The 112499-nt window shown below is 72.0% G+C and carries 107 protein-coding genes; 66 read left to right on the top strand and 41 right to left on the bottom strand.

Going from position 1 to position 112499, the window contains the following annotated elements; translation table 11 throughout:
* The first annotated feature begins 453 nt into the window (after window positions 1–453).
* The 3 genes from dcd to VKA29_RS34170 all read left to right on the top strand — a co-directional run bounded on the left by dcd (window position 454) and on the right by VKA29_RS34170 (window position 1910).
* On the top strand, window positions 454–1029 hold the full coding sequence (dcd, locus tag VKA29_RS34180; protein WP_324789935.1) for a dCTP deaminase: 576 nt from the start codon (window positions 454–456) through the stop codon (window positions 1027–1029).
* Window positions 1026–1535: a phosphoribosyltransferase gene (locus VKA29_RS34175; RefSeq protein ID WP_324789934.1), complete on the top strand. Its 510-nt coding sequence runs from the start codon at window positions 1026–1028 to the stop codon at window positions 1533–1535. The genes dcd and VKA29_RS34175 overlap by 4 nt, the downstream gene beginning before the upstream one ends.
* A gap of 150 nt (window positions 1536–1685) precedes the next feature.
* Window positions 1686–1910, top strand: coding sequence for a hypothetical protein (locus VKA29_RS34170; RefSeq protein WP_324789933.1), 225 nt, complete (start codon window positions 1686–1688; stop codon window positions 1908–1910).
* A 140-nt stretch (window positions 1911–2050) separates the two neighbouring features.
* Here VKA29_RS34170 and VKA29_RS34165 read toward each other — a convergent pair whose 3' ends face one another.
* From VKA29_RS34165 to VKA29_RS34150, 4 genes are all read right to left on the bottom strand, one after another.
* Window positions 2051–3010 carry a Yip1 family protein gene (locus VKA29_RS34165; protein WP_324789932.1) on the bottom strand — a complete coding sequence of 320 codons (960 nt, stop codon included), beginning with the start codon at window positions 3008–3010 and terminating at the stop codon, window positions 2051–2053.
* Between the two features lie 80 nt (window positions 3011–3090).
* Window positions 3091–4563 (bottom strand): VCBS repeat-containing protein, encoded by a 1473-nt coding sequence (locus tag VKA29_RS34160; RefSeq protein ID WP_324789931.1) that lies wholly within the window; start codon window positions 4561–4563, stop codon window positions 3091–3093.
* A 204-nt stretch (window positions 4564–4767) separates the two neighbouring features.
* Window positions 4768–6069, bottom strand: a complete 1302-nt coding sequence (locus VKA29_RS34155) for a VCBS repeat-containing protein (RefSeq protein WP_324789930.1) — start codon at window positions 6067–6069, stop codon at window positions 4768–4770.
* 307 nt (window positions 6070–6376) lie between these two features.
* Window positions 6377–8659, bottom strand: a complete 2283-nt coding sequence (locus VKA29_RS34150; RefSeq protein WP_324789929.1) for a (Fe-S)-binding protein — start codon at window positions 8657–8659, stop codon at window positions 6377–6379.
* Between the two features lie 283 nt (window positions 8660–8942).
* Here VKA29_RS34150 and VKA29_RS34145 point away from each other — a divergent pair, with 283 nt between their 5' ends.
* The 5 genes from VKA29_RS34145 to VKA29_RS34125 all read left to right on the top strand — a co-directional run bounded on the left by VKA29_RS34145 (window position 8943) and on the right by VKA29_RS34125 (window position 14259).
* The gene (locus VKA29_RS34145) at window positions 8943–10004 is read left to right on the top strand and encodes an MraY family glycosyltransferase (RefSeq protein WP_324789928.1); all 1062 of its coding nucleotides are present in this window, start codon (window positions 8943–8945) and stop codon (window positions 10002–10004) included.
* Between the two features lie 94 nt (window positions 10005–10098).
* Window positions 10099–11934 carry a molecular chaperone DnaK gene (dnaK, locus tag VKA29_RS34140; protein ID WP_324789927.1) on the top strand — a complete coding sequence of 612 codons (1836 nt, stop codon included), beginning with the start codon at window positions 10099–10101 and terminating at the stop codon, window positions 11932–11934.
* Entirely contained in the window at window positions 11931–12581 is a 651-nt protein-coding gene (gene grpE, locus VKA29_RS34135; RefSeq protein WP_324789926.1) for a nucleotide exchange factor GrpE, read from the top strand. Before dnaK ends, grpE begins: the two co-directional genes overlap by 4 nt.
* A gap of 33 nt (window positions 12582–12614) precedes the next feature.
* A complete protein-coding gene (gene dnaJ, locus VKA29_RS34130) occupies window positions 12615–13790 on the top strand; it encodes a molecular chaperone DnaJ (protein WP_324789925.1) in 1176 nt (391 codons plus the stop codon).
* Between the two features lie 4 nt (window positions 13791–13794).
* Entirely contained in the window at window positions 13795–14259 is a 465-nt protein-coding gene (locus VKA29_RS34125; protein WP_324789924.1) for a heat shock protein transcriptional repressor HspR, read from the top strand.
* A 53-nt stretch (window positions 14260–14312) separates the two neighbouring features.
* Here VKA29_RS34125 and VKA29_RS34120 read toward each other — a convergent pair whose 3' ends face one another.
* On the bottom strand, window positions 14313–16055 hold the full coding sequence (locus VKA29_RS34120; RefSeq protein WP_324789923.1) for a PA14 domain-containing protein: 1743 nt from the start codon (window positions 16053–16055) through the stop codon (window positions 14313–14315).
* A gap of 12 nt (window positions 16056–16067) precedes the next feature.
* Window positions 16068–18095, bottom strand: a complete 2028-nt coding sequence (locus VKA29_RS34115) for a PA14 domain-containing protein (protein ID WP_324789921.1) — start codon at window positions 18093–18095, stop codon at window positions 16068–16070.
* A 295-nt stretch (window positions 18096–18390) separates the two neighbouring features.
* Between VKA29_RS34115 and VKA29_RS34110 the strand changes: the two genes are divergently transcribed.
* Window positions 18391–19497 (top strand): sugar ABC transporter substrate-binding protein, encoded by a 1107-nt coding sequence (locus VKA29_RS34110; RefSeq protein WP_324789920.1) that lies wholly within the window; start codon window positions 18391–18393, stop codon window positions 19495–19497.
* Window positions 19498–19747: 250 nt separating this feature from the next.
* On the top strand, window positions 19748–20794 hold the full coding sequence (locus VKA29_RS34105; RefSeq protein ID WP_324789919.1) for a helix-turn-helix transcriptional regulator: 1047 nt from the start codon (window positions 19748–19750) through the stop codon (window positions 20792–20794).
* Here VKA29_RS34105 and VKA29_RS34100 read toward each other — a convergent pair.
* Both VKA29_RS34100 and VKA29_RS34095 read right to left on the bottom strand, forming a co-directional pair.
* On the bottom strand, window positions 20757–21695 hold the full coding sequence (locus VKA29_RS34100) for a helix-turn-helix transcriptional regulator (RefSeq protein ID WP_324790226.1): 939 nt from the start codon (window positions 21693–21695) through the stop codon (window positions 20757–20759). The two genes, VKA29_RS34105 and VKA29_RS34100, sit on opposite strands and share 38 nt — an antisense overlap.
* Before the next feature lie 141 nt (window positions 21696–21836).
* On the bottom strand, window positions 21837–22820 hold the full coding sequence (locus tag VKA29_RS34095) for a helix-turn-helix transcriptional regulator (RefSeq protein ID WP_324789918.1): 984 nt from the start codon (window positions 22818–22820) through the stop codon (window positions 21837–21839).
* 154 nt (window positions 22821–22974) lie between these two features.
* Here VKA29_RS34095 and VKA29_RS34090 point away from each other — a divergent pair, with 154 nt between their 5' ends.
* Entirely contained in the window at window positions 22975–23187 is a 213-nt protein-coding gene (locus VKA29_RS34090) for a hypothetical protein (RefSeq protein WP_324789917.1), read from the top strand.
* Entirely contained in the window at window positions 23184–23519 is a 336-nt protein-coding gene (locus VKA29_RS34085; protein ID WP_324789916.1) for a hypothetical protein, read from the top strand. The genes VKA29_RS34090 and VKA29_RS34085 overlap by 4 nt, the downstream gene beginning before the upstream one ends.
* 147 nt (window positions 23520–23666) lie before the next feature.
* On the opposite strand, the gene VKA29_RS34080 is transcribed toward VKA29_RS34085, so the two are convergent.
* A complete protein-coding gene (locus VKA29_RS34080) occupies window positions 23667–24089 on the bottom strand; it encodes a pyridoxamine 5'-phosphate oxidase family protein (protein ID WP_324789915.1) in 423 nt (140 codons plus the stop codon).
* A gap of 126 nt (window positions 24090–24215) precedes the next feature.
* Here VKA29_RS34080 and clpB point away from each other — a divergent pair, with 126 nt between their 5' ends.
* Window positions 24216–26825, top strand: a complete 2610-nt coding sequence (gene clpB, locus VKA29_RS34075) for an ATP-dependent chaperone ClpB (protein ID WP_324789914.1) — start codon at window positions 24216–24218, stop codon at window positions 26823–26825.
* 136 nt (window positions 26826–26961) lie between these two features.
* Here the strand turns inward: clpB and VKA29_RS34070 are convergent, their stop codons facing one another.
* Both VKA29_RS34070 and VKA29_RS34065 read right to left on the bottom strand, forming a co-directional pair.
* Window positions 26962–27237, bottom strand: a complete 276-nt coding sequence (locus tag VKA29_RS34070; RefSeq protein WP_324789913.1) for a hypothetical protein — start codon at window positions 27235–27237, stop codon at window positions 26962–26964.
* A gap of 140 nt (window positions 27238–27377) precedes the next feature.
* Entirely contained in the window at window positions 27378–29876 is a 2499-nt protein-coding gene (locus VKA29_RS34065) for an MMPL family transporter (RefSeq protein ID WP_324789912.1), read from the bottom strand.
* Window positions 29877–30041: 165 nt separating this feature from the next.
* On the opposite strand from VKA29_RS34065, the gene VKA29_RS34060 reads away from it, so the two are divergent.
* Window positions 30042–30623 (top strand): helix-turn-helix domain-containing protein, encoded by a 582-nt coding sequence (locus tag VKA29_RS34060; RefSeq protein WP_324789911.1) that lies wholly within the window; start codon window positions 30042–30044, stop codon window positions 30621–30623.
* Between the two features lie 171 nt (window positions 30624–30794).
* Here the strand turns inward: VKA29_RS34060 and VKA29_RS34055 are convergent, their stop codons facing one another.
* Both VKA29_RS34055 and VKA29_RS34050 read right to left on the bottom strand, forming a co-directional pair.
* Window positions 30795–31478 carry an ABC transporter ATP-binding protein gene (locus VKA29_RS34055; protein ID WP_324789910.1) on the bottom strand — a complete coding sequence of 228 codons (684 nt, stop codon included), beginning with the start codon at window positions 31476–31478 and terminating at the stop codon, window positions 30795–30797.
* On the bottom strand, window positions 31475–32563 hold the full coding sequence (locus VKA29_RS34050; protein WP_324789909.1) for an ABC transporter permease: 1089 nt from the start codon (window positions 32561–32563) through the stop codon (window positions 31475–31477). The genes VKA29_RS34055 and VKA29_RS34050 overlap by 4 nt, the downstream gene beginning before the upstream one ends.
* A 173-nt stretch (window positions 32564–32736) precedes the next feature.
* Here VKA29_RS34050 and VKA29_RS34045 point away from each other — a divergent pair, with 173 nt between their 5' ends.
* Window positions 32737–33951 carry a sensor histidine kinase gene (locus VKA29_RS34045; RefSeq protein ID WP_324789908.1) on the top strand — a complete coding sequence of 405 codons (1215 nt, stop codon included), beginning with the start codon at window positions 32737–32739 and terminating at the stop codon, window positions 33949–33951.
* On the top strand, window positions 33948–34586 hold the full coding sequence (locus tag VKA29_RS34040) for a response regulator transcription factor (RefSeq protein ID WP_324789907.1): 639 nt from the start codon (window positions 33948–33950) through the stop codon (window positions 34584–34586). Before VKA29_RS34045 ends, VKA29_RS34040 begins: the two co-directional genes overlap by 4 nt.
* A gap of 38 nt (window positions 34587–34624) precedes the next feature.
* Here the strand turns inward: VKA29_RS34040 and VKA29_RS34035 are convergent, their stop codons facing one another.
* On the bottom strand, window positions 34625–34975 hold the full coding sequence (locus tag VKA29_RS34035; RefSeq protein ID WP_324789906.1) for a hypothetical protein: 351 nt from the start codon (window positions 34973–34975) through the stop codon (window positions 34625–34627).
* Window positions 34976–35316: 341 nt separating this feature from the next.
* Here VKA29_RS34035 and VKA29_RS34030 point away from each other — a divergent pair, with 341 nt between their 5' ends.
* The gene (locus VKA29_RS34030; protein ID WP_324789905.1) at window positions 35317–36504 is read left to right on the top strand and encodes a pyridoxal phosphate-dependent aminotransferase; all 1188 of its coding nucleotides are present in this window, start codon (window positions 35317–35319) and stop codon (window positions 36502–36504) included.
* 103 nt (window positions 36505–36607) lie between these two features.
* Complete coding sequence (locus VKA29_RS34025; RefSeq protein WP_420718630.1) at window positions 36608–37795, top strand: hypothetical protein; 1188 nt, start codon at window positions 36608–36610, stop codon at window positions 37793–37795.
* A gap of 19 nt (window positions 37796–37814) precedes the next feature.
* Here the strand turns inward: VKA29_RS34025 and VKA29_RS34020 are convergent, their stop codons facing one another.
* Complete coding sequence (locus VKA29_RS34020; RefSeq protein ID WP_324789904.1) at window positions 37815–38354, bottom strand: YbjN domain-containing protein; 540 nt, start codon at window positions 38352–38354, stop codon at window positions 37815–37817.
* A 436-nt stretch (window positions 38355–38790) separates the two neighbouring features.
* On the opposite strand from VKA29_RS34020, the gene VKA29_RS34015 reads away from it, so the two are divergent.
* Window positions 38791–39336, top strand: coding sequence for a DUF2617 family protein (locus tag VKA29_RS34015; protein WP_324789903.1), 546 nt, complete (start codon window positions 38791–38793; stop codon window positions 39334–39336).
* A gap of 84 nt (window positions 39337–39420) precedes the next feature.
* Window positions 39421–41067: a polyamine aminopropyltransferase gene (locus VKA29_RS34010; protein ID WP_324789902.1), complete on the top strand. Its 1647-nt coding sequence runs from the start codon at window positions 39421–39423 to the stop codon at window positions 41065–41067.
* Between the two features lie 83 nt (window positions 41068–41150).
* Here VKA29_RS34010 and VKA29_RS34005 read toward each other — a convergent pair whose 3' ends face one another.
* Window positions 41151–41693: a peptidoglycan-binding domain-containing protein gene (locus tag VKA29_RS34005; protein ID WP_324789901.1), complete on the bottom strand. Its 543-nt coding sequence runs from the start codon at window positions 41691–41693 to the stop codon at window positions 41151–41153.
* Between the two features lie 213 nt (window positions 41694–41906).
* Between VKA29_RS34005 and VKA29_RS34000 the strand changes: the two genes are divergently transcribed.
* The 13 genes from VKA29_RS34000 (at window position 41907) to VKA29_RS33940 (ending at window position 54754) form a co-directional block, all read left to right on the top strand.
* Entirely contained in the window at window positions 41907–43061 is a 1155-nt protein-coding gene (locus tag VKA29_RS34000) for a sensor histidine kinase (RefSeq protein WP_324789900.1), read from the top strand.
* Window positions 43058–43762: a response regulator transcription factor gene (locus VKA29_RS33995; RefSeq protein ID WP_324789899.1), complete on the top strand. Its 705-nt coding sequence runs from the start codon at window positions 43058–43060 to the stop codon at window positions 43760–43762. Before VKA29_RS34000 ends, VKA29_RS33995 begins: the two co-directional genes overlap by 4 nt.
* A 72-nt stretch (window positions 43763–43834) precedes the next feature.
* Window positions 43835–44671 carry an SRPBCC domain-containing protein gene (locus VKA29_RS33990; protein ID WP_324789898.1) on the top strand — a complete coding sequence of 279 codons (837 nt, stop codon included), beginning with the start codon at window positions 43835–43837 and terminating at the stop codon, window positions 44669–44671.
* A gap of 41 nt (window positions 44672–44712) precedes the next feature.
* Window positions 44713–45501, top strand: coding sequence for an aldose 1-epimerase (locus VKA29_RS33985; protein ID WP_324789897.1), 789 nt, complete (start codon window positions 44713–44715; stop codon window positions 45499–45501).
* A gap of 10 nt (window positions 45502–45511) precedes the next feature.
* On the top strand, window positions 45512–46060 hold the full coding sequence (gene pyrE / locus VKA29_RS33980) for an orotate phosphoribosyltransferase (protein WP_324789896.1): 549 nt from the start codon (window positions 45512–45514) through the stop codon (window positions 46058–46060).
* A 157-nt stretch (window positions 46061–46217) separates the two neighbouring features.
* A complete protein-coding gene (gene fbaA, locus VKA29_RS33975; RefSeq protein WP_324789895.1) occupies window positions 46218–47240 on the top strand; it encodes a class II fructose-bisphosphate aldolase in 1023 nt (340 codons plus the stop codon).
* Window positions 47241–47431: 191 nt separating this feature from the next.
* On the top strand, window positions 47432–47845 hold the full coding sequence (locus VKA29_RS33970; protein ID WP_324789894.1) for a DUF3151 domain-containing protein: 414 nt from the start codon (window positions 47432–47434) through the stop codon (window positions 47843–47845).
* 178 nt (window positions 47846–48023) lie between these two features.
* Window positions 48024–48854, top strand: coding sequence for a tryptophan 2,3-dioxygenase family protein (locus VKA29_RS33965; RefSeq protein ID WP_324789893.1), 831 nt, complete (start codon window positions 48024–48026; stop codon window positions 48852–48854).
* Window positions 48847–50076: a kynureninase gene (gene kynU, locus VKA29_RS33960; protein WP_324789892.1), complete on the top strand. Its 1230-nt coding sequence runs from the start codon at window positions 48847–48849 to the stop codon at window positions 50074–50076. The genes VKA29_RS33965 and kynU overlap by 8 nt, the downstream gene beginning before the upstream one ends.
* Before the next feature lie 358 nt (window positions 50077–50434).
* Entirely contained in the window at window positions 50435–51304 is an 870-nt protein-coding gene (locus VKA29_RS33955; RefSeq protein ID WP_324789891.1) for an alpha/beta hydrolase, read from the top strand.
* Between the two features lie 166 nt (window positions 51305–51470).
* Window positions 51471–52820, top strand: coding sequence for a sensor histidine kinase (locus VKA29_RS33950; RefSeq protein ID WP_324789890.1), 1350 nt, complete (start codon window positions 51471–51473; stop codon window positions 52818–52820).
* The gene (locus tag VKA29_RS33945) at window positions 52817–53482 is read left to right on the top strand and encodes a response regulator transcription factor (protein WP_324789889.1); all 666 of its coding nucleotides are present in this window, start codon (window positions 52817–52819) and stop codon (window positions 53480–53482) included. The genes VKA29_RS33950 and VKA29_RS33945 overlap by 4 nt, the downstream gene beginning before the upstream one ends.
* 66 nt (window positions 53483–53548) lie before the next feature.
* Complete coding sequence (locus tag VKA29_RS33940; RefSeq protein ID WP_324789888.1) at window positions 53549–54754, top strand: cytochrome P450; 1206 nt, start codon at window positions 53549–53551, stop codon at window positions 54752–54754.
* Window positions 54755–54871: 117 nt separating this feature from the next.
* On the opposite strand, the gene VKA29_RS33935 is transcribed toward VKA29_RS33940, so the two are convergent.
* Together VKA29_RS33935 and VKA29_RS33930 are read right to left on the bottom strand one after the other, a co-directional pair.
* A complete protein-coding gene (locus VKA29_RS33935) occupies window positions 54872–56476 on the bottom strand; it encodes an ABC transporter permease (RefSeq protein ID WP_324789887.1) in 1605 nt (534 codons plus the stop codon).
* Window positions 56473–57366, bottom strand: a complete 894-nt coding sequence (locus VKA29_RS33930; RefSeq protein ID WP_324789886.1) for an ABC transporter ATP-binding protein — start codon at window positions 57364–57366, stop codon at window positions 56473–56475. Before VKA29_RS33930 ends, VKA29_RS33935 begins: the two co-directional genes overlap by 4 nt.
* A 73-nt stretch (window positions 57367–57439) precedes the next feature.
* On the opposite strand from VKA29_RS33930, the gene VKA29_RS33925 reads away from it, so the two are divergent.
* A complete protein-coding gene (locus VKA29_RS33925; RefSeq protein ID WP_324789885.1) occupies window positions 57440–57973 on the top strand; it encodes a GbsR/MarR family transcriptional regulator in 534 nt (177 codons plus the stop codon).
* A gap of 76 nt (window positions 57974–58049) precedes the next feature.
* The gene (locus VKA29_RS33920) at window positions 58050–58661 is read left to right on the top strand and encodes a Uma2 family endonuclease (protein WP_324789884.1); all 612 of its coding nucleotides are present in this window, start codon (window positions 58050–58052) and stop codon (window positions 58659–58661) included.
* Here the strand turns inward: VKA29_RS33920 and VKA29_RS33915 are convergent.
* Window positions 58639–59478 (bottom strand): diacylglycerol kinase family protein, encoded by an 840-nt coding sequence (locus tag VKA29_RS33915; protein ID WP_324789883.1) that lies wholly within the window; start codon window positions 59476–59478, stop codon window positions 58639–58641. The genes VKA29_RS33920 and VKA29_RS33915 overlap by 23 nt on opposite strands.
* Window positions 59479–59674: 196 nt before the next feature.
* Between VKA29_RS33915 and VKA29_RS33910 the strand changes: the two genes are divergently transcribed.
* Together VKA29_RS33910 and VKA29_RS33905 are read left to right on the top strand one after the other, a co-directional pair.
* On the top strand, window positions 59675–60958 hold the full coding sequence (locus tag VKA29_RS33910) for an adenylosuccinate synthase (RefSeq protein ID WP_324789882.1): 1284 nt from the start codon (window positions 59675–59677) through the stop codon (window positions 60956–60958).
* Between the two features lie 255 nt (window positions 60959–61213).
* Entirely contained in the window at window positions 61214–61399 is a 186-nt protein-coding gene (locus VKA29_RS33905; RefSeq protein ID WP_324789881.1) for a hypothetical protein, read from the top strand.
* 27 nt (window positions 61400–61426) lie between these two features.
* On the opposite strand, the gene VKA29_RS33900 is transcribed toward VKA29_RS33905, so the two are convergent.
* From VKA29_RS33900 to VKA29_RS33885, 4 genes are all read right to left on the bottom strand, one after another.
* Window positions 61427–61765, bottom strand: coding sequence for a hypothetical protein (locus VKA29_RS33900; protein WP_324789880.1), 339 nt, complete (start codon window positions 61763–61765; stop codon window positions 61427–61429).
* Between the two features lie 110 nt (window positions 61766–61875).
* Window positions 61876–62865, bottom strand: a complete 990-nt coding sequence (locus tag VKA29_RS33895) for a hypothetical protein (RefSeq protein WP_324789879.1) — start codon at window positions 62863–62865, stop codon at window positions 61876–61878.
* Window positions 62866–63120: 255 nt separating this feature from the next.
* The gene (locus tag VKA29_RS33890; protein WP_324789878.1) at window positions 63121–63486 is read right to left on the bottom strand and encodes a hypothetical protein; all 366 of its coding nucleotides are present in this window, start codon (window positions 63484–63486) and stop codon (window positions 63121–63123) included.
* 1 nt (window position 63487) lies between these two features.
* Window positions 63488–63973: a TetR/AcrR family transcriptional regulator gene (locus VKA29_RS33885; protein ID WP_324789877.1), complete on the bottom strand. Its 486-nt coding sequence runs from the start codon at window positions 63971–63973 to the stop codon at window positions 63488–63490.
* A 189-nt stretch (window positions 63974–64162) separates the two neighbouring features.
* Here VKA29_RS33885 and VKA29_RS33880 point away from each other — a divergent pair, with 189 nt between their 5' ends.
* Complete coding sequence (locus VKA29_RS33880) at window positions 64163–65017, top strand: hypothetical protein (RefSeq protein ID WP_324789876.1); 855 nt, start codon at window positions 64163–64165, stop codon at window positions 65015–65017.
* On the opposite strand, the gene VKA29_RS33875 is transcribed toward VKA29_RS33880, so the two are convergent.
* On the bottom strand, window positions 64998–65255 hold the full coding sequence (locus VKA29_RS33875) for a DUF397 domain-containing protein (RefSeq protein WP_324789875.1): 258 nt from the start codon (window positions 65253–65255) through the stop codon (window positions 64998–65000). The genes VKA29_RS33880 and VKA29_RS33875 overlap by 20 nt on opposite strands.
* A complete protein-coding gene (locus tag VKA29_RS33870) occupies window positions 65252–66097 on the bottom strand; it encodes a helix-turn-helix domain-containing protein (RefSeq protein ID WP_420718629.1) in 846 nt (281 codons plus the stop codon). Before VKA29_RS33870 ends, VKA29_RS33875 begins: the two co-directional genes overlap by 4 nt.
* A gap of 115 nt (window positions 66098–66212) precedes the next feature.
* Here VKA29_RS33870 and VKA29_RS33865 point away from each other — a divergent pair, with 115 nt between their 5' ends.
* From VKA29_RS33865 to VKA29_RS33850, 4 genes are all read left to right on the top strand, one after another.
* The gene (locus tag VKA29_RS33865) at window positions 66213–66602 is read left to right on the top strand and encodes a hypothetical protein (protein WP_324789874.1); all 390 of its coding nucleotides are present in this window, start codon (window positions 66213–66215) and stop codon (window positions 66600–66602) included.
* A gap of 140 nt (window positions 66603–66742) precedes the next feature.
* A complete protein-coding gene (locus tag VKA29_RS33860; RefSeq protein WP_324789873.1) occupies window positions 66743–67582 on the top strand; it encodes a hypothetical protein in 840 nt (279 codons plus the stop codon).
* Window positions 67583–67696: 114 nt separating this feature from the next.
* Entirely contained in the window at window positions 67697–67960 is a 264-nt protein-coding gene (locus tag VKA29_RS33855; protein ID WP_232108223.1) for a hypothetical protein, read from the top strand.
* Window positions 67961–67965: 5 nt separating this feature from the next.
* Window positions 67966–68370 (top strand): hypothetical protein, encoded by a 405-nt coding sequence (locus tag VKA29_RS33850; protein WP_324789872.1) that lies wholly within the window; start codon window positions 67966–67968, stop codon window positions 68368–68370.
* Window positions 68371–68424: 54 nt separating this feature from the next.
* On the opposite strand, the gene VKA29_RS33845 is transcribed toward VKA29_RS33850, so the two are convergent.
* The 4 genes from VKA29_RS33845 to VKA29_RS33830 all read right to left on the bottom strand — a co-directional run bounded on the left by VKA29_RS33845 (window position 68425) and on the right by VKA29_RS33830 (window position 73854).
* Window positions 68425–69075, bottom strand: a complete 651-nt coding sequence (locus tag VKA29_RS33845) for a hypothetical protein (RefSeq protein ID WP_324789871.1) — start codon at window positions 69073–69075, stop codon at window positions 68425–68427.
* Between the two features lie 129 nt (window positions 69076–69204).
* Entirely contained in the window at window positions 69205–71646 is a 2442-nt protein-coding gene (locus tag VKA29_RS33840; RefSeq protein WP_324789870.1) for a dolichyl-phosphate beta-glucosyltransferase, read from the bottom strand.
* Window positions 71643–72344 (bottom strand): GntR family transcriptional regulator, encoded by a 702-nt coding sequence (locus tag VKA29_RS33835; RefSeq protein WP_324789869.1) that lies wholly within the window; start codon window positions 72342–72344, stop codon window positions 71643–71645. Before VKA29_RS33835 ends, VKA29_RS33840 begins: the two co-directional genes overlap by 4 nt.
* 151 nt (window positions 72345–72495) lie before the next feature.
* Complete coding sequence (locus VKA29_RS33830; RefSeq protein WP_324789868.1) at window positions 72496–73854, bottom strand: aspartate aminotransferase family protein; 1359 nt, start codon at window positions 73852–73854, stop codon at window positions 72496–72498.
* Window positions 73855–74033: 179 nt separating this feature from the next.
* On the opposite strand from VKA29_RS33830, the gene VKA29_RS33825 reads away from it, so the two are divergent.
* The 3 genes from VKA29_RS33825 (at window position 74034) to VKA29_RS33815 (ending at window position 77227) form a co-directional block, all read left to right on the top strand.
* Window positions 74034–74639: a DJ-1/PfpI family protein gene (locus VKA29_RS33825; protein WP_324789867.1), complete on the top strand. Its 606-nt coding sequence runs from the start codon at window positions 74034–74036 to the stop codon at window positions 74637–74639.
* Entirely contained in the window at window positions 74636–75094 is a 459-nt protein-coding gene (locus tag VKA29_RS33820; protein ID WP_324789866.1) for a helix-turn-helix domain-containing protein, read from the top strand. Before VKA29_RS33825 ends, VKA29_RS33820 begins: the two co-directional genes overlap by 4 nt.
* An 81-nt stretch (window positions 75095–75175) precedes the next feature.
* Entirely contained in the window at window positions 75176–77227 is a 2052-nt protein-coding gene (locus VKA29_RS33815) for a serine/threonine-protein kinase (protein WP_324789865.1), read from the top strand.
* A 249-nt stretch (window positions 77228–77476) separates the two neighbouring features.
* Here VKA29_RS33815 and VKA29_RS33810 read toward each other — a convergent pair whose 3' ends face one another.
* Entirely contained in the window at window positions 77477–78229 is a 753-nt protein-coding gene (locus tag VKA29_RS33810; protein WP_324789864.1) for an SLATT domain-containing protein, read from the bottom strand.
* 312 nt (window positions 78230–78541) lie between these two features.
* Here VKA29_RS33810 and VKA29_RS33805 point away from each other — a divergent pair, with 312 nt between their 5' ends.
* The 7 genes from VKA29_RS33805 to VKA29_RS33775 all read left to right on the top strand — a co-directional run bounded on the left by VKA29_RS33805 (window position 78542) and on the right by VKA29_RS33775 (window position 85167).
* A complete protein-coding gene (locus VKA29_RS33805; protein ID WP_324789863.1) occupies window positions 78542–78886 on the top strand; it encodes a YbaB/EbfC family nucleoid-associated protein in 345 nt (114 codons plus the stop codon).
* Between the two features lie 60 nt (window positions 78887–78946).
* Entirely contained in the window at window positions 78947–79546 is a 600-nt protein-coding gene (gene recR, locus VKA29_RS33800) for a recombination mediator RecR (protein ID WP_324789862.1), read from the top strand.
* A 61-nt stretch (window positions 79547–79607) separates the two neighbouring features.
* Complete coding sequence (locus tag VKA29_RS33795; RefSeq protein ID WP_324790223.1) at window positions 79608–80267, top strand: DUF5063 domain-containing protein; 660 nt, start codon at window positions 79608–79610, stop codon at window positions 80265–80267.
* 331 nt (window positions 80268–80598) lie between these two features.
* On the top strand, window positions 80599–81876 hold the full coding sequence (locus tag VKA29_RS33790; protein WP_324789861.1) for an aspartate kinase: 1278 nt from the start codon (window positions 80599–80601) through the stop codon (window positions 81874–81876).
* Window positions 81876–82934 (top strand): aspartate-semialdehyde dehydrogenase, encoded by a 1059-nt coding sequence (locus VKA29_RS33785; RefSeq protein WP_324789860.1) that lies wholly within the window; start codon window positions 81876–81878, stop codon window positions 82932–82934. The genes VKA29_RS33790 and VKA29_RS33785 overlap by 1 nt, the downstream gene beginning before the upstream one ends.
* A gap of 503 nt (window positions 82935–83437) precedes the next feature.
* Window positions 83438–84013 (top strand): SigE family RNA polymerase sigma factor, encoded by a 576-nt coding sequence (locus VKA29_RS33780; RefSeq protein WP_324790222.1) that lies wholly within the window; start codon window positions 83438–83440, stop codon window positions 84011–84013.
* Window positions 84014–84126: 113 nt separating this feature from the next.
* Window positions 84127–85167: a hypothetical protein gene (locus VKA29_RS33775; RefSeq protein ID WP_324789859.1), complete on the top strand. Its 1041-nt coding sequence runs from the start codon at window positions 84127–84129 to the stop codon at window positions 85165–85167.
* A 58-nt stretch (window positions 85168–85225) separates the two neighbouring features.
* Here VKA29_RS33775 and VKA29_RS33770 read toward each other — a convergent pair whose 3' ends face one another.
* Window positions 85226–86011, bottom strand: a complete 786-nt coding sequence (locus tag VKA29_RS33770; protein ID WP_324789858.1) for an SURF1 family protein — start codon at window positions 86009–86011, stop codon at window positions 85226–85228.
* 189 nt (window positions 86012–86200) lie between these two features.
* Here VKA29_RS33770 and VKA29_RS33765 point away from each other — a divergent pair, with 189 nt between their 5' ends.
* The gene (locus VKA29_RS33765; RefSeq protein WP_324789857.1) at window positions 86201–88042 is read left to right on the top strand and encodes a prolyl oligopeptidase family serine peptidase; all 1842 of its coding nucleotides are present in this window, start codon (window positions 86201–86203) and stop codon (window positions 88040–88042) included.
* 641 nt (window positions 88043–88683) lie between these two features.
* Here VKA29_RS33765 and VKA29_RS33760 read toward each other — a convergent pair.
* The 4 genes from VKA29_RS33760 to VKA29_RS33745 form a co-directional block, all read right to left on the bottom strand.
* Window positions 88684–90576 carry an NAD-binding protein gene (locus VKA29_RS33760; protein ID WP_324790221.1) on the bottom strand — a complete coding sequence of 631 codons (1893 nt, stop codon included), beginning with the start codon at window positions 90574–90576 and terminating at the stop codon, window positions 88684–88686.
* A 249-nt stretch (window positions 90577–90825) separates the two neighbouring features.
* Window positions 90826–91485: a DUF305 domain-containing protein gene (locus VKA29_RS33755; RefSeq protein ID WP_324789856.1), complete on the bottom strand. Its 660-nt coding sequence runs from the start codon at window positions 91483–91485 to the stop codon at window positions 90826–90828.
* A 116-nt stretch (window positions 91486–91601) separates the two neighbouring features.
* On the bottom strand, window positions 91602–92045 hold the full coding sequence (locus VKA29_RS33750) for a DUF6153 family protein (protein ID WP_324789855.1): 444 nt from the start codon (window positions 92043–92045) through the stop codon (window positions 91602–91604).
* A gap of 22 nt (window positions 92046–92067) precedes the next feature.
* The gene (locus VKA29_RS33745; protein ID WP_324789854.1) at window positions 92068–92448 is read right to left on the bottom strand and encodes a transcriptional regulator; all 381 of its coding nucleotides are present in this window, start codon (window positions 92446–92448) and stop codon (window positions 92068–92070) included.
* Window positions 92449–92611: 163 nt separating this feature from the next.
* Here VKA29_RS33745 and VKA29_RS33740 point away from each other — a divergent pair, with 163 nt between their 5' ends.
* The gene (locus VKA29_RS33740; RefSeq protein ID WP_324789853.1) at window positions 92612–93646 is read left to right on the top strand and encodes a TerC family protein; all 1035 of its coding nucleotides are present in this window, start codon (window positions 92612–92614) and stop codon (window positions 93644–93646) included.
* 139 nt (window positions 93647–93785) lie between these two features.
* Window positions 93786–94619, top strand: a complete 834-nt coding sequence (locus VKA29_RS33735) for an alpha/beta hydrolase (protein ID WP_324790220.1) — start codon at window positions 93786–93788, stop codon at window positions 94617–94619.
* A gap of 92 nt (window positions 94620–94711) precedes the next feature.
* Here the strand turns inward: VKA29_RS33735 and VKA29_RS33730 are convergent, their stop codons facing one another.
* From VKA29_RS33730 to VKA29_RS33720, 3 genes are read right to left on the bottom strand one after another with little or no spacing between them, the layout of a single operon-like run.
* A complete protein-coding gene (locus tag VKA29_RS33730; RefSeq protein ID WP_420718628.1) occupies window positions 94712–94933 on the bottom strand; it encodes a DUF397 domain-containing protein in 222 nt (73 codons plus the stop codon).
* A 48-nt stretch (window positions 94934–94981) separates the two neighbouring features.
* Window positions 94982–95113 (bottom strand): DUF397 domain-containing protein, encoded by a 132-nt coding sequence (locus VKA29_RS33725; protein WP_324789852.1) that lies wholly within the window; start codon window positions 95111–95113, stop codon window positions 94982–94984.
* Window positions 95073–95990: a helix-turn-helix transcriptional regulator gene (locus tag VKA29_RS33720; protein ID WP_324790218.1), complete on the bottom strand. Its 918-nt coding sequence runs from the start codon at window positions 95988–95990 to the stop codon at window positions 95073–95075. The genes VKA29_RS33725 and VKA29_RS33720 overlap by 41 nt, the downstream gene beginning before the upstream one ends.
* A 128-nt stretch (window positions 95991–96118) precedes the next feature.
* Between VKA29_RS33720 and VKA29_RS33715 the strand changes: the two genes are divergently transcribed.
* From VKA29_RS33715 to VKA29_RS33670, 10 genes are all read left to right on the top strand, one after another.
* The gene (locus tag VKA29_RS33715) at window positions 96119–96622 is read left to right on the top strand and encodes an ATP-binding protein (RefSeq protein WP_420718627.1); all 504 of its coding nucleotides are present in this window, start codon (window positions 96119–96121) and stop codon (window positions 96620–96622) included.
* Between the two features lie 925 nt (window positions 96623–97547).
* Window positions 97548–98729, top strand: a complete 1182-nt coding sequence (locus tag VKA29_RS33710) for a hypothetical protein (protein WP_324789851.1) — start codon at window positions 97548–97550, stop codon at window positions 98727–98729.
* A gap of 261 nt (window positions 98730–98990) precedes the next feature.
* Complete coding sequence (locus tag VKA29_RS33705) at window positions 98991–99137, top strand: hypothetical protein (RefSeq protein ID WP_324789850.1); 147 nt, start codon at window positions 98991–98993, stop codon at window positions 99135–99137.
* Between the two features lie 19 nt (window positions 99138–99156).
* A complete protein-coding gene (locus tag VKA29_RS33700) occupies window positions 99157–99942 on the top strand; it encodes a DUF2637 domain-containing protein (protein WP_324789849.1) in 786 nt (261 codons plus the stop codon).
* 179 nt (window positions 99943–100121) lie between these two features.
* Window positions 100122–100826, top strand: a complete 705-nt coding sequence (locus VKA29_RS33695) for a Crp/Fnr family transcriptional regulator (protein ID WP_324789848.1) — start codon at window positions 100122–100124, stop codon at window positions 100824–100826.
* A 141-nt stretch (window positions 100827–100967) separates the two neighbouring features.
* Window positions 100968–101750 carry a hypothetical protein gene (locus VKA29_RS33690; protein ID WP_324789847.1) on the top strand — a complete coding sequence of 261 codons (783 nt, stop codon included), beginning with the start codon at window positions 100968–100970 and terminating at the stop codon, window positions 101748–101750.
* A complete protein-coding gene (locus VKA29_RS33685) occupies window positions 101743–104103 on the top strand; it encodes a hypothetical protein (protein WP_324789846.1) in 2361 nt (786 codons plus the stop codon). Before VKA29_RS33690 ends, VKA29_RS33685 begins: the two co-directional genes overlap by 8 nt.
* Complete coding sequence (locus VKA29_RS33680; RefSeq protein ID WP_324789845.1) at window positions 104100–105188, top strand: hypothetical protein; 1089 nt, start codon at window positions 104100–104102, stop codon at window positions 105186–105188. The genes VKA29_RS33685 and VKA29_RS33680 overlap by 4 nt, the downstream gene beginning before the upstream one ends.
* Window positions 105189–105315: 127 nt before the next feature.
* Window positions 105316–106779 carry a DUF4407 domain-containing protein gene (locus VKA29_RS33675; protein ID WP_324789844.1) on the top strand — a complete coding sequence of 488 codons (1464 nt, stop codon included), beginning with the start codon at window positions 105316–105318 and terminating at the stop codon, window positions 106777–106779.
* A 158-nt stretch (window positions 106780–106937) separates the two neighbouring features.
* On the top strand, window positions 106938–107570 hold the full coding sequence (locus VKA29_RS33670; RefSeq protein ID WP_324789843.1) for a Pycsar system effector family protein: 633 nt from the start codon (window positions 106938–106940) through the stop codon (window positions 107568–107570).
* Here VKA29_RS33670 and VKA29_RS33665 read toward each other — a convergent pair.
* Window positions 107551–108588, bottom strand: coding sequence for a hypothetical protein (locus tag VKA29_RS33665; protein ID WP_324789842.1), 1038 nt, complete (start codon window positions 108586–108588; stop codon window positions 107551–107553). The genes VKA29_RS33670 and VKA29_RS33665 overlap by 20 nt on opposite strands.
* A gap of 341 nt (window positions 108589–108929) precedes the next feature.
* Between VKA29_RS33665 and VKA29_RS33660 the strand changes: the two genes are divergently transcribed.
* Window positions 108930–110561, top strand: coding sequence for an MFS transporter (locus VKA29_RS33660; protein WP_324789841.1), 1632 nt, complete (start codon window positions 108930–108932; stop codon window positions 110559–110561).
* 34 nt (window positions 110562–110595) lie between these two features.
* Here VKA29_RS33660 and VKA29_RS33655 read toward each other — a convergent pair whose 3' ends face one another.
* Both VKA29_RS33655 and VKA29_RS33650 read right to left on the bottom strand, forming a co-directional pair.
* Window positions 110596–111450 (bottom strand): hypothetical protein, encoded by an 855-nt coding sequence (locus VKA29_RS33655; protein WP_324789840.1) that lies wholly within the window; start codon window positions 111448–111450, stop codon window positions 110596–110598.
* A gap of 129 nt (window positions 111451–111579) precedes the next feature.
* Window positions 111580–112413, bottom strand: a complete 834-nt coding sequence (locus VKA29_RS33650; RefSeq protein WP_324789839.1) for an endonuclease/exonuclease/phosphatase family protein — start codon at window positions 112411–112413, stop codon at window positions 111580–111582.
* Between the last annotated feature and the right edge of the window lie 86 nt (window positions 112414–112499).

Raw genomic sequence — 112499 nt, 5'->3', positions numbered from 1 at the left:
TTGAAGCCGGGGGCCTGGGTGCGTTTCGGGGTGTTGCGGGGGAGGGACTGGGCTGCGGGGGGCGGGAGTTGGGGCGTACGGTGGTGGGGTGGGAGAGGGGCCGGGTGAGGCCGGAGTGCCGCCTGGTGAGTCGTTCCTTTGATCCCGTAATGTGGCATTTGGCGTCAGGCAGCAGCAGCCGGACGCAGCTCTTGGGGAAGGGACTTCAGGACTTGATGGAGCGCACCGTCGTCCGTTGTGCCGATGGGCACGTGTTCAGCACCGCTACGTTCCCGATGCAGCAGGCCGGCCGGCTCGGCCCCGGCCGGCTGGTGAGGTGTCCTCGGTGTGCCAGGCTCCGCAGCGCGGTGCCGGTCAGCCTCGGGAAGCGGTAGGGGCAGCGGTACAGCAGTGACGCAGGCGCGTGGGCCGTCCGGTTGTGGCCGGTCCGCGCGCCTTGCGTATCCTCGGGGCGTGCTTCTCTCAGACAAGGACATCCGGGCCGAGATCGCCGCCGGGCGGGTGGTGATCGATCCCTACGACGAATCCATGGTGCAGCCGTCGAGCATCGACGTGCGGCTGGACCGCTACTTCCGGGTGTTCGAGAACCACCGGTACCCGCACATCGACCCCTCCGTCGAGCAGGTCGACCTCACCCGGCTCGTGGAGCCGGAGGGCGACGAACCCTTCATCCTGCACCCCGGAGAGTTCGTGCTCGCCTCGACGTACGAGGTCATCACCCTGCCCGACGATCTCGCGTCGCGGCTCGAGGGCAAGAGCTCGCTCGGGCGGCTGGGGCTGGTGACGCACTCCACCGCCGGGTTCATCGACCCCGGGTTCTCCGGGCACGTCACGCTCGAGCTGTCCAACCTCGCCACCCTGCCCATCAAGCTGTGGCCCGGCATGAAGATCGGGCAGCTGTGCATGTTCCGGCTCAGCTCGCCGGCCGAGTTCCCCTACGGCAGCGAGCGCTACGGCTCCCGGTACCAGGGCCAGCGCGGGCCCACCGCCTCCCGGTCCTACCTCAACTTCCACCGGACGCAGGTGTGAGCACCCGGCGCGAGAACCTGAGCTACGAGCAGTTCGGCGTCGCCGTGCGCGAGCTCGCGCAAGCGGTAGCCGACGACGGCTACCAGCCCGACGTCGTGCTCAGCATCGCCCGCGGCGGGGTCTTCGTGGCCGGCGGGCTCGCCTACGCCCTCGACTGCAAGAACCTCCATCTGGTCAACGTCGAGTTCTACACGGGCGTGGGGACCACCCTGGAGATGCCCGTCATGCTCGCGCCCGTTCCCGACCTCATCGACTTCACCGACAAGAAGGTGCTGATCACCGACGATGTCGCCGACACGGGCAAGACGCTCAAGCTCGTGCGCGACTTCTGCCTCGACGCCGTCGCCGAGGTGCGCAGCGCCGTCATATACGAGAAGCCGCATTCGCTGGTGAAGTGCGAGTACGTGTGGAAGCGGACCGACGACTGGATCAACTTCCCGTGGTCCGTCCTGCCTCCGGTGCACAGGTCGGGCGGGGCGCCCAGGGTGAACACGGAAGCCGACTGAGCCGGGGAGGCGCGGCGGTCGCGGCCTCGGTCTCGTCCTCTCGTCGGTTCGACGTCGAATCCGCATGGTGTTTCAATCGAACGCATGAGCGATTCGAGTGTTGTGCCGGACCGGGATGCGGGGGCGTACGTCCGGGACGATCCTGAAGGCATGTCCGGGTCCATCCGTGTGATCGTGCATCCGCCGTCGCCCACGGGTGGCCGGCGCGTCCGCGTGGACGGGGAGATCCTCGGGCTGGCGCACAACCTGGCCGATGTCGCCGAGTTCCTGCGTCGAGCCGGGCTGGAGATCGACCCGTCGGAGGTCGCCGGTGTGCCGTGGATCGACTGGCGGGGTGTGGGACCCGAGCGCTGGGAGCCGGAGACCGGCGGCTGAGGGGCCGCCGAGTCCGCAACGGGGGGGCGGGGGCGGTTCGGGCCGTCCTGGGCCCTGCCCGGTCCCCGCCCGGTCCCGCCCGTCCGGTGACGGCCTGCCCGTCCGGTGACGGCCTGCCGGCCGTCGCCGGACCGTCGTCGCTAGAACGTGCCCAGCTTCACGATCGACAGCAGGGCGATCAGCTGGATCGACGACGCGCCCAGGGCCTTCGGCCAGGGCAGGTCGTGGGAGCGGCTGACCATCATGGTCAGCAGGGCGCCGGCCGCCACCCAGGTCGCCCAGCCGAGGGCCTGGACGAAGGTCGCGTCGCCGCCGAAGAACATGGCGAAGACCAGGCGCGGGGCGTCCGTGAGGGACATGATCAGCATCGACAGGCCGACCGTGGGCTGCCAGGCGCCGTCGCCGCCGAGCTGGCGGGCCAGGGTGTGGGTGACCACGCCCAGGACGAAGGCGGACAGCGCCATGGCCACGGCCGTGATGAGGACGATCGGGACCGCGTTCGACAGGGTCGCGTTGATCGCGTCCTCGCGGGCGCCGTCGAAGCCGAAGACGGCGAGCAGGCCGTAGAGCAGCGTCACGGTGAGGGCGGGGCCCCACATCGCGTAGTCGCGCATCTGCAGGAACGTCTGGTTGGGGGAGAAGACGATCCCCCGCAGGAGTTCCTTCCAGTGCAGGCGCGGGCCGATGGGGCCCGGGGCCGGGGCCGAGCCCGCCCGGTAGGTCTCGCCCTGGTGGTAGGCCTCGTCGATGGAGAAGGCCTGGGTGTGGCCCGGGTTGTTGGCCGCGTACGGGTCGTAGGCGCCCTGCGGCGCGTGCGGGGCGCCGTCGCCGAAGTACTCCGGCTCGCCGTGGCCGCCGTTGCCGTACTGCTGCCCCTGCTGTCCCGGGTACGGCTGGGGCGGTGGGGGGTAGCCGTACGACGGCCCCTGCGGCGCCTGCTGTCCGTACGGGGGTTGTTGCGGTCGCGTGTGCGGGGTGCCGTGGTTACGGCCGCCGCGTCCGTTCCTGAATCCAGCCACGCCTTCGAACGTACCTGGTCCGGGAGATCCGCGTGCCGGACCCGGACTTCCGGGCCCGGCATTGCGGCCGAGCTGTGACATCCCTTACGGGGCCTCTCCCGGGACCCCTAAGGGCCTGATGACGCCGGTCCGTCGGCGGTCAGCCGCCGGTCCGTCGCCGGTCAGTCGGCGAAGTTGCAGCCGAAGTACGGCGAGCCGGTCGTCGAGACGCCCGCGGTGCCGGGTGAGATGGCGCGGGAGCCGGCCGTGGTGATCCGCGTGCCGTCGGAGGGCAGGTAGGTGACCGCGCCGTCGTTGGCGTTCTCCGCCGAGCCGACGGTCAGGTCGGCCCGGCCGTCGCCGGTGACGTCGTCGAGCTTGACGTCGAGGCCGAACTGGTCGTCGTCCTCGTCCGTGCCGGGCACGCCCGCGGTGGACTGGGCGAAGGACTGGGCGCCGGAGGCGGTGTTCAGGCCGTTCGCCGTGCCGTAGAGGACCGTGACCGCGCCGGTGTTGGCGGCGCTGCCGATGTTCTCGCCGGCCACGCCGATCGCGAGGTCGAGGTAGCCGTCTCCGTTGACGTCACCGAGGTCGAGCTCGTAGCCGAACCAGTCGTTGTTCTCGGAGGTGCCGGGGACGTTGCCGGTGTCCTGGGTGATGCCGGTGACCGTGCCGGGGCCGCTGGACGAGCCGTAGGTGACCCACACCTTGCCGCCCTTGGCGGAGTCCGGGATGGTGGTGCCGTCCGAGGTGGTGGTGTTCCAGTAGGCGCCGCTGACGATGTCGCCGTAGCCGTCGCCGTTGATGTCGCCGATGGCGGTGATGACGCCGGGCTTGAGGGCCTTGGCGGAGGCGCTGCTGAGGCCGGTCGAGGTGCCGGGGACGTAGTAGTTGCGGTTCCAGCCGTAGTCGGTCTGGGTCTCGTAGCCGTCGACCACCAGATCGGTGCGGTGGTCGCCGTTGACGTCACCGGCCGTGAGGTTGACCGGGCCGATGCCGCCCGAGCCCTGGATGGGAGGCTTGATGGTGTAGCGGCCGCCGGCGGTGCCGGAGGTGGTGAAGCCGCCCTTGAAGACGTGGATGGTGGCGGTGGAGCTGCTGACGGCCAGGTCGGCCTTGCCGTCGCCGTCGAAGTCGCCCGCGGCGAGGGTCTCGCCCCAGTAGTCGTGCGAGGTGGGGGCGGGGTCGGCGACGGTGGTGCCCTTGCCGGTCAGGCCGGAGGCCGAACCCCACAGGATCGTGACGCCGCCGCCGTCGGTGTCGCTGCCGACGTCTTCGCCCGAGGCGCCGACGGCGAGGTCGTCGTACCCGTCGCCGTTGAAGTCGGCGTAGGCGGTGTCGTTGCCGAAGAAGTCGCCGGTTTCGGCGGTGCCGGGGGTTCCGGTGGTGTTCTGGCTGATGGTGGAGCGCTTGGCGGAGGACACACCGGAGGCGGAGCCGTAGAGGACGACGACCTGGCCGGCGTTCTTCTTGCCGTTCACGTAGGCGCCGGGGGCCGAGAAGGCCACGTCGCCGATCCCGTCGCCGTTGAAGTCGGCCTGCGGGACGTGGGTGGAGTCCGCGGCCGTCGCGGTGACGGCCGAGAACGTGAGCAGACCGCCTGTCAGAGCGGCGGCGGTGGCCGTCGCGAGGGCGAGTCGCAGAGACTGGTGCATGCGTGTTCTCCTGCGGCATGCGGGGATGCCGTGGCCGGCATCCGCAGATGATGGGTGCGCGTCCGCCCGGTTCACAGGGATTTGTCCCCGCGTTCACGTGCCGGACGGCTAAGAGGAGACCATTGCGAATGGGCAATGGTTGTACGGGAGTTGGGGAAAAACGGAGATCCGTGAGATGGGTGAGGCGGGTGAGGCGGTGTCACCTCAGCGGGGCAGGAACTCGGAGGTCGAGAAGGTGATCGACGGCTTGGTGGACACCAGGCCCTTCTTCCGTCCGGGGTAGACGGCGACCGTGTCCTTCGTCTCGCCGAGGTAGGTGCGCACCGCCAGGTCCGCCCGGCCGTCGCCGTCGAAGTCGCCGACCGCCAGGACGCGGCTGGTGCCCTGGGCCGTCGGTTCGACGGTGACCATGCCCGCCGTGGTCAGGCCGGTCGCACGGCCCCGGAAGACGCGCAGGCGGGAGCCGCTGGAGACCAGGTCGCTCAGGCCGTCGCCGTCGAAGTCGGCGGCGTCGAGCATCGAGCCGGGGGAGGCCAGGGTGGCGCGGGTGGGGGTGGGGAGGTCGTAGCGCAGGGAGGTTTCGCCCATGCCGCCCACCGCCGCGTCCAGGGCGGCGCCCCGGCCGAAGCGGCCGAGGGCGACGTCGATGCCCGCGGGCAGGGCGGCCGCGGTGCGGGTCGGGCCGGCGGGGCCGCCGCGGACCACGGACGCCTTGCCGGTGCCCTCCGCGGCGCGGACCACCAGGTCGTCGTAACCGTCGCGGTCGACATCGGCCGCCGGCCCGGCCGGGACCTCGCCCGGGGACGGGATCGGGGCGCCGGCGGCGTGCGGTACGCCCAGGTGGGTGAAGGGGCCGCGCAGGTAGCTCAGCCGGCCGCCGGTGGCGTGCAGGACGAGGTCCTGGGCGCCGTCGCCGTCGAAGTCGCCGCACACCGGCTGGTCGGGCCAGTCGTTGCCGTAGCGGGCGCGGCCGGGGACGGTGAGGGGGACGGCGTGGGTCAGGCCGTCCGGGGAGCCGAAGAGGATCTGGAGGGGGACCGGGGGCTGTCCCTGGCCGTCGTAGGGCGGGTCGGTCGACACGACGAGGTCGGTGAAGCCGTCGCCGTCCAGGTCGCAGCTCGCCTCCGCGTCGAAGACGGCGGTCGGCTGCCCCTCGACGCGGGCGGCGTACTCGACGGGGCTGATGAGCTGCCGGGCGCCGGGCGTGAGTCCGTGCGCGCTGCCGTAGACGATGCCGATGCCCGCGTCGTCGGCGTGGCTCTGCGCCTTCACCAGGCTGTCCAGGACCAGGTCGCGGTGGCCGTCGCCGTTGAAGTCGTCCGCGGTCTCGCTGCCCTTGCCGCGGGGGACCGGGAGCCGGGCGGGTGCGTCGGCGACCCGTACGGGGGTGGGGTGGGCCGTGCCGGCGTCGGTGCCGGGGCCGCAGGCGGAGAGGAGGAGCAGGAGACAGCCCAGCGAACAGCCCAGTGCGGACGCGGTACCCGCTCCGCTTCTTCGCACGTGCACCGTTCTCCTCGTCCGCACCGTCGACAACGCCTGGGCCATGATGCACGTGTCCCGGACATGGCGACAGCCCCGGGCGGCCTCCGGGCACGGCACGGCGACGGCACCCGGCACGGCGTCGGCACCCCCGGTACGGCGTCGGCACCCCCGGTACGGCGACGCCACCCCCCGCCAGGCGACGCCCCCCTGCCAGGCAACGCCCCCCGGCACGGCAACGCCCCCGGCCCGCGGAGTGCGGGGCGCGGGGGCGTCGGCCGGCGGAAGGGGGCGGAGGGGGACGGAGGGGGACGGAGGGGGACGGAGGGGGCGGTTACTTCACCGGCTCCGGTTCCGGCTCGTTCTCCGGCTCCGCCTCGCCCGCCGGGTCGAGCGGGGTCTTGACGGAGTCGAGCAGGAGCTGGGCGACGTCCACGACCTGGACGGACTCCTTGGCCTTGCCGTCGTTCTTCTTGCCGTTCACCGAGTCCGTGAGCATGACCAGGCAGAACGGGCAGGCGGTGGAGACGATGTCCGGGTTCAGCGAGAGAGCTTCGTCGACGCGCTCGTTGTTGATGCGCTTGCCGATCCGCTCCTCCATCCACATCCGGGCGCCGCCGGCGCCGCAGCAGAAGCCGCGCTCCTTGTGGCGGTGCATTTCCTCGTTGCGCAGGCCCGGGACCTTGGCGATGATCTCGCGCGGGGGCGTGTAGATCTTGTTGTGGCGGCCGAGGTAGCACGGGTCGTGGTAGGTGATGATGCCCTCGACCGGGGTGACCGGGATCAGCTTGCCCTCGTCGACGAGGTGCTGCAGCAGCTGCGTGTGGTGGATGACCTCGTAGTCGCCGCCGAGCTGCGGGTACTCGTTGCCGATCGTGTTGAGGCAGTGCGGGCAGGTGGCGACGATCTTCTTCGCCGACTTCGGCTTCCTCGACTCGGGCGTGACGTTGCCCTCGTCGTCCGTCTCCTCGCCGAACGCCATGTTCAGCGCGGCCACGTTCTCCATGCCGAGCTCCTGGAAGAGGGGCTCGTTGCCGAGGCGGCGGGCGGAGTCACCGGTGCACTTCTCGTCGCCGCCCATGATCGCGAACTTCACGCCCGCGATGTGCAGCAGCTCGGCGAAGGCCTTGGTGGTCTTCTTCGCGCGGTCCTCCAGGGCGCCCGCGCAGCCGACCCAGTACAGGTACTCGACCTCGGTGAGGTCCTCGATGTCCTTGCCGACGACCGGGACCTCGAAGTCGACCTCCTTGGTCCACTCCAGGCGCTGCTTCTTCGCCAGGCCCCAGGGGTTGCCCTTCTTCTCCAGGTTCTTGAGCATCGTGCCCGCCTCGGAGGGGAAGGCCGATTCGATCATGACCTGGTAGCGGCGCATGTCGAGGATGTGGTCGATGTGCTCGATGTCCACCGGGCACTGCTCGACGCAGGCGCCGCAGGTGGTGCAGGACCACAGCACGTCCGGGTCGATGACGCCGTTCTCCTCGGCGGTGCCGATCAGCGGGCGCTCGGCCTCCGCGAGGGCGGCGGCGGGGACGCCGGCCAGCTGCTCCTCGGACGCCTTCTCCTCGCCCTCCATCGTCTTGCCGCCGCCGGCCAGCAGGTAGGGCGCCTTGGCGTGCGCGTGGTCGCGCAGCGACATGATCAGCAGCTTGGGGGAGAGCGGCTTGCCGGTGTTCCAGGCCGGGCACTGCGACTGGCAGCGGCCGCACTCGGTGCAGGTGGAGAAGTCCAGCAGGCCCTTCCAGGAGAACTGCTCGACCTGGGAGACGCCGAAGACGTCGTCGTCGCCGGGGTCGGTGAAGTCGATCGGCTTGCCGCCGCTCGTCATCGGCAGCAGGGCGCCGAGGGCCGTCTCACCGCGGGCGTTGCGCTTGAACCAGATGTTCGGGAACGCCAGGAAGCGGTGCCAGGCGATGCCCATGTCCGTCTTCAGCGAGACGACGATCATCCAGACGAAGGACGTCCCGATCTTGAGCATCGCGGTGAGGTAGATCAGGTTCTGCAGCGCGCCGACGCTCAGGCCCTTGAAGGCGAGGACCAGGGGGTACGAGGCGAAGTACGCGGCCTCGTAGCCGTGCACGTCGGCGAGGGCGCCCTCCAGGCCGCGCAGCGTCATGATCGCGAGGCCGATGATGAGGATGACGGATTCGACGAAGTAGGCCTGGCCGAAGTTGGAGCCCGCGAAGCGGGACTTGCGTCCGGGCCGGTTCGGCAGCGACAGCTGGCGGATCACGATCAGCGTGAGGATGCCGAGCGTGGTCATGGTGCCGATGAACTCGACGAACAACTCGTACGGCAGCCAGTGCCCGATGACCGGCAGCGTCCAGTCGGCCTGGAAGAGCTGGCCGAAGGCGTTGACCAGGGTCAGCACCAGGGAGAAGAAGCCGACGGCGACGAACCAGTGGGCGACGCCGACGACGCCCCACCGGTTCATCCGGGTGTGGCCGAGGAACTCCCTGATCACCGTGGCGGTGCGGGCGGTCCAGTCGTTGGTGCGCGTGCCCGCCGGGACGTCCTGGCCGAGCCGTACGAATCGGTAGATCTGCGCGATGGCGCGGCCGAACAGCGCGGCGCCGACCACAGCGAGTACCAGCGACACGATGATCGCGGCGAGTTGCATTTCGGGGCTCCTCGGGCCTGCGAGGGAGATTATCGAGCGGTTATTACTAAGCGGTAACTTATGCAGTCCGTCTGAGACTACCCCCATCTTCCGTCGCAATGTAGCCGGGCGTTCGGTGATCTGTGTCGCTGAGGGTCGCCTTAAGACCGCACTGAGGGTCGCCTCACCTTCCCCGCTCCACGGGGCCTGCACCTCCGCTCTTCCGGTCCCGCGCCGGGGGCTGCTGAAAATTCTTATCGTGTTATTCACGTCAAATTGTGACATCAGCTTCTAACTTGGACCCGTGCTCTATGGGATCGCCGCCGCCACCACCGCCCTGCTCCTCACCGCAGCGCTCGCCACCCTGCTGCGCAGACCCGCCCTGCGACTCGGCCGCGCCGGGTCGCGACGGCGGCGGGCGGCGCCGCCCGTCGGCGGACCGGCGCTCGTGCTGGGAACCTGCCTGGTGGCGGCGGCCGGGCGGTGGACCGGGGCCGCACCGCTCGGCCCGGAACTCGAAAGGGTGCTGACCGCCGCGGCCGCCGTCGCCGTGCTGGGGCTGGCGGCGGACGTGCGGCGGGTCAGGACGCGGTTCCTGGCCGCCGGTACGGCGGTGGCGGCGGCCTGCGTGGTGCCGTACGGCGAGACCGGGGTGCCGGGCGGGCTGCTGGCCGTCGGCTGGATCACCTTCGTCGCCCTCGCCTTCCGCGCGCTCGACCACGCCGACGCGCTGGCCGGCACGGTCGGGGTGCTCACCGCCTTCGGGGTGGCCGCCTGCGCCGCCGCCGAGGTGATGGACGCGGTCGCCCTGCTGATGAGCGTGCTGGCCGCCGCGCTGGCCGGGTTCCTCATCCACAACTGGCCTCCCGCGCGGGTCGGGCTCGGCGCCTGCGGGGCGCTGTTCACCGGGTTCCTGCCGGCCGCGGCCGCGGTGTTCACCCGTGCGGGTCACGGCCTCGGCTCCAGCGCCGGGGTGCTGTTCGCGCTCACCGCCGTGGCGGGTGCCGACGTCCTCCTCGTCGTGCTGTCGCGGCGGCTGGCCGGACGGGCGCTGTCGCGCGGCGGCCCCGACCACCTCGGGCACCGGCTGCGCCGGCTCGGGCTCACCGCCCAGGGCGTGACCGTCGTCCTGGGCATCGGCGCCTTCGCCGGGGTACTCGTCGGCGTCCTGACCCATCTGGGGCGCGCGGAGTCCGGGGTGTTCTGGGTGGCCGCGGTGGCGGTCGTCGCCGTTCTCGCGCTGCTGCGCGTCCCCGTGTACGGGATGCGGGGGCCGCGGGAGGTGCGGGAGGTGCGGGAGGTGCGGGAGGTGCGGGAGGTCGCGTCGTCGCAGGTCACGCGGCGGTTGCGCGTCAGAAACGGATAAGAGTTGAGTCCGGTTGACTCAGGTCTGTTGACCCAGCGCCGTGTGTCAGGCACACTTGAGTCCGATCCACTCAAGTCAGCTGGAGGAAGCAACCATGGCACGTGCGGTCGGCATCGACCTGGGCACGACTAACTCCGTCGTCAGCGTTCTGGAGGGCGGCGAGCCCACCGTCATCACCAACGCCGAGGGTGCCAGGACCACGCCGTCCGTCGTCGCCTTCGCCAAGAACGGTGAAGTGCTCGTCGGCGAGGTGGCCAAGCGCCAGGCGGTCACCAACGTGGACCGGACCATCCGGTCCGTGAAGCGCCACATGGGCACCGACTGGAAGATCCAGCTGGACGGGAAGGACTTCAACCCGCAGCAGATCTCCGCGTTCATCCTGCAGAAGCTGAAGCGGGACGCCGAGGCCTACCTGGGCGAGAAGGTGACCGACGCGGTCATCACCGTCCCGGCCTACTTCAACGACTCCGAGCGCCAGGCGACCAAGGAGGCCGGCGAGATCGCGGGCCTGAACGTCCTGCGCATCGTCAACGAGCCCACCGCGGCGGCGCTCGCCTACGGCCTCGACAAGGACGACCAGACGATCCTCGTCTTCGACCTCGGCGGCGGCACCTTCGACGTGTCCCTGCTGGAGATCGGCGACGGCGTCGTCGAGGTGAAGGCCACCAACGGTGACAACCACCTCGGTGGTGACGACTGGGACCAGCGCGTCGTCGACTACCTGGTGCAGCAGTTCAAGTCGGGTCACGGCGTGGACCTCGCCAAGGACAAGATGGCCCTCCAGCGCCTGCGCGAGGCCGCGGAGAAGGCGAAGATCGAGCTGTCCTCCTCCACGGAGACCTCGATCAACCTGCCCTACATCACCGCGTCCGCCGAGGGCCCGCTGCACCTGGACGAGAAGCTCACCCGGGCTCAGTTCCAGCAGCTGACCGCGGACCTGCTGGAGCGCTGCAAGACGCCGTTCCACAACGTCATCAAGGACGCCGGCATCTCCATCAACGAGATCGACCACGTCGTCCTCGTCGGCGGCTCCACCCGTATGCCCGCCGTCGCCGAGCTCGTCAAGGAGCTGACCGGCGGCAAGGAGGCCAACAAGGGTGTGAACCCGGACGAGGTCGTCGCCATCGGCGCCTCGCTCCAGGCCGGTGTCCTCAAGGGCGAGGTCAAGGACGTCCTGCTCCTCGACGTCACCCCGTTGTCCCTCGGTATCGAGACCAAGGGCGGCATCATGACCAAGCTGATCGAGCGCAACACCACGATCCCGACCAAGCGCTCCGAGATCTTCACCACGGCCGAGGACAACCAGCCGTCGGTGCAGATCCAGGTCTACCAGGGCGAGCGTGAGATCGCGGCGTACAACAAGAAGCTCGGCATGTTCGAGCTGACCGGTCTGCCGCCGGCGCCGCGCGGCGTCCCGCAGATCGAGGTCTCCTTCGACATCGACGCCAACGGCATCATGCACGTCACGGCGAAGGACCTCGGCACCGGCAAGGAGCAGAAGATGACCGTCACCGGCGGTTCCTCGCTCCCGAAGGACGAGGTCGACCGCATGCGCGAGGAGGCCGAGCGCTACGCGGAGGAGGACCACAAGCGCCGCGAGGCCGCCGAGACCCGCAACCAGGGCGAGCAGCTCGTCTACCAGACCGAGAAGTTCCTCAAGGACAACGAGGACAAGGTCCCGGGCGAGATCAAGACCGAGGTCGAGGCCGCCCTCGCGGAACTGAAGGAGAAGCTGAAGGGCGAGGACATCGCCGAGATCCGCTCCGCCACGGAGAAGGTCGCGGCCGTGTCCCAGAAGCTGGGCCAGGCGATGTACGCCGACGCCCAGGCCTCGCAGGCCGCCGCGGGCGGCGCCGAGGCCCCGAAGGCCGACGACGATGTCGTGGACGCCGAGATCGTCGACGACGAGCGCAAGGACGGTGCCGCGTGACGGAGGAGACCCCGGGCTTCGAGGAGAAGCCCGACGTCCCCTCCGGCGCGACCCCCGACGACGCCGAGCCGAAGGCCGCCGCCCCCAAGGAGGAGGCGGCCCCGGCCGGGGACGCAGAGAAGATCACCGGTCTGACGGCCCAGCTGGACCAGGCACGCAAGGCGCTCGAAGAGCGCACGGCGGACCTCCAGCGGCTCCAGGCCGAGTTCCAGAACTACCGCCGCCGTGTCGAACGCGACCGGGTCACGGTCAAGGAGATCGCCGTGGCGAACCTCCTGACCGAGCTCCTGCCCGTGCTCGACGACATCGGCCGCGCCCGGGAACACGGCGAACTCGTCGGCGGCTTCAAGTCCGTCGCGGAGTCGCTGGAGACCGTCGCGGCGAAGATGGGTCTGCAGCAGTTCGGCAAGGAAGGCGAGTCCTTCGACCCGACGATCCACGAGGCGCTGATGCACAGCTACGCGCCGGACGTCACCGAGACGACGTGCGTGGCGATCCTGCAGCCCGGGTACCGCATCGGCGAGCGCACCATCCGCCCCGCGCGGGTGGCCGTGGCCGAGCCGCAGCCGGGTGCGCAGACCGTGAAGGCCGAGGAGACGACGGAGGCGGCCGACGACAAGGAGAGCGGTGGCCCGGACGAGGGCTGAGCTTGAACCGACCGGGAAGGAGGGACGTCGAGGATGAGCACCAAGGACTTCATCGAGAAGGACTACTACAAGGTCCTCGGCGTCCCCAAGGACGCCACCGAGGCCGAGATCAAGAAGGCGTACCGGAAGCTCGCCCGTGAGTTCCACCCGGACGCCAACAAGGGCAACGCCAAGGCGGAGGAGCGCTTCAAGGAGATCTCCGAGGCGAACGACGTCCTCGGCGACCCCAAGAAGCGCAAGGAGTACGACGAGGCCCGCGCCCTCTTCGGCAGCGGCGGGTTCCGCCCGGGGCCGGGCGCGGGCGGCGGCTCCTTCAACTTCGATCTGGGCGACCTCTTCGGAGGCGGCGCCCAGGGCGGCCAGGCCGGCGGCTTCGGCGGCGGCCTCGGCGACGTGTTCGGGGGCCTGTTCAACCGTGGCGGCTCCGGCACCACGCGCGTGCAGCCCAGGCGCGGCCAGGACATCGACACCGAGGTCACCCTCAGCTTCACCGAGGCGATCGAGGGGGCGACGGTCCCCCTGCGGATGTCCTCGCAGGCCCCCTGCCGGGCCTGTTCGGGCACCGGCGACAAGAACGGCAACCCGCGGGTCTGCCCGACCTGCGTGGGCACCGGCCAGGTCGCCCGGGGCTCCGGCGGCGGTTTCTCGCTGACCGACCCCTGCCCGGACTGCAAGGGCCGCGGCCTGATCGCGGAGCACCCCTGCGAGGTCTGCAACGGCTCGGGCCGGGCGAAGTCCTCCCGGACCATGCAGGTGCGCATCCCCGCCGGGGTGTCGGACGGGCAGCGCATCCGGCTGCGCGGCAAGGGCGCACCGGGCGAGCGCGGCGGCCCGGCCGGCGACCTGTACGTCACCGTGCACGTCGGCGCCCACCCGGTGTTCGGCCGCAAGGACGACAACCTGACGGTGACCGTGCCGGTGACGTTCGCGGAGGCGGCGCTCGGCGGCGAGATCAGGGTGCCCACCCTGGGCGGACCGCCGGTCACCCTGAAGCTGCCGCCGGGCACGCCCAACGGCCGCACCATGCGCGCCCGCGGCAAGGGCTCGGTCCGCAAGGACGGCACCCGCGGCGACCTCCTGGTCACCGTCGAGGTGAGTGTCCCCAAGCATGTGACGGGGAAGGCTCGTGACGCGCTCGAGGCGTATCGCGAGGCGACCGCGGGTGAGGATCCGCGGGCGGAGCTGTTCCAGGCCGCGAAGGGAGCATGACGAGATGGACGGCCGTCGACGCAATCCGTATGAACTGACCGAGGAGACCCCGGTCTACGTCATCTCGGTGGCCGCACAGCTGTCCGGTCTGCACCCGCAGACGCTGCGTCAGTACGACCGTCTGGGGCTGGTGTCCCCCGACCGCACGGCGGGCCGGGGACGCCGCTACTCGGCCCGTGACATCGAACTGCTCCGCCAGGTGCAGCAGTTGTCGCAGGACGAGGGCATCAACCTGGCCGGCATCAAGCGGATCATCGAACTGGAGAACCAGGTCGCCGCCCTGCAGTCCCGCGTCGCGGAACTGCAGGCGGCCCTGGACGGCGCGGCGGCCGCGATGCAGCAGCGCGAGGCCGCGGTGCACGCCTCCTACCGGCGCGACCTGGTTCCCTACCAGGAGGTCCAGCAGACCAGCGCGCTGGTGGTGTGGCGGCCCAAGCGGCAGCCGCAGTCCCGCACCGACGCGGACTGACCCGCAGGCGCGGTACGGAAGGGGCCCGGATTCTCCGGGCCCCTTCCGCGCGTTCAGGGCGCGCTGACCGCCCAGTCGCCCGCGGGCGTGGTCTCGGTGCCGTCGGCCTTCACCCCGGTCACCCAGTAGTAGGACGTGGTGCCGCGCCTGACCCCGGTGTCGAAGTACGTGAAGGCGCCGGCGCCGCGGTCGGCGATCTTCTCGTACGTCGCCGTGGCGGGGTTCCACCGGTAGATCCGGAAACCCTGGGCCTTCTCGCCGGACGTCTCCTCGCCCGCGCCCAGCCCGGACCAGATCAGCATGTTGCCCTCGTCGCCCTCCGTCGAGGTCGCCTCCAGCGTCAGCGGCGAGCCCGCCGGGGTGGCCACGCTCGGCGTCATGTCGAGTTCCGTGACGGTCACCGCCTCGGCGGGGCCGTTCCACTCGATGGCGGAGTTGCCGTCGTCGTCCACCGCGTCGATGAAGAAGCAGACCTCTTCGCCGTCCGGGAGGGCGGTGTGGTCGAAGGAGGTTTCGTCGGGGTAGAGGTAGTGCGAGACGTCGGCGTAGCAGACCTGCTCGCCCTCGTCCTCGTACAGCTCGCCCTGGTAGAGCCGGTAGCGCTGCAGGTCGGCGGCCGGGCTCTTGTCCCAGGTCAGGTGGAAGCCGTACTCGGTCGGGGTGGCGGTCAGTCCGGTGACCAGCGGCGGCGGGTCGTTGTCCCAGATCCAGCCGCGCTGGGGTGCGGACCGCGCGGACTCGTTGCCGGCCGCGTCGACGGCCGACACGCGGTAGTAGTACGCGGTGCTCTCGGCGGCCGAGGTGTCCAGGTAGGAGAGTCCGCCGGTGCTGCCGAGCGCGGTGTAGGTGCCGGTCTCGGTCGCCGACCGGAAGACGCGGTACGACACCGCGTCCGCGACCTGCTTCCAGGCGACCTTCAGCCCGCCGGTGCCGCCCGTCGGCGTCACCTCGCCGCTCGCGCTCACCACGGTGGGCACGCCGGGCGCGACCCGGTCGGCGGTGGTCACGGGCTGGTCGGCGCTGCCCGTGGACACGTTGCCGGCCTTGTCGTAGGCGCGGACCTCGTAGTAGTACGTCGCCCCGGTCACCGGCAGGGTGGTGTCGGTGTAGGAGGTGGAGGTGGTGGTGGCGAGCGGGGTGGCGCCGAACGAGGCGCCCTTCAGCCGCCGGTAGACGCGGTAGCCCGCGAGGTCCATCTCCTTGTTCTTCGCCCAGCCGATCTTGGCCTTGCCGGTCGCGCTGTCGTAGGCGGCCGAAGCGCCCGTCGGGGCGAGGGGCTTGACCGTGTCCACGGTGGCGGAGGTGCGCGGCAGGTAGGAGAAGGTGACGTTCGCCGGGCCGGTCCAGTTCACGAAGTCCACGCGGAGGATGTGCTTTCCGGCGGGGACGGTGATGTCGACGGTCTTCTTCACGGTCGTCGACACGTTCTTCCACAGGTCGACCTTGCGGACGTCGTCGAGGTAGACGCGGATGCCGTCCTGGGCGGAGACCGGCAGCGAGAAGGGGCCGCCGGAGCCGAAGTCACGGGTGACGGTCCAGCGGACGCCGAAGTAGTTCGACGGCAGGCCGGAGGCGGGCGCGCCGGTGCCCCAGTTCTCGCTGACCGAGGAGTCGCAGTCCGTCTTCTTCGGTATGCCGGAGAACGTGGTGTTCGCGTAGAACTGCCGCTTGTAGACGGGGGACGTGCAGGTGGTCGCGGCGGACGCGGGGGCCGCGGCGGTGAGCAGGGTGCCCGCGGTGGCGAGCACGACGGCGGTGGCCGCCGCGGCGGTGGTGGTGCGTCTTGCTGGGTTCATTCGGTCCTCTTGTCACGTTCCGCTCGGCGGGACCACGACCGGTGCGAGGCCGGTGAAGGCCTCCGAACCGTCCGCGGCGACGGCCGAGACGAGGTAGTAGCTGGTGGTGGCGGTGGGGGTGGCCGGGTCGGTGTAGCCGCGGGCGTCGGCGGCCAGGGGCTCGTCGGTCAGCCGGACGTACTGCTCCGTCGCGCGGTCCCAGCGGTGGACGTGGAAGCCGCTCGCCGCGCAGCCGGTGGCGCAGGTCCACGACAGCGCCGCCTTCCCCGTCCCGTCCGCCGTGCCGGACAGGGTCCAGGCGGCGGTGTTCGGGGGTGCGTAGGACGGGGTGAGGAAGAGCTCGTCGACGCTGACGTCGGCGACCTCGTCCGCTGGTGAACCGGACACGGTGTAGAGGGAGTTGTTCGCGGTGTCCATCGCGTCGACGAAGTAGACCCAGTCCTGGCCGTCCGGCACCTGGACGTCGACGTACCGGGTGGTGCCCGCGGGGACCGTGGCGATCAGCTCGTGCGTGGAGGTGTCACGGGCGCTGGTGGCCCGCCACACCCGGTACGAGGCGAGGTCCGGGGCGGGGCCGGCGTCCCACTCCAGGACCGTGCCGTACTCGGTGCTGGTGTGGTGCAGGCCGGTGACGGCGGGCGGCGGGGTCCGGTCGTACAGGCCCGCGCTGATCACCTGGGACGGTTCCGACTCCGTGCCGTCGTCGCCGACGCTGGTGATCCGGTACCAGTAGTCCGTCCTCGGTACGGCCGAACGGTCGGTGCAGGCGTAGCGCGCGTACGGGTCGTCGGCGGGGCTGATGTCGGACGGCTCGCAGACGACCCGCACCCAGTCGGCGCTGCCGCCGAAGCGCTCCTGGCGGTAGACGTGGTACTGCGTCGGGGCGTGCTTGGCCATCGTCCAGCGCAGTTCGACGCCGGTCTCGTCGGCGTCGGTGCCCGCGTTGTCCAGGTACGGCTTGGGCAGTGGACGCGCGAAGGCCAGGATGTCGGACTGGACGCTGTTGCCGGCCGGGTCGGTCGCGGTGACGCGGTAGTACGAGGTCTTCCCGAAGGGCGCGGTCCCGTCCAGGACGCCGCTGCCGCCCATGCCGGCGCCGATCTTCGTCCACTCGCCGGTGGGTGAGGCGGCGCGGTAGGTGTCGAAGCGCAGTCCGCCCTCGTCGACGTTGTCCCACAGGAGGTCGACGCCGAGCAGGGGATGGTCGGTCGCCGTCAGGACCGGCGTCTCGGGCGGGGTCCGGTCGACGGTCGTGACGAGCTGGTCGGTGCTGCCGGCGGACTCGTTGCCCGCCCTGTCCACCGCCCGCAGCTCGTAGTAGTACACGGCGCCCGTCGGCGGCAGCGCGTGCGTGAACGAGGTGGCGTTGAACACGTCACCGCTGACCAGGCGCCAGACGCCGGAGTCCTCGGCCCGCTGGTAGACGCGGTATCCGGCGAGGTCCATCTCCTTGTTCTTCGCCCAGGTCAGCTTGGCCTTGCTGGTGGCCTTGTCGTACGCGACCGAGACCCCGGCCGGGGCGAGGGGCTTGACGCTGTCGACGGTCGCCGAGGTCCGCGGCGTGTAGGCGAACTTGACCTTCGCGCCGCCGGTCCAGTTGACGTAGTCGACGCGCAGGGTGTGCTTGCCGGACGGGATGGTGACGTTGGCGGTTCTGGAGACGGTCGTGGAGGTGTTCTTCCACAGGTCGATCCTGCGGACGCCGTCGAGGTAGACGCGGATGCCGTCGAGTCCGGAGGCGGCGAGGGCGAAGGGGCCGCCGGAGCCGAAGTCGCGGGTGACGGTCCAGCGGACGCCGAAGTAGTTCGACGGCAGCCCGGAGGCGGGGGCGCCGGTGCCCCAGTTCTGGTCGATCGCGGAGTCGCAGTCCGTTTTCTTCGGTGTGCCGGAGAACGTGGTGTTCGCGTAGAACTGCCGCTTGTAGACGGGGGATGTGCAGGTGGTCGCGGCGGACGCGGGGGCCGCGGCGGTGAGCAGGGTGCCCGCGGTGGCGAGCACGACGGCGGTGGCCGCCGCGGTCGTGCGGCTGGCTGGGTTCATTCGGTCCTCTGCTCGAACGGGGAAGGGCTGAAAAGGGCTGCCGTGATCACGACTCGTGAGGAAAGCGGTTGGTTGTACGGGTCTTTGCCTTTTCGTGGTTCGCCGTTGGGTGGAGGGTTTGTGGACGAACTGGGGATGCTGATGTGTCGGGTCTTCACAACACAGCGGAGCGTGGCGTTGCGCACTCGTTAAGTAGTTCGGCTTGACGCTGAGGGTTGGGGAAGCGTTGTCTTTTCAGACACCTGGGTCGCGAGGGTGCGCCCATGTCCGGAAAGCATCAGAAGTGAGCAGCTCCATGCGTCGTACCGCCATAGCCGTGGCCGCGTCCGCCCTGTCCGTGTCGCTGAGCGCCTGCGGGGTGCTGGGCACGTCGTCCAGCGGCAGTACGGCGAGTCCGACCAAGGGCAACGATGTCACCATCGGTCTGCTGCTCCCGGAGAAGGCCAACACCCGGTACGAGAGCTTCGACTACCCCATCATCAAGAAGCATGTCGCCGCGCTGACCGGCAACCGCGGCAAGGTCTCCTACGCCAACGCCGAGCAGGACGCGGACAAGCAGGCCGCGCAGATGCAGCGGATGGTCGACGACAAGGTCGACATCATCCTGCTGGACGCCGTCGACGCGCACGCGATCGCCGCCCAGGTGAAGAAGGCCAAGGACGCCGGCATCCCGGTCATCGCCTACGACCGGCTCGCCGAGGGCCCCATCGACGCCTACATCTCGTTCGACAACGAGCTGGTGGGCGAGGTGCAGGGCCGTTCCCTGCTGGACTCCCTGCGTGGCGAGGCGGGCAGCTCCGCCAAGATCGTCATGATGAACGGCTCGCCCACCGACCCGAACGCCAAGCAGTTCAAGTCGGGCGCGATGTCCGAGCTCAACGGCAAGGTGACGATCGCCCGGTCCTACGACACCAAGGACTGGAAGCCGGAGAACGCCCAGGCCAACATGACCGCCGCGATCGAGGCGATCGGCAAGGACAACATCGCCGCCGTCTACTCCGCCAACGACGGCATGGCGGGCGGCATCGTCAAGGCGCTGGAGAACGCCGGGGTCACCGAGCTGCCGCCGATCACCGGCCAGGACGCCGAACTCGCGGCGGTGCAGCGGATCGTCGCCGGTGAGCAGTACATGAGCGTGTACAAGTCCTACCCCGACGAGGCGGCGGCCGCCGCGGAGATGGCGGTGGCCAAGGTCCAGGGCCACGAGATCCAGTTCGACGCCCTCACCGAGGACACCGTCGACAGCCCCACCGACAAGGACATCCCGGCGCAGCTCGTCACCGTGACCGCGCTGACGAGGAAGAACATCAGGTCCACCGTCGTCGCGGACGGTATCTACAAGATCTCCGACATCTGCGCCGGCAAGTACAAGTCGGCCTGCGCCGCCATCGGCCTGAACTGACGCCACGGCGATATCCGGCCAACGCCGGCCCCGCTCCGGCCCGCCTCGGCCCGGCCGCTCCCGCCCCGATGCGGCGGCGTCCGGCGGAAGCGGCATCAGCTTGTTGCAACCGCACGGAAGAAGCCCTGGTCATAGGCGTGCATACCGGTGCTTTCCGGCGGTCACCGGTGCGGGAGCCGTGTTGCGGAGCCGGTTCGGTCCGCGCATAGTTGCGCTGCGGAAGACGGCGGAACCGGGGGTGGAACGGGCGATGGCCGGGCACGGGACGGACGAGCATCCACACGGTGCTGACCGACTGTGCGAGGCCGGGGATCGCGTGTATTCCCGGGCCGTACGGCGCGGCCGGGTGCCCCGCCGGGACGCCGGACCGGTGCCCTGCCTGCTCGAACTGGCGCTGCTGCACCCCGATCCCGACGACATGGACTGGCTCGTGCCGACCTCCCCGCAGGAGGTCATGACCCGGCTGCTGCGCGGGGTGTACGACGAAGTCAGCGCCAGCCAGCGGCGGGTGGGCGCGGTGGTGGCCGCCGTCGAGCGGTACGCCGGTCTGGGCCCGCCCGTGCCGGCGGCGTCGCCCGAGGGCTCGGGGGGCTCGGCGATCCGCGTCCTGGACGGTCTCTCACGCATCCAGGCCGCCATGGACGAGGCGACCGAGGCGTGCACGACCGAGGTGCTGACCGTGCAGCCCGGGGGTATCCGCCCGGAGCACGAGCTGACGGAGGGCCTGCACCGGGCCCTCGCGCTGCGCGGCCGGGGCGTGCGGATGCGGGACCTGTACACGCACGTGGCGCGGCACGGCCAGGGGCTGCTCAACTACCTGGAGCTGATGGGCGACGCGGTGGAGGCGAGGACCCTCGACGAGGTCATCGACCGGCTCATCCTCTTCGACCGCACGGTGGCCTTCATCCCCGCGAACGCCGACCGCACCCTCGCCCTGGAACTGCGCCACCCGGCCCTGGTCGGCTATCTGGGCACGGTGTTCGACCGCCTGTGGCGGCTGGCGATCCCGCTGACCGCGCCGCTGCCGGACACCGGCATCGAGGGCATCTCGCACCGGGAGCAGTCCATCGCGGCCCTGCTGGCGGAGGGTCACCAGGACGCCGTCATCGCCGAGCGGCTCGGCATCAGCGTCCGCACCTGCCGCGCGCACATCGCGCGGCTGTCCGAGACCCTCGGCGCGGCCAGCCGCACCCAACTCGGCGTCCGTATCGCCCAGGTGGGCCTGGACGGCCCCCGCCGGCCCGCCGACGCCGCCCCGGTCACCGTTCGCGGTCGAGGATCCCGGACTGTCCGATGAGGTAGCCGAGCTGGGCCCGGCTCTCGCTGCCCAGCGTCGCCGCGAGCTTGGCGATGTGGACGCGGACGGTGCGCACGTTCATGCTGAGCCGCTCGGCGATGACGGCGTCGGTGTGGCCCTCGACGAGGAGCGCGGCGACGACGTGCTGACGCGGCGTCACGCCGCCGCGGGCGGGCAGGCCGGCCGGTTCCGGGAGCATCGGTGTGGCCAGCCGCCACAGCCGCTCGAACGCGGTGACCAGGTAGCCGACGAGGGCGGGGTGGCGTACCTCGAGGGCGAGGGTGCGGTCGGCGTTCGCGGGGATGAAGGCGACGGTCCGGTCCAGCACGATGAGCCGCTCGGTGAGCTCGTCCAGGGTGCGGACCTCGAAGTCGCCCCGCAACTGCTCGTAGTGGGCCTGGACGGCGAGGGAGTGGCGCTGGGTGTGCTGGTACAGCGTGCGCATCCGGCCGCCGGCGCTGAGCAGGCGCTGCTCCATGGGCAGCGAGGCGGCCATCGCGGTGTCGGAGCGTCTGCCGGGCTGGATGGCCAGGGCCTCGCGGCCGGCGCGGGCGGTCGCTTCGGAGATGGCGGCGTTGATCTGCTCCAGACCGCCCAGGACGCTGATCGCCAGGGGGTCGTTGCCCGGCACGATCTGGGCGTCGAGGACCATGAACGGCTCGAAGAGGTCCGCCAGTCTGGCCTCGCGCCGGCGCTGGACGGAGATGCTGTCCTCGATGGTGCGCAGCAGCCGGGGCAGGGCCACGGAGGGGGCCACGGGGCGCAGCCAGCGGTCGTCCTCACGGTCGGGCTGCAGCAGCCCGTGGCCGATCAGGCAGGGGGCCGCCCGGCGCGCGTCCCGCCGCGGTACGCGGCCTTCCAGCAGGGCGCGGGAGTACAGGCGGCGGCCCTCCTCGCACAGGTCCTCGACGCCGTGCGTGTGGGCGCGGGGCGGTGCGCCGCCGGCCGGCCGGCCCGGCTCGGTCTCGGGTCCGTCGCCCGCGGTCCGGTGGTGCGTTTCGGTCGTCACCCGGGAGCCTTCTCATGCCTAGGCGGTCGGTGGTCAGCTGTCGCGGTCCAGGATCCCCGCCTGGGCGATCAGGAAGCCGAGCTGGGCCCGGCTGCCGCTGCCGAGCGCGGCCGCCAGCTTGGCGATGTGGGCCCGGCAGGTGCGGACGTTCATGCCGAGCCGGCGGGCGATGGCCTCGTCGACGTGCCCCTCGATGAGCAGCTTGGCTATGGACCGCTGGACGCCGGTGATGCCTTCCGGGGTGGACTCGTAGGGCACCTCCTCCAGCAGCGGCGTGGCCCGCTGCCAGAGCTGTTCGAAGACCCTGATGAGGTACTGCACGAGGCCGGGGTGGCGCAGTTCCAGGGCGACCTGGCGGTCGTCCTGGGCCGGGATGAAGGCCACCGTGGTGTCGCAGATGATGAGCCGTTCGATGAGCTCCTCGAGGGTGCGGATCTCGACCTTGGCGCCAGCCATCTGGTCCATGTACGCGTAGGTGCTCTGGCTGTGCCGCACGGTGTGCTGGTAGAGGGTGCGCATGGAGATGCCCCGCTCTATCAGCGGTTTGCTGCGCTTGAGGGCCTGACTGAGGATGTGCTCCGGCCGGCTGCCGCCGGGCTGTACCGTCAGGACCTCGGTGCGGGCCTCGGCGATCGCCACGTCCAGCGCCGCGTGGATGCGGTCGATGCCCTCCAGCACGGTGATCGCGTGGGTGGTCGCCGGTTTCTGGGCACTGATGTCCAGGAACGGCTGGAAGGTGTCCGCCAGGTCCAGGGTGAGGCGCCGTCGGTCCTGTATCTCCCTTTCCAGGGGCTGCAGTTGCTGGGCGAGTACGACGGAGGGCGGAACCGGGCGCAACCAGCTCGCGTCGTCCGGATCGGGGTGGAGCAGGGCGAACTCGAGCAGACAGGGGGCGCTTTCGACCTCGCCGCGGGAGATACGTCCGGAACTGAGAGCACTGGCGTAGAGACGGGAGCCGTCGGCACACAGATCGGTGATGCCATGAGGATGTGTCGGTTTTGTGCTCTTTGTTGGCAAATCTCCACCCCCCAGGGTCCTGAACGTGCAGGAACATGATGCATCTCTTGTGTGGCATTGACGTGCCTGAATGAGCCATCGTCTTGTTTCACGGGGGAGAGGAAGCCATCAAGTGAGGACGAAGCCGACCATGAATAAGAGAATGCTTCGCTCAGTGCTTGCCACTGCCTTCGTAGTCGCGCTGGCCAGCGGTGCGGCCGGTCCTCTTGACGTCGGCTGGTCGAGCCCCGCCGGCGCGAAGACCGCCGCACTGGACGTCGGTTGGGACATCTCGGCCGCCGCCCCCGGGGACGTCGGCTGGGTGGTCACCGGCGGTGACGGCGCGCAGGACGTCGGCTGGTCGACCCCGGCGGGCGCGGACGCATGACCACGCCACCCGACGACCGGTCCTTCCGGCGCGAAATGGCCACCGCCTATCGCTCGGGGTGGCACTTCATCGACCTGGTCACCGCGATTCCTCATCCTGGTGACTCGCTGATGGTGACCGTCTTCGGTGAGCCGGTCGTCGTCACGCGGGACGAGGACGAGGACGTGAGGGCGTACCTGTGTCTGCGGCGGCCTCGGGGGGCGCCGCAGCCCGTACGGTGTGCCGTCCGGTACGGAATGATCTTTGTGAACCTCGATCGAAGAGACCATCGGCTGGTGGAACCGGAAACCCCCAATCCACGGACCATCTCAGCCACCCCCCGCAGTGCCTGACGCGATTCCCCCGTCGTAACAGATCGCTCAGGTGCTTCCCCCCGCAGCGGCGTCACCGTGACCTGAACACGGTGACGCCGCTGCAGTTTTCGGCACTTCTCCCGGTACCGCCGGGTTTGGAAGGGGCCGACTTGTGGCCGAAAACGGTCAGTCGCGGCCCGCGTTCCCCATCGCCCGCGTCAGCTCGATCTCGATGACCACGCGCGCCGGATTCGGCCTCGGCGCCCGCTCGTAGCGCTCGGCGAAACGCCGCTCCGCCTCCGCGACCCGCTCCGGCTCGGTCCGCACCCGGGCCCGGCCCTCCAGCGTCGCCCAGCGCCGTCCGTCCACCTGGCACACGGCCACCCGTGCCCCCTCCGGGCCGGCCGCCAGCACGTTGCGCGCCTTCGCGCTCGTCCCGCTCGTGATCACCCGGGCCAGCCGTGCCCCGGGGTCGTACGTCACGCAGACCGGCACCACGTGCGGGCTGCCGTCGGCGCGGGGCGTCGTCAGCGTGCACAGGTGCCGCTCGCGCCAGAAGCTGAGGTACGACGCGTCGGGAGCGCCCGGGTCCTGCGGGTACGAGGTCATGGCTGGAACTTAACCGTTCGGGTCTCCCGGACACTCCTTGAGTGGAATAGACTCAACTTTGTGGACGTTGACCGAGTCAGCACCGGGAGACGTGGCGACAGCTGACGCCAGGAGGAGAAAGCGAACGTGGACGCCGAGCTGACCAACCGGAGCCGGGACGCCATCAACGCGGCCGGCAATCGGGCCGTGACGGAGGGGCACCCCGACCTCACCCCCGCCCACCTGCTGCTGGCTCTGCTCCAGGGGCAGGAGAACGAGAACATCACCGACCTGCTGGCGGCCGTCGAGGCCGACCAGGCGGCGGTGCGCGCCGGCGCGGAGAAGATCCTCGCCGGGCTGCCCAGCGTGACGGGGTCCACCGTCGCCCCGCCGCAGCCCAACCGGGACCTGCTCGCCGTGATCGCGGACGCCTCCGAGCGGGCCGGGGAACTCGGGGACGAGTACCTGTCCACCGAGCACCTGCTCATCGGCATCGCCGCGAAGGGCGGCGCGGCCGGGGACGTGCTGACCGGCCAGGGTGCCAGTGCCAAGAAGCTGTCGGACGCCTTCAAGAAGGCGAGGGGAGGACGCAGGGTGACCACCGCAGACCCGGAGGGCCAGTACAAGGCCCTGGAGAAGTTCGGCACCGACTTCACCGCCGCGGCGCGGGAGGGGAAGCTCGACCCGGTGATCGGCCGGGACCAGGAGATCCGCCGCGTGGTGCAGGTGCTGTCGCGCCGTACGAAGAACAACCCGGTCCTCATCGGCGAGCCCGGCGTCGGCAAGACCGCCGTCGTCGAGGGGCTCGCCCAGCGGATCGTCAAGGGCGACGTGCCCGAGTCCCTGAAGGACAAGCGGCTCGTCGCGCTGGACCTGGGCGCGATGGTCGCCGGGGCCAAGTACCGCGGTGAGTTCGAGGAGCGCCTGAAGGCCGTCCTGGCCGAGATCAAGGACTCCGACGGGCAGATCATCACCTTCATCGACGAGCTGCACACCGTCGTCGGCGCGGGAGCCGGCGGCGACTCCGCGATGGACGCCGGGAACATGCTCAAGCCGATGCTGGCGCGCGGCGAGCTGCGCATGGTCGGCGCCACCACCCTCGACGAGTACCGCGAGCGCATCGAGAAGGACCCGGCGCTGGAGCGCCGCTTCCAGCAGGTGCTGGTCGCCGAGCCGACGGTCGAGGACACCATCGCGATCCTGCGCGGACTCAAGGGCCGCTACGAGGCCCACCACAAGGTGCAGATCGCGGACAGCGCGCTGGTCGCCGCCGCCACGCTCTCCGACCGGTACATCACCTCCCGCTTCCTGCCCGACAAGGCCATCGACCTCGTCGACGAGGCGGCTTCCCGGCTGCGCATGGAGATCGACTCCTCGCCGGTCGAGATCGACGAACTCCAGCGCGCCGTCGACCGGTTGCGCATGGAGGAGCTGGCGATCGGCAAGGAGACCGACCCGGCCTCCCGCGAGCGGCTGGAGAAGCTGCGCCGCGACCTCGCCGACAAGGAGGAGGAACTGCGCGGCCTGACCGCCCGCTGGGAGAAGGAGAAGCAGTCCCTCAACCGCGTCGGCGAGCTGAAGGAGCGGCTCGACGACCTGCGCGGCCAGGCCGAACGCGCCCAGCGCGACGGTGACTTCGACACCGCCTCCAAGCTGCTGTACGGCGAGATCCCGGCCCTGGAGCGGGACCTGGAGGCCGCCTCCGAGGCCGAGGAGGAGGCCGCGAAGGACACCATGGTCAAGGAGGAGGTCGGCTCCGACGACATCGCGGACGTCGTCGCCGCCTGGACCGGCATCCCGGCCGGCCGGCTGCTGGAGGGCGAGACGCAGAAGCTGCTGCGCATGGAGGAGGAGCTGGGCAAGCGCCTGATCGGCCAGGAGGAGGCCGTGCGCGCGGTGTCCGACGCGGTGCGGCGCTCCCGGGCCGGCATCGCCGACCCCGACCGCCCGACCGGCTCGTTCCTCTTCCTGGGCCCCACCGGCGTCGGCAAGACCGAACTCGCCAAGGCGCTCGCCGACTTCCTCTTCGACGACGAGCGGGCCATGGTCCGCATCGACATGTCGGAGTACGGCGAGAAGCACAGCGTGGCCCGGCTGGTCGGCGCCCCGCCCGGGTACATCGGCTACGAGGAGGGCGGCCAGCTCACCGAGGCGGTCCGCCGCCGCCCGTACACGGTCGTGCTGCTCGACGAGGTCGAGAAGGCCCACCCCGAGGTCTTCGACGTGCTGCTGCAGGTGCTGGACGACGGCCGCCTGACGGACGGTCAGGGCCGCACGGTCGACTTCCGCAACGCCATCCTGGTGCTGACCTCGAACCTGGGCAGCCAGTTCCTGGTCGACCCGCTGCGCTCGGAGGAGGAGAAGAAGGAGCAGGTCCTGGAGGTCGTGCGGGCCTCCTTCAAGCCCGAGTTCCTCAACCGGCTCGACGACCTGGTGGTCTTCTCGGCGCTGACCAAGCCGGAGCTGGAGCGGATCGCGAAGCTCCAGATCGACCGCCTGGCCAAGCGGCTCACCGAACGCCGGCTGACCCTGGAGGTCACCGACGAGGCCCTGTCCTGGCTGGCCACGGAGGGACTGGACCCGGCGTACGGCGCCCGGCCGCTGCGCCGCCTGATCCAGACCGCCATCGGCGACCGCCTGGCCAAGGAGATCCTGGCCGGCGAGGTCAAGGACGGCGACACCGTCCGCGTCGACTCCTTCGGCGACGGCCTCCTGGTGGGACCGGCGACCGGTGAGAAGGCCGGCAAGACGCTGTAGCCCCCGTACGGTTCGGGCCCGTCACCCCGGTGGGTGACGGGCCCGTCCGTGTCCGCCGCCGGGCTCCCGGGGGACCCCGGCGACGGAGTGGGCAGGATGGACGCGGCTCCCCCTGCGGGAGCTCAGCTGCCCCGTGTCAGCTGCCTCCACCGCATCCGCCGCCCCCGCCGCACGACGACCCGCCGCCGCAGGACGACCCGCCGCCGCACGAATGGCCGCCACCGCAGGAGTGACCCCCGTGGTGGCTGCCGCCGTGCGAGCCGCTGTCGCCCCCGTCGGCCCACCAGCTGCTGTCCCCGCCGTACGAGCGTCCGCCCGACCCGCGGGCCGACCGGACCCGGCCGCCCCTGCGCGCCGCGCTGACGAGGACCGCCAGGAAGACGATCCCGGCGATCACGATGAAGCCGGTCATGGCGTCACCGTCCTCTCGATTCCCCCGAAGCAGCCCCCCGTGGGTGCCTCGCCGTGTTGCGTGCCCGGGGGATGCCCGGCCCCGACGGCGGCCAAAGCAGAGTTGAGCAAGTTCTGAGCCTCGGCACCGGAGGAGTTCCCTCACCGGGAGGCGGTGGGGCGTGGGGCCGTGGCCGCCCCCGGAAGCCGGCCGGTGCGGCGGGCCCACATGTCGAACGCCACGGTCATGAAGGGCAGTACGGCGGCCAGCAGGGCGAGGAGGGTCGTCCGGCCCAGCCGCCACCTGAGCCGGATCGCCACCAGGGCGGTCAGGAGCAGGTAGGCGATGAAGGCGGCCCCGTGGAGTGTTCCGAAGATCCGTACGCCGAGTTCGGTGGTTCTGGGGACGTACTTGAAGTACATCCCGGTCAGCAGGCCGGCCCAGGTGCCCGCTTCCACCACGGCGATCCAGGTGAAGGCGCGCAGCAGGGGCCCCGTCCCGACGGCGGGTGAGGCGGGGGCGTCCGCGGTGGTCGTGGAGGGGTTCTCGGGACGTGCGGGCCACAGGGCGCGGTCGCCGAGGAGGCGGACGACGGCGGGGACGAGCAGGGGCCTGATGAGGAAGGTGTCCAGCAGGATGCCGAAGGCCATGCCGAAGCCGAACTGGAACAGTTCGCGGATCGGCTGGGTCATCAGGACGGCGAAGGTCGCCGCGAGGATGAGACCCGCGGAGGAGACGACGCCGCCGGTGCGGGTGAGGGCGGCGCTGATCGCCTCGACCGGGGGCAGGGTGCGCAGTTCCTGCTTGAACCGGCTCATGATGAAGATGTTGTAGTCGACGCCGAGCGCGACGAGGAAGACGAAGATGTACGCGGTGACGCGGTTGCCGATGCCTTCGTCGCCGAGGACGGTCAGGGTGAAGAAGGTGGTGGCGCCAAGGGTGGCCAGGAACGACAGGACGAGCGTCGCGACCAGGTAGAGCGGTGCGAGCAGCGAGCGCAGCAGGAGGACGAGGACCGCCGCTACGACGGCCAGGACCAGGAGCACGATGAGGACCGTGTCGCGGTCCAGGGCGGAGCGGATGTCGGCGTTCTGCGCCGTCTCCCCGCCGATGAGCACGGTGGCGTCCCGCACGCCGGCGGTGTCGGCCGCGGTCCGGGTGGCCTCCTTGAGGGGCCCGATCGCGTCGAGTGCCTCGGAGCTGTACGGGTCGACGTCGAGGACGACGTCGTAGAAGACGGTCCTGCCGTCCTCGCCGAAGCGGGGTTCTCCCACCCGGGCGACGTCGTCGGTGCCGGCCAGCCCAGCGGCGATGCCGGCGGATGCGGGGCCGGAGCGCAGGTCGTCCCGGGAACGGACGACGACGGTGCTGGGCGCGATCTCGCCGGGCCCGAACTCCTGCTGGATGAGTTGCCGCCCGCGCTCCGACTCGGTGGCGGTCCGGAAGCCGCTGAGGGTGTTGAAGCTCTCCCGGTAGCCCAGCAGGCCGGCGCTCATCACCATGAGCAGCACGAGAACGGCCGCGACGATCCGGACGGGGGCCCGGGTGACGAGAGCGGCGGTGCGGTGCCAGACGCCCGCACCGCGACTGCGTTCGGCGGCTCTGTCCACGCCTCCCGGCCAGAAGACGCCCCTGCCCAGCAGGAGTACCAGGGCGGGGATGAAGGTGAACGCCACCAGCGCCATGACGGCCACGCCGAGGGCGAGGTAGGGGCCGAAGCCGCGCAGCGCGGGGGAGACGGCCACGAGCAGGGCGAACATGGCGAGCACGACGGTGGAGGCGCCGGCGAGGACGGATTCGGCGGTCCGGCGCACCGCGGTCCGCATCGCACGCGGACGGTCGGGCTCGTCGAGGAGTGCCTCGCGGTAGCGGGCGGTGATGATCAGCGAGTAGTCCGTGCCCACTCCGAACAGCAGCACGGTCATGATCGAGGCGGTCTGGGAGCTGACCGTGATGATTCCGGCGTCCGCGAGGAGCGCGCCGGTCGTCTCCGCCACGCGCATCGCCACTCCGACGGCGAGCAGGGGCACGAGCGCCATCAGGGGTGAGCGGTAGATGGCCAGGAGGAGGACGAGGACGAGCAGAACGGTGGCCAGGAGCAGGACCCGGTCACCGCCGCTGAAGACCTTCACGGTGTCGGTGGCGATCCCGGCGGGGCCGGTCACGGCGACTTCGGTGGGTCCGGCACGGTCGGACGTGAGGGCACGCACCTTGTCGACGGCGTCCCGGAAGGACTCGTCCGAGGGGCTTCCGGTCATGGGCGCGATGACCAGCTGGGTGCCACGGTCCCGCGAGACCAGCTCGGCCGCGGCGTCGGGAGCGGTCACCGTGGAGATCACGCCCGTCACATGGTCGGGCCTGGAGGTCCCGGACAGGGCCGAGGTGATGCGGGCGACGGCCTCCCCGGCACTCGCCGCGGCGTCGGCGCCCCGACCGTGCACCACGATGATCGCCGGCGTCGCGTCCCGGCCCGGAAGCTGCGCGCGGACGAGGTCGCGGGCCCTCATGGAGTCCGAGGCGGCCGGCGGCAGGTTGGCGGAGGTGTTGTCCTCGACGGATTCCAGAGCGGGGGCGGCCCCGGCGAGGAGGCCCGCGGTCAATACCCAGAAAGCCACCACCACGGCGGCGCGTTTCCTCGATCCCAGGAGACATCGGAGCATGCGGGAGAACAACGGTTTCATCAGGGAGCCTTCGGCCGGAAGCACGGAAAATCTTAGAGACAGGGGTGTCTCCAAGTCGCGGTCAAGCTAACACGGCCCCCTCGGGGCCCCGGCGCGGGGATAGATTGGGGGAGATGGCGCAATGCCCGAGGCGGAGCGGAGAGAATGCCCAAGATCGAAGCCGGGAGTGTCCGTGAGCACCGGGCCCAGCGGCTCGCCCAGCTGATCGACGCGGCCGAGGCGGTTCTGAACGAGGGCGGTATGGAGAGCCTCACCGCCGGTGCGGTCGCCGCGCGGGCCGGTATCGCCCGCAACAGCATCTACCGTTACTTCGACTCCATCGAGGACCTGCTCGAACTCGTCGTCACCCGTGAGTTCCCCGCCTGGATCGAGGCCGTGGAGCGGGCCGTCGCCGCCGAGGCCACCCCCGAGGAGCAGGCGGTCGCCTACGTCAGGGCCAACCTCGAGCAAGCCGCGCGCGGCGCCCACGGCTGGCGGGCCTCACTCTCACGCGGCTCGCTGTCCCCGTCGGCGCGGGACCGCGTGAGGCACCTGCACACCTCGCTGCACGAGGCGCTCGCCCGGGTCGTCCGTGACCTGGGCCGTCCGCAGCCGGAACTGACCGTCGCCGTGCTCCAGGCCGTCGTCGACGCCTGCATCCGCAGGATCGACCAGGGCGACGAACCGACGACCGTGTCCGACTTCGCGGCGGGAGCCGTACGCCGGCTGCTGGCACACGACCGGTAGTGATCCTTCCGGGTGCGCCGGCGCCGGCCGGCGGTCCTCGTCTCCGTCGTCCCTGATTCCCGCGAACCGTTACGGCGGGTTCGACCCGGGCGTGCGTTCGGATCCGGCGCGCCGCCGGTGCTCGCGGATCACGCGTGCCAGGGGTTCGCGCATGCCAGGGGTTCGCGCGTCCTAGGGGTTCGCGGCCGGAATGCGCAGGCGTCCGTCGTGGACTTCGGCGATCCGGTCGGCGGCGGTGAGGTGGGCGCGGTCGTGGGTGACCAGGACGGTGGCGGTGGCCTGCTGGTGGGTGAGGCGGGTGACGAGGTCGATGACGGCGGCGCCTCGTTCGTGGTCGAGGGCGCTGGTGGGTTCGTCGACCAGGAGGACGGTGGGGTCGTTCATCAGGGCGCGTGCGATGTTGACGCGCTGGCGCTGGCCGCCGGAGAGCTGGTGCGGACGGCGGCCGGCCCGGTCGGCGAGACCGACGGCGTCGAGGAGTTCCATCGCCCGGTCGTGGGCGGTGCGGGGCTTGCGGCCGTCGATCCGGGCCATGACCTGGAGCTGTTCGACGGCGGTGAGGGAGGGCAGCAGGTTGGGCTGCTGGAAGACGATGCCGATCTTGTGGCGGCGCAGTTCGGCGAGTTCGCCGCGGGTGAGGCCGGTGGTGGTCCGGCCGTCGATGGTCACCGTGCCGGTGTCGGGGGTGATCAGGGTGGCGGCGACGGCGAGCAGGCTGGACTTGCCGGAGCCCGAGGGGCCGACCACGGCGGTCAGGCTGCCCCGCGGCACGTCGAGGGTGACGTGGTCGAGGGCGGTCAGGCGGGTGTCGCCGTCGGGGTAGGTGAGGGTGACGTCGGTCAGTCTCAGGCTCATCGGGCGCTCCCCAGGGCGGTCAGCGGGTCGACGGAGGTGATGCGGCGGATGGACAGGGCGGCGCCGAGCGCGCCGAGGAGGACGATCACGGCGGCCGGGACCAGCACGGTGGTGGGGGTGAGCAGGAAGGGCACGTCGCTGCCGGACACCAGGGCGCCGAGGGCGGCGGCCAGGCCGGTGCCGATCAGGGTGCCGCCGGTGAGCAGGACGACGGCCTGGCCGAGGGCGTCCTCGAGCAGGCCCGCGGTGGAGGCGCCCAGGGCCTTGAGGACCGCGATGTCGCCGCTGCGCTGGATGGTCCAGACGGTGAAGAAGGCCCCGATGACCAGCGCGGAGATGGCGAACAGGAAGCCGCGCATCAGCTGCAGCGAGCCGTTCTCGGAAGTGTAGGAGCCGATCGCGGACAGCGAGTCCTCGGTGCTGACCGTTCTGGTGCCGGCCTGGTGGTCTACGGCGGTCACATCGGCCTCGGCGGTGGTGTTCAGGGCGATGACGGTGGCCTTCGGGCCCTGCCCGCCGCCGGTGGGCGGCGCGGTCCTCCGCCAGGTGTCCAGGCTGGTCCAGATCACCGGGGTGTGGCTGAAGTGGGCGTCGCCCTCGACGGCGGCCGCCGTCAGCCGCCGGCCCGCCACGTCGAGGGAGTCGCCGGCCCGCACGCCGAGGGCGTCGGCGGCCGAGGTGGACAGCACCACCGCGGTGCCGGTGATCCTGTCGCCGGCCGGGGCGAGGCGGGAGCCGGGCCGGACGCCGAAGACCGAGACCCCGGTGCTCCGGTCCCCGGCGGTGGCCCTGGTCGTGGTGATCCCCAGCGGCTCGGCGCTCTCGACGCCGGGCGCCCCGGACCACCGCTGCCACTGCCGCTCGGTGACGGTGGAGCCGGCATACGACAGGTCCTGCCCGCCGGTGGGCGCCTGGAAGGCGATCCTGTCGACGGGCAGGGACGTGATCGCGGAGATGTTCTGCTGCCCCAGTCCGGCCGTCAGCCCGGACAGCAGCCCGACCAGCAGGGTGATCAGCACGATGACGGTTCCCATCAGGGCGAAGCGCCCCTTGGCGAACTTCAGGTCTCTCCAGGCGACGAACACGGCCCTGACCCGTCCTTTCCAGCAGTGGTGGCGGTACGACTCCACCTTCGCCGCCGGCCCCCTGCGCGCGCGTCCGGCGCAGGACGGCACTTGGCGGGCCGAAAGACGGCGCACAGGTTCTAACTTTCGATGGAGGCCCACCGGGCGCCGGCCTTCGTAACCTGGGAGGCACTGTGAACACCGCCGCCCCCGCCCTGACCCCGACCACCCGGGCCCTGGCCTGGTGCCTGCACCTGCTGATCATCGGCCTGCTCGCGCTGGCCGCCGGACGCGCCGTGGCCGACGCCCGCCCCCACGCCGGGTGGATCGTCGCCGCCTCGGCGGCGTGCGGCCTGGTGTACGCGGTCGGACCCACGCTGCCGGGCGTCGGCCGCTCGCGGCGCGCCGCCGCGCTGTGGCTGGCCGCCGTGGGCGCCTGCTGGCTGACGGTGCTGGCCCTGTCTCCCGACGCCGTGTGGGTGGCCTTCCCGCTGTACTTCCTCCAGCTGCACCTGCTGCCCCGCCGTGCCGGGCTGGCGGCCGTGGCCGCCACCGCCGCCGCGGCCGTCGCGGGCTTCGCCGCCCACCAGCACTCCTTCAGCCCCGCCATGGCCATCGGTCCCGCGCTCGGCGCCGCCGTGGCGGTCGCGGTGGTGTGGGGCTACCAGGCCCTGTACCGGGAGAGCGAAGACCGCCGCCGGCTGATCGAGGAACTCACCGCCACCCGCGCCGACCTGGCCGCAGCCCAGCACACGGCCGGCGTACTCGCCGAACGCGACCGCCTGGCCCGCGAGATCCACGACACCCTCGCCCAGGGCCTGTCCAGCATCCAACTGCTGCTGTGCGCCGCCGGACGGGCACTGCCCGAGGCGCCGCAGAACGCGGCCCGCTACGTCGACCAGGCACGGCAGGCCGCCGTCGACAACCTCGCCGAGGCCCGCCGCTTCGTCGCGGCCCTCACCCCGCCCACCCTGGAGGGCACCACCCTGGCCGGCGCCCTGGAACGGCTGTGCGCCACCACGTCCGCCCGGCACCGGCTCACCGCGCGCTTCCACCTCACCGGCGACCCCGTCCCGCTCGCCACCGCCCAGGAGGTCGCGCTGCTGCGCATCGCCCAGTCCGCCCTGGCCAACACCGTCCACCACGCCGAGGCCGGCACCGCCGAAGTGACCCTCAGCCACCTCGGTGACCACGTCGTCCTCGACGTCGTCGACGACGGCCGCGGTTTCGACCCCGCCCGCCTGCCCGCTCCCGACCCCGAGGCCGGCGGGTTCGGACTGGCCGCCATGCGCGCCCGTGTCCAGGCCCTCGGAGGTACCCTCACCATCGAGTCCGCCCCCGGCCACGGCACCGCCCTGGCCGCCCGGCTGCCCCTCGCCCCGCCGGCCGAGACCGAGGTCCGCCCGTGACCGAAAGCGCCCCCGTCCGCCTGCTCCTGGCCGACGACCACCCCGTGGTACGGGCCGGGCTGCGCGCCGTGCTGGAGACCGAGCCCGGCCTCGTCGTCGTGGCCGAAGCCGCCACCGCGGAGGACGCCGTCACCCGCGCCGCCGAGGGCGACATCGACGTCGTGCTGATGGATCTGCAGTTCGGGAAGGGCATGGGCGGCGCCGAGGCCACCGCCCGGATCACCGCCCGGCCGGGAGCCCCCCGGGTGCTGATCGTCACCACCTACGACTCCGACGCCGACACCCTGCCCGCCATCGAGGCCGGCGCCACCGGCTACCTCCTCAAGGACGCCTCGCCCGAGGACCTGGCCGCCGCCGTACGCACCGCGGCGGCCGGACGCACCGCGTTGGCACCCACGGTCGCCGACCGGCTGATGAACCGGCTGCGCGCTCCGGGCGCCGCCCTGACCCGGCGCGAGACCGAAGTCCTCGGGCTGGTCGCCGACGGTCTGTCCAACCAGGCCATCGGCGACCGCCTCCACCTGACCGAGGGAACGGTCAAGTCCCATCTGGCCCGGATCTACGCCAAGCTCGACGTCGACTCACGCACCGCCGCCGTAGCCACCGCCACCGGCCTCGGCCTCATCCGCCGCTGACCCGCGCCCGCGCGGACGCCCGGAGCGGTCGCGCGGGATCAGCAGGGAGCGGTGACGTTGCCGCAGTAGATCCAGCCGTAGAAGTCGTGCGGGGTGCCGTTGCCGGCCGTGTACCGGACGTAGTACCAGAGGTTTCCGGCCGGGTTGCGGGCACTGTGGTCCCAGTACAGCCACTCGCCGGAGTAGGTCTGGATGACCACGGCGCAGCTGGCCTTGTAGCACTTCCTGATCGGACCTCCGAGCGAGGTGGTCCGGGTCCACGAGGCGGCGGAGACGTCGCTGCCGCCGGAGCCGGGACCGCCCCTGTCGGCGGCTGCCGGGGTGGCGGCGAGCCCGGTGCCGAGTGTCGCCGCGACGGCGGCGACGGCGAGTGCGCGTCGGATGCGCATGGTGTTTCCCCCTTTTGCTGGTCTGTGTCCAGGTGCTGGTCCGTGTCCAGGCTGCCGGGGAACGGCGGTCCTGTCGTCGGCGATTCGCGCCAAGTGTCCGGCGGCCCGCGCCAAGGGCCCGGCGGCCCGCGCCAAGGGCCCGGCGGCCCGCGACAAGGGCTCGGCGGCCCGCGACAAGGGCTTGGCGGTCCGCGACAAGGGCTGGATGATCCGGGACAAGGGCTCGGCGGTCCGCGCCGGTGCTCGGCGGTCCGTGCCGGGCCGGGGCCCGCCGCGGCGGGCCGGAGACGGGCCGGCCGGAGACGACGGCGGGTTGAGGAAAACCGCGGCTTCGGAGCACGATGACCGGCATGACCTCCAGCACCCGCCCGCCGCTCAACCGCCGGCTCGCCGAGTTCGGGACGACGATCTTCGCCGAGATGTCGGCGCTCGCCCTGCGCACCGGGGCGATCAACCTGGGCCAGGGCTTCCCCGACACGGACGGCCCCGAGGAGATCCGCGAGGCGGCCGTGCGGGCGCTGCGCGACGGCCGTGGCAACCAGTACCCGCCCGGCCCGGGCGTCCCCGAGCTGCGCGCCGCCGTCGCCGCCCACCAGCAGCGGCGGTACGGGCTGGCCCACGACCCCGACACCGAGGTCCTGGTCACGGCGGGCGCCACGGAGGCCATCGCCGCCTCGCTGCTCGCCCTCCTGGAGCCCGGCGACGAGGTGATCGCCCTCGAGCCGTACTACGACTCCTACGCCGCCTGCATCGCGATGGCGGGCGGCACCCGCGTGCCGGTCACCCTGCACCCGCACGAGGGAAGCTTCCGGCTGGACCTCGACGAGCTGCGCGCCGCCGTCACCGGCCGCACCCGCCTGCTGCTGATCAACACCCCGCACAACCCCACCGGCACCGTCCTCACCCGCGAGGAACTGGCCGCGATCGCCGAGCTGGCCGTCGAGCGGGACCTGCTCGTGGTGACCGACGAGGTCTACGAGCACCTGGTCTTCGACGACGCCGAACACCTGCCGCTGGCCGGTTTCCCCGGCATGCGGGAGCGGACGGTGACCATCGGATCGGCCGGCAAGACCTTCTCCTTCACCGGCTGGAAGGTCGGCTGGGTGACCGCGGCCCCCGGCCTGGTCGCCGCCGTCCGCTCGGCGAAGCAGTTCCTGACCTACGTCGCCTCCGGGCCGTTCCAGTACGCCGTCGCCGAGGCGCTGGCGCTGCCGGACGCCTACTTCGCCGCGTTCCGCGCGGACCTGCTCGCCAAGCGGGAACTGCTGTCGGCCGGGCTGACCAAGGCCGGGTTCCAGGTGTTCAAGCCCGCCGGGACCTACTTCGTCACCACCGACATCCGCCCCCTCGGCGAGAAGGACGGCTTCGCCTTCTGCCGCGCCCTGCCGGAGCGGGCCGGCGTCGTCGCCATCCCCAACGCCGTCTTCTACGACCACCGCGAGGCGGGAGCGCCGTTCGTCCGCTTCGCGTTCTGCAAACGCACGGAGGTACTCCAGGAGGCGGCCGAGAGGCTGGCCGGGCTGGGCTGAGCGGCCCGGGGCGGTCACGCCGCCGCGCCGGGCGGGCGGGGAAGCGTACCCGGCCGGACGCACACCGGTCGCGGGGCTCGCGGGCGGGCTGCACTGTGCCGGTGTGACCCACGCCAGCACGCTCGCCCGACCGTCTGTCACCCGGCCCGGCGCCCGCGGCCGCGCCCACCTGCCGACGGCGGCGGCGCTGGCCGGTGCCGTCGGCCTGTTCGCCGCCGCCCGTCTGCTCGGCGTCGCCGTGCTGGCGCTCGCCGCGCGGGCGACCGGGCAGCAGCCGTTCGCGCTGCTCGGACGGTCCTGGGACTCGGTGTGGTACCTGGGGATCGCCGCCCACGGGTACGGCCGCACCCTGCACTTCGGGGACGGCACCGTGCAGAGCGACCTGGCGTTCTTCCCGCTCTACCCGGCGCTCGTGCGGGCCGTGACCGCCGTCAGCCCGCTCGGCTGGGGGGCGGCCGGGCTGGCGGTGTCGTGGCTGGCGGCGGTCGTGGCCGCGTGCGGCATCCACGCGATCGGCGACCGGCTGTACGGCCGGACGCCGGCCGCCCTGCTGGTGCTGCTGTGGGGTCTGCTGCCGCACTCGGTGGTGCTGTCGATGGCGTACACCGAACCCGTGCTCACCGCGTTCGCCGCCTGGTCGCTGTACGCGGTGCTCACCGGGCGCTGGGTGTGGGCCGGGGCGCTGGCCGCGCTCGCGGGACTGTCGAGGCCCAACGGACCGGCGGTCGCGGCGGCGGTGCTGGCCGCCGCGGGGCACCAGGCGTGGCGGCGGCGCGGAAAGCCCGTCCACAGGCTGTGGACGGGCGCCGCGCTCGCGCCGCTCGGCTGGACGGCGTACGTGCTGTGGGTCGGTCTGCGCACCGGCGACGTGCCCGGCGGCTACTTCCGCGTCCAGCGGCTGTGGGGCTCCCGCTTCGACCTGGGGCACGGCTCGCTGCGGTTCGTGCTCCACCTGCTGCTGCACGGCGACCGTTTCGTCTTCCCGGTGGCGCTGCTGACCGTCGCGGCGGCGGCCGTGCTGTACGCCCTGCTGCTGGCCGACCGCGCCCCGCTGCCGCTGCTGGTGTACGCAGGCGTCCTGCTGCTGATCACGTTCGGCGGCTCGGGGTTCTTCGAGTCCAAGCCCCGCTTGCTGCTGCCGGCCTTCCCGCTGCTGCTGCCGCTCGCCCGTGCTCTGGCGCGCACGGCGAGAGCCCGGCCGTGGCACGCGACCGTGGTGGTCGGCGCCCTGGCCGGGCTCTCGTTCGGCTACGGGGCGTACCTGGTGGTACTGGCCCGGGTGCCCCTGTAGGGCGAGGCGGAGGTGAGGACTACTCGCCGTCCCCGGGCTCGTCCCCGGGCTCGTCCGCGTCGTCGATCTCCTGCTCGAGGCCGAGCTGCTCCACCAGCCACCGGTCGAACTCGATGGCGGCCCGCACCCAGCTGACCGTGGAGGAGACGAAGTGCTCCAGGCTCACGCCGGTGCCGATCAGCATCTGCGCCTCGCCGATCAGGCGGACGGTGCCGTCGTCGTGGGTGTGGCTGTAGACCTTGGGCCAAAGGGTCCGGCGGTTCCAGTCGTCGATGGACTCCAGCAGCTGGGCCTTCTCCTCGATGCCGTGCGGCCGGTCGTAGAACGTCCGCACCGAGAAGACCTGCTGGTCGCCCTCGCCGCGGAACATGAAGTACGTGCGGAACTGCTCCCACGGAGCGGCGAGGTCGCCTTCCTCGTCGACGACGTACTTGAGCTCCATCTGGTCGAGGAGCTGCTTCACGAGGTCCTGATCCGGGATGACGGGGCCCGCCGGTCCCTGGTTCTGCGGCTCGGGCTGGCCCCCGAAGTTCGGAATCGAGGACGGGTCGATGGACATACTTGGACACTCCTGCGGTCGTCTGGCTCGTCCGGCCGTCGCTGAGACCAGACGTACTGCCCACCCTCTCTCTCTTGGCACGTGAGCGGCAACCTTGCCTGGCGGACGGCGCCGCCCGCCGGGCAGGGTCGCCGGGTCCCCGGCGCCCGGGCCGCCGCGCGGGCTTTGCGGGCGCGCTCCTCGCGCGCTCCGGCGCGCGCCATGGTTGAACAGTTGAGCTGTGCAGCCCTCTCAGGGATGGAAACCCCACGAAGTTGGGTAAAAACGCTGTGGCGGCGCCACAGTTCGTGATTCCCTCTAAAACACCAACGCGGCCCTCGGACGTCCCGTGCACATCCTCCCGACGTCCCGACCGGGCCGGCCGGTCCGGTCTCCCGGTGCCGGCCGGCGTGCGCCGGACCCAGACCTCCTGTTTGCGTGCTTGCGGAGCCGATCCATGCTCACGACCCTGAACACCGCCTACACCGACACGTCCGCGGCCGACCTCGCCTGGGCCCTGGGGCGCGAGCCGCTTCCGGCGCTGGCCACGCTCGATCTCGAACTCACGGGCGCCAAGCTCCAGTTGAGACTCCTCGGCGCCTCGCACCAAGTGCTCCTGGAGGAGGCGCGGGGCCACTGCTCGGAGACGGTCGCCTGCATCGCGGGCAGCAGCACGCCGCTGCCGCTGGGTGTCGCCAAGCGCGTCGACGACTGGGAGTACGAGTTCGCCGCCCGGGTCGAGGTCCTCTCGCCCGGCTCCTTCGCGGGCCGCGCCCAGGAGTTGCTGGCCCTGGTCTCCGACCACCCGCACGGCCTCGCCGGCGTCTTCCCGGGCAGTCCGCACGCGTTCACCGCGATGCTCGCCCGCCACCACGAGGGGCAGGTGCACTGGCGGACCTGGCACGCCTATCCGCAGGACGGGCAACTGGTGGCGACCCGGACCCGGGTCGGGGTGCGGACACCGGCCGCCCGGCTCGCCGCCCGCAGCCCGTCCTGGGCCTGACGCGAACGTGTGAAGCGCGGCGGACGGTGGTTCCACACGTGTGGGTGACAAAGCGTGACCGCTCCGTGACGTAACGTCGCAGTCGTGATCGAACAGCACGCCCCGGCCCCGCCCCGCCGCCCGCTGCCGCTCCCCTGGGCGGCACCGGCGCGGCTGCCCGTCCCGCCGCGGACGGGACGGTTCCTGGTCCTGGCGTGCGCCTTCGTCTGCGCGGCCTGCGGGCTCGTGTACGAACTCGAACTCGTCGCCCTCGCCTCGTACCTGACCGGCGACTCGGTCACCCAGGCGTCCGTCGTGCTGTCGGTCATGGTCTTCGCGATGGGCATCGGCTCGCTCGCGGCGAAGAGACTGCGCCGGCACGCCGCGGCCGGCTTCGGCGCGATCGAGGCCGTGCTCGCGCTCGTCGGCGGCTGCAGCGCGATGGCGCTGTACGCCGCCTTCGCCTGGACCGGCGCCTGGGGCGGGCTGTGGGCGAGCGGACCCAGCTGCCTCCTGGTCGTCTTCTCCCTCACCATCGGCCTGCTGATCGGCGCCGAGGTCCCGCTGCTGATGGAGCTGATCCAGCGCATCCGGCGGCAGGACCTGGGCGGCGCGGTGGCCGACCTCTTCGCCGCCGACTACGTCGGCGCCCTCGTCGGCGGCCTGGCCTTTCCGTTCCTGCTGCTGCCGCTGCTGGGCCAGCTGACCGGCGCCCTGATCACCGGCACGGTCAACGTTGTCGCCGGCGGCGCCCTGGTCCTCGGTCTGTTCCGCGGCGACCTCAGCCGCCGCGCCCGCCGGCTGCTGCTGGCCGCCGACGTCGCCGTGCTCGGCGTCCTCGCCTCCGCGGCCGTACTCGTCGGCGACTTCGAGACCGCCGCCCGGCACGCGGTGTACGGCGACGACGTGCGCGTGGCCCTGCGGACCGGCAGCCAGGAGCTCGTCCTCACCGGCGGCACCCACGGCCGCCCCCTCGCCCTCTTCCTCGACGGCCGGCTGCGCGCCGGCGGCCGCGACGAGCGGCGCTACCACGAGGCACTGGTCCACCCCGCGATGAACGGCCCGCACGCGCGCGTGCTCGTCCTCGGCGGCGGCGACGGGCTGGCCGCGCGCGAGGTGCTGCGCCATCCGGGCGTGCGCCGGCTGGACGTCGTCGAACCCGACGCCGCCGTCCTGCGGCTGGCCCGCCACGACCCGGCCCTGTCGGCCCTGGGCGGCCACGTCTACGACGATCCGCGGGTGCACGCGCGGACCGAGGACGTCTTCCGCCGCCTGCGCGGCGCCCCCCGGGCGGCGTACGACGTGGTGATCTGCGACCTGCCCGACCCGGGCATCACGGCGAGCACGAAGCTGTACGCGCAGGAGTTCTACGGGCTGGCCCGCCGTGTGCTCGCGCCCGGCGGCCGCCTGGTGGTCCACGCCGGCCCGGTCGCCACCCGGCCGCGCGTGTTCTGGACGGTGGACGCCACGATCCGCGCCGCCGGACTGCGCACCGCCGCCTACCGCGTCGCCGGCCACGACCCCGGCTCCGCCGCGGGCCCCGACCGCTCCACGGGCCCTTCCGGCCCCGCGCGCGACTGGGGGTTCGTCCTGGCCGCCCGTACGGCCCCACGGCTCGGCCTGGATCCCGGCGCCCCGCGCCCGCGCACCCTCACCCCCGCCCGCCTGGCGGCGGACGCGCGGGCGGCGGCCCGCACCCGGGTCGGCGGCCTGCGCCCGTCGACGCTGGTGCACCCCCGGTACGCGTACTGAGCGGCACGCGTGCGCGGGCGGTCCGTCCCTCCCCCCGGGACAGGGACGGACCGCCGCGCTTCCCCCCGTCGTGCCGTCGTGGATCAGACGACGTTCAGCGTGTTGTACGAGGCGACCTTCCAGCCGCGGCTGTTGTTCACCTTCAGCGAGTACTTGCCGCCGCTGCGCTTGAACGTCACGAGGTGCTTGCTGCCGATGTAGGTGACCGTGCCGTTGCCGTTGTCGACGAGGTAGTAATCGGCGGCGCCGAGCGTCTTCGGGCCCGCCTTGCCGTCCACGGTCAGGCCCGCCCCGCGGACGCGGTTCAGCAACTTCTGGAACTGCTTGACCGCGTAGGTGGTGTTCGGGCCGTACTTCCCGTCGATGTCGGACCAGTCGAACGCCGTGCCGTTCTGCTCCTTGACGCCCTCGGCCCACAGGACCTGCTGCACCAGCGCGGTGGCGTTGCTGTGCGAGTGGCTGGAGGCGGAGAGGGTGCCCTCGTCGCCCCAGTCGTCCGTCGTGTTGCCCGCCCCGGAGACGTAGCCCTGGGCGATGCTGGCCGACGCCGGCGAGGCGGTGAGGGCGAGAGCCCCGCCCACGGCGGCGACGACGGCGAGCGAGACGACCTTGGTACGCAGTGCCATGTCAGATGTCCCTTCCGGCCGCCAGGCGGGGCTCCCCCGTTGGTCACCCCCCTGCGACCCGCACCGAGAAGCTACGGGTCCGCGGCCCCCGGCCGAATCCCGCCGAAGGTGGATCCGCGGCCCAACTCCTGCGGTAACCGCGCGGTTCCTACAACTTCCGCGGTACCGCAGCGGACTGACGCCCCGTCCGCACCCCGCGGCTACCCTGCGGCAATGCGGATCCGCCCCCTCCTGGCCGACGGCCTGATCGCCACGGCCCTGACCATCGTGGCCGTCCTGCTCGGCAGGGAGGCCGTCGCCCAGGGGTGGGACGCGCTCGACCCGCTCGCCTGGACGCTCATCGCCCTGGCCGACCTGCCCCTCGTCTGGCGTACCAGGGCTCCGCTGGCCCTCTGCCTGTTCGTCCACGCGGTCATGGCCGTCTACGTCTCGCTCGGCTACTGGCCCGTGGTCGGCTCCTTCGGCCCCATGCTCGCCCTCTACACGGTGGCGTCCCTGCGCCCCACCCGCACCACCGCGTCCTGCGCCGCGCTGATGGCCGCCCTCTGGATCTACGCCGGGCTGGTGACCGACGGCAGCTCCATGGCGTCCGTCCTGGCTCAGGCCTTCGCCTGGCCCCTGGTGCTGTGGCGCTTCGGCTACCTCGCCCGCAGGTCGGCCGAACTGACCCGGCACCTGCGCGCCGAACAGGCCGAACGGGCCCGCCGCGAGGTCGCCGAGGAGCGGGTGCGCATCGCCCGCGAACTGCACGACGTCGTCGCCCACCACATGGCCGTCATCAACGTCCAGGCGGGCCTGGCCCGCTTCGTCTTCACCTCCGACGCCCGCACCGCGCGCGAGGCGCTCGACACCATCGAGGGCGCGAGCGGCGAGGCACTGGCCGAATTGCGCCGCATGCTGGGGCTGTTGCGTGCCGACGGCGTCCAGGGCGCCGACCGCGGGCCCGCCCCCGGCCTGGACCAACTGGCGGAGATGGTGGACCGGGTGCGGGCGGGCGGCGTCCCGGTGGACCTCCGCGTCACGGGCGAGCCGCGGCCCCTGCCCTCCGGCGTGCAGCTCTGCCTCTACCGCGTGGTCCAGGAGGCCCTGACCAACGTCCTCAAGCACGCCCCCGGCGCCCGGGCCGGCGTCGAACTCGCCTACCGCTCGGGCGAGGTGACGGTGTCGGTCACCGACGACGGGAGGGGGGTGGATCCGGCCACATCGAACGAGCAGGGTGGCCATGGCTTGATCGGGATGCGGGAGCGGGCCAAGCTCTACGGCGGGACGATCGTCGTCGGCCCGCGCAGCGAGGGGGGATTCGGCGTGCGACTGACCCTGCCGACGCCGGCACGCACCGCACGCCGTGGGGACGCCGTCGCGGAATGACCGACACCTTCACCGGTGACGAGGCCCGCCCGATCCGGGTGCTCGTCGTCGACGACCAGTTCCTGGTGCGCAGCGGACTGGTCGCCCTGCTGCGTGCCGCCCCCGGCATGGAGGTCGCGGGCGAGGCCGCCGACGGCGCGGAGGCGGTCGCGCTGGCCGCGAAGACCCGCCCCGACGTGGTGCTGATGGACATCCGTATGCCCGGCACGAACGGCATCGAGGCGACCCGGCGCATCCTCGCCGAGGCGTCCGACCCGGCCCCCCGCGTCCTCGTGCTGACCACCTTCGACCTCGACGACTACGTCTACGGCGCCCTGCGCGCCGGCGCCTCCGGCTTCCTGCTGAAGGACGCCGGGCCCGAGCGCCTCCTCGCGGCGGTGGCCGCGGTGCACGGCGGCGACGCCCTGTTCGCCCCCGCCGTCACCCGGCGCCTGGTGGAGGCGTTCACCCGCACGGCCGACGGCCCGCCCGGCGCGGCGGCACCCGGCCTGGCGGCCCTGACGGCGCGCGAACAGGAGGTGCTCCGGCTCGTCGCCCGGGGCCTGACCAACGGGGAGGCCGCCGACCGGCTGTTCATCAGCGAGGCCACGGTCAAGACCCACCTCAACCGCACCATGACCAAGCTGGGACTGGCCAGCAGGGCACAGGCGGTGGTCGTGGCCTACGAGACGGGTCTGGTGACGCCGGGGAGCGCCTCCTGAGGTCTCCTGGAGGGCGGTCGTTTTCGCTCGACCGGGGTGCAGGACCCGGCCTCCTGGGTAGGCTCCGCTTCCATGGAGCATGAGGTGTTCGTTCCGGTTCCGGCCCAGCGGCTGAGGGACGCCCTCGCTGATCCCGCGCAGGTGGCCCGGGCCATTCCCGGGCTCCAGCAGGACGCCGGCAGCGAGCTCGTCGCCGGGCGGCTGAAGGTGCGCGTCGGCAGCCACTCCGTCACCTATCGCGGCTCCGTGCGCGTCACCGCGCGGGACGACGGTTCCTACGCCGCCGAGGGCGAGGCCACCGAGAGCCGCGGCACCGGCACGGTCAGGCTCGCCCTCACCCTCCGCGTCCGGGACGCGGGCGACGGCTCGGCGCTGTCGTTCGAGGGGACGGCCGCCGCGGACGGCCGCGTCACGGAACTGCCGGCCGAGTCGGTCGCGGCCGCCGTGACCCGGCTGCTGAACCGTTTCGCGGAGAACCTGGCCGCGGCGGAGGAACCGCGGCCGTCCGTCTTCGACGTCGAGGTCCCGCCGCCTTCCCTCGCCCCCGACCAGGACGAGGACCGCGAGGAGCACGAGGAGGACCAGGGGATCGAGGCGGAGAGCGGGGCCGGGGACACGGACGCGGACCGCCCGCTGCCCGCCCCCGGCGTCTCCGAGGTGTCCGACGGCTTCGCCGAGGCCGCCGAGCCCCCCGCCGAGCCCCCCGCCGAGGCGGCCCACGCCCGCCGGACGATGATCGGCCGCAGCGCGGAGGAGGTCGACCACGCGCCGCCCCGCGGACGCTACGCCCCCGTGCCCGCCCCGCAGACCGTCGCCGAGGGCTCGGCGCTGCGCTGGGCGGCCCCCGCGGCGGCCGTCGTGCTGGCGTCGGCCATCGTGCTGGGCCGGGCGTTGCGCAGGCGTCACTGAGACGCCTACGGGGGCGCGATCACCCCAGTAGGGTCGTGGTCGTGAGCAACGACGACATCACGCTGACCGCGGGCGACGCGGAGGTGACCGTGCAGCCGGCCAACGGCGGCCGGGTCGGGGGACTGCGCGTGGGCGGGACGGAACTGCTCCGCCAGGGCGAGCGCTACGGCTGCTTCCCGATGGTCCCCTGGTGCGGCCGGATCAGGGACGGCCGGTTCCGGGACGGCGCCACCGTCCACCAGATGCCGCTCAACGCCCCGCCGAACGCCATCCACGGCACCGCACGCGACGGCGCCTGGCGCACCGCCCGCGTCACCGGGGACGAGGCCGTCCTCACCTACGACCTGACCGAGCCGTGGCCCTACTCCGGCCGCGTCACCCAGGTGATCGCCCTCGCCCCCGACGCCCTGACGCTGACCATGTCCGTGGAGACCTACGAGTCGTCCTTCCCGGCCCAGATCGGCTGGCACCCGTGGTTCAACCGCAGCCTGGACGGCGCCGACGCGCGCGTCGACTTCACGCCCGCCTGGCAGGAGGAGCGCGGCCCCGACCACCTGCCCACCGGCAACCGCGTCGACCCGCGCCCGGGCCCGTGGGACGACTGCTTCGGGATGCCCGGCGGCGTCGACGTCACCCTCACCTGGCCCGGCCGGCTGGAGCTGAAGGTGACCAGCCGGGAGGAATGGGTCGTGCTCTACGACGAGCAGGAGGCCGCCGTCTGCGTCGAGCCGCAGACCGGCCCGCCCGACGGGCTGAACACCCTGCCCCGCCTGGTCACCCCGCTCCAGCCGCTGGAAGCCGCGACCACCTGGACCTGGCGCCCCGCTTAAGCTGGCCGACATGAGCGATGTGAGAGCCGCGCTGCTGCAGCAGATCAAGGACAAGGCCGTGGTGCACGGCAAGGTGACCCTGTCGTCGGGTCTGGAGGCCGACTACTACGTAGACCTGCGCCGTGTCACCCTCGACGGCGAGGCCGCCCCGCTGGTGGGCCAGGTGCTGCTGGACCTGACCGCGGACCTCGACTTCGACGCGGTGGGCGGCCTGACCATGGGCGCCGACCCGGTCGCGGGTGCCATGCTGCACGCGGCCGCCGCGCGCGGCAGGCGGCTGGACGCCTTCGTGGTCCGCAAGGCGGCCAAGGCGCACGGTCTGCAGCGGCGGGTGGAGGGTCCGGACATCGCGGGCCGCCGGGTCCTCGTCGTCGAGGACACCTCCACCACCGGCGGCTCCCCGCTGGCCGCGGTCGAGGCGGTGCGCGAGGCGGGCGCCGAGGTCGTCGCCGTCGCCACGATCGTCGACCGGGCGACCGGCGCCGCCGAGAAGATCCAGCAGGGGGCGGGCGTGCCGTACCTCTTCGCCTACTCCAAGGACGAGCTGGGGCTGGACTGACGGCCGGCCCGGCCCCGCCCGGCCGGTGCGCCCGGCGTCCGGGGCTGGATCACCGGCTCATGTCTGGAAAGATGGGGACGACGACGACGTCACCCCCTAGGTCTAGGTCAGGGCCGTAGTACGCAGAACGCAACCCGCACAGTCAAGGAGCGGACACATGCCCATCGCAACTCCCGAGGTCTACAACGAGATGCTGGACCGGGCGAAGGCAGGAAAGTTCGCCTACCCGGCCATCAACGTGACCTCCTCCCAGACCCTGCACGCGGCCCTGCGCGGTTTCGCGGAGGCGGAGAGCGACGGCATCATCCAGATCTCCACGGGTGGCGCCGAGTTCCTGGGCGGCCAGCACAACAAGGACATGGTCACCGGCGCGGTGGCCCTGGCCGAGTTCGCGCACATCGTCGCCAAGAAGTACGACGTCACGGTGGCCCTGCACACCGACCACTGCCCCAAGGACAAGCTCGACGGGTACGTGCGTCCGCTGCTGGCGGTCTCCGAGGAGCGGGTCAAGGCCGGTCAGAACCCGCTGTTCCAGTCCCACATGTGGGACGGCTCCGCGGAGACCCTCGCCGACAACCTGGCCATCGCCCAGGAGCTGCTGGAGCGCGCCCGCGCCGCGAAGATCATCCTCGAGGTCGAGATCACCCCGACCGGCGGCGAGGAGGACGGCGTCTCCCACGAGATCAACGACTCCCTCTACACCACGGTCGACGACGCGATCCGCACCGCCGAGGCCCTGGGCCTGGGCGAGAAGGGCCGCTACCTGCTGGCCGCCTCCTTCGGCAACGTGCACGGCGTGTACAAGCCGGGCAACGTGGTGCTGCGTCCGGAGCTGCTGAAGGAGCTGGCCGACGGCGTCGCCGCCAAGTTCGGCAAGGCGTCGCCGTTCGACTTCGTCTTCCACGGCGGCTCCGGCTCCACCGAGCAGGAGATCGCGACCGCGCTGGAGAACGGCGTGGTGAAGATGAACATCGACACGGACACCCAGTACGCCTTCACGCGTCCGGTCGCGGACCACATGTTCCGCAACTACGACGGCGTCCTGAAGGTCGACGGCGAGGTCGGCTCCAAGAAGACCTACGACCCGCGCACCTGGGGCAAGCTGGCCGAGGCGGGCATGGCGGCGCGCGTCGTCGAGGCCTGCGCCAACCTGCGCTCGACCGGCACCAAGATCAAGTAACCCCCGGCGGTACCTCCCCGAGAGCCCGGCGCCCACCCACGGCGCCGGGCTCTCGCGTGCCCGAACGGTGGCCGTCGTGCCGCACGGTTCCGTCACCGCTCCGCCGGGGGAGGGCGGGCGGGGGAGCGGACACCCGCGCCGCGCGCCGGCCGCCGGGTCGCGCCGGGGGCCGATGGCGCAGACTGGGGGGCATGGCCATTCACGAGAACCTTCTCGGGGGTCCGCCCCCGACCCGCCTCCCCGACGACCCGGAGCCGCGTGAGCTGCTGGCGAGCGGCACCGCGTCCGCCGACGTAGCCGCCAAGTACCCGACGTCGTCGCTGGCCTGGGCCCAGCTGGCCGACGAGGCGTTCGAGCGGGGCAGCGTCGTGGAGTCGTACGCGTACGCCCGCACGGGCTACCACCGGGGCCTGGACGCGCTGCGCCGGGCCGGCTGGAAGGGGCACGGGCCGGTGCCTTGGGAGCACGAGCCGAACCGCGGCTTCCTGCGCGCCCTGCACGCCCTCGCCCGCGCCGCGCAGGCGATCGGCGAGCAGGAGGAGTACGAGCGCTGCACCCAGTTCCTGAAGGACTCCTCGCCGGCGGCCGCCCAGACCCTGGGCTGACCCGTCCGGCCCTCGCCCGGCCCGCCTGACCCGTTCAGGCGGGCCTTGCCTTTTCGGCGTTCAGGCGGACCTTGCCTTTTCGGCGGACCATCGAAGAAGATGCCCGGCGGGGACCGGGGCCCCCGTGTCGGTAACGGCAGGGGCGGACCGCTACCCGGAGCAACAACAGGAGACAGCGATGTCACACGAGGCCCACGCGCCCGAGACCCCGCATCTCGACTTCGCAGGTACGACGCCGTACGAGGACTACGTCAAGGCGGACGTGCTCACCCACCTCCAGCACACCCTCTCCGACGATCCCGGAGAGATGGTCTTCCTGGTCACGACCCAGGTCATGGAGCTGTGGTTCACCGTCATCGTCCACGAGTGGGAGACCGCGGCCCGCGCCCTGCGCGGCGACGACGTCCCGACCGCGATCGCCGCGCTGAAGCGGTCCGTACGGGAGCTGGAGGCGCTGAACGCCTCCTGGAAGCCGCTCGGGCAGCTCACGCCCGCGCAGTTCAACTCCTACCGCGGCGCCCTGGGCGAGGGGTCCGGCTTCCAGTCGGCGATGTACCGCCGGATGGAGTTCCTGCTCGGCGAGAAGTCCGCGTCGATGCTGGTGCCGCACCGCGGCGCGCCCCGCGTCCACGCCGAACTGGAGAAGGCGCTGCACGAGCCGAGCCTGTACGACGAGGTGCTGCGGCTGCTCGCCCGGCACGGCCACGCGATCCCCGGCGCGGTGCTGGACCGCGACGTCTCGCTGCGCTACGAGCCGTCCGAGGCCGTGGAGGCCGCCTGGGCCGCGGTCTACTCCGGCGACGAGAGCGACGAACTCGCCCGGCTCGGCGAGGCGTTGTCCGACGTGGCGGAGCTGGTGTGGCGCTGGCGCAACGACCATCTGGTCGCCACCCGCCGCGCGATGGGCGCGAAGCCCGGCACCGGTGGCTCGGCCGGGGTGGCGTGGCTGGAGAAGCGCGCGCAGAAGAACGTCTTCCCCGAGCTGTGGACGGCGCGGTCTCATGTCTGAACTCACGTCTCATGCAGCCGAGTTGGATGCCGCCGACGAACTGGCGGCGCTGCGCGGGCGGTTCGTGCTGGAGGACGCCGACGACACCGTCTACCTGGACGGCAACTCGCTCGGCGCGCTGCCGGTGACCGTCCCCGGGCGGCTGGACGACGTCGTGCGGCGGCAGTGGGGCGAGCTGCGCATCCGGTCCTGGGAGGAGAGCGGCTGGTGGACGGCGCCGGAACGGATCGGCGACCGGATCGCCCCGCTGGTCGGGGCGGCGCCGGGACAGATCGTCGTCGGCGACTCGACCAGCGTGAACGTCTTCAAGGCCCTGGTGGGGGCGGTGCGGCTGGCCGGTGAGGCCCGGGACGAGATCCTGGTCGACGCGACGACCTTCCCCACCGACGGCTACATCGCCGGTTCGGCGGCGCGGCTGACCGGGCGCACGCTCCGCCCGGTGGCGCCCGCGGACGTGCCGGCGGCGCTGTCCGACCGTACGGCCGCCGTGCTGCTCAACCACGTCGACTACCGCACCGGACGGCTGCACGACCTGCCGGCGCTGACCGCGGCCGTGCACGCGGCGGGCGCCGTCGCGGTCTGGGACCTGTGCCACAGCGCGGGCGCGCTGCCGGTCGGGCTGGACGAGCACGGCGTCGACCTGGCGGTCGGCTGCACGTACAAGTACCTCAACGGCGGCCCGGGTTCGCCCGCCTACCTGTATGTGCGCCGGGAGTTGCAGGACCGCTTCGACTCGCCGCTGCCCGGCTGGAACTCCCACGCGGAGCCCTTCGGCATGCGGCCGGACTACGCGCCGGCCCCCGGCGCCGTGCGCGGCCGCGTCGGCACCCCCGACATCCTGTCCATGCTCGCCCTGGAGGCGGCGCTGGAGGTCTGGGACGGGGTACGGATCGAGGCGGTGCGGGCCAAGTCCCTCGCGCTGACCGACTTCTTCCTGCGGTGCGTGGCGGAGTACGTCGCGCCGGGCCGGGTGGAGTCCCTGACGCCGGTGCGCCACGAGGAGCGCGGCAGCCAGGTCGCGCTGCGCTGTTCCCCCACTCTCGACTTCGCTCGAGCGGGAGGTGCCCCCATCGCCGGTGACGCGATGAAAAGGCTGGTGGAGCGCGGGGTCGTGGGCGACTTCCGGCACCCGGACGTGCTGCGTTTCGGCTTCACGCCGCTGTACGTCGGGTTCGGGGACGTGGAGCGGGCGGCCCGGGTGCTGGGAGAGGTGCTGGCGTAGCGGCCGACGGGGCCGGTCCTGGCTCGTCGGGGTCCGGCCGGCCGGGGCGCACCGGAGTCCGGGCGGCCGGGGCGCACCGGGGTCCGGGCGGCCGGGGCGCACCGGGGTCCGGCCGGCCGGCCGGCCGGGGTCGGTCCGGGCCGGTTCCGACGCGTCCGGGCCGGTCCCGGAGGCCGTTCGGCGGCGGACGGGACGGGACAGATCCGTGCATCCCTGACCGGGCGTCACATCCCGGTGTCCGCCCATGTCACCGGCCTGATACCGTCCCCGCCAACGGCCGAACCCCACCTGGTCCGTCAAAACCTCCCCCGGCGCCGAAAGCCTGGGGGCAACCCCATCGTCGCTGAGAGGTTGGAGCATGCCGGACGCGTCCGCAGCATCCCGTGCCGCCGCGGAAGAGGAGTCGGCCTTCTCGCACCCGGCGGTCGATCCCGACGCCACCGCCGCGTACGGTGACCACCCCGATCAGGTGATCGACTTCTACGCCCCGCGCCGCGAGCAGGTCCCCGGCTCTCCCGCCCCGCTGGTCGCCGTGGTGCACGGCGGTGCCTGGCGGGCGCCGTACGACCGCCGTCACATCTCCCCGTTCGCGGCCTTCCTGGCCCGCCGGGGCTTCGCGGTGGCCAGCGTCGAGTACCGCAGGGGCGAGGCGGGCGGCGGCTCCGCCGCCGGGCGGTGGCCCGAGACGTTCGACGACGTGGCGGCGGCGCTGGACGCGCTGCCCCGGCTGGTGCGCGAGGCGCTGCCGCAGGCCGACCCGCGGCGCACGGTGGTCACCGGCCACTCGGCCGGCGGGCACCTCGCCCTGTGGGCCGCGGCGCGGCACCTGCTGCCCGACGACGCCCCCTGGCGCACCGACCGTCCCGCGCCGCTGCGCGGCGTGGTCGCCCTCGCCCCGATCGCCGACTTCGAGGTCGCCGACAAGCTGGACGTGTGCGGCGGCGCCGCGCGCCAGTTCCTGGGTGGCGACGACGCGTTCGCCGAGCGCCGCCCGTACGCCGACCCGGCGCTGCTGCTGCCCACCGGCATCGCGACCACGCTGGTCCAGGGCCGCACCGACGTCGACGTGCCACAGGCGGTCGCCGAGTCCTACGCGGACGCGGCGGCGAAGGCCGGCGAGGTGGTGGGCCTCACGCTCCTGGAGGACGTCGGCCACTTCCCGCTGATCGACCCGGCGGCGGACGCCTGCGCGGTGGTGGCGGAGGAGATCGCCCAGCTGGCGTGGTGACGCGGACGTCGGCGACCGCCCGACTGCCTCCGGAACCGGCGGGCACCCGGTGGCCGCCCTCGGCGCCGACCGCGTCCGCCGCCTCCCGTAGTACCTGAGAAGGACCGGGCAGGACCCTTCTCACAGGGGACGACGGCGCTCGCCGGCCCCGCCTACCGTGTGCGGCGTGACCGAGACGACATCGACGCAGACGCAGCCGGCTCCGGGCGCGGGCGGGCCCCGCAGTGCGGAGTTCCGGCTGGCCGCGGACGCCCTGCGCGGGCTGCGACAGGACCTGTTCCACGACGCCTTCGCCTACCGCCCGCTGCCCCCCATGGCCGTCGACGGCCCGCTGACCAGGCGGCTGCCCGCGCGCATCCGGCGGGAGTACGCGGTCTGGACGCCGCACGCCCTGGTGGTGGCCGCCGGACTGCTGACGGCGGCCCTCGCCGTGGTCTCGGCGGGCGTCGGGGGCGGCCTCGGCCCGCTGCTGGGGGCCGTGCTGGCGCTCGGCCCGGTCCTGCTGACGCTGCTGCGGCCGGTCGGCGCGTTCTGGTGCTCGCTCGCCGCCGCCCCGTTCTCCGATCTGTTCGTCAACGGCGGGGGCGGCTGGCCGTGGCAGCCGGGCAGCATCGTCTGCCACCTGGTCGTGCTGACGGTCGTGGCGCTGCGCACCAGGCCGCGTACGGCGGCGTGGATGTGGCTGCTGACCGCGGTGTACGGGTTCGGCGCCGAGGCGTTGTTCGGCTCGCCCTACACGTCGGCCACCGGACCGCTGCTGGTCGTCTCCGCGCTGGTGCTGCTGGCCGTGGCCGTCCTCCAGGTGCGCCGGCAGGCGGTGCGGGAGGTGACCGCCCAGCAGACGGTGACCGAGCACGAGCGTTCCCGGCGCACGCTGCTGGAGGAGCGCACGACCATCGCCCGTGAGCTGCACGACGTGGTCGCCCACCACATGTCGGTCGTCGCCATCCAGGCGGAGGCCGCCCCGTACCGGGTGGAGAACCCGCCGCCGGAGCTGGAGCAGGCGTTCGCGACGATCCGGGAGAACGCGGTGGCGGCGCTGGCCGAACTGCGCCGCGTCCTGGGCGTGGTCCGCGCCGAGGACTACCAGGCTCCGGACGCCCCGCAGCCCACCCTCGCCGACCTGGACGCACTCCTCGCCAATGTGCGGGACGCGGGTCTGAACGTGGAGAAGGCGGTCACCGGCGCGGTGCGCGAACTGCCGCAGGGCGTGGAACTGTCGGCGTACCGCATCGTGCAGGAGGCGCTGAGCAACGTGCTGCGCCACGCGCCCGGTGCGGGCGCCCGGGTGGAGATCGGCTACGTGCTGGGCGGCCTGGGGCTGCGCGTGGTCAACGGCCCGCCGCCCGAGCCGTCGCTGGTCAAGCCCTCGCCCGGCGCGGGACACGGCGTCACCGGCATGCGCGAGCGGGTCTCCATGCTGGACGGCGAGATGACCGCGGGGCCGTCGGACGACGGAGGCTACGAGGTGACGGTGTTCCTGCCGGTCGCCCAGGTCACCGAGGACGGAGCATGACCATCCGGGTCCTGGTCGCGGACGACCAGATGATGGTGCGCGAGGGCTTCTCGGTGCTGCTGAACGCGATGCCGGACATCGAGGTCGTCGGCGAGGCCGTCAACGGGCGCGAGGCGGTGGACCGGGTGCGCGAACTGGCCCCGGACGTGGTGCTGATGGACATCCGCATGCCCGAGATGAACGGCATCGAGGCGACGCGGGAGATCGTCGCCGCGGACGGCGCGGCGAAGGTGCTGGTGCTGACCACCTTCGACCTGGACGAGTACGTGTACCAGGCGCTGCGGGCGGGCGCGTCCGGCTTCCTCCTCAAGGACGCCTCGGCCCGTCGACTCGCGGAAGGCGTAAGGGTGGTGGCGTCCGGTGAGGCGCTGCTCGCACCGTCGGTGACCAGGCGGCTGATCACCGAGTTCTCGAAGCTGTCCGAGGCCCCGCGGCCGTTGTCGTCCGCGCACGCGGCCTACGGCGAGCTGACGGAACGGGAGACGGAGGTGCTGGTGCTCATCGCGCATGGGCTGTCCAACGCGGAGATCGCCGGGCGGCTGGTGGTCGCCGAGTCGACGATCAAGACGCACGTCAGCCGCATCCTGGTGAAACTGGGTCTCAGGGACCGTACGCAGGCGGCGGTGTTCGCGTACGAGGCGAGGCTGGTCACGCCGGGCTGAGCGGGTCCCGGTGCGGCTGTCCGGGCGCCCCTGGTCAGCGCGGGGCGGCCGGGTTAGCGTCGCCGTATGGCAGCCTTCGACCCGTGGGACCCGGCGTTCGTCGCCGACCCCTACCCCGCCTACGCCGAACTGCGCGCCCGGGGCCGCGTGCACTACTACGAGCCCAGCGACCAGTGGCTGGTGCCGCACCACGCGGACGTCTCGGCGCTGCTGCGGGACCGGCGCCTGGGCCGGACCTACCTGCACCGCTTCGGTCACGAGGAGTTCGGCCGCACGCCGCCCCCGCCGGAGCACGAGCCGTTCCACGTGCTCAACGACCACGGCATGCTCGACCTGGAACCGCCGGACCACACCCGGATCAGGCGGCTGGTGTCGAAGGCGTTCACCCCGCGCACGGTGGAGTCACTGCGCCCGTACGTCGAGCGGCTGGCCGGTGAGCTGGTGTCCGGCCTGGTGGCGGCGGGCGGCGGCGACCTGCTGACGGACGTGGCGGAGCCGCTGCCGGTGGCGGTGATCGCGGAGATGCTGGGCATTCCGGAGGCGGACCGGGCGCTGCTGCGCCCCTGGTCGGCGGACATCTGCGGGATGTACGAGCTGAACCCGGCCGAGGAGACGGCGCGCCGGGCGGTGCGGGCGTCCGTCGAGTTCTCCGACTACCTGCGGGACCTGATCGCCGAGCGCCGCGAGCACCCCGGCGACGACCTGATCTCCGGGCTGATCGCGGCGCACGACGAGGGCGACCGGCTGACGGAACAGGAGATGATCTCCACCGCGGTGCTGCTGCTGAACGCCGGCCACGAGGCCACGGTGAACGCCACGGTCAACGGCTGGTGGGCGCTGCTGCGCGACCCCGGCCAGCTGGCGGCGCTGCGCGCGGACCACTCCCTGGTCCCGTCGGCGGTCGAGGAGCTGATGCGCTTCGACACCCCGCTCCAGCTGTTCGAGCGCTGGGTTTTGGACGAGATCGAGATCGACGGCACGACGATCCCGCGGGGCGCGGAGATCGCCATGCTCTTCGGCTCCGCCAACCACGATCCGGAGGTCTTCGCCGCGCCGGAGACGCTGGACATCACCCGCCGGGACAACCCGCACATCTCCTTCAGCGCCGGGATCCACTACTGCATCGGCGCGCCGCTGGCCCGCATCGAGCTGGCGGCATCGATGCGGGCCCTGCTGGAACAGGCCCCGACCCTGACCCTGGCGGCGGAACCGGAACGCAAACCCAACTTCGTCATCCGCGGCCTGAAAGCCCTGCGAGTGGAAGTCGCCTGACGGCTTACTGCTTGTGCCTCCCGGCGTCGGACGCGCACCGGGAGGCACAAGCGGTACAGCGGCCGGGCAGGCCTCGGGGCCCGGGGCGTCCTGAACCGCCCCGGGCCCCGAGGCGGTTCAGGACGTCATGTCGCGGCGTCGCAGGCCTGCCAGGCCCGCTGCCAGCAGGGCCACCGCGAGGGCGAGCAGGATCAGTACCGGCGCCCACTCCATGTCGGCGCCCGGCAGCTTCGGAAGGTGGCCGAAGGGGGAGAGGTTCAGCACCGCCTGCGGCGCGTCCAGCGCCGGGCCGACCCAGCCGATCAGCAGGACCGCGCCCGCGACACCCCAGGCCGCCATCGCGGCCCGCGGCAGCACCCCGTACAGCAGGACCGCCAGTCCGCCGATCACCCACACCGCCGGGAGCTGCACGAGGCAGGCGCCGAGGATCGGTCCGGCCTCCTTGCCGTAGCCGGCGATGAAGCCGAGCCCGGCGATGAGCATGATCAGGGCGGAGCCGCCGAAGGCGACGAGCAGGTGGCCGGTGGCCCAGCGCAGCCGGCCCACGGCGTTCGCCAGGACGGGTTCCGCCCGGCCGGAGGTCTCCTCGCTGTTCAGGCGCAGCACGGAGGCGACGATGTACAGGGACGCCACCAGCCCCAGCATCCCGATCATCGACGCCAGGAAGGCGTCCGTCAGCCCGGACTGGCCGCCCATGCGCTCGAAGATGTCGCGGGCGCCCTGGTTGTCGCCGATGAGGTCGGCCACACCGTCCGTCAGCCCGCCGTAGACGACCCCGGCGAGGAAGAAGGCGATGCTCCAGCCCAGCAGGCTGCCGCGCTGCAGCCGCCAGGCGAGGGCCGCGGCGGTGCCCATCCGGCCCTGCGCCGGCCCCGGCCGGGTCGGCAGGAAGCTCATGCCGATGTCGCGGCGGCCGGCCAGTTCGTAGGCGACCGCGGCCTGCACGGCGGCCGCCAGCACGAACACCAGCAGCACCCACCACCGTTCATCGGCGAAGGACCGCAGGTTCTCCAGCCAGCCCAGCGGCGACAGCCACGTCAGCACCGACGAGCCGTCGTCGGTCGCCGAGTCGCCCGCCGCGCGCAGCACGAAGGCCGCGCCCAGGGCCGCCGAGGTCAGCCCGCGGGCGAGCCGCGCGCTCTCGGTCAGCTGGGCGACGATCGCCGCGAAGGTGGCGAAGACCATGCCGACGCCCGCGAGGCCGAGGCCGAACGCCAGGGCGCCGGAGGCTCCCTGGCTCGCGAGACCGCCCGCGACCAGCAGCGCCAGGACACCGTTCGCGACCGCCGCCGCGAGCAGGGACGCCGTCAGCGGGGCCCGCCGGCCCACCATCCCCGACGCGATCAGCTCCTGGCGTCCGCTCTCCTCCTCGTCCCGGGTGTGCCGTACGACGACGAGCAGGCTGGTCGCCGCCGCGAGCAGGCCCGCGTAGGCGCCGGCGCGCCATGCCGTCAGCGCGCCGATGGAGGTGTCGAAGACCGGGCCGGTCAGCGCGCGGAAGGAGGTGTTGGTCGTGATCTGGCGGACCAGGTCGGCGCGTTCGGCCGCGGTGCCGTACAGGCCCTTCAGGGTGTTCGGCATGGAGAGGATCATCATCGCGTTGACCGCGACCCAGGCCGGGATCATCACCCGGTCGCGGCGCAGCGCGAAGCGCAACAGGGTTCCGGTGCCCGCCAGTTGGCGGGAGCCGCCGCCCGGCGCCCGTACCGCGAGAGTGGTCATCGGGACACCTCGTCCTGGTAGTGCCGCAGGAACAGCTCTTCCAGCGTGGGCGGGGTCGAGGTCAGGGACCGCACACCCGACTCGCTCAACTGCTTGAGCACGCCGTCCAGTTTGTCGCTGTCGACCTGGAGGCGGACCCGGCGGCCCTGGACGTCGAGGTCGTGCACGCCGGGCAGGTGCGCCAGCCCGTTGGGAGGGCCCGCGAGTTCGGCGGTCACGCTGGTGCGGGTGAGGTGGCGCAGCTCGGTGAGCGAACCGCTCTCCACGGTGCTGCCCTTGCGGATGATGCTCACCCGGTCGCAGAGTTCCTCGACCTCGCTGAGGATGTGCGACGACAGCAGGACGGTCCGGCCGCGGTCGCGCTCCTCCCGGACGCAGCTCTGGAAGACCTCCTCCATCAGCGGGTCGAGGCCGGACGTCGGCTCGTCCAGGACGAGCAGGTCGACGTCCGAGGCGAAGGCGGCGACCAGGGCGACCTTCTGCCGGTTGCCCTTGGAGTAGGCGCGGCCCTTCTTCGTGGGGTCCAGCTCGAAGCGCTCGATCAGCTCGGCGCGACGCCGCGCGTCCAGCCCCCCGCGCAGACGGCCGTAGAGGTCGATGACCTCACCGCCGGAGAGGTTGCGCCACAGGGTCACGTCACCGGGGACGTACGCGATGCGGCGGTGCACCTCCACGGCATCCCGCCACGGGTCGCGGCCCAGCACCTGCGCGGCGCCGGAGTCGGCGCGCAGCAGGCCGAGGAGGATGCGGATGGTGGTGGACTTGCCGGCGCCGTTCGGGCCGAGGAACCCGTGGACCTCGCCGGTCGCCACTTCCAGGTCTAGCCCGTCCAGGGCGTGGGTCTTGCCGAACGACTTGTGCAGTCCGGAGACGGTGATGGCCTTCGTCATGCTTCAGAAGATACGCTACCTTCAGAAATTTGTGAAGATACAGAATGGTCTGAATGCCCGGTAAGCTAAGAGGATGACGGACTACTCGAAGGCGGTCCCTGGCGCGATCCCGAACGCGACCCCGAATGCGACGGAGCGAGACCCTGAAGGGGTCTCGCGTTTTGTCGAGCACTTCGCGGCGCAACTGGTGGAGGCGGGGCTGCCGCGCATGCCCGCCCGGGTCTTCGCCGCGCTGCTCGCCTCCGACGACGGCGCCCTGACCTCGGCGGAACTCGGCGAGCAGTTGCAGATCAGCCCCGCGGCGGTGTCCGGGGCGGTGCGCTACCTGGCGCAGGTCCACATGCTCTCCCGCGAGCGGGAGCCCGGCTCCCGGCGGGAGCGCTACCGGGTGCACAGCGACCAGTGGTACCAGGCGCTCACCAACCGGGAGGCGATCATCAAGCGCTGGGAGGACGCCATGCGCGAGGGGGTGACCAGCCTCGGCGCCGAGACCCCGGCGGGCCGCCGGCTCGCCGAGACCCTCGCGTTCTTCGAGTTCGTCGAGCAGGACATCGCCGAGATGATGGAACGCTGGCGCGTCCACCGCGAGAAGCTGTACGGAGAGTGACGGGGCGATTTCATTGCCTTGTGACCGATCGGCTACTCTGCGTTCCGGCTGGTCTGCGGCAGAGGGAGGGCGCATCATGACCTTGATGAGTGAGCGACCGACGACAAGCGGCACCGAGCCCCACGGTTTCGAGGAGCTTCTCGACGCCCTCGACGAACTGGTCGTGCCCGACGGCTACAAGGCCGAGATCATCAGGGGGAACATCGTCTTGTCGCCGTGGTCGAAGGGGTACTACCTCCGCGTCATGGAGCTGGTCTGCGACCGGCTCCGGCCGCACCTTCCCGAAGGGCACCGCATCAGTTACGGCCCGTTCCTGTACGTCTTCCCGGGTGACGAGCGAGCGTACGGCCCCGACATCCACGCCGCCCACGAGCGGACCTTCGAGACGACGAGCAGCCACCTCGACGGCGAGGGCCTGTCGTTCGTCGCCGAGCTGACCTCCCCCTCCACCCGGGACGACGACCTCACCGACAAGGTGCTCGTCTACGGAAGGGCGGGCATCCCCGTCTACCTGCTGCTCGACATGCAGGAGAAGCAGGCCACCGTCCTCTCGACCCCGTCCGCCAAGGGCTACGAGTCCCGCTGCACCAAGCCGTTCGGCGAGAAACTGCCCCTTCCGCGGCCCTTCGACTGCCTCCTCGACACCGCCGGCTTCGAGCCTCCCGCTACGCCGCCCCCGGCACCGTGAGCCGCCAGGCGCCCTCCCACACCGTCCACGTCCGCCGGCGCACCGGGCCCGCCACCGCCGCGTCCGCCCGGTAGCGGAAGTCCACGCCGGACACGGTCACCGTGCGGCCCTGCGACCGCAGCGGCGAGGCCTCCGCGCCCACCGACAGCGGCCGCACCTCCACCTCGGCCACCCCGGTGCAGCCCGGCGTCACCGACACCGCCTCCAGCGGCTGGTCCAGGTCGACCAGCGTCACCCCGTCGACCTCCACCCGCAGCCGGGCGGCCCGCGGCGCCGGGAGGGACGTCTCACGGGCCGGGCGGGCCGGCACCAGGGTCCGCACCAGGGACTGGCAGGTCCGCAGCCAGGGGTGCCCGGCGACCGCGGCGGGCGGCTGCCGCACCACCGGCGGGATCCGCAGCGCGCCCAGCACCACCCCGTCGCTGTCGTCGACCAGCAGGTCCAGCCGCCGCTCCGTCCCGTCCAGCACCGCCCGCGCCGCCGCCACCGCCCCCGTCGGCACGCCCAGGGAACGCGCCACGGAGAGCGCGCCGCCCACCGGCACCACCGACAGCACGCATCCGGCCAGCTCCCGCTGCCGGTGCAGCACCGCCACCGCCCGCATCAGCGCCCGGTCGTCACCCACCACCACCGGCCGTCGCGAACCCCTGCGCAGCAGCGCCCGGGCGAACTCCTCGGGGCCCTCCGGAAGGCACAGCTTCGTCGACGCACCCGCGCTGAGCACGTCTTTCGCGATCCGGACCGACTCTCCGTCGGTCCGCCGGGCGACCGGATCGATGACCACCAGCAGCTGATCGGAAGTCGCTGAAGTCGCCACCTCGGTCCTGCCTCGCTTCCTCGGGTAGCATCTTTGTGCAAGAGCCCCTTGCGCTATTGCGCCAGGGGCTTCGTCTATTCCGGGGCATCCGGTCCGACGGTTGTGCGACCACGGCGGTCGCGGTGGTACGCGGCGGTGAACCTTACGCCCACGCCCCCGACCTTGGACATGCCCCGCCCGGAAGGGGTGTACGCGCGTGCCCGCACTTGTGCTGCTCGGTGCTCAGTGGGGTGACGAAGGCAAGGGAAAGGCGACCGACCTGCTCGGTGGCTCGGTGGACTACGTAGTGCGATACCAGGGCGGCAACAACGCCGGCCACACGGTCGTCGTCGGCGACCAGAAGTACGCACTGCACCTCCTCCCTTCCGGAATCCTGTCTCCCGGCTGTACGCCGGTCATCGGTAACGGCGTCGTCGTCGACCCGTCGGTCCTGCTCTCCGAGCTGAGCGGTCTGAACGAGCGCGGCGTCGACACGTCCAAGCTCCTGATCAGCGGAAACGCGCATGTCATCACGCCGTACAACGTGACGGTCGACAAGGTGACGGAACGCTTCCTCGGCAAGCGCAAGATCGGCACCACCGGCCGCGGCATCGGCCCGACCTACGCCGACAAGATCAACCGCGTGGGCATCAGGGTCCAGGACCTGTACGACGAGTCGATCCTCACCCAGAAGGTGGAGGCGGCCCTCGACATCAAGAACCAGATCCTCACCAAGCTCTACAACCGGCGCGCGATCGCCGTCGGCCAGGTGGTCGAGGAACTGCTCGGCTACGCCGAGAAGCTCGCGCCGTACGTCGCCGACACCGTCCTGGTCCTGAACCAGGCGCTGGAGGAGGACAAGGTCGTGCTGTTCGAGGGCGGTCAGGGCACCCTCCTCGACATCGACCACGGCACGTACCCCTTCGTCACGTCGTCCAACCCGACCGCGGGCGGCGCCTGCACCGGCGCCGGCGTCGGACCGACGAAGATCAGCCGGGTCATCGGCATCCTGAAGGCGTACACCACCCGAGTCGGCGCCGGCCCCTTCCCGACCGAACTGCTCGACGAGGACGGCGCGGCGCTGCGCCGCATCGGCGGCGAGCGGGGCGTCACGACGGGCCGCGACCGCCGCTGCGGCTGGTTCGACGCGGTGATCGCCCGCTACGCGACCCGGGTCAACGGCCTGACCGACTTCTTCCTCACCAAGCTCGACGTCCTCACCGGCTGGGAGCAGATCCCGGTCTGCGTGGCGTACGAGATCGACGGCAAGCGGGTCGAGGAGCTGCCGTACTCGCAGTCGGACTTCCACCACGCGAAGCCGGTCTACGAGATGCTCCCCGGCTGGTCCGAGGACATCAGCAAGGCGAAGACCTTCACCGACCTGCCGAAGAACGCCCAGGCGTACGTGAAGGCGCTGGAGGAGATGTCCGGCGCCCCGATCTCCGCGATCGGCGTGGGCCCGGGCCGCGACGAGACGATCGAGATCAACTCGTTCCTCTGAGTCCTCCCTCACAGGGGTCCGGAGATCTGATGGGATGGCCGGTGCGGAGAACCCGCCCGGCCGTCCCGCCCTCCGCGGTGCCTACCGGGCCGGGGCGGCGCCCGGCCCGACGGCTCCCCGGCCACACCGTCCTCGGCGCACGTGGACCGTGGCGAACGAGCAGGTGCTGTTCTTCCTCCTGACGGGCTCCAATCGGGGGAACCCACTACTCGATCATCCGCATCAAGCCCGACCGGTACTGAGGTGAAGGTGCGTATGAGAAAGCGAGTCCTCCTGCTGACCGGCGCCGTACTCGTCGTCGCCGGGATCGCCGCGGCCGTGCGGTGGAACTGGTTGCGGGCGCCCTACGCCCTGGCCGACTCGCCCACCGTCGACGTCACGGTGCGCGCGCAGAAGTCCGTCTACCCCGACGTGCAGGAGACGGACGCGAACTCCTCGTGAAGGACCGTGCCGGACAGGACTGAACCGCTAGTCCTCGCTGAACCGTTCAGCGAGAATTTCCACCTCACTCGGACCGATGATGGTCAACCACTGCAGTGCACGGCGGTTGTCGTGATGGTGCACAAGGTGGTGGGCCTCGGCCGGCCAGGGGCCGTGCTGGGGCAGTTCCCGCACAGTGATTTCGTCCACGAAGTCGCAGTCCGGGCCAGCAAGGCAGGCGCGGGCATGCACGATGCCCTCAAGGCGAAGCGTCGCACCTGCGCTTTCCGAGTTCAGCTCGATGACAGCCTCGCTCGGATGAAGATCGGTCCGAAGGACGACCGACGTCAACCAGTAGAACTGGCCGCGAAGTTGCTCAAGACTCACGGCTGAACCCTATCCCGAGCGGTTCCCGCAAGGCCGCCCTGGCAGACCGGGGTCAGTATTCCCGGACTCTGAGGGGGGCAATTTTCGCGAAGCATTGACAGCAGCACCAGCTAGAAGATGCCGGCCGATCCACGCTGCGCGAGGTTCTTCAGGATCGTGCGCATCCACGGGCTGCGAACGGCCGGCAGCCGGACCAAGGTGTGCCGGAAGGTTCCCCGGTCGACCCGGAACAGGTAGGCGGGGCGCGGCGGGATCGGGTCGTCGCGGAGGACGTCCCGGGGGATGCCGCCCGACGCGGGAACCGGCAGGTACCGCGAGGGGGAGACCAGCCGCAGCCACACCCCCAGTGGCAGGGGGACCCGGTATGCCGATGCGGTCGGGCCGACGGGAGCCCAGGTCTGACCTGTCTGGGGATGGACCGGCACGAGGAGGATGTCGGGGCCCGCGTCGGGGGAGGGGACTCCTGGTCCGGCCAGGACGGCGCGCCGCGTGGGCGGGCCCGCGGGCAGCAGAGCGTCGAGCGCGCGTTGGAAGACGTCCGCGGTGAGACCGTCGGGAACCTTCACCGACTGCCCTTCGGAGGCCACCAGCAGGTGGGCGAGTGCCTGGCCGGCTGCCGCCTCCCAGCGCGGACTCCACGACCAGTAGTGACTCGACCCCGCCCGGCCTCCCCATGTGGCTATCGGCTCGAACGGGGGCGTGCTCTCCGCCCTCTCCGCCAGCTCCGCCCAGGAGAGCGGCGCAGCGGGTTCACCACCGACGGGGACGCGGCGCACGGCGTCCGAGCAGAGCCAGACGGACTGCCAGAGCGAGCAGTCGTCGACCCTGGTCGCCACGGGCAGGTCGCACGCCTCGCAGGCCGAGTTGGGCCCGTCGGCCCCGTTGAGGCCGCAGCAGGCACCCCCACCCTTCTCGGGGATCAGCCGGGTTCCGCGGACATCGCCGGGCGCGATGACGATCGTCCCGGCCGCGCGGTCGGACAAGGCGTGGACCGGCGCGTAGATGCCGCGCGCCTCCGCCTCCTTGGGATCGATCTCGTCCCACATCCGCCACGGCCCTCCCCAGGGGTCGGGGTCCACGGCGAACGTCCCTGACTCCATGAGTACCGGAAGCTGGGCCCCGTCCCCGTAGCTCTGACGGGCGTGGGCCGGAAGGGCGACCTGGGACAAGGGGACGGTCAGCTCGGCACCGCACCCCCGCACAGACGAAAACGAACAACAGCGCCCTCCGCGTGGGAATCCGCATGGGAAGCAGACGCATCGACCCTCTCACGCCGCGTCGAGAGGACCGTCCGCACGTGGTCGTCGGCGAACACGTGCGGGGCTGCCCGTAGCGGCCGAGCCGGAAGTCGGGTCTCAGGCGCGGGTGATGGACTGTTCGATGAGGGCCACGGTGGCGCGGGGATCGTCGACCTCGATCACCAGGCGGTCGTAGCTTTCGCCGTCGGCGAGTTCGATGACGACCGCCTTGTCCGGGTTCTTCACGTCCCAGAAGAGGCGTTCACCGTTGTGGCGGAAGCGGCCGGCGGTGATCAGGCCGGGGAAGTAGGTGCCGGCGACGCGCATGCCCTTCGGTTCCCGGGCGATGCCGGGGTCGTGGGTCGCGCCACGCACATGGGCGAGGGGTATTTCCAGGCGGCTCTTGAGAGTCCAGAGCTTGTCGAGGCCCTGGAACTCGGCGGTCAGCAGGCCGCGTTCACGGTCGATGGAGATCAGGGCCATGTCAGTGCTCCTTGGGGGAGGTCGGCTGGGCGCGCAGCCGCAGGCGGGTACCGAGGACGGTGGAGGCGAGTTCGGAGGCGGCGTCACCGTGGGAGGGGCGCAGGGCGTCCTCCAGCGCGGTGATGCCCTCGGTGACCAGCGCCGCGACCTCCGGGTCGTGGGCGGCGCGTTCGGCGGCGGCCAGGAGGAGAAGTCCGGCGGCCGGGCCGCTGTCGTACGAGGCGATGGCTGCCGCCAGTGCCTGCGCGGGGTCGGTGAGGGCGGCGATGGCGGCGGTGGTCGGGTGGATCTCCTGGTCGAGGTGGTTGCGGAGGACGGTCAGGTGCAGGCCCCGTTTGGAGCCGAACACCTTGTAGAGACTGCCTCGGTGGATGCCGGTGGCAGTGACCAGGTCGTCCACCGAGGTGCCCTCGTAGCCGTGAGTGGCGAAGACGGCGGCCGCGGCACTGACGGCCTGCTCGGTGTCGAAGGCGCGTGGTCGTCCCATGTCCATGACCGTATGTGATTCAAGAACGACCAGTCAAGAACGATCGTTCTTTTACGGGGGGCCTCCGTCATGGCCGTGACCTGCACACACATCGGCCTCGCACGTTCATCTACTCTGAGACCTCATCAGCGGGCCCTTGTTCTGGAGCGCACTCGCCCAGGGATTCGCTGTCGAATGTGGGGGGAACACATGCGAAAGCTCGCCATAGGCGCCGCCCTGTCCGGTGCCCTGGCTCTGACCGGCCTGACCGGCCTGACCGCGCCGCTCGCCTCGGCCGCCACCACCGGCCCGGACCTGGTCTTCTCCGACGTCGTGGTGAACAAGGGCAAGGCGATCGTGGTCGGTACGAGCGCCACCGTGAAGGTTCCGGTGACGTACACGCTGACCCGGCCGTCCGACCTGGTGATCGACTACAAGACGAACTTCGTCGGTGTGCTGCTCTACCGCGGCCCGCTCCGCGACCCGGCGAACAGCATCGAACCCGACGGCGCGTCGACCTGCACCACCACGTCCACGACGGACACCACGGTGACCGAGGCGTGCACGGAGACGATCGGCGTCGAGCCGCGGTCCGACCTCTACGCGGCCGCCGACGCCACCACCTGGAAGGCGGGCGGCTTCTACAGCCACCTCGAAGAGGACGACGACGACTCCGACGGCCACGTCGGTTTCGGCTACGGATACGAGGTCTGGGGCGACGTCGGCACCGCCCAGATCAAGCGCGCCGCGAAGCTCACCGCCGACGCCTCCCCGGAGCCCGTGGTCAAGGGCAAGACGCTCACCGTCAAGGGCGCGCTGACCCGGGCCCGTTGGGCCACCGGCAGGTACGAGGGCTACGCGGCCCAGTCGGTGGCACTGCAGTTCCGCCCGGCCGGCAGCACCACGTACACGACCGTCAAGACGGTGACCTCCGGCACCGGCGGCGCCCTGTCCACCACGGTGAAGGCCACCAAGAGCGGCTACTTCCGCTACCAGTTCGCCGGCACGGCCACGACCGGCGCGAAGACGTCCACCGGCGACTACGTCAAGGTCGACGCCGGCTGAGCGGACGGTGCAGGAAGGCGGCCCAGGCCTCACCGGAGACGGTGAGGTGTGGGCCGTCGGCGTTCTTGGAATCCCGGACGTGGACGGCACGGGGGCAGACGGCCACCTCGACACAGTTGCCGCCGCTGCTGTCGCTGTACGACGACTTGTGCCAGTCGTAGGCGACCTCCACACAGTTGCCGCCGCCGTCGTCGCTGTAGCTGGACTTGAACCACCGAAGCGTTCCTGTGCCGGTCATCGTTCCTCTCCCGCCAACCGCTCGATGAGGCTCAGTGAGTCGTCCGGACTCAGCGCCTGTGCGCGGATCCTCGCATAGCGGTGGGCGAGCCGGGAGACCTCCGTGGGGTCGCTGACCAGAATGCCCTGGTCCTCGATCTCCAGGTAAACGACGTGCTGGTGGTCTGCTGTCTCCACGAGCTTCATCGGGCCGCGAGCGCCTGCGTAGGTACCCCGCAGGCCGCGATCCAGCGGTAGTACCTGCACGCACACGTTGTCGCGCCGGGCATCCTCGGCGAGTGACCGCAACTGCCCTCGATGGACATCCCAGTTGCCGAACGGCCGACGCAGCACCGTCTCTTCGAGGATCAGCTCGATGAACGGCACCGGATCCCGGTCGAAGAGCGCCCTGCGGGCCAGCCGCGCCTCGACCAGTTCCTCGCGCTTGGCCTCGGACACCGGCGGGTAGCCGCCACCGATCAACGCCCTCGCGTAGTCCTCCGTCTGGAACAGGCCGTCGACGACGAGCGTCTCGTACGAGGAGAGTGTCAGCGCCTGCGCCTCCATCTCCGAGAAGCCACGGAAGCGCGCCGGGTACTTCTCCAGCAGCATCCACTTGCGTGCCGTCTGGAACACCCCCAGCCCGCCCCCGATCGCCTCCTCCAGTTTCGCCAGCATCTGGTCGCTCGCGGGCTGCGCGCACGTCTCCATCGCGCTGATCGCCGACGCCGTGTAGCCGATCAATCGGCCCAACTGCTCCTGCGAAAGGTCCTGTTGCTCCCGCAACGCCTTCGCCAGGGCGGCGACGAGATGTGCTGTGCCGCCCGCCTCCGTCTTGTTCTCGGCCCGCGCCATCGCGGTCACCCCCGGACTCAACCGAACCCAACCGGTCATGACTTGCTGTCGTCGGTGTCCGACCGTGGTTGACCAGCGACGCAGAGTCATGAAGAAACTAGCCGTACCTGCCGAAACTCTCCCCATGAACACAGAAAGTGCCTGGATCCCGGCGAGGGGCATCCAACTCCGCAAGGCCGGAGTCCAGTTCGACGCGGTACGGGTCGACGGCGACGAAGGCCGCGCCCTGGCGGACCGGCTCGCGCTGGTGACCGGCGGTGATCCCGGTCCCGTGGTGGAGGAGGCGAACGGGCGCCGGGCGGTCTACTTCCTCGTGCCGGTCGGCAGTACCTCCCACCGCGCCTGGCCGGACGGCGTCACGCGGCTGACCGCGGGTCCGCACCACGTCTCGTACATCCCGGTCCCCGCGCTCGACGGGGAGACGTGGCCGCTGAGTTGGCGCTACCGCCCCACCGGGTGCGACCGGCTCGTCCACACCCTGCTCCTGCGGACCGCGCTTCACTCGCCGGAGTGAAAGACGGGAAGTTCCGCCTGGTAAAAGCCCGTTCCGGCTTGCGCTCGTCGCTCTGCGTGCCCATAGAGTCACGGCAGCAAAGAAACGCCCCCGCGGTGCGCCAACACCCGGGGGCTCGACACCAGGAGCCAAACCTCCCGATGCGCATTCATCGTACGACGCCCACGCGCGCCTTTTCCGTCTTCTCCAACGCTCTTCTGCGCGATCGCAGTATCTCCTGGTGCGCGGTCGGCGTACTGACGTACCTATTGAGCCTCCCCGACGAGGCCCGGGTCACCATCCGTACGCTCGCCGGGCAGCGCAAGGAGGGCCGGGCCCGGATCGCCGCCGCGCTGCATGAGCTGGAGGAATCCCGGTATCTGCGGCGGGTGGTGCGGAAGAGCCGGGAGAACGGCCAACTCTTCACCGTCTACGAGGTGTTCGACACCCCGTACGAGGACGAGCCACCCGCGGGTGAAGAGGAAGAAGTCCAAAACCTGGCCTCCGGCGTGGCGGACGGCGAGCCCTCGGGCCCGCTCCCTTCGGGAGAAAAGACCGGGGTGCAAGAACCTCCCTCCCCGCCGCCGGCGGGCGCTGCGGAGGCTGCGGACGCCGCAGCCGCGATCGGCGAACGCACGGCGCTCGCCGCGAAGTTGCTCGGCTCGCTCGGGCGGGCCGAGCCCCGGCTCACCCTCGGCGCGGCCGATGCGCTGCGGCTCGCGCCGCTGGTGGAGGAGTGGTGGGACGCGGGGGCGAGCAGCGCGCAGGTGCGGGCCGCGTTGGTGGACGGTCTGCCGTCCCGGGTGTACTCGGCCGCCGCGATCGTGGAGAACCGGCTGCGCCGCAAGCGCCCGGCCGGGCCGACGGCGGCGCCGGTCACGGCGGTCGGGGTGGTGGCGGTCGAGGTCCGCAGGCCCGGCCCCTCCGCCTACCGGGAGGCCGCGCGGCGCGGCGGCGCGCTGGCCCGCGCCCTGCTGCGGGGGCAGCCGACGCCCGCGTAGGCACACAAGCTCCCGGCCGCACACCCGTGTGGCCGGGTTGACCCGACAGAGAGGAACGTGATGACCGCGGTACTTGAGAGGCCCGAAACGGTATACCGGCAGTATACTTGCGTCATGGCTGACACCACCGTCAAGGTCGATCCCGCTGTCCGTGACCGCCTCATGGTGCTTGCCCGCGAGCGGGGAATGACCATGCGCGACCTGATCGCCGAGCTGGCGGGCGCCACTCCCACGCAGGAGGAACTGCGCAAGCGGTACGAGGAGACGAAGGCGTACTGCGAGACGCACTTCGGTGTGACGCTCACGGACGAGGACCACGACAGGGTGGAGAAGGTCTGGCAGGACCTTGAGGCCGGCCGGCCGGTGGACAGCCTGTGAGCGGCATGAGGGCAGGGTCGACCGGCGTCGTCTTCGACGAGTCCGCCCTGCTGGCGCTGGGGTCGGGGAACCCGCTCGCCTCGCAGTTCGTCGCGAACACCGAGCACGGAGCCACCCGGCACGTCTACGTGCCCGCGCTCTGCCTGGCCGCTGCCGACGGCATGCGCAAGGGGCTCGCCGAGCACGTCGGCGCCCTTCCCGCCGTCGAGATCGTCGAGTTGGACTTCGCGGGTGCTTCCACCGTGGGCGCGTTGCTGCGTGACGGGGTCGAATGGCGGCTCGGCCACGCGGTCCACCTGTCCAGGCCGACCGTCGACTGGCCGGACGGACGGCACGTCGTGACCGCGGACCCCGGTCTGTACGCGGACATGCCGCTCGTCCGCACGATCAAGTTGCCGCGCGGGCGGTGAGCCGGAAGGGCACCCGCCCGCGCGGGTGCCCTTCCCCCACCTCGGGCAGCCGGCTCAGCTGAAGACGATCATCGAGCCCTGGGCCAGGGACCGGGTCGCCGCCGCGTGCAGGCCCAGCCAGACGTGGCGTTCGCGGGCGAAGGGGCTGGGGTCGTACGGAGCGGGGACGGCCGGCTCCTCCAGCTCGGTGGGGGCCGCCGGGGGCGCCGGGGCGGCCGGCGGGTTGGCCGGGTCGATGCCGATCGACGGGGCCACGAACTCCAGCTCCCGCAGCAGGGCCTGCGAGGAGCCCAGCGGGCCGCCGTTCGCCAGCAGGTCGTCGTTGGACAGCGGGGCGGGGAAGTCGACGGGGACGTACGCGCCCGCGTGGTCGTAGTGCCAGACCAGGTGCGACTGCTGCGCCGTCGCCTCGAACATCTCCAGCAGCTGCTCGTAGTCGCCGCCCAGGGCGTCGACCGGCGTCAGCGGGAGCCCGCACAGTTGGAGGAGGTAGACGCGGCGCAGGAAGTGCAGCGCGTCGTAGTCGAAGCCGGCCACCGGGGCGACCTCGCCGGAGAGCCCCGGCATGTACTGGTAGACCGGCACCGGCGGCAGCCCGGCCTCGGCGAGCGCCTTGTTGTATTGCGCGAGTTCCTCGGCGAACGGGTTGTCGGGCGTGTGACACAACACGTCGACGAGCGGTACCAGCCACAGGTCACAGGCCAAAGAGGGCTCCTCAGACAACAAGCTCGGACAACGAGCTCGGACAGCAGGCTCGGACAGCGAGCTCGGACGGCAGCAGGGTGGTCATGGCAGGGTAGTCGGTGCGGCCCGGGGTGAGCCGCTTCGTTCGCGTCAGCTCGCCTCGCGCGGATACGTCTCGTGCAGGTCCCATACCCACACGCCGTCGACCCACTTCCCCTCCCGGCCCACGAGTTCGGTGACGGCCCTGCGCAGGGCGTCGTCGTGCTGCTGCGGGGCGACCACCAGCACGCCCGCCTTCCAGAAGGCGAAGTCCCGGCGGGCCTGCGCCCGCCAGTTCTCGCCGATGGCCGGGACCACGCCCGTGTAGCGGACCTCGCGCAGCATGTTGGAGGTGTAGCGCGGCGGGGCGCCGTAGATGCCGATGCGGTCGTCGCCGTAGGGGCCGTTGAAGTAGCCGCCGGGGAGCCGGAAGCCGAGGCCGGCCTCGGTCTGCCAGTGCAGCGCCTCCGCGTTGCCGGGGTCGGGAAGCGGCACGGTGACGAGTGACTCGCCCTCGCCGACGTAACGCTGCCACGCCCCGTCGGTGAAGAAGGCCGGGGTCTCGGCCCGGTCGACCGCCTTCAGCGGGGCCGGGATCAGCGGCAGCAGGGCGAGGCAGACGCCGAGCAGGCCGATGTACTGGGTGCCCGTGCTGCGGGTGGCCGCCAGCCTGTCCACCGCGAGCGCGAGCAGCATGCCGAGCACCGGCGCGCAGATCATCGCGACCCGGCCCTCGATGACCGACTCGAAGAGCGGCTTGTGGGCGAGCAGGGCCCAGGGGCCGGGGAAGACCTGGTCCGTCATCGGGATGCGGAACTTCGGCCCCAGGGAGAGCACCGCGGCGGCCACCGCGGTGAACGCCAGCGCCTTGACCAGCGCGCGCTCCCACAGCCGTACGGTGATCGCGAAGGCGACGGCGACCAGCGGCCAGCCGTAGAAGGCGTTCTGCTCGGTCGGGTTGAGCGAGAGGGCGTTCGCGCGGGCCGCGTCGCCCCACATCAGGGAACGCTCGGCGAACGACAGCAGGGCGAGGGGGCTGTTGCCCGCGTTGTCGCCGTGCAGCACGCTCCGGTAGCTCTGCGGGCCCGCGAACTGCCAGGCCAGCGGGAGGGCGACGAGCGGCAGGCAGACCGCCGCGCCGATCGCCAGGCCCTTCAGCAGCGGCCGCCAGGCGGCCCTGGCGACGTCCCGCCGCACGACCCCGTAGGCGCCCGCGAACAGCACCATGCCGATCGAGGCGAGCAGCAGCGGCTCCTCGCCGAGGAAGACCTGATAGGCCGCCATCAGGCCGAGCACGATCCCGTCCCGCACGATCCGGGTGCCCGCGCACAGGCGCAGGGCGCGGTCGACGATCAGCGGGATCATGAACAGGATCACGAAGTTGGGGTGCGCGTTGGCGTGGCTGACCATGGGCGGCGCGAACGCGGCGAGGGCCGCGCCGGTGAAGGCCGCGGCGCGGCGCCGTACGACCCGTTTCACGATCAGCCGGTACCAGGCGGCGGCCGTGGCGGCCAGGCCCAGCGCCATGGCCACGCTCAGCGAGATCGCCGGCCCCGCGAGCAGGGTCAGCGGGGCGAACGGCACGGACAGGCCCAGCATGACCGTGTTGGCCATGAGGTTCACGCCGTCGGGGAAGCCCTGGAGGTCGGTGAAGAGCGGGTTGCGCAGATGGGCGACGTTGTCGGCGGTGACCGCGAAGAACCACTCCCACTGGTTCTGGTCCTGGAGGGAGTCGGGTAGGTAGCGGTGGCCCGGGTCGGACAGCCGGCCCGAGTACAGGGCCGCCGACATCAGCAGGAACAGGGCCGCGGCCAGCAGGTCGGCCGGGCGCACGGCGCGGGCGCGCAGCAGGGTCAGTTCGGCGAGGACCCGGAGGTAGTCGAGGGAGCGCACCTTCGAGCCGGGCTGGTGGGACCAGCGGACGGGGACCTCGGCGATCTGCCGGCCGGCGCGGTGGAAGTGGCGCAGCACTTCGACGTCTATGCCCCAGCCGTTGAGCCGGGAGTCGGCGAACGCCTCGCGGGCCCGGTCGCCCTCGAACAGCTTGAAGCCGCACTGGGTGTCCCGTATGCCGGGCACGGCTGTGCGGCGTATCAGCACGTTGCCGGCGCGGCCGAGCAGTTCGCGCAGCCGGTGCTGGCGGTCCTCGATGGTCGCGCCGGGCACCGAACGGGAGCCGATCGCCGCCGCGTTGCCCTCGCTCAGCGCCTTGTCGAGCTTCTCCAGCTCCTCGATCGGCGCCGCCAGGTCGGCGTCCGTGACCAGCACGTGCCGCCCGCGGGAGGCGGCGACGCCCAGGCGCAGGGCGCTGCCCTTGCCGCGGTTGCGGGGGTCGGCGACCAGCCGGACGCGGGGGTCCTCGCGCTCGGTGACCAGGTCCCCGGTCCCGTCGCTGGAGCCGTCGTCGGCGACGACGACCTCCCAGGTGCCCCAGCGGCCCTCGTTCTCGCCCAGGTAGCGGGTGACGGCGTCGAGCGTCGGTCCGAGCCGCCGCTCCTCGTTGTAGGCGGGGATGACCACGGAGAGGTCGACGACCTCGGCCGGCCCGCTCACCGGGCGGCCAGCCGCTCGATCAGGGTCAGCGCGTGGGCGTCGCACGCCTGGACGATCGCGCGGGCGGCCGCGGTGTCGCGCTGCGCCAGGGCGTCGACCAGATCGGTGTGGCGGCACCACAGCACGCCGCGCAGGTCGGCCAGCTTGCGCAGGTGCTGCACCGCGCACACCCAGGACTGCACGCGCAGCCGGTGCAGGAAGTCGGAGAGGTAGGGGTTGCCGAAGAGGGCGCCCAGTTCGCGCCAGAAGCGCAGGTCGTAGCCGATCAGTACGGTCAGGTCGCCGGCGAGCGCGGCCCGCCGGGCCTCCTCGGCGCGGCGCCGCACGCCCGCCAGGGCGGCCGCGACACGCGGGGCGTCGGTGCGCCGGAACCGTTCGTGGCCGCGCTCGATGGCGTCGAACATGCCGTCGGTCACCAGGCCGCGGGCTTCGACGATGCCGCTGTAGTCCGCCACGGAGTACTCGTGGACGTGGAATCCGCGGTGCTGGTCGGCGTCGAGGAGTCCCTGCGCGGCGAGATCGACCAGGGCCTCGCGGACGGGAGTCGCGGAGACCCCGTACTGCTCGGCGATCTCCTTCACCGTGAACTCCTGCCCCGGCTGGAGCCGTCCCGCCAGCACCTCGTCGCGGAGCGCGTCGGCTATCTGCTGCCGCAGGGTGCTCCGGGTGACGGCGCCGCCGCCGCTGCTGGGGGGCATGGGTCGGGCGTCTCCTCGTCGCGGTCGGGTGGCGTGCTCGCGCACGTGCTCGTATACCTTTACGAGCACGCCACCTTACGCGTTCGGACTCCCCGGGTTGCGGCGGACGCCCGGCTGTGGGCGGCCGGCGGCGGGAAAGCCGGACCAGGGCCTACTGGACCGTGTACTCGTCCGCCACGGACAGCGCGGCGTCCAGTGCCGCCAGCCCATCCTTCAGCTCGGCCTCGCTCGTGTTCAGCGGCGGCACGACATGGGTGCGGTTCATGTTCACGAAGGGCCAGATGCCGTGCTTCTTCGCGGCGGCGGCGAAGGCGGCCATCGGGGCGTTCGCCTCGCCGGCCGCGTTGTACGGCACCAGCGGCTCGCGCGTCTCCCGGTTCTTCACCAGCTCGACCGCCCAGAACATGCCGGTGCCGCGGACCTCGCCGACGCTGGGGTGCCGCGCGGCCAGCTCGCGCAGGGCGGGGCCGACGACGGACGCGCCCAGGTCGCGGGCGTTCTCCACGACGCCCTCCTCCGCCATGGCGTTGATCGTCGCGACGGCGGCCGCGCAGGCCAGCGGGTGACCGGAGTAGGTCAGGCCGCCCGGGTAGGCCCGCTTGCCGAAGGTCTCCGCGATCGCGCCGGAGATGGCGACGCCGCCCAGCGGCACGTATCCGCTGTTGACGCCCTTGGCGAAGGTCATCAGGTCCGGGACGACACCGAAGAGGTCGGCCGCGAACCACTCACCGGTCCGCCCGAAGCCGGCCATGACCTCGTCCAGGATGAACACGATGCCGTGCTTGTCGCACAGCTCCCGCACCCCGGCCAGGTAGCCGGGCGGCGGCACCATGATCCCGGCCGTGCCGGGGATGGTCTCGAGGATGATCGCGGCGATGGTGCCGGGCCCCTCGAAGGCGATGGTCGTCTCCAGGTGCTCGAGCGCCCGCGCGCACTCCTGCTCCTCGGTCTCCGCGTAGAAGCGGGAGCGGTACAGGTAGGGCGCCCAGAAGTGCACGACCCCGGCGGTGGCGCTGTCGGAGGCCCAGCGCCGGGGATCGCCGGTGATGTTGACGGCCTGCTGGGTGCCGCCGTGGTACGAGCGGTACGCCGACAGCACCTTGGCCCGCCCGGTGTGCAGCCGTGCCATGCGCACCGCGTGTTCCACGGCGTCGGCGCCGCCGTTGGTGAAGAAGATCTTGTCCAGGTCCCCCGGCGTCCGCTCGGCGATCAGCCGGGCGGCCTCGGAGCGGGACTCCACGGCGAAGGCGGGCGCGAACGTGGTCATCCGCGCGGCCTGCTCCTGGATCGCGGCGACGACCTTCGGGTGCTGGTAGCCGATGTTCGTGTAGACGAGCCCGCTGGTGAAGTCCAGGTAGCGCTTGCCGTCGTAGTCCCAGAAGTACGAGCCCTCGGCGCCGGCGACGGCGAGCGGGTCGATGAGTTCCTGCGCGGACCAGGAGTGGAACACGTGCGCACGGTCCGCGGCCTTCACGGCCGCGCCGGCCTCGGGGTTTGGCTGAGGGGTCATGCCGGGGAGCGTAGGCGCCCGGGAGGGGGAGGCGACATCGGCGTTCTGTCCCCGGGTCGGCGGGACGGCGCGACAGTCTGTCGACGGTGCCCGGATCTCCTTTTGACAGCATGCTGCCTAAGCGACAGCATGCTGTCGTATCCGTCCGTGTCATCGCGCCGCCGTGCCGAGGAGGACCCGTGCACCGTCACCCCGTACACCTCGCCGTCTACGACACCCTCGCCGACTGGGAGACCGGGTACGCGACCGCTTCTCTCGCCCGGGCCGGGTACGAGGTGCGGACGGTCGGCGCCTCGGCGGACACCGTGCGCAGCATCGGGGGGCTGGCCGTCCGCCCCGACCTGGTCCTGGACGACGTACGGCCGTCCGGCAGCTCGCTGCTGATCCTGCCGGGCGCCGACCTGTGGGACGCGGGCGACCGGCTCGCGCCCTTCGCGCGCAAGGCGCGTGAGTTCCTCGACGCCGGGGTGCCCGTCGCCGCGATCTGCGGTGCCACCGCCGGGCTCGCCCGCGAGGGACTGCTCGACGAGCGCGGGCACACCAGCGCGGTGTCCTTCTACCTCGCCGCCACCGGCTACCGCGGCGGCGGGCGGTACGCCGACGCCGACGCCGTCACCGACGGCGGCCTGGTCACCGCCGGGCCGACCGAGCCGGTCGCCTTCGCCCGGGAGATCCTGCGGCTGCTCGGGGTGTACGAGGGCGAGGTCCTGGACGCCTGGTACCGGCTGTACCACGACTCCGACGCGGAGGCGTACGCCGTGCTGCAGCGGGCCGGTGCCCGGTGAGCCGGGAGCGCCAGGAACTGCTCAGCCGCGGCGCCCTCGGGGCGTTCCGGCTCAATGGCCAGTTCCTCGCCGTCGCGGAGGAACTGGCCCGGCCGGCCGGGCTCACCGCCGCCTGGTGGCAGGTGCTCGGCGCGGTCCTCGCCGAACCGCTGCCCGTCTCCGGGATCGCCCGCGCCATGGGCATCACCCGGCAGAGCGTCCAGCGCATCGCCGACCTGCTCGTCGAGCGGGGGCTCGCCGAGTACCGGCCGAACCCCGCGCACCGCCGCGCCAAGCTGCTCGCGCCCACCGAGGCGGGGCGGGCCGCGGTCGGGCGGATCGGTCCCGGCCACGCGGCCTTCGCCGACCGGCTGGCGGAGGCCTTCGGACAGGACGGGCTCGCCGACGCCGTACGGGTGCTGGAACGGCTGTCCGAGGTGCTCGACCGGCTCGGCACTCCTGTTACGGAACCGTAGAGGCGGCCCCGCCCCGCCGCCCGGGACGTCCGCACTATCGTGGGGGCCGTTGCACAAGGGCGGCACGGGGGAGGGCCTGCGATGGAGAAGCTGCAGGCGGGGGATCCGCAGCGGATAGGCGCGTACCGGCTGCTGGCGCGGCTCGGCGCCGGCGGCATGGGGTACGTGTATCTGGCGCGGTCGGACCGCGGGCGCACCGTCGCCGTGAAGCTGGTGCGCGAGGAACTGGCCGCGCAGGAGGAGTTCCGGGCCCGGTTCCGGCAGGAGGTGCAGGCCGCGCGGCAGGTCGGCGGCCACTGGACGGCGCCGGTGCTGGACGCCGACACCGAGGCGCCCGTGCCGTGGGTCGCCACCGGGTACGTCGCCGGGCCGAGCCTCCAGCAGGTCGTCGGGCACGACCACGGGGCGCTGCCCGAGCGGTCGGTGCGCATCCTCGCCGCCGGGCTCGCGCACGCGCTCCAGGACATCCACGCCGCCGGGATCGTGCACCGCGACCTGAAGCCGTCCAACGTGCTGGTGACCATCGACGGGCCCCGGGTCATCGACTTCGGCATCGCGCGGGCCATGGAGACCGTGACCGACGGCGGGCTCACCCGCACCGGGGCGCTCGTCGGCTCGCCCGGCTTCATGGCGCCCGAGCAGGTGCGCGGCGACCGGATCACCCCGGCCTGCGACGTCTTCTGCCTCGGCTCCGTGCTGGCCTACGCCGCCACCGGCCGCCTCCCCTTCGGCGGCGCCAACAGCGGGGTGCACGCCCTGATGTTCCGCATCGCCGAGGAGGAGCCGGACCTGGAAGGCGTGCCCGAGGGGATCGCCGACCTGGTGCGGGACTGCCTGAGGAAGGACCCCGCGGCCCGTCCGACGCTGGACCGGATCCTCAGCCGCACCGGGGCCGACGACACCGTCTCGGACGGGCGGTCGCGGGAGCCGTGGCTGCCGGGCGCGCTGGTTGCCCAACTCGGGCGGCACGCGGTGCAGTTGCTGGACTCGGAGGACCCGCAGCGGACGGCGGAGATCTCGCTCCGCAAGCCCGGGACCACCGACCCCGGCGCCGCTCCCGCCACGACCGGCCAGGACGCCGCCGCCGGCCCCGACGGCGGCCAGGACGCCGCCGTCGGCTCCGGTGGCGGTCCGGCGCCGGCGCCTCAGCCGGGGCCGGCGGCGCAGTCGCAGTCGGCGCCTCAGCCGGGGCCGGCGGCGCAGCCGGGGCCGTTCGCGGTCCCGCCCTCGCCGGGACGGCCGGGCGACGGCGCGCCGCTGAACCACCTCCCGACCATGGCCGCCGGCCGGACGACCCCGTCCGCGCCCGCACACCCCGCCTACGGCGCGCCCCAGCAGCACCCCCAGCCACCCGGCTACGGCCACCCCCAGCAGCCCGGTGCCTACGGCTATCCGCAGCAGCAGCCCGGTGCCTACGGCTACCCGCAGCAGCCCCCGGGCGCCTACGGCGGGCTCGGCTCCACCCCGCCGTACGGGCCCACTCCGCCGTACGGGCCCAACCCGCCGTACGGTCCGTCGTCGGGTTCCGGCGCGGGCGCCCCGCCGGAACCCCCGCGCCGGAACGGCCGCTCCACCGCGGCCCTGATCGTGATCGCCCTGGTGGTCGCGCTCGGCGCCGGCGGCACGGTCTACGCCCTCCTGAACGGCGGCGACGACCAGGCCGACGACAAGCACTCACCGCCGCCCACCAGCAGTGCGCCCCCCACTCCCGGCCCGATCACGCCCACGCCGACGCCGACGACCGCGTCGCCGTCCCCCTCCGACTCCGCCTCGCCGGACGGCACGATCCCGGCCGGCTACCTGGGCACCTGGACCGCCACGATCACCAACGCCGACGGAGAGCACACCCGGCGCCTGACCATCCAGCAGGGCGAGGTCGGCGACACGGTGCTGTCCCTGACCGCCGACGGGCCCACCAGCAGCGGCGACTACCACTGCGTGTTCCAGGCCGCGCTCAGCGAGAAGCCGGCCGACGGGGGACCGCTGGAGATCGGCCCGTCCACCGTGACCTCCGGCGGCGACTCCGGCTCCTGCTCACCCGGCGGCGCCACCGAGATCACGCTGCGGCCGGACGGCACGCTGGACCGCGTGAACACGAGCAACGGCGAGTCGCTGACGTACACCAAGCAGTGACCGGCGTCTCCGCGGTGCCGGGGGTCTCCGCGGTGACCGGCGCCTCCGCGGTGTCCGGGGTCTCTGCGGTGGCTGGCGTCTCCGCGGTGTCCGGGGTCTCTGCGGTGGCTGGCGTCTCTGCGGTGCCTGGCGTCTCCGCGGTGCCGGGGTCTCTGTGGTGCTCGGGGTCTCTGCGGTGGCTGGCGTCTCCGCGGTGACCGGCGTCTCCGCGGTGCCCGGCCGACCCGCGGCCGGCCGCCCGGCTCCGGGTCAGCGGGGCTCGGGCGGGCGTTGGCGGGGCATGTTGGGGCGGGCGCTCGCCGCTCCGGGCGGCAGCGGGAAACGCGCGTGGCCGTTCACCGGCTCCGGCCGCGCGCCGGGCGTGGCCGCCGACTGGATGCTCATGGGCGTCGGGCCCGTGCGGAACTCCACCATCCAGCCCGCCGTCTCCGTGCGCACCAGCTCCGCCACGTCCTCCGAGAACCGGCGCAGCACCCCAAGGCACCGCTCGGCGGCCTCGCTCGCCGTGCCCTCCGCCGGACCGAGCACCTCCCGCACGTTCTCCGATGCCCAGTCGAACTGGAGCACCTGCAGCCGCCGCTGCACGGCCTGCGCGGTCGCGACGTCCCGCATCCAGCCCGAGGTGAAGCCGAAGACCCGGTCCAGGGCCACGCACGCCACCGCCAGCAGCAGCGCCGGATACCCCCACACGGCCGCCCCGTCGGCCCATCCGGTCAGGTCCAGCAGCGGCAGCGCGGCCCCGGTGACCGCACCCGCCGCGGCGCCCGCCCGCAGCGCCCGCGCCGCCCGCCGCTTGCCGACCCGGTCGGCGAGGTACCAGGCCGCCGTCTCCAGCGCGCCGCGCTCCGCCCAGCGGTACAGCTCGTGCAGCCGCTCCGCCGGCTCCCCCCAGTCCCCGACGGGAAAGGGCCGCCCGGTCTGGTCGCCCGGCCGCAGCCCGGCAGGCCCTTCGCCCCGCTCGTCCTGAGACGGACCCTCGGGCTGCATCTCCGGCTGACCCACCCGGCACTCCCTACTGATCCGAACCCGCCGGTCGCGGACCCTGCCGGTCCCGGACCCGCCGGTCCCGAGCGAACGTCGCCTGACACCGTTGACACGTTGACACCGTGACGCGTGTTGCCGACGCGCCGGACCCTTCCTACCGCTCAATGGGTGGCGAAGAGGCGTCTTTCTCCTCCTTTCCGCCCGGAAGGGGGTCTTGATCAGGTATAGGACTCGGAATCCACTCACCCGAAAGAGTGCCGGGGCGGTGCGTCCGCGGACCGCGTAGGCTCGGGGCGGACGGCAAGACCCTGTGCGGACAAGGAGCTGATCGTGATCCCCGGTGGTGGCCAGCCGAACATGCAGCAACTGCTGCAGCAGGCCCAGAAGATGCAGCAGGACCTGCAGAACGCGCAGGAGGAACTGGCGCGGACCGAGGTCGACGGCCAGGCCGGCGGCGGTCTGGTGAAGGCCACGGTCACCGGCGCCGGAGAACTCCGCGCCCTGAAGATCGACCCGAAGGCGGTGGACCCGGAGGACACCGAGACCCTCGCCGACCTGATCGTCGCGGCGGTCCACGCGGCCAACGAGAACGCGCAGACGCTGCAGCAGCAGAAGCTCGGCCCGCTCGCCCAGGGCCTGGGCGGCGGCAGCGGTATCCCCGGCCTGCCCTTCTAACCGGGGCCGCGGCCAACTACCGTACGTACCGTAAGGCACCACAGGAAGGACGGCAGTCCGTTGTACGAAGGCGTGGTCCAGGACCTCATCGACGAGCTGGGGCGGCTGCCCGGCGTGGGTCCCAAGAGCGCCCAGCGGATCGCCTTCCACATCCTGCAGGCGGAGCCGACGGACGTACGGCGGCTGGCGCAGGCGCTCCTGGAGGTCAAGGCGAAGGTCCGCTTCTGCGCGGCCTGCGGCAACGTCGCGCAGGAGGAGCTGTGCAACATCTGCCGTGACGCCCGCCGCGACCCGTCGGTGATCTGCGTGGTCGAGGAGCCCAAGGACGTCGTGGCGATCGAGCGCACCCGCGAGTTCCGCGGCCGGTACCACGTCCTCGGCGGGGCGATCAGCCCCATCGAGGGAGTGGGCCCGGACGACCTGCGGATCCGGGAACTCCTCGCGCGGCTGGCCGACGGGGCGGTCACCGAGCTGATCCTGGCCACCGACCCCAACCTGGAGGGCGAGGCGACCGCCACCTACCTCGCCCGCATGATCAAGCCCATGGGCCTGAAGGTCACCCGCCTGGCCAGCGGCCTCCCGGTGGGTGGCGACCTGGAATACGCGGACGAGGTGACCCTCGGACGCGCCTTCGAGGGGAGACGACTCCTAGATGTCTGAGATGACCGACGCCACGCTGTCCGACGCCACGCTGCCCGAGGCCACGTTGTCCGACCCCGCGCTGTCCGGCGCGACGCTGCACTCCACGGCGCACGACCCGGACGACTTCGCGGTCCAGATCGCCGACCAGGTCGAGAGCTTCCTGGTGGCCGTCACGGAGATCGCGAAGGGCGACGAGCCGGGCTCGGCTGTCCCCTTCCTCCTGCTGGAGGTCTCCCAGCTGCTGCTGGCCGGCGGCCGGCTCGGCGCGCACGAGGACATCGTGCCGGAGGAGCGCTACGAGCCCGACCTCGGCCCGGAGCCGGACGTGGACGAACTCCGCGAGAACCTCGCCCGGCTGCTGGACCCGGTCGACGTCTACTCGGAGGTCTTCGACCCCTACGAGCCCCGCAAGGCGCCGGTGCCGGCCCGCATCTCCGACGACCTGGCCGACGTCATCACCGACCTGCGCCACGGCATGGCCCACTACCGCGCGGGCCGCGTCACCGAGGCCCTGTGGTGGTGGCAGTTCTCCTACTTCTCCAACTGGGGCGCCACGGCGTCCGGGACCCTGCGCGCCCTGCACTCCGTCCTCGCCCACGTCCGCCTGGACCAGCCCCTGGCGGAGCTGGACGGCCTGGACACCGACCAGGGCATGGGCGACGAGACGCTGGAGTTCGAGGCCGGCCGGGTGATGGCGGAGGAGATCGGCGGCCCCTTGGGCGTGCGCCCGCTGAAGTAGGCAGCCCCCCGCCCGGCACCCCCTGAGACACGCCCCACGTCCTGTGACACGCCCCGGGACCCGGCCGGCGATATGCCCCGGGACCCGGCCGGCGACACGCCCCGGGACCCGGCCGGCGATATGCCCCGGGACCCGGCCGGCGACACGCCCCGGGACACGTTCTGCCGCGCGTCTTGTGACACGTCCCACTTCTTCGCGTGGCTCCCCTCCCTCCTGGGCATGTGCCCGTCCGGGACGGGCGACCGGATGTCTCACGATGCGATATCGAGGCAGGGAATTTCGGACGCTCGTTAGACTGAGCCGACAGAGGAAGACCTAGCGAGGAGCGCACGTGGGCCTTGTCGTGCAGAAGTACGGAGGCTCCTCCGTAGCCGATGCCGAGGGCATCAAGCGCGTCGCCAAGCGGATCGTGGAAGCGAAGAAGAACGGCCACCAGGTGGTCGTGGTCGTTTCCGCGATGGGCGACACGACGGACGAGCTGATCGATCTCGCCGAGCAGGTGTCGCCGATGCCTGCCGGGCGCGAGTTCGACATGCTGCTGACCGCGGGAGAGCGTATCTCCATGGCACTGCTGGCCATGGCGATCAAAAACCTGGGTCACGAGGCCCAGTCGTTCACCGGCAGCCAGGCGGGCGTCATCACCGACTCGGTCCACAACAAAGCCCGGATCATCGACGTCACGCCCGGCCGCATCCGCACGGCCCTCGACGAGGGCAACATCGCCATCGTCGCCGGCTTCCAGGGCGTGAGCGCGGACAAGAAGGACATCACCACGCTCGGCCGTGGCGGTTCCGACACCACCGCCGTCGCGCTCGCGGCCGCCCTCGACGCCGAGGTGTGCGAGATCTACACCGACGTCGACGGCGTGTTCACCGCCGACCCGCGCGTGGTGAAGAAGGCGAAGAAGATCGACTGGATCTCCTTCGAGGACATGCTGGAGCTCGCGGCCTCCGGATCCAAGGTGCTGCTCCACCGCTGTGTGGAGTACGCCCGCCGCTACAACATCCCGATCCACGTCCGCTCCTCCTTCAGCGGGCTCCAGGGCACGTGGGTCAGCAGCGAGCCGATCGAGCAAGGGGACAAGAAGGTGGAGCAGGCCATCATCTCCGGTGTCGCGCACGACACCTCCGAGGCCAAGATCACGGTCGTCGGTGTGCCGGACAAGCCGGGCGAGGCCGCCTCGATCTTCCGCGCGATCGCCGACGCCGAGATCAACATCGACATGGTCGTGCAGAACGTGTCCGCCGCCTCCACCGGCCTGACGGACATCTCCTTCACGCTGCCCAAGACCGAGGGCCGCAAGGCCATCGACGCGCTGAAGAAGGCGAAGACCGCGATCGGCTTCGACTCGCTGCGCTATGACGACCAGATCGGCAAGATCTCCCTGGTCGGCGCGGGCATGAAGACCAACCCGGGCGTCACCGCCTCCTTCTTCGAGGCGCTGTCCGACGCGGGCGTGAACATCGAGCTGATCTCGACATCCGAGATCCGTATCTCGGTGGTGACCCGCAAGGACGACGTGCCCGACGCCGTCCGCGCCGTGCACACCGCCTTCGGGCTCGACTCCGACAGCGACGAGGCCGTCGTCTACGGAGGCACGGGCCGCTGATGGCGCCGACCGGTAAGCCGACGCTCGCGGTCGTGGGAGCGACCGGGGCCGTCGGCACGGTCATGCTCGAGATCCTGTCCCAGCATGCGGACATCTGGGGCGAGATCCGTCTGGTCGCCTCGCCCCGCTCGGCCGGCCGCAAGCTGGCCGTGCGCGGCGAGCAGGTCGAGGTGGCCGCGCTCACCGAGGACGTCTTCGACGGCGTCGACGTCGCCATGTTCGACGTGCCGGACGAGGTCGCCGCGCGGTGGGCGCCGCTCGCCGCCGCCCGGGGCGCGGTGGTGGTCGACAACTCCGGCGCCTTCCGGATGGACGCCGACGTGCCGCTGGTCGTGCCCGAGGTCAATCCGCACGCGGTGCGCAGGCGCCCGCGCGGGATCATCGCCAACCCCAACTGCACGACCCTGTCGATGATCGTCGCCCTGGGCGCGCTGCACGCCGAGTTCGGGCTGCGCGAGCTGGTCGTCTCCTCGTACCAGGCGGTCAGCGGGGCCGGGCGGGCCGGGGTGGAGACACTGCGCCGGCAGCTCGCGCTGGTCGCCGGCACGGAACTGGGCACCAGCCCCGGGGACGTGCGGCGGGCCGTCGGCGACGACACCGGGCCCTTCCCGGAGCCGGTCGCGCTGAACGTCGTGCCGTGGGCCGGTTCGGTGCGCGCGGACGGCTGGTCGTCGGAGGAGATGAAGGTGCGGGACGAGACCCGCAAGATCCTCGGTCTGCCCGCCCTGCCGGTCGCGGTGACCTGTGTGCGGGTGCCGGTGATCACCACGCACTCGCTGACGGTGCACGCCCGTTTCGAGGCCGAGGTCACCGTCGACAAGGCGCGGGAGATCCTCGCCACCGCACCCGGGGTCGTCCTCTGCGACGATCCGGCCGCCGGGGAGTTCCCCACGCCGGCCGACGTCGTGGGCACCGACCCGACCTGGGTGGGCCGGGTCCGCCGGGCCCTCGACGACCCCACCGCGCTCGAACTCTTCGTTTGCGGCGACAATCTCCGCAAGGGGTCGGCGCTGAACACCGCGCAGATCGCGGAACTGGTGGCGGCCGAGCTGACGTGACGTCCGCTGGGCGGCACAACCGCGGTCCGCGCGGGTGCGGACGGGAAAAGTCCTGGCCATTCCGGAATCGGTTTGTAGGATCTGTGAGTTCGATGTGAGCCGGGCAGTGGTCCGGACCACTTGAAGTGGGAGCCCCCGGCGTCCGAAGATTTCCCTCCCCGCCCTTCGCAACCGCGCGAAGGGCGGGGAGCGTCTTTGCGAACGCCCTTCGGGGGTGCGGGATGCGTGGCCGGGCGTGGGGACGCCTGGGCCATTCAGGCTATAGGGGAAGAGCGGGTAGGCATGAGGGCGTTTGACGCACGGTCAGCCGTGCTGCCTGAAAACGGGCGGCCGATGGAGCCGCCCGAAGCGAAAGTGACGCTCGGCACGTACAACCCTCACGGGGGTGAACGTGTCCAACAGACGTGGCAGAGGTACTCGACATCCCCGCGGCGACGCACACCGCGGCCCTACGGCCGCCGCGGCGCCCCCTGCGGCCCCGGCCGGCCGGTGCGCCCGGCGGCATGCCGGTGATCGCCCGCATGCCCGCAGCGCGGCCCGCCCGCATCCCGAGTCAGCGTGACGGCGCCGACGACACCGTGGCGGCAGGTACCACCGTCGACCACCTCACCGAGACCTACCGGGCGCACTACCGCTCGCTGCTCGGTCTCGCGGCGCTCCTGCTCGACGACACCGCCTCCTGCGAGGACGTCGTGCAGGAGGCCTTCATCCGGGTGCACTCGGCGCGCAAGCGCGTCCGCGACCCGGAGAAGACGCTCGCCTACCTGCGGCAGACGGTCGTCAACCTGTCCCGCTCGGCCCTGCGCCGCCGCATCCTCGGCCTCAAGCTGCTGTCGAAGCCGATGCCGGACATGGCGAGCGCCGAGGAGGGCGCGTACGACCAGCTGGAGCGCGACTCCCTGATCAAGGCGATGAAGGGCCTGCAGCGCCGTCAGCGCGAGGTCCTGGTGCTGCGCTACTTCGCGGACATGACCGAGGCGCAGGTCGCCGAGACGCTCGGGATATCGCTCGGCTCGGTCAAGGCGTACGGCTCACGCGGCATCGCCGCCCTCCGTCTCGCGATGGAGGCGCCGGCATGAACCGCGACGGCCAGGGAGGCGGCTCCCACGAGCGCCACGAGCCCTACGCATGGCACGAGCCGACGGGGAAGCACCCTCACAACGACACGCAATCGCACGCTGGGAACGGAACTGTGAACGACGGCCCCGACGAACAGAGCCTGGACGGGCTCGACTCGGACGAGCTCGATCTGCGCAGCATGCTGCACCAGGCTGTGCAGGCGGTGGAGCCCCGCGACGGCACGCTGGAGCACCTGCGGCGGGCGGTGCCCGCACGCCGGGCACGCAAGCGGCAGGCCGCCGTCGGCATGGCCGCCGCGGCCCTGTTCATCGGCACGGCGGTGCCGGCCCTGGTGCACGTCTCCAACTCCACCGGGTCCGACGTCAACCCGTCCGTCGCGGGCCAGGCCTCGCAGGCGCAGGGCGGCGCCGGACAGGGCAAGAACCCCGACGACGGGCACAGCTCGGCCGGCGACGACTCCGGCAAGACCCCGGACAAGGACAAGGTCGGCGGCGGGGGCGACGGCAAGACCCAGGGCACCGGCAGCGGCGGCAGCAGCAGCGCCGGCGCCGACCCGGCGGCCACCGGCCCGGTGGACGCCCCGGTGTGCACGTCCGCCCAGCTCGGCGCCACCACCGACGCGGCCACCGCCCCCGACTCCACGGGCACGGTCTACGGCGGCTTCCGCGTGGTCAACGTCTCCGCCGCCGCCTGCACCGTCGACGGCCCCGGATCGGTCGGCGAGAGCGCGCTGGGCGCCGCGGACCCCACCCGGATCGGCACCGCCCGGCACGTGGCCGGGGACGCGGCGACGGGCCTGCCCGACCCGTCCACCGAGGCCGCCACGCTGGTGCTCCAGCCCGGCGCCGCCTACGCGGTGAAGTTCGCCTGGGTGCCCTCGGAGACCTGCCCCTCCGGCGGCTCCACCGGCGGCTCCACCGGCGCCCCCTCGCCCGAGCCGAGCCCCAGCCAGGACGTCGGCAGCACCTCCGGCGCCACGACCGGCGGCACGGACAGCGGCGTGTCGACCCAGCTCCTCACCGCGGACGGCCCGACGGACGGCAGCGTCGTGGTGACCCACACGGCGCAGGCCGGAGCGCCCTCGGTGTCGGCGACGGTGTCCGGCGCCTGCGCGGGGACGGTGTACTACACGGGGCTGCTGGCAGGTTCGTGACGCGGGACCCCGCGGTGCGGGGACCGTTCTCGATGCCGGTGCGGGAAGCGGGCGACGGTCACACCGTCACGCCCGCTTCCTCGTCCTCCGGGGCCAGCCCCATCGCCGCGTCCCGCGCGAAGTCCAGCTCGCGCCGCAGCAGCCGGAACCACATGAACACCACGAACCCGGCGAAGACGAACCACTCGCCGGTGTAGCCGAGGTTCTGGAACGCCTTCAGGTCCAGCCCCGTGCCGGACGGCGCCGTCGCCGGCACGGCCTTCATCCCGGAGTCCGCCGTGCGCAGGGTGACCCAGGCGTCGTACACGCCGTACGGCACCAGGTTCACCAGCGACGCCGAGCTGATCGCCGCGGTCTGCCCGGCCGGCAGGCCGCCCTGCGCGCTGACCCCGTTGTCGCCGGGCGTCTCGGACGCCTGCAGCGCGCCGGTGACGGTGACCTCGCCCTTCGGCGGGCGGGGCGCCCTGGCGGCGTCCGCGGCGCCGGGCAGCCAGCCCCGTACCACGGGCAGCGCCTTGCCGCCGTCGGTGCGCAGCATGGTCAGCACGTAGAAGCCCTGCCTGCCGTCCAGCTCGCGCCCCGGCACGAGCAGCTGCTCGCCGTACCGTCCGGTCGCGGTGGCCTGCTTGCCGGAGGTCGCCTTGGTCACCGGCAGCAGCTCGGCCAGCGGTCGGGGCGCCTCCCGCTCGGCCCGGGCGGCCTGCGTGGTCGCGTCCCGGTGGTCCTGTACCCGGTCCTCGAACCGGCTCAGCTGCCACGAACCCATGAAGACGCAGAAGGGGATGGCGAGCAGCACGAAGACGTTGATCCCCCACCAGCGGGGCGTCAGCAGAAACCGGTACACGCCTCCAACGGTACGGCTCGGCCGCGCCCGGCCGAACCGCGGGGTTCGCTGTCCTCCGGTCCCTTCCGGTGCCGTCCGGTTTCTTTCGGGACCGGTTCGGGACCGGTTCGGGTAAGTGATCGGTGCAAGTTGTCCACAGGCTGAGGATCGGACCAGCGAATTTCCGGGCCGGGCGGGCAGTATGGGGCCATGACTGAGAGCAACGGGTCGGCCGCGCCGGATCAGCGGGACCAGCAGGACCAGCAGGAACCGATCGAGCAGATGCCGGACTGGGAGAGGCGCTTCCGGGCGCCGCGGGTGTCGCTCCCGCACTGGGCGGAGGACGCGCCCGACCGGTCCCTGTTCGTGTCGAACGCGACGGGGACGTACGAGCTGTACGCCTGGGACCGCTCCACGGGCGAGCAGCGCCAGGTCACCGACCGTCCGAACGGCACGACGGACGGTGTGCTCTCCCCGGACGGCGCCTGGATCTGGTGGTTCGACGACAAGGACGGCGACGAGTTCGGCGTCTGGCGCAGGCAGCCGTTCACCGGCGGTGCCGACGAGCCCGCGACACCGGGCCTGGACGCCTCCTACCCCGCGGGCCTGGCCCTGGGCAGGGACGGCCGCACCGCGGTGGTCGGCCGCTCCACGGACGAGGACGGCACCACGATCCACCTGGCGCGCACGGGCGAGGCGCCGGTGCAGATCTACCGGCACCGCGAGTCGGCGGGCGTCGGCGACCTCTCCCACGACGGCACGCTGATCGCCGTCGAGCACACCGAGCACGGCGACGCGATGCACTCCGCGCTGCGCGTCCTGCGCCCCGACGGCACACCGGTCGCCGAGCTCGACGACACCAAGGGCGGCACCGAGGAACTGGGCCTGGAAGTGCTGGGCTTCGCGCCGGTCGCCGGTGACACCCGTCTGCTCGTCGGCCACCAGCGCCGGGGCCGCTGGGAGCCCCTGGTCTGGGACGTGGCCACCGGCGAGGAGACCGACCTGGTCCTGGAGCTGCCCGGTGACGTGAGCGCCGAGTGGTACCCGGACGGCACCGGGCTGCTCGTCGTCCACAGCTTCGAGGCGCGCAGCGAGATGTTCCGCTACGACCTGGCCGGCCGCGTGCTGGAGAAGGTCCCGACCCCGCCCGGTTCGGTGTCCGGGGCGACCGCCCGCCCCGACGGCAGCGTGGAGTACCTGTGGTCGTCGGCCGCCGAGCCGCCGACGGTCCGCTCGACCACGGGCCGGGTCGTCCTCGACCCGCCCGGCATGAAGTCGCCGGGCTCGGTGCCGGTGGAGGACGTGTGGGTGGAGGGCCCCGGCGGCCGCATCCACGCCCTGGTGCAGAAGCCGGCCGGCGCGACGGGCCCGCTGCCCACGGTCTTCGACATCCACGGCGGCCCGACCTGGCACGACAGCGACGCCTTCGCCGCCGCCCCGGCGGCCTGGGTCGACCACGGCTACGCGGTGGTCCGCGTCAACTACCGCGGTTCCACCGGCTACGGCCGCGCCTGGACCGACGCGCTGAAGCACCGCGTCGGCCTGATCGAGCTGGAGGACATCGCGGCGGTGCGGGAGTGGGCGGTGGACTCCGGCCTCGCCGACCCCTCCCGGCTGATCCTCACCGGCGGTTCCTGGGGCGGCTACCTCACCCTCCTCGGCCTCGGCGTCCAGCCCGACGCCTGGGCGCTGGGCATCGCCGCGGTGCCGGTCGCCGACTACGTCACGGCGTACCACGACGAGATGGAAGCGCTGAAGGCGATGGACCGCACCCTGCTGGGCGGCACCCCGGAAGAGGTCCCCGAGCGCTTCGAGGCGTCCTCCCCGCTCACCTACGTCGACCAGGTCAGGGCCCCGGTCTACATCTCGGCCGGCGTCAACGACCCGCGCTGCCCGATCCGCCAGATCGAGAACTACGTCAAGCGCCTGGAGGCCCGCGGCGCGGTCCACGAGGTGTACCGCTACGACGCCGGCCACGGCTCACTGGTGGTGGACGAGCGCATCAAGCAGGTACGCCTGGAGCTGGAGTTCGCGGAACGCCACCTGAAGTGACCCGAGCCCGGGGACGCGGGACGACGCGCCGACCCGATGGGCCGACCCGCGCCACCGACCCGCGCCACCGACCCGCGCGGTCCGGCAGCCGTCACACGCCGACAGCGGCGACTGCCGGCCCCGCGGGCGGGCGGGCGAGGCCACGCCTCCGGCCGCTTCGAGGAGCGCCCGGCCGCCCGGCCGCGCGCCCGCCGGGTCGCCCACGGCCGCACGGAGCGGCCGTGGGCGAGGCGCGAGCGGGCCGGCCGTCGCCACGTGCCGCCGACGGCGGTGACCGCCTGCCCTTCCTGCACCCTCCGGCACACTCCGGCCCGCTCCGGCCCCTCTCCGGTGGGCGAAGCCACGCGTTCGGGCGCTCGGGGCAGGGCCCGAGCGTCGAGCGGCGCGGGGCGGCGGGGGAGTGCGGCCGACGACGTGATCGGGGGCGCTGGTCCGCGCGCGGAATTCGTTCGGGGCCGGTGCGTCGGCCGTGGGCGCGACCCGCGCGGGTCGGCCGGTGCCGGGCGGTGGCGACTGCCGGACCCTCGGGCGGGTGAGGCTGCGTGCGTTCGGCGGATGCGGGCGGGGCCCGGCCGTCGGGCCGCGCAGGGCGGCCGGGGCGCGGGCCGGTGCGGCGGCCGGGGCGGGTGCGGGGTGTCCGTTCACGGCCGGTGTCTGGGGGTGGTGGTCGCCGGTGGGGTGCGTTCCGGTGGGCGTCGGCCCAGGAGTTCCGCCAGTCCACGGCGGGTGGCGGCCAGCACCACCCGGTCCGTGCCGTGCAGGACGTAGGTGTCGGGCAGGTCCCACACCAGCCCCGACGCCCCCGGCCCGCGCACGTCCTCGTACGCCTCCTCGGCCGCGGGTTCGTCCCGGCGGCCGCCGGAGACGGCCGTGTCCAGCGCCAGCACCCGCCAGGCCCCGGCCCGGAACGCCTGCGCGACCGTCTTCCCCTCCAACTGCGGGTGCCCGGCCACGTCCACGGCCGCGAACAGCAGCACCCGCCGTTCGACCGGGATGGCCCCGAGGATCTGCCGCCCCATCATCGCGGCGGCGAAAGCGGGCGCCGCCAGGTGGGACACGCTGCGGCTGCGGGTGGACGCCCGCGGATGGGCGGCCCGCAGGGTGCGGTACACGGCGGTCGCGAAGTCGTCGTCGTACAGCCGGAGCACGACGCGCAGGTCGGGCCGCACGGACCGGGCGTACAGCGCGGCCTCCAGGTTCGTGGTGTCGGAACTGGTCACCGAGAGCAGCGCGTGCGCCCGGTGGATCTTGGCGGCCTCCAGGACGCCCTCCTGCGTGACGTCCCCCAGCACCACCGGCACCCGCAGCCGCCGTGCCGTCGCCAGGCCCCGCGCCTCGGGGTCGGCCTCGACGCACACCACGGGGATCTGCAGTTCCCGCAGCCGGGTCAGCACCCGCGTGCCGATCTTCCCCAGCCCGAGCAGCACCACGTGCCCGCCGAGCCCGCGCGGCGGTTTGCGCAGCGCGGACGTGGTCCGGAAGGTGCCCAGCGCCTCGAGCACCGCGGCCAGCAGCACCGGCAGCAGCAGCAACCCGACCAGTCCGGAAAGCAGTTGCAGGATCTTCCGCCCGACGGACTGGCCGATGGCCGGATCGTCTATGGCGAACAGGTCCAGCAGGGTCAGGTAGCCCGCGGTCAGCGGATGTATCCCGGTCACCACCGACAGCGCCACCGCGAGCGCGACCACGCACCCCACGAGCCCCGCCAGCGACCACCGCAGCCGCCGCGAGAACAGCGACGCGAACGGCACCGCGCCGCGCGCGGGCGGCAGCGGCGGCCCGGCGTACGCCACCTGTTGCAGCACGACGGTCCCGCGTCCGGTCGCGTCCCGCACCTCCGCCGCGTCGGGCAGCAGCCGCGGCCCCTGCTCCTCGCCGCTCTCGCCGCCTTCCGCGGACAGCAGCGCCAGCGTGGCCAGCCCCGGATCGGCCGCCTGCCCGGGCCCCGGCGGCTGCCGTTCCACGGCCCGCAGCAGCAGCCCGTCGGTCTGTACGACCTTGCTGGTGCCGGCGACGGCGGTGGCGACCAGCGCGGGCGCCGCCGTGTCGGCGTCGGACAGCACGGTGGTCGACGCGTCGCCATGGGCGTCACGGGCGGCCAACGCGGCTGCCTGGTCAAGGAGTTCCTCGATGTGCTGCCCCAACCGCCGGTTGTAGAGCCGCAGTACGAGCCGCAGCCTGGGGTTGAGGCGCCGGGCGGTGAGGGCGGCACGGATGTTGGTCTCGTCGTCGTCGTACACCAGCGCCAGCGCGGCGGCCCGTTCCACGCCCGCCTCGCCCAGCGCGGCCTCGGTCGGCTCGGTGGCCTCCACGACGCGCTCGCCGTCGCCGGGTTCGCCGTTGCCGCCGGCCCGGTTCACGGCCGCGCTCACCCGGTCCAGCAGCGCGGCCGTCGTCGCCCGCGCCCGCCCCACCACCCGCTGCCGTGCACCGCGTTCGGGGGACGGCACGACCAGCGTCACCTGCTCGCCGTAGACACCCCTGAGTTCGGCGGCCAGCCGGTGCGCCAGCCCGTCGTCCCCGCACACCACCATGTGCGCGCCGGCGTCCGCGCTCGGCCCACCCTGATTCGGAACGCTCCCCACGAGCAGACAGACTGCCTTACCGGCAGGGCAGGTTCCACCGGCACCGGGCCGGTCCGCTGAACGGCCGCCGCCGCCCGGCCGTACCGACAGGTGGCCGGAGGTCACGGGCACGCACACCGCGGAACGCACCCGTGACCCCGTCGACGCCGACGCCGATGCCGACACCCATGCCGACGCCGACGCCTGCGTCCGTCGCCGTCAGCTCTTGCCGAGCATCTTGTTCATCTCGGCGATCTCGGCCTTCTGCGTGGTGATGATGTCGTCGGCCATGGCGGTGGCGGCGCCGTAACGGCCCTTGTCCTTCTCGGCGGTCGCCATCGTGACCGCGCCCTCGTGGTGCTCCACCATCATGGTCAGGAACATGGTGTCGAAGGACTTGCCGGACATGCCGCGCAGCTTGTCCATGTCGTCGGTGTTCATCATGCCGGGCATGGAACCGTGCGTCATGCCGGGCATCGCGGACATGGAGTGGCCGGAGGCGGGCACCTCCTCGCCCCAGGACTTCAGCCACCCGGTCATGGTGGTGATCTCCGGCCCCTGCGCCTTCTCGATGCGCGCGGCGAGGTCCTTGACCTGGGCGGAGGAGGCCCGGTCGGCGGCGAGTCCCGCCATCTCGATGGCCTGCTGGTGGTGCGGGATCATGCCCTGCGCGAAGGCGACGTCCTGGGCGTTGTGCGCCCCGGTGGTGGCCTGACCGCTGCTCCGGGCGGCGGAGTGGCCGGTGGAGTGACCGGCGGACTGGTCGGAAGCGCTGCTGCTGCCGCATGCGGAGAGCGCGAGCGCGGCGATGGCGCCGGCCGCGATCAGCGCGACGCGGCGGGTGCGGGTGCGGACGGAGCCGCGGGGGGTTGCGGACATGGGTGAACTCCTGCGGAAGTGGAAGCGGTCGGAGTCGGTTGAGCCGTGCCGGAGCGCCGGGGCGGCCGCACGATGGCGGGGCCGCCGCAGGATGCCGGGACGGCGCAGGGCGCGCTCTATATCCGCAGGACTTGGAGTTCGGCGAGGGACGGCGGGGCGCGCCCGCCGTCCGGGTCCGTCGCCGCGCGGGGGCGCGGGACGTCGGCGTGCGCGGCGGCCGCGGTGCGGTCGGGCGCGAGCGAGGGCGCCCCCGGCCCCGTACTCACGGCCCCCGACGCGCAGGTCGGGTCCGCGTGCTGCACATGGCATCCGCCGCAGGAGCCGCCCTGGGCGTGCTCACCGGACAAGAGGACGGCGTCCGCCATGCCCATGCCCATGCCTACGCCCGTGCCCATGCCGCGAGCGTGCGTCCCCACCGCCTGAGCCTGCCGCGGTGCGAGACCGGCGGGCGCCAGCGCGTGCATGCCGAGCAGCCCCGCCAGCAGCCCGAGCACGAGCAGCCCCCGCCACCGCCGCGGGGGCGGGCACGTGGACTGCCGAGCGGCACGGGGACTGGTCATCGGCCCCATCGTAGGAGGGGGGTCAGGAGCGGCGCGCGTCTCCCTGACCCGTACGGGCGGCGGTACCGGCCTCGGAGAGGCTCACCGGTGCCGCCGGGGCGTCCTCGCGGTGCAGGAAGGTGGCCAGGAGTTCGCCGACGGGGCGGTCCGCTTCAGTGGGGTGGCGCAGGCCGACGGTGGGGTCGATGGTGTAGCGGTTGCGGCGGCCGACGCGGGTGCGGGTGAGGTATCCGGCCGCTTCGAGGTCGGCGACGATCAGCTGCACGGCGCGTTCGGTGATGCCGATCAGGCCGGCCACGTCCCGCAGGCGGGATTCGGGGTCGCGGGCGAGCGTGATCAGGACGCGGGCGTGGTTGGTCAGGAACGTCCACTGGTCGCCGCGCGGGCTGGAGGGCTGGCTCATGGCCTTCATCATACGAAGCCGACTTCGCATGACCAACATCATTTCACGAAAAATGATTGCCGAAAAAAATTTCACGTAAATCTTGACGGGAATCGGTCGGCCGGGCGACGCTGAAAACACCCCTCCCCCTCCCTCCCGACCTGCTCAAGGAACTCGATCAACCATGACTGGTCTGTCCTTCGCCGTCCCGCTGTGGGTGTGGGCCGCGGTCACGCTCGTCATCGCCGTCATGCTCGCCGTCGACCTCATCGCCCACCGCGACAACCACGTGATCGGCTTCAGGGAGGCGGCCGTCTGGTCCGCGGTGTGGATCGCCATCGGCCTCGCCTTCGGCCTGGTCCTCCTCCTGTGGCAGGGCGGAGAGGCGTCCTCCACCTACTACGCCGGCTACCTGATCGAGAAGGCGCTGTCCATCGACAACGTCTTCGTCTTCGCGCTGGTCTTCTCCTTCTTCGCCGTTCCGGACGCCTACCAGCACAAGGTCCTGTTCTGGGGCGTCATCGGCGCCCTCGCGTTCCGGCTGGTGTTCATCTTCGTCGGCGCCGAACTGCTCCAGCTGTTCTTCTGGACCGCCTACCTGTTCGGCGCGTTCCTGATCTGGACCGGCTACAAGATGGCCGTCTCCAAGGACGCGGAAGTCCACCCCGAGCGCAACCCCGTCGTCCGCCTGGTCAAGAAGCTCGTCCCCACCGATCCGCGGTACCACGGCGGCCGCTTCTTCACGACGATCAGCGGACGTCGCGTGGCCACGCTGCTGTTCGTGGCGCTGGTCGCGATCGAGGCCACCGACCTGATCTTCGCCGTCGACTCCGTCGCCGCCGTCCTGGCCATCACGACCAACACCTTCATCGTGTGGACCGCCAACGCCTTCGCCGTCCTCGGCCTGCGCAGCCTGTACTTCTGCCTCGCCGGACTCCTGCGCCGCTTCACCTACCTGCACTACGGGCTCGCGGTCCTGCTCGCCTTCGCCGGCGTCAAGCTCATCCTGTCCGAGACCCCCGTCGGCAAGCTGCCCGTCCCGCTGACCCTCGGCGTCATCGTCGTCACCATCACCGTCTCCATCGGCTGGTCCCTGATCGCCACCCGCGGCCGCAAGGGCGACACCGCGCCCCCCGCCGACCGGGCCCCTGCTGATGCCGATGCCGATGCCGATGCCGATGCCGAGGCCGCCCCGGCCGCCCGCCACCCCTTCGATTGATTGACTGCAACTCAATTGCGCACAACTAAATAGGGTGCTACCTTTCCTGGTGTCGCACCACCAGCACAACGCACCGCACCAGGTCAGAGCGGACAAGGGCCGCACCACCGCACGCACACCGAAAGGCAGCGACACCACCATGGGCTTCATCACCGTCGGCCAGGAGAACTCCACCCCGATCGACCTCTACTACGAGGACCACGGCACCGGCCGGCCGGTCGTGCTGATCCACGGCTACCCGCTCGACGGCCACTCCTGGGAGAAGCAGGCGGCCGCCCTCCTCGACGCCGGCTACCGCGTCATCACCTACGACCGGCGCGGCTTCGGCCGCTCCAGCCGGCCCACCACCGGCTACGACTACGACACCTTCGCCGCCGACCTCCACACCGTCCTGGAGACCCTCGACCTCAACGACGCCGTCCTCGTCGGCTTCTCCATGGGCACCGGTGAGGTCGGCCGCTACCTGGGCACCTACGGCTCCGCCCGGATCGCCAAGGCCGCCTTCCTCGCCTCCCTGGAGCCGTTCCTGCTCAAGACCGACGACAACCCCGAAGGCGTCGACGGCAGCGTGTTCGAGGGCATCGAGCAGGCCGTCACCGCGGACCGCTACGCCTACTTCACCGCGTTCTACCAGGACTTCTACAACCTGGACGAGAACCTCGGCACCCGGATCAGCGAGGAGGCGGTCCGCAACAGTTGGAACGTCGCCGCCGGCGCCTCCTGGTACGCCTCGCTGGCCTGCGTGTCGACCTGGACCACCGACTTCCGCGCCGACATCGCCAAGATCGACGTACCGGCCCTGATCCTGCACGGCAACGCCGACCGCATCCTGCCGATCGAGGCGACCGCGGAGCCGTTCCACCGCGCGCTTCCGCAGGCCGACTACACCGTGATCGAGGGCGCCCCGCACGGCCTGCTGTGGACCCACGCCCAGGAGGTCACCGACGCCCTGCTCGCCTTCCTGGCCAAGTGACGAGCCGGTCCTCGCTCACCACACGGTGAGCCCGTGAACCCCACGCACCCCGCCACCGCTCCCGCGATGGCGGGGTGCGCGTCGCATGTACCTCAGGGGCGGTGGCCTCCGGCCTTCAACTCGTCCATGAACACGGCCCAGGAGGCGGCGGCGAAACACAGCGCCGGGCCGTGCGGCGCCTTGCTGTCACGGACGGGGACGACGGCCTCCCGGAATCCGTCGGCCACCTCCACGCAGTCGCCGCCCTCCTGATTGCTGTAACTGCTCTTGCGCCAGGCGGCGCCGGTCAGATCGGGAAGGGAGATTCGTGCCACCAAAGTTGCCCTCCATCGTGGACCGGATCATGTCGAGGGACATGAGGGTCAGGGCTGCCGCCCGGCCTTCAACTCGCCTATGAACACGGCCCAGGAGGCGGCGTCGAAGCACAGCGCCGGGCTGTGCGGCACCTTGCTGTCACGGACGGGGACGACGGCCTCCCGGAATCCGTCGGCCACCTCCACGCAGTCGCCGCCCGCCTGATTGCTGTAGCTGCTCTTGCGCCAGGCGACGTCGGTCAGATCGGGAAGGGAGATTCGCGCCACGGTAGTTGGCCTCCATCGTGGACCGGATCATGTCGAGGGACATGAGCGGGGGCAGGGCTGCCGTCCTCAGCCGATCGTAAATCACCTTGTAGCGACTGACGTTGTCCGGTTCTTCAATGAGTTGGCCGTAGTCCGAGCCCTCGGTGTAGGCCACTTCTGAACGGTCCGGCAGGGTCAGGACAGTCAGCGAGCCGCCCATGGCCTCATGACCGCCTTGGTCGAACGGCAGTACCTGCACGGTGATATGTCGTTCCTCAGCGGCATCGAGCAGTCGCGCCAACTGTTTCCGCATCACGGCATGACCGCCGATTGGCCGCCTCAGCACCGCCTCGTCGAGGATGACCGACAACTCCGGGCGGCCGGGCGAACTCAGCCTCTCCTGCCGTCCCATACGGACTGATACGCGCTCCTCCAACTGCTCTTCGCCGTCCAGCAGCGCATCCAGGCCGAGAACGGCGCGGGCGTAGTCCTCCGTCTGTAAAAGGCCCGGCACCACGTGAGCCGCGTACTGCCGCACGACGACCGCCCGCTCCGAGTACTCGATGAACTTCCGTGACCAGTCCGGGAACGCCTCCCGGTACACGTACGGCCACAGCTCGACCAGCAGGTTGTCGGCGCCGAGCGCGGCGTCCAGGGCACGCGCCAGCTCCAGCGTGGGCTTCGCTCCGGAGGCCCGTTCGATCTGGGTGATCCGGGTACTCACGACGTGTGTCTTCGCGCCGAGTTCGGCCTGGGTCAGTCCGGCCGCCGTACGGAGCCGGCGGACCCGCGCGCCGAACAGGGCGGCCATGGACGCGCTGGGGTCAATTCCGTTGGCCAAAGCGTCACTTCCGTTCCTTATGGCCTGAAAGGTAAGCCTGTGTCACCTGTTGAGCGTAGGGCGATCGTACGACCCTTGAGTACGGAACGTGACGATCCGTGCACGCACGGGACGTTTGGCTCGACAGGAACAAGGACGGACAGGCCGCGCTGACGACAACGACCACCCCGGCGGAGGACCCCCGGCGGACGACGGAGTTCGCCGAGCGGTTCGCGTGCTCACCGCGAGGCGCGCGACTCGCCCGACGGCTCGCCGTCCGGCGAATGGAGGAGTGGGGGCACCCGCCGGAGGGCGATCTGTCGTGCGCGGTCGCGCTGGTCGTCGGCGAACTCGCCGCGAACGCCGTGCGGCACGGCCGGGTCCCCGGGCACGACTTCGGCCTCCGGGTCACGCTGGACGGGGCCGCGGGCCTGGTCCGCGTCGAGGTGTCGGACGCGGCCTCCGGCAAGCGGCCGCCGACGGCGCCGCCCTCGTCGTACTCCGAGGACGAGTCGGGCCGGGGGCTGCTGCTGGTGGACGTCCTGTCCGTGCGCTGGGGCTCGACGCCCCGCCGACCGGTGGGCAAGACGGTGTGGGCGGAGTTGGCCGTCGAGGCCGGATGACATGTCGTGCCGGGAGCTCGACAGCCTCGGGTCGGGGGCCGGGGGCTGTCCGGTGGTTCCCGCGGCGCGGGGGGCGGGAACCGCCAGCGCCGCCAGGCGTGTAGTCCGCGATGAGCTGCTCCCACGTGGCGAAGTCCGGAGAGTCGTGCCCGATCGACTCCCTGAAGTGGGAGAAGGCGGTGGGCCGCGAGACCGCGAGTCCGACGAGGGCCGGGTCGATGGCGTCCACCAGCGCGAGCATGGCCGTTCGTACGTTGTCGGCGACCGTGCCCCCACCGACCTGGTTCGTGAGGGTGCGCAGGCGGTCCAGTACGCGCGTCATCCGGTGGGCAAGCCGCGCGATGAACTGGTCGAAACCGCCGAAGTGGTTGTGCGGCATGCCCTTCGCGCAGCCCGCCTCGGTCGTCACCGCCTGCTCGTCAAGGCGTTCGGACCGCCCTTGGCCAGTACTCGCTCGGCTGCGGCGAACAGCAGCTCCCGGACCTTGGGTGTGGCCACTCCACGGGCTGCCATGACAGGTCTCCTGACGTGGTGAACGACTCGGCGGCCGGTGACGAGTGCTGCCCGCTCGCCGATATGGGCGTGCGCCCATCTTGGGAGCGGTGAAGCGCGGGACCGGACTGTCTGGCGCGCGCATGAACGCCTTGCCAGTTTGGGCGAACGCCCATACTCTGCACGCCAGCGACAGGAATCCGGACGAGCGCTGGAGGGGAACGTGCACCGTATCGGTGTCTGTGAGGAGTTCTGGGCCCGGAGACTGCCGCGTTCGCTCGCGGTACTCGCGTTATCGGCTCTATTCATGACCTCGTGCGGCGGTGGTGGAGCACGGACATCCGATGCTCACCCCGCCACCCCCTCAGTCGGTGGCCGGCAGGCAGCGTCCTCTCGGCCTCCCCTGACCTTTGAGAAGCACGACCCTCCTCTGGTGTTCCAACAGAGCGGCACTCTGGGGCTCGGCATCGGCAACAACTCCATCCCTGGAATCGTCTGCTTGGACGATGACGGCATTTACGCCCTCGACGATCGGGGCGTCACGCTTCTGGATCTCACCCACCCCGGCGCGACCGGAACCGGTAGGGCTCCGAAGGTGGCCGACCTGCGTTGCGTGAACACCTCCGTGGAAGACGAAGGCGAGAAACCGGTGCCTTCCACGCTGTTACCCGCGGCCGACACCCCGCAGGGACCAGTCGTGCTGGCGGCCTCCAACAAGACCATCGAGGGCGCGGGTACCACACCGGACGCCTACCAAGGCGTACTCAGGGCGGTCGCATGGGGCACCGGAGCGCCGGCATGGCAGGTCACCTGGCCGTACAAGGGCGAAGCCGGAGGCTACGAACGCTCTGGGGTCGTCGGGGTCGCGGAGAGCGCCACGGCCGTCGTTGTCCTGGGCGGAGCCGAGCAAGTGCCCACTACTTTTGGGATCGACCTGGCCTCGCACAAAGTGGTCTGGCAGAAGTACGGCTTCGAGGCCCAAGTGATCGACGGCTCCGTGGTGGTGGGCCGCTCCACGGACGATGGCTACTGGGACGACGACGGGCTGGAGTCGATGGACAGCACACTGCTCGGTCTCGACGCCGCCACCGGCAGGCAGCGTTGGTCGGCGCTCGCCGGCTCCACGGCGCTGCACTCGCGACTCCTTGCGCCCGACAGGATCTGGACGACCACCAGCGACCCGGACGGCTCCACCACGGAGACCGTGCTGTCCACGGACGAGGGACGGGACGTCGGGCTGCCCGGCATCGGAGGGGAGAACCGCACAACACTGTCCTGCCTGTACGACGGCAGAAGCGTGCTGGTGTGCAGTGCCTCGACGCTCAAGGGATATGAGCTCTCCGCCATCGACACACGCACCGGGAAGCGGCTTTGGGTGCTGGGTGGGCCGGACGACACCTCGGGCCGCAAAGTCCCCGGCCTGGCAGCGGCATGGCACGGCGCCGTCTACTGCTCACTGGGCGCGGACGACGAGACCCGCGAAGGGATCGTCCTCGACGCCAGGACCGGCGAGGGCCTGGAGACCACGCCCGGCGCCGTTCCCCGACTGGTGAACGCCTATGGCGGGTTGGTGGCCGAAGGCGCCCAGCCGGGCTTCTATCCGGCGGCCCGGTAGCAATCGGTTCTCGGCCGGAAACTCCAACTGCCGGGGTCCTCACCCGTCCATCGGGCCGAACGCCCAGGTGCGCGCGGGCGGGGAGACCGGAGCGGTCGTGGTGAATGAACGACACGTCTTATGATGAAAATCTCTCATTGGTGATTTCCCGCCCGATGTCACTCTTTTGCCGCGCATCTGGAGCACAGGCAGCCGCGTTAGCGGGACATGACGAAAGTGAGTCCCCACGGCCTGCCTCACCGCGGAACGAGGCAGGGAGACGTGGCCGACGCCGGTGCGTGGACCGAGCTTCCGGTCGTCGACTCGCTGCTCAGCGAGTTCCTGACGCTGCTGGAGGCGGCCCAGAAGGAGCTCCACGAGCGGTGGAACGTCCAGAAGGACTCAGGTCGGCACACAGACCGCGCGTAAACGGGGCTGGTTTTTTTCCATGGAACACGACTATGCCGATCCCTCCTTCCCACGGCGGGAACGGTATTCCGATGACTATGCGTACGCGGGCACCTATGAGTCGGACACCGCCTGGCCCGGCCGTCCCGGCGACACCCTGCACCCGGGGATGTCGCTGGTGCCCCCGGACTCGGGCTGGGACCCGGTCGAGGAACTCGCGTACCTGCTGCAGGAGGCGGTGCCGGGGGAGCAGCCGGCCGGCGCGCCACCTCCGCGCAACGACTCCGCACCGGACGGCGACTTCGCCGACCCGATGCAGAACCTGGCCAAGATCACGGCTCAGTTGCCGCCGATCCGGCGTCCGTCCGCCGGACACCGCAGGACGCGGGACCGGAAGAGCGGCCGGGCGAGGCTGCTGCAGACCGGCAGCCTGCTGATCGTCGCCGTCGTCGCCGTCATCGTGGCGGTGGTCGACGTCCTCGGCGCGGTCGCCTCCTACGGCCCGCTGCAGAGCATCACGGCCGACGCGAAGGGCGGGACGGTGTCCTGGTGGCCGCTCCTGGTGTACGGGCCCTGGACGGTGGCCTCGCTCTCCATCCTGCGCACCGCCCTGCACCGGCGCCGCGCGCTGCACTCGTGGCTGATCGTGCTGCTGTTCTCGTCCGTGGCGATGATGCTGTGCGTGGCCCAGGCGGACCGGACGTTCACCGGAGTCGCCGGAGCGGCCCTGCCCGCGCTCGCGTCGCTGGCGTGCTTCCAGCAACTCGTCCGGCAGGTCACGCTGACGCTCCCACCGCGCCAGCGCACGCCCCGCCACCGCCAGTAATGATCGCGAATGGCACCGATCCTTTCCGTGACAGGCCCGTGTTCGGTCATATCCGGCTGCAAAGCAAGGAAACAGGCCACATTCCATCGGTTTTGTTTTCCGCCGCACGACGCGGCGGCAGCATGGTCGGGCATGTGAACGGCGTCTGCCGCGCCGTGGGGAAAGCGTCGGGGGTACTGGTGAATCACGCGTGGCCGTCGTCCACTTTTCTCGGCCGGTTACGGGCCACGACACGGGAAGAACTCCTCCGTCAGGGCACCCCGATCACCTACCCGACGCACCGCACCCTGCTGCAACAGGGCGACGAGAGCCGGCACGTCCTGCTGATCACCAGCGGTGTCGTGAAGGTGGTCGCCAGCGCGGAGAGCGGTTACGACATGCTGCTCGCCGTCCGGGTCGCGGGTGACCTGGTCGGCGAGATGGCGGCGTTCGAGGAGCGCCCCAGGTCCGGCACGGTCATCGCGTGCAGCGACGTCACCGCGCGGATCATCCAGGTGCAGGCGCTGGAGAACTTCCTCAGCCGCCACCCGGACGCCATGCGGGCCATCCTCCACATGCTGTGCGCGCGGCTGCGCTGGGCCAACCGGCGGCGGATCGACTTCCAGGCATACGACTCGCTGACCCGGCTGGCCCGGGTCCTCGCCGAGTTGTGCCAGGCCTACGCCCAGCCCGTCCAGGACGGCGACGGCACGCGGTGCGACCTCGGCGTCACGCTCACCCAGAAGGAACTCGCGTCCCTCGCCGGGCTCGCTCTCAACACGGCCGAAAAGAGTCTGGCGGCGCTGGCAGCCATGGGGCTGGTGGAGCGCAGTTACCGCAGCATAACCATCTGTGACGTTCCGAAACTCCTTGAATTCGCCAAAGTCGTGGCCGACAACCCGTAGTGATACGGGATCACCTCGCTCGGGCTCTCCTAGCCTCTCGGGCAGCACTTCGTGGGCAGTGTCTGCCCTTTGCACGCCTGCCCAGAGAGGAATGATCGGGTGGCTGAGTGGCCCGGGTTTCACCCCTGTACCTGTATAGCCGTGGACGCGCAGGCCTACGGCGGCAACAACGACCGTAGGCAGTCCGAGATCCAGCACGACCTGCCGCGGCTCCTGGACCGCGCGGCCAGGAGCGCCGGCCTGGACCGCGCGCGGTGGCAGATCCAGCGCAAGGGCGACGAACAGCTCGCCGTCCGCCCCCTGGACGGCGCGGAACCGCGACTGGTCGACGACTACGTCCGCCATCTCGCCGCCGAACTGCGCGAGTACAACGCCCAGCGGGTCCCCGAGGCCCGGATGCGGCTGCGGCTCGTCATCCACCAGGGGCTCGTGGAGCTCGCCGACAACGGCTTCGCCGGATCGGCCGTGGTGGCGACCGCGCGCCTGCTGAACGCCCCCGCGCTCTACGACGCCCTGGCCGCGCACCCCGGTGCCGACCTGGTGCTGCTGCTGTCCGACGACGTCTTCCGCTCGGTGGTGGAGGGCGGTCACACCAGCCTGCGCACCGAGGACTTCACCCGCGTCACCGTCCAGGTGAAGGAGTACCGGGCGGTGGCGTGGCTGCTGGTGCCCGGGACCTCATCCGGTGAGCGCACCACCGCCTTTCACGAGCCCGGGGCCGCGGAGAGGGGGAAGCCCACGGCCCCGGCACCGGGGGAGCCCGCGGCGGACCGGTCGGGGCCGGCCGCCGCGGGCGGTGCGGGCGCCGCGGGCGGGGCCGCCATCAGCAACGAGTACCGGGCCGACAAGATCAACGTCACCAACGTCGCCGGCCCCGTGGACGCCCGCGGCGCCGTCTTCGGCTTCGGAGGCGGCGGTGGCTGACACCCGGGACCGTGACACCCGGGACCGTGACACCTCGGGCCGTGACGCCCGGGGCCGTGACACCTGGGACCCGGACGCCGAACCTGCCGTGCCGCCCGTACCGCCCGTCCCGGCCCCCGACGACGGCACCGCGGCGCCCGCCCCGGACGACGCCGGTGACGCCACCTCGCGGGCCGGGGAGGAGTCCCACGGCCCCGGCGGCGGGCCGGACGGCGGCCCGGACGCGGGCCACGACCGCCGGCAGCAGCCGGACGAGCGGGCCGAGGACGACCGCGGCTACGACGATCTGCGCCGCTTCCACCAGCTCGTCAACAACAACTTCTACGGCACCGTCGATGCCTCCGGGGCGGCGTTCGGGTTCGGCGCCGCCGCGTCGCCCGGTCTCGCCCCCGGCATCATCGAGCCGGCCGCGACGGACCGGGCCCTGCGGTTCTACGTCCCGCCGCGGCCCTGTTTCGACGAGGCGTCCGACAAGCTGCGCCGCAACGGCCTCGTGGTGCTGACCGCGCAGGAGGGCAGCGGCCGCGGGGCTGCCGCCCTCGCCCTGCTCAGGGAGATCCTCGGCAGCCAGGCCGAACTGCGCAGCCTGTCGCCCGCCAACGCCCTCGCCGAGCTGGCCGCCTCGCCGAACCTCAAGCCGAAACAGGGCTACGTCATCCTCGACTACGTCGGCGAGCTGCACGTCGAGGCCGTGCAGACGTACGAGATCGGGCGGCTGAGCGAGGAACTCCGCCGCCGCGGCTCGTACCTGGTGATCACGGCGGGCGACCCGGCGCGCCGGCGGCTGGCGCTGCGGGACCACTGCGTGGCGTGGCGGGCGCCGGACCCCGTGGCGCTGTTCGAGCACTGCACCCGGCAGTTGCCGCCCGCCGTCGTCGAACCGGACACCGAGCGGGAACTGCTGCGGCGGGTCGGCGAGCAGCAGCGTCCGGCGGACGTCGTCGCCGCGGCCGTGGCCCTGTCCCGCGACGGCGCGGAGGCGGCGCTGGACATGCTGCGGGACGGGGACCAGGACCGGGTCCGGGAGTGGTTCGGCAGACAGCCGCCGGCGGACGACCTGCTTCCGCTCGCCGCGCTGGCCTTCCTGGAGGGCATCCCGGAGCGGACGTTCGAGGAGCAGTGCGCCGCGCTCGCCGCTCATGTGGGCAGCTGGCGGCAGAGCGGTGAGACGCCGGCCGCGGAGCCGGACGGCTCGCCCGAGGACCTGCTGACCGGCGCGGTGGCCGACCAGTCCCGGGCCCGCTGGCGGGACCGGGCGGTGGGCATCGTCACCACCGAACACCGTCCCGGCCCCGGCCGGGACGGCGTGCGCAGCGAGCGGCGGCTGGTCTTCGCCTCGCCGCGCGTCCGCGAACTCGTCATCGCCGAGCTGCACGACCTGTACGGCTACGGACTCTGGTACCCGCTGCGCAGGTGGCTCGGCGAACTGGCCCTGCTGGGCGACCTGGACACCCGGACGGAGGTGGCCCGGGGCGTCGCCCTGCTGTCCCGGTACGCGCTCGCCGACGTCGACGAGAACCTGCTGAAGGTGTGGTCCGAGGGCGTCACCAGCCAGCGGGTGACCGCCGCGCTGACGCTCCAGTTCATGTGCGAGGCCGAGCATCTCGCCCCGCAGGCACTGAACATCGTCGTCGGCTGGGTGGACAACAACGGTCCCGGGCGAGCCGTCACGGCGGCCATGGCGCTGACCGGCCGCCTGGGCACGCTCTACCGCCTGGAGGCGCTCAACTGGCTGTGGTTCCTGGCGCAGCGCGGCGAGCGGATCGCGTTCTCGGCCCGCCGCTCCCTGGTCCTGCTGCTGCAGACCGCCGAACAGGACCCGCAGCGTGCCCTGTTCACCATCCGGTACGTCCGGACGGTGATCGGGAGGACCGCACCGGGCTCCCGCGAACGGTCGATCGCGCTGCGAACCGCCGTCCAACTTCTGGAAGCCACAAGGCTGGAGGCCCCCGAGCCGGTCACCGCGGAACTGCTGCGCGGCGTCCCGGACAGCGCCCGCCACCTCGGGGCGCTGTGGGCGGACGTCCTGCACAGCGGCAACCGGAGCCGCGCGGTCAGCGCGCTGTGCCGCACGCTCGTGGACCTGCGCGACGACCCGTCCGTCACCGGTGCCGTGGGCCGGCTCGGCGAGGCCATGCGCGACGCCATGAACCAGCGCCAGTGGGCGGCCCTGTGCCACCACCTGTCCATCGCCCTGCGCCACCCCGACTACGCGATCCCCGGTGCCCGCCGGCTCGCGCAGGTGCTCCTCGGATCACTGCGCGGCCGACCGCCGGCCGATTCCCGGCGCTCCGCCGGGTCCCTCATGCCGACCACTCCCTTTCCTTCCGCCCGAGGAGGCCGAAGCAAGTGAACTACCCGGTCATAGCCGAGCACGTCCTGGCCACCGTCCAGGGCACCTGGTGGTCCCGGCGCCGCCGCCGCGAGGACGTGCCGCCGCTGCCGCCCGGCGCGGTCTACGTCTTCCGGGTCGGCGGGAACTACCGCACCTTCCCCGAGGGGATGGTGTTCGACCCGTCCCACCCCGACGTGCTGGAGGCGTCGTCGGTCAGCCTGGTCGACACCCGGGCGCGCCTGGTCGAGGTGGAGCGACAGCTCCCGTCGGTGAGCGAGGCGGACACCTTCACGATGCGGGCGTCGTTCACCTGCCAGGTGACCGACCCGACCGTCATCGCCCGGCAGGGCATCATCGACGTCACCGTTCCGCTGCGCGCCTACCTGATGGGCGACAGCGACCTGCCGAGGGTGAGCGCCGGGCACCGCGTCGAGGAGGTCAACGCGGTGCGGACCGAGGTCACCCACCGGATGACCGCCTACAGCGCGATCGTGCCGCCGCGGGTCGCCGGAACGAGCGTCGAGTTCGTCAGCGCCGAGGTGCACGCCTCGGACGACCTGCGGGACTGGGAGCAGAAGCTGCGCGACGCGCGGCGCGACTGGGAACTGCGGCGCGGCAAGCGTGCCTTCGAGACGCAGGACGCGCTGCAGGTCGCGGAACTGCTCTCCCAGGGGTCCGACCACGTGGACGCCTTCGGCATCGTCCGGGAGGAGATCGACGTCACCGAGGCGGCGGCCCGCATCCACCGGATCGCCGACGAGGCGTCGGCCCGCCGCGACAAGGCCGAGACGGCGGACCGGGCGCACGCGCAGGCGCGGGAGACGGCGGAGGCGCAGATGCGCCGCGACATGGTGCTGACGCTGCTGCGGCAGATGAGCGGCAGCGACTACGTCGACTATCACCAGGTCCTGGAACAGGTACTGCGGGGGACCGGCGGGCAGGCCGGGCAGGCCGCGCCGGGCCTGCCCGGCATCGGCGACGGCGCGGACGGCCGCATGGTCGAGTCGGGGCGGCCCAGCCCCGACCGCGCGGCGCCGGGCCGGGGCGGCTCGCGCGACCCGCGGGGCGGCTTCGTCACGGACGAGGACGATCTCGTTGACTGACTTCCTGACGAACCCGGTCAAGGCTTCCGGCCCGGCTGCTGACGTGGCTTCCGGCCCGGCTGCTGACGTGGCGTCCGGCGTGGCATCGGGCGTGGTTTCGGGCGTGGCGTCCGGCGTGGCTTCGGGCGTGGCTTCCGACGCCGCCCTCGGCGCGGCCTTCGGCACGGTGGACGACCGGGCGACGATCGACGGGGCCGGTACCGCCCGTACCGCCCGCCCCCGGACCACCGTCGGCCCGCCGCCCACCGGTGGTCCGGACGACGGCCCCTCCGCCCGCGCCCCCCGTCACTCCGCCCGCACCTCCCGGCGCGCCGTCGGTTTCGATCTCGACGCCGGGCGACGGCTGCGCGCCCTGACCGGCGTCGACGAGGAACTGCTCGGCAGGATCAGGTACGAGCGGAGCAAGTACACGGCACTCGGCGGGGTGGTGCTCGGGACCTCCGTCATCGCGGCGTTCTCCATGTGGAACTTCGCGACCGAGGCGATCGGCAGAGTCTCCTTCGCGGCCGTCGTACCGACGGTCATCTGGATGCTGTTCGTGCTCAACCTCGACCGCTGGCTGGTCACTCCGCAGCCGAACGCGCGGCGACGGCTCGGCCCGCTCCTCATGCGCCTGCTGATCGCCCTGATGCTCGGCGCGGTGATCGCCGAACCGCTCGTGCTGCGCATCTTCCAGACCGCGGTGGAGGAGCGCATCGCCGACCAACGTACCGACGTCATCGACGAGTTGCGCACCAACCTGGTCCGCTGCAACCCCGTGCCGTCCACCATGACGGTGGTGACGCCGGAGGGCTGCGACAGGGGGTACGTCCTCTCCTTCGGCGCGACGCCCGGCGAACGGGCCGAGGAACTGGCGTCCCTGCGCTCGGACGCCGCGTCCCTGCAGAAGCGGGTGGACAGGGACACCACCAGGCTGGAGGCCATCGACTCCGAGGTGCGGGACGAGTGCCGCCGGCTGATCCGCATCGCCGCCACCGGCCTGTACCAGCGGACGTCCGAATGCCTGCGCCTGCGCGACAAGGCACGGGATTACCGGACCACCCACCGCACCAGCGAGAACGAGAAGCGGCTGGCCGGCATGAACAGCCGCATCTCGAAGATCGAGTCCCGGCTGACCTCCTCCCGCGGCGCGTTCCTCAAGGCCCGGGCCGACGGCATCCAGCAGCGGCTGGACCAGGAACGCGCCAAGCAGAAGGAGATCGGCGTACTGGAGAGAATCCGGGCGCTTGACGAACTCGCGAGCGGGAACCCGGTTCTCTTCATGGGCATCTGGCTCGTCCGCCTGCTGTTCGTCCTCCTCGACGCACTGCCGGTCCTGGTGAAGTACCTCAGCGGCGAGACGGCGTACGACCGGATGCTCACCAGCGAGAGCAACAGCGCCGTCAAGATCCACAGCGAGGAGGTCCGGCTCGCCGAGCGCCGGGTCATGGCGGATCTCGAGATCGCCCAGGACGCCATCGAGCAGAAGGTCCGGCGCCACCGCGCCGAGTCGGAGGCGGCGTTCCGCGAGCACACGGCCGAGATGAACATCCGGGTCCGGCAGGCGGTGAACGCGCTGGAGGACGAGATCCGCCGCTCGTCGACGGTCTGACGCACCCGCCGCACCAGGAACGGCACGGGCCGCCGTTCCTCGTACGTACCGGCAGGGCACGGGCCAGGCCGGCCACGTACCGGGAACGGCGGCGAGCACCACGGCCGCCCCGCACGCCGGGGCGGCCGCCCGCCATCGACGGAAAGGACGGGGAAGGCATGACCACACCGCAAGGCGACACCGGAACGGCCCCGGCCCCGCCCCCGGACCTGGCCCCGGCCCCGCCCCCGACACCGGGCCCGGACGCCCGCACCGCGGCCGGTGCGGGCGCGGCCGGTGAAGGCGCGGCCGGTGGGGGCGCGCCCGACGGGGGCGCGGCACTCGCCAGGGTCCTGCTGTCCGAGGCGCGCGAGGAACTCGCGAAGGCCGACAACAAGGCCGGCCTGCTGCTGGCCTCCCTGGGCGCCGCCCTGACCGCCCTGCTCGGCGCGATCGGCAGCGGCGTCATCGCCCCGCGGCAGTACGCGGTCGTCCCGCAGCTCCTCCTCTGGGTCGGCTGCGCCGCCTGCGCGCCGGCGCTCGTCCTGCTCGGCCTGGCCGTGACCCCGCGGCTCGGAGACCCCCGCTCCTCCCGCACCCACTGCTTCGGCGACGCGAGGACGGCGATGTCGGCCGCGCAACTCGAACGGACGGTCCGCCGTACCGACCCCGTGTCGCGGGACCTGCGCCAACTGGCGGCCCTGTCGCGGACCGCCTGGACCAAGTACCGCTGCATTCGTCAGGCACTGGTGTGGGGCACGGCCTTCTTCGCGCTCACCCTGCTCGGCATCGTCATGGGAGCGGTGACCTGACCGGGACGCCGCCCGATGTCCCGCCGATGCTGCCCGATGACTCCTTGACGCCCTCGACGAGGTCGCGGACGAGACCGAAGAGTTCACGGCCGAGCGAGCGCCCGGCGGCGGCGAACAGTTCGGGGTACAGGCCGGGGAAGGTGTTCTCGTCCACGATGACGGGCCGCCCGTCGCACACGATCAGGTCGAAGCCGACCAGCGGCAGGCCCAGAGCCCGCTGCGCACGCTGCGCGAGCCGGGCGTGCGCCGGGGGAACCACGCAGCCGTCCACCTCGCCGCCCACCCCCTCGGCGTCGTACACCTTCACCGCGTCCGCGGACAGCCGGGCGAAACGGTGCCCGCGCTTGCGATAGCCGTACATGAGCGTGCCGTTGACGAAGGTGGTGCCGGTCCAGTCCGCGGGGTCGTTGGGGTAGAAGCGCTCCAGCAGGAAGGCGCTCTCCGTGGTCGCCGCGAGGGTGCTGTCCAGGTAGTCCGCGAGGTCGCGCAGGGTGGCGAAGTCCTCGATCAGCAGGACCCCCTGACCGAAGGATCCGCGCCTGGGTTTCAGCAGGGCATGGCCCCACTCCGCGACGACGGGTGCGGCGGCGGCCGTGTCGCGCCGGTCGAACAGGATCGTGTCGGGCACGGGGAGACCGGCCCGGGACAGCCGCAGGTGCGCCCGGTACTTGTCGAGACCGGTCGAGAAACGCGCCGGATCGGGGACCACCGGGATGTCGAGGCTGAGGGTGCGCAGCGCCTCAAGGGCGTAGCTGCCGGGGTCCCGGGACACCCAGGCGTGCCAGAAGTACAGGTCGAGGTCGTTGAGGCAGACGTCGCCGCAGTGGACCTTGCCGTTGCGGATCCAGGAACGGCCGATGTCCAGGCCGTGGTGGAACTCGACGTCCGTGAGATCCGCCAGCAGTTCCATGAGCAGCGCGTGGTCGTCGGCCGGGATCCTGCCGATCTCCGGGTGCGCGGGCGCCGCCCCCGGCCCGCCACGGCCGGCGAACGGCAGGAAGGTTCCCACTCTCAGCACGGGCGAAGCCCTTCCGGGAGGCGGCTGGGGTGCGTCTCGGGCCGGTCTCCGATCACCACGACGGACCCTCTCACCACAGCACACGTCGCCCGGGCCCGCACCTCGGCACGGCGGCGATGCCCCGCATCCAGCCGCACGGTGCGGTGCCGGGGGCGACGCGGGCGCGTCCGCGGGAACGAACGGCGCACGACGTGCACTCTGGATCGGAGCGAATCGTAGCGAATCGGAGTGAATCGGGGCGACGGCGCTGGTCGTCGGCCGGCCCACGGAAGCTCGGACGACAGAAGGGCACCGTGAAGCGGCGAAACAGAGCGAAGCGGTCCGGGCGAGAGGCCGGCGCCGTGGCATCAGGAACCCTCCGGACGCTGTTCGTCCTGCTGTCCGTCGAGAACTTCCTGATCAACTACACCTCGACCGCCATGAACGTGGCGCTGTCGGCGATGGTCAGGGACCTGCACACCTCACTGACCGGCGTGCAGTCGGCGATGTCCCTGTACGCGCTGGTGGTCGCCGCGTGCATGATCACCGGAAGCAAGCTCGGCGCGCGCCACGGCTACGCGCGGGCTTTCGTCGTCGGCGGACAGATCTTCGCCCTCGGCGCACTGATCACCGCCGTCGGCCCGACGCTGCGGTTCATGCTGCTCGGCTGGTCCCTCCTGCAAGGGATCGGCGTGGCGCTGATGCTCCCGGCGCTGGTGTCCATGCTGACCGAGTCCTTCACCGGAGCCGCCCGGACGAAAGCCCTGTCGACCCTGGGCATCTTCGCGGGCATCGCGTCGGGGGCCGGCCCCGTCCTGGGCGGCCTGATCACCAGCTACCTCAACTGGCGGCTGTCGTTCCTCCTGGAGGCGGTCATCACGCTGGTCGTGCTGGGGCTCATGCGGCGGAAGGTGAGCCCCGAGCGCTTCCCGGCGCGCCCCGGGCAGCGCTTCGACGTCCTGGGAGCGGCGCTGTCCGCCACCGGCTTCGGGCTCCTCGTCATCGCGACCCTGCTGGTGGGGCGGTACGGCCTGATCAAGGACCGGCAGGACTTCGAGGTCTTCGGCACCACCCTGCTCCACCGCGGCCAGGTGTCCCCCGTGCCCCTGCTGGCCGGCGTCGGGCTGGTGATCCTGGTCGTGTTCGCCGTATGGGAGCGGCACCTGATCAAGCACGGCAGGGACCCGCTGGTCCGGCTGTCGGTGCTGCGCAACCGCACGATCCGCGCCGGAACCCTCACCCTGGTCATGCAGATCCTGGTGCCCACCGGCATGCTCTTCCTGGTGCCGGTCTTCCTGCAGACGACGGCCGGGTTCGACGCGCTGCGCAGCGGGGTCACGCTGTTCGTGGTGCCGGTGGGCCTGACGGCGGCGGCCTCGACGGCCGCCAGACTGATCGGGGACGGCCGGATGACCCACCGCACGGCCCAGATCTGGGCGTTCCTCTCCATGGCCGTCGGCTGCGTCGCCGTCGCCGTCATGTTCGACCCGCATCTGCAGGATGTGCCGGCCATCGGCCTGGCGCTGGCCCCGGGCCTCCTCCTCGTCGGCATCGGCCGGGGCCTGGCCACGACGGCGACCGACCTGGTCCAGTCGGCGCCCCCGCCGGAACAGGTGAGCGACGTGACCGGCCTCACCCGCACCGCCACCTACCTCGGAAGCTCCTTCGGAGTCGCGCTCGCCGGTGCGCTGATGACCACCTCGCTGCTGCTCGCCTTCGAGGCGGGGACGAACGCCAGCACGGTCCTGTCCTCCGGCCAGAAACAGTCCGTCCAGCACACCCTCGAGCACCAGGTCCAGACCAGCGTCGCGACCGACGCCGCGGTACGCGCGAAGGCCGAGTCCCAGGGCGTGACGGGCACCGCGGCTGACGAACTCGTACGCATCAACACCCGAGCCAGAGGCCAGGCCCTGACCGCCGCCTCCCTGGGCATGGCCACCCTGGCCCTCATCGGCCTCCTGCTGGCGCTGAGGCTGCCCCGCGCGCGGACCTGAGGCGGGCAGCGCCGCTCCGGGGGAGGCGCTGCGCCTACCGGCGTCCGGCGAGCTCCGTCAGCAGTCCGTCCTGCTGCTGCGCCCTGAGTATGTCGGCGTGGAACTTCGTGTAGATTTCCGCCGCCCTGTCCAGCGCCTTTTCGATGTCCTGCTTGTCGAGGTCCATCGCGTTCAGCTGTCCTCGATAGAGATAGAGGAACGTGTTGAAGCCGATCTTCTTGAGGTCGACCGCGGACTTCACCATGACGAACGCGCTGACCTTCTCCGCGTTCGTCCTGATCCCCTCCGCCTTGACCTTGCGCTGCCATGCTCGCAGGTCGAGGCGGATTATCGAGTACTCCTCGGTGAGGACGACGTATTTGTCGAGCGTGTCCTCCGACGCCTCGGCCGATCCGAGGAAGTCTTCGAGGGCGTTGGAGATCAGATTGCTGACACCATCGATGATCTTGTCCTGGGATCCGCTGCAGAACGAACTCAGGGCGTCTTTGACCTGCGACCCGATCTTTTCCACATTGTCTTTGTGGTACGCGTGTGTCTGGGCCGTGTTGTCCAGCACCGCTTCGATCGGGACCTTCCTGTCCTGGTCGCTGCCGGCCGTGATCAGAGACTTCTCGATCTCGGCCCGGAACAGTTCCACCTTCGTCTGCCCGAGAGCGTCAAGTGCCTCCAGGGCTTCCTCGGCGGCGCCCTTCATCGGCTCCGAAGTGTCGATGCTCTTGACGACTCCGCTGATGCTTCCCATGTGACGTTCCTCCGCTTCTCCGAATACCGGAACGCCGGCACCGCGCGGTCCCCCACCGGCAAGCAGAAGTGCCGTGACGAGCGGCTCCAGCGGCTCCGGGCTTTCCCGATGTGGAAGAAGTCGTGTAACCGACACCCCGGCACTCATGCGGCATTCCTGCCCGATACCCGACGAATAACCCGATCGGCCCATGCAGGCTTGCGGCCGTCGCACTCACTGCCTACCCTGCGCCGCGCGAACACGAGAACCCTCCCGGCGGCGCGGTTCTCGCGCAGGTCAGGGAGTCGGCAGCGTCAGGGTCGCCTGGACCGGACAGTGGTCACTCGGCCACTGTCCGGCCTCCCGGTAGATGTTGATCGAGGCTGAGCGGACCTTGACCTCCGGTGTCGTCAGGATCCAGTCCTGGCGCTCATCGACCGGCGCCGGGTCCCGCCAGTCGTTCCAGGTGGCGTACGGCACGCCCGGTTGTTCGGCCACCGTCCACGCGTCCACCAGCCGCCCGTCGCCGACCAGGGTGTCGTACACCTTCTCCCCTTCCCGGGCGGAAACGTTGAAGTCGCCGGTCACGATGCAGGGCAGTCTCGTGTCGAAGTACGGCAGGCGTTCCGACGCGTTGTTCATCTGGTCCCGGATCATGGTCGCGCTCGCTCGGCGCGACATCTCGCTCTGATCGTCGGCGTGTGTGTTGACGGCGTAGAACTGCCCGCCGGAAGTCGTGTCCTGAAAACGCACCCAGGTGACCATCCGGGGCGAACCGGATGTGGCGTCCCACTTCTTGCCGATGGTCAGCGGGTCTTCTTCGCAGATCCAGAAGTGCTCGTACTCCTGCGGCACGAGCCGGTCGGTGTCGTAGAAGATGGCCATGAACTCGCTGTGGCTACCGCCCTCCCGGCCTTCGCCGATCCAGGAATACCGTCGTTCGTCCTGCCGGGACAGGTCCTGGTGAATCTGCCGGAGCTGGCCGAACAGCCCCTCCTGAGTGCAGAGCAGATGCGGGAGTTCGGCGGTGAGCAGGCGGGCCATGACGGGGCGCCGCGTCGACCAGGAATTGGCGGAAGCGGGGGCCTGGTCATCGAACTTCACGTTGTAGGTCATGATGCTGAGTTCCACGGAACGTTCCTAGGGTCTGTCGTCAAATGATCTTTGGTCGGGGATCATGGTCGGGTGATACGTCGCCATGAACTGTCGGATGCCGA

This window comes from Streptomyces sp. H51 (assembly GCF_035656535.1).
Classification (GTDB): Bacteria; Actinomycetota; Actinomycetes; order Streptomycetales; family Streptomycetaceae; genus Streptomyces.
The sequence above is the reverse complement of the archived record's forward strand: the minus strand, read 5'-3'. Positions and strand labels throughout refer to the sequence as shown.

What these genes read in the sequence shown, in the direction of transcription:
- VKA29_RS33890 (WP_324789878.1), bottom strand. Translation starts at nt 63,486, where the DNA reads ATGGCCCTGATCTCCATCGACCGTGAACGCGGCCTGCTGACCGCCGAG.
- VKA29_RS34055 (WP_324789910.1), bottom strand. Translation starts at nt 31,478, where the DNA reads ATGAGCCTGAGACTGACCGACGTCACCCTCACCTACCCCGACGGCGAC.
- VKA29_RS33965 (WP_324789893.1), top strand. Translation starts at nt 48,024, where the DNA reads ATGTCACACGAGGCCCACGCGCCCGAGACCCCGCATCTCGACTTCGCA.
- VKA29_RS33745 (WP_324789854.1), bottom strand. Translation starts at nt 92,448, where the DNA reads ATGAGCCAGCCCTCCAGCCCGCGCGGCGACCAGTGGACGTTCCTGACC.
- VKA29_RS33700 (WP_324789849.1), top strand. Translation starts at nt 99,157, where the DNA reads ATGGAACACGACTATGCCGATCCCTCCTTCCCACGGCGGGAACGGTAT.
- VKA29_RS34015 (WP_324789903.1), top strand. Translation starts at nt 38,791, where the DNA reads ATGCTCACGACCCTGAACACCGCCTACACCGACACGTCCGCGGCCGAC.
- VKA29_RS34035 (WP_324789906.1), bottom strand. Translation starts at nt 34,975, where the DNA reads ATGCGCATCCGACGCGCACTCGCCGTCGCCGCCGTCGCGGCGACACTC.
- VKA29_RS33945 (WP_324789889.1), top strand. Translation starts at nt 52,817, where the DNA reads ATGACCATCCGGGTCCTGGTCGCGGACGACCAGATGATGGTGCGCGAG.
- VKA29_RS33750 (WP_324789855.1), bottom strand. Translation starts at nt 92,045, where the DNA reads ATGACCAGTCCCCGTGCCGCTCGGCAGTCCACGTGCCCGCCCCCGCGG.
- VKA29_RS33670 (WP_324789843.1), top strand. Translation starts at nt 106,938, where the DNA reads ATGACCACACCGCAAGGCGACACCGGAACGGCCCCGGCCCCGCCCCCG.
- VKA29_RS33905 (WP_324789881.1), top strand. Translation starts at nt 61,214, where the DNA reads ATGAGAAAGCGAGTCCTCCTGCTGACCGGCGCCGTACTCGTCGTCGCC.
- VKA29_RS33850 (WP_324789872.1), top strand. Translation starts at nt 67,966, where the DNA reads ATGAGGGCAGGGTCGACCGGCGTCGTCTTCGACGAGTCCGCCCTGCTG.
- VKA29_RS33785 (WP_324789860.1), top strand. Translation starts at nt 81,876, where the DNA reads ATGGCGCCGACCGGTAAGCCGACGCTCGCGGTCGTGGGAGCGACCGGG.
- VKA29_RS33765 (WP_324789857.1), top strand. Translation starts at nt 86,201, where the DNA reads ATGACTGAGAGCAACGGGTCGGCCGCGCCGGATCAGCGGGACCAGCAG.
- VKA29_RS33720 (WP_324790218.1), bottom strand. Translation starts at nt 95,990, where the DNA reads ATGGCCGCCCTGTTCGGCGCGCGGGTCCGCCGGCTCCGTACGGCGGCC.
- VKA29_RS33940 (WP_324789888.1), top strand. Translation starts at nt 53,549, where the DNA reads ATGGCAGCCTTCGACCCGTGGGACCCGGCGTTCGTCGCCGACCCCTAC.
- VKA29_RS33735 (WP_324790220.1), top strand. Translation starts at nt 93,786, where the DNA reads ATGGGCTTCATCACCGTCGGCCAGGAGAACTCCACCCCGATCGACCTC.
- VKA29_RS34060 (WP_324789911.1), top strand. Translation starts at nt 30,042, where the DNA reads ATGCCCAAGATCGAAGCCGGGAGTGTCCGTGAGCACCGGGCCCAGCGG.
- VKA29_RS33990 (WP_324789898.1), top strand. Translation starts at nt 43,835, where the DNA reads ATGGAGCATGAGGTGTTCGTTCCGGTTCCGGCCCAGCGGCTGAGGGAC.
- VKA29_RS33895 (WP_324789879.1), bottom strand. Translation starts at nt 62,865, where the DNA reads ATGGAGTCAGGGACGTTCGCCGTGGACCCCGACCCCTGGGGAGGGCCG.
- VKA29_RS33955 (WP_324789891.1), top strand. Translation starts at nt 50,435, where the DNA reads ATGCCGGACGCGTCCGCAGCATCCCGTGCCGCCGCGGAAGAGGAGTCG.
- VKA29_RS34160 (WP_324789931.1), bottom strand. Translation starts at nt 4,563, where the DNA reads ATGCACCAGTCTCTGCGACTCGCCCTCGCGACGGCCACCGCCGCCGCT.
- fbaA (WP_324789895.1), top strand. Translation starts at nt 46,218, where the DNA reads ATGCCCATCGCAACTCCCGAGGTCTACAACGAGATGCTGGACCGGGCG.
- VKA29_RS34165 (WP_324789932.1), bottom strand. Translation starts at nt 3,010, where the DNA reads ATGTCACAGCTCGGCCGCAATGCCGGGCCCGGAAGTCCGGGTCCGGCA.
- VKA29_RS34005 (WP_324789901.1), bottom strand. Translation starts at nt 41,693, where the DNA reads ATGGCACTGCGTACCAAGGTCGTCTCGCTCGCCGTCGTCGCCGCCGTG.
- VKA29_RS34115 (WP_324789921.1), bottom strand. Translation starts at nt 18,095, where the DNA reads ATGAACCCAGCCAGCCGCACGACCGCGGCGGCCACCGCCGTCGTGCTC.
- VKA29_RS33760 (WP_324790221.1), bottom strand. Translation starts at nt 90,576, where the DNA reads ATGGTGGTGTGCGGGGACGACGGGCTGGCGCACCGGCTGGCCGCCGAA.
- VKA29_RS33740 (WP_324789853.1), top strand. Translation starts at nt 92,612, where the DNA reads ATGACTGGTCTGTCCTTCGCCGTCCCGCTGTGGGTGTGGGCCGCGGTC.
- VKA29_RS34110 (WP_324789920.1), top strand. Translation starts at nt 18,391, where the DNA reads ATGCGTCGTACCGCCATAGCCGTGGCCGCGTCCGCCCTGTCCGTGTCG.
- VKA29_RS33865 (WP_324789874.1), top strand. Translation starts at nt 66,213, where the DNA reads ATGAACACAGAAAGTGCCTGGATCCCGGCGAGGGGCATCCAACTCCGC.
- VKA29_RS33920 (WP_324789884.1), top strand. Translation starts at nt 58,050, where the DNA reads ATGACCTTGATGAGTGAGCGACCGACGACAAGCGGCACCGAGCCCCAC.
- VKA29_RS33930 (WP_324789886.1), bottom strand. Translation starts at nt 57,366, where the DNA reads ATGACGAAGGCCATCACCGTCTCCGGACTGCACAAGTCGTTCGGCAAG.
- VKA29_RS34000 (WP_324789900.1), top strand. Translation starts at nt 41,907, where the DNA reads ATGCGGATCCGCCCCCTCCTGGCCGACGGCCTGATCGCCACGGCCCTG.
- VKA29_RS33755 (WP_324789856.1), bottom strand. Translation starts at nt 91,485, where the DNA reads ATGTCCGCAACCCCCCGCGGCTCCGTCCGCACCCGCACCCGCCGCGTC.
- VKA29_RS33925 (WP_324789885.1), top strand. Translation starts at nt 57,440, where the DNA reads ATGACGGACTACTCGAAGGCGGTCCCTGGCGCGATCCCGAACGCGACC.
- VKA29_RS33655 (WP_324789840.1), bottom strand. Translation starts at nt 111,450, where the DNA reads ATGAGTGCCGGGGTGTCGGTTACACGACTTCTTCCACATCGGGAAAGC.
- VKA29_RS33830 (WP_324789868.1), bottom strand. Translation starts at nt 73,854, where the DNA reads ATGACCCCTCAGCCAAACCCCGAGGCCGGCGCGGCCGTGAAGGCCGCG.
- VKA29_RS33815 (WP_324789865.1), top strand. Translation starts at nt 75,176, where the DNA reads ATGGAGAAGCTGCAGGCGGGGGATCCGCAGCGGATAGGCGCGTACCGG.
- VKA29_RS34125 (WP_324789924.1), top strand. Translation starts at nt 13,795, where the DNA reads ATGGACGGCCGTCGACGCAATCCGTATGAACTGACCGAGGAGACCCCG.
- VKA29_RS33860 (WP_324789873.1), top strand. Translation starts at nt 66,743, where the DNA reads ATGCGCATTCATCGTACGACGCCCACGCGCGCCTTTTCCGTCTTCTCC.
- VKA29_RS33855 (WP_232108223.1), top strand. Translation starts at nt 67,697, where the DNA reads ATGGCTGACACCACCGTCAAGGTCGATCCCGCTGTCCGTGACCGCCTC.
- VKA29_RS33970 (WP_324789894.1), top strand. Translation starts at nt 47,432, where the DNA reads ATGGCCATTCACGAGAACCTTCTCGGGGGTCCGCCCCCGACCCGCCTC.
- pyrE (WP_324789896.1), top strand. Translation starts at nt 45,512, where the DNA reads ATGAGCGATGTGAGAGCCGCGCTGCTGCAGCAGATCAAGGACAAGGCC.
- dnaJ (WP_324789925.1), top strand. Translation starts at nt 12,615, where the DNA reads ATGAGCACCAAGGACTTCATCGAGAAGGACTACTACAAGGTCCTCGGC.
- VKA29_RS34030 (WP_324789905.1), top strand. Translation starts at nt 35,317, where the DNA reads ATGACCGGCATGACCTCCAGCACCCGCCCGCCGCTCAACCGCCGGCTC.
- VKA29_RS34065 (WP_324789912.1), bottom strand. Translation starts at nt 29,876, where the DNA reads ATGCTCCGATGTCTCCTGGGATCGAGGAAACGCGCCGCCGTGGTGGTG.
- VKA29_RS33875 (WP_324789875.1), bottom strand. Translation starts at nt 65,255, where the DNA reads ATGACCGGCACAGGAACGCTTCGGTGGTTCAAGTCCAGCTACAGCGAC.
- VKA29_RS33885 (WP_324789877.1), bottom strand. Translation starts at nt 63,973, where the DNA reads ATGGGACGACCACGCGCCTTCGACACCGAGCAGGCCGTCAGTGCCGCG.
- VKA29_RS34070 (WP_324789913.1), bottom strand. Translation starts at nt 27,237, where the DNA reads ATGACCGGCTTCATCGTGATCGCCGGGATCGTCTTCCTGGCGGTCCTC.
- kynU (WP_324789892.1), top strand. Translation starts at nt 48,847, where the DNA reads ATGTCTGAACTCACGTCTCATGCAGCCGAGTTGGATGCCGCCGACGAA.
- VKA29_RS33835 (WP_324789869.1), bottom strand. Translation starts at nt 72,344, where the DNA reads ATGCCCCCCAGCAGCGGCGGCGGCGCCGTCACCCGGAGCACCCTGCGG.
- dnaK (WP_324789927.1), top strand. Translation starts at nt 10,099, where the DNA reads ATGGCACGTGCGGTCGGCATCGACCTGGGCACGACTAACTCCGTCGTC.
- VKA29_RS33880 (WP_324789876.1), top strand. Translation starts at nt 64,163, where the DNA reads ATGCGAAAGCTCGCCATAGGCGCCGCCCTGTCCGGTGCCCTGGCTCTG.
- VKA29_RS34150 (WP_324789929.1), bottom strand. Translation starts at nt 8,659, where the DNA reads ATGCAACTCGCCGCGATCATCGTGTCGCTGGTACTCGCTGTGGTCGGC.
- VKA29_RS34120 (WP_324789923.1), bottom strand. Translation starts at nt 16,055, where the DNA reads ATGAACCCAGCAAGACGCACCACCACCGCCGCGGCGGCCACCGCCGTC.
- VKA29_RS33780 (WP_324790222.1), top strand. Translation starts at nt 83,438, where the DNA reads ATGCCGGTGATCGCCCGCATGCCCGCAGCGCGGCCCGCCCGCATCCCG.
- VKA29_RS34020 (WP_324789904.1), bottom strand. Translation starts at nt 38,354, where the DNA reads ATGTCCATCGACCCGTCCTCGATTCCGAACTTCGGGGGCCAGCCCGAG.
- VKA29_RS34170 (WP_324789933.1), top strand. Translation starts at nt 1,686, where the DNA reads ATGTCCGGGTCCATCCGTGTGATCGTGCATCCGCCGTCGCCCACGGGT.
- VKA29_RS34080 (WP_324789915.1), bottom strand. Translation starts at nt 24,089, where the DNA reads ATGACCTCGTACCCGCAGGACCCGGGCGCTCCCGACGCGTCGTACCTC.
- VKA29_RS33995 (WP_324789899.1), top strand. Translation starts at nt 43,058, where the DNA reads ATGACCGACACCTTCACCGGTGACGAGGCCCGCCCGATCCGGGTGCTC.
- VKA29_RS34085 (WP_324789916.1), top strand. Translation starts at nt 23,184, where the DNA reads ATGACCACGCCACCCGACGACCGGTCCTTCCGGCGCGAAATGGCCACC.
- VKA29_RS34105 (WP_324789919.1), top strand. Translation starts at nt 19,748, where the DNA reads ATGGCCGGGCACGGGACGGACGAGCATCCACACGGTGCTGACCGACTG.
- VKA29_RS33935 (WP_324789887.1), bottom strand. Translation starts at nt 56,476, where the DNA reads ATGACCACTCTCGCGGTACGGGCGCCGGGCGGCGGCTCCCGCCAACTG.